At 72.3% G+C, this 106,336-nt stretch carries 93 protein-coding genes, 3 tRNA genes and 2 pseudogenes; 44 read left to right on the top strand and 54 right to left on the bottom strand.

The window, feature by feature from the left end:
- Positions 1–181: 181 nt before the first annotated feature.
- From EMA17_RS46575 to EMA17_RS46560, 3 genes are all read right to left on the bottom strand, one after another.
- On the bottom strand, positions 182–1,981 hold the full coding sequence (locus EMA17_RS46575) for an immune inhibitor A domain-containing protein (protein WP_126643289.1): 1,800 nt from the start codon (positions 1,979–1,981) through the stop codon (positions 182–184).
- A gap of 369 nt (positions 1,982–2,350) precedes the next feature.
- On the bottom strand, positions 2,351–3,058 hold the full coding sequence (locus EMA17_RS46565; RefSeq protein WP_126643287.1) for an RDD family protein: 708 nt from the start codon (positions 3,056–3,058) through the stop codon (positions 2,351–2,353).
- 156 nt (positions 3,059–3,214) lie between these two features.
- Positions 3,215–4,159 carry an RDD family protein gene (locus EMA17_RS46560; RefSeq protein ID WP_126643286.1) on the bottom strand — a complete coding sequence of 315 codons (945 nt, stop codon included), beginning with the start codon at positions 4,157–4,159 and terminating at the stop codon, positions 3,215–3,217.
- Between the two features lie 116 nt (positions 4,160–4,275).
- Between EMA17_RS46560 and clpS the strand changes: the two genes are divergently transcribed.
- From clpS to EMA17_RS46530, 7 genes are all read left to right on the top strand, one after another.
- Positions 4,276–4,566, top strand: coding sequence for an ATP-dependent Clp protease adapter ClpS (clpS, locus tag EMA17_RS46555; protein WP_174861535.1), 291 nt, complete (start codon positions 4,276–4,278; stop codon positions 4,564–4,566).
- 103 nt (positions 4,567–4,669) lie between these two features.
- Positions 4,670–5,251 (top strand): DUF2017 domain-containing protein, encoded by a 582-nt coding sequence (locus tag EMA17_RS46550; RefSeq protein WP_126643302.1) that lies wholly within the window; start codon positions 4,670–4,672, stop codon positions 5,249–5,251.
- Positions 5,252–5,379: 128 nt separating this feature from the next.
- Positions 5,380–6,789 carry an amino acid permease gene (locus EMA17_RS46545; RefSeq protein ID WP_126643284.1) on the top strand — a complete coding sequence of 470 codons (1,410 nt, stop codon included), beginning with the start codon at positions 5,380–5,382 and terminating at the stop codon, positions 6,787–6,789.
- Between the two features lie 69 nt (positions 6,790–6,858).
- The gene (locus tag EMA17_RS46540) at positions 6,859–7,272 is read left to right on the top strand and encodes a M67 family metallopeptidase (RefSeq protein ID WP_126643283.1); all 414 of its coding nucleotides are present in this window, start codon (positions 6,859–6,861) and stop codon (positions 7,270–7,272) included.
- Positions 7,273–7,437: 165 nt separating this feature from the next.
- The gene (locus EMA17_RS56240; protein WP_360307782.1) at positions 7,438–7,536 is read left to right on the top strand and encodes a putative leader peptide; all 99 of its coding nucleotides are present in this window, start codon (positions 7,438–7,440) and stop codon (positions 7,534–7,536) included.
- Between the two features lie 167 nt (positions 7,537–7,703).
- Complete coding sequence (locus tag EMA17_RS46535; protein WP_078977063.1) at positions 7,704–7,985, top strand: MoaD/ThiS family protein; 282 nt, start codon at positions 7,704–7,706, stop codon at positions 7,983–7,985.
- A complete protein-coding gene (locus EMA17_RS46530) occupies positions 7,985–8,935 on the top strand; it encodes a PLP-dependent cysteine synthase family protein (RefSeq protein ID WP_126643282.1) in 951 nt (316 codons plus the stop codon). The genes EMA17_RS46535 and EMA17_RS46530 overlap by 1 nt, the downstream gene beginning before the upstream one ends.
- A gap of 94 nt (positions 8,936–9,029) precedes the next feature.
- On the opposite strand, the gene EMA17_RS46525 is transcribed toward EMA17_RS46530, so the two are convergent.
- A complete protein-coding gene (locus tag EMA17_RS46525; protein ID WP_174861534.1) occupies positions 9,030–9,647 on the bottom strand; it encodes a TetR/AcrR family transcriptional regulator in 618 nt (205 codons plus the stop codon).
- Positions 9,648–9,787: 140 nt separating this feature from the next.
- Here EMA17_RS46525 and EMA17_RS46520 point away from each other — a divergent pair, with 140 nt between their 5' ends.
- Positions 9,788–10,762, top strand: coding sequence for a quinone oxidoreductase family protein (locus tag EMA17_RS46520; protein WP_126643280.1), 975 nt, complete (start codon positions 9,788–9,790; stop codon positions 10,760–10,762).
- A 326-nt stretch (positions 10,763–11,088) separates the two neighbouring features.
- Positions 11,089–11,799, top strand: a complete 711-nt coding sequence (locus EMA17_RS46515; protein ID WP_246127326.1) for a GNAT family N-acetyltransferase — start codon at positions 11,089–11,091, stop codon at positions 11,797–11,799.
- Here the strand turns inward: EMA17_RS46515 and EMA17_RS46510 are convergent.
- The 9 genes from EMA17_RS46510 to EMA17_RS46470 all read right to left on the bottom strand — a co-directional run bounded on the left by EMA17_RS46510 (position 11,778) and on the right by EMA17_RS46470 (position 24,178).
- Complete coding sequence (locus EMA17_RS46510; RefSeq protein WP_126643279.1) at positions 11,778–16,568, bottom strand: DNA repair ATPase; 4,791 nt, start codon at positions 16,566–16,568, stop codon at positions 11,778–11,780. The two genes, EMA17_RS46515 and EMA17_RS46510, sit on opposite strands and share 22 nt — an antisense overlap.
- Positions 16,569–16,612: 44 nt before the next feature.
- Positions 16,613–18,643 carry a flotillin family protein gene (locus tag EMA17_RS46505; protein ID WP_126643278.1) on the bottom strand — a complete coding sequence of 677 codons (2,031 nt, stop codon included), beginning with the start codon at positions 18,641–18,643 and terminating at the stop codon, positions 16,613–16,615.
- A 147-nt stretch (positions 18,644–18,790) separates the two neighbouring features.
- Positions 18,791–19,435: a hypothetical protein gene (locus EMA17_RS46500; RefSeq protein ID WP_126643277.1), complete on the bottom strand. Its 645-nt coding sequence runs from the start codon at positions 19,433–19,435 to the stop codon at positions 18,791–18,793.
- A gap of 127 nt (positions 19,436–19,562) precedes the next feature.
- Positions 19,563–20,672, bottom strand: a complete 1,110-nt coding sequence (locus EMA17_RS46495) for a PucR family transcriptional regulator (protein WP_126643276.1) — start codon at positions 20,670–20,672, stop codon at positions 19,563–19,565.
- Between the two features lie 106 nt (positions 20,673–20,778).
- Positions 20,779–21,381 carry an RdgB/HAM1 family non-canonical purine NTP pyrophosphatase gene (rdgB, locus tag EMA17_RS46490; protein WP_126643275.1) on the bottom strand — a complete coding sequence of 201 codons (603 nt, stop codon included), beginning with the start codon at positions 21,379–21,381 and terminating at the stop codon, positions 20,779–20,781.
- Between the two features lie 96 nt (positions 21,382–21,477).
- The gene (locus EMA17_RS46485; protein ID WP_126643274.1) at positions 21,478–21,828 is read right to left on the bottom strand and encodes a cupin domain-containing protein; all 351 of its coding nucleotides are present in this window, start codon (positions 21,826–21,828) and stop codon (positions 21,478–21,480) included.
- A 137-nt stretch (positions 21,829–21,965) separates the two neighbouring features.
- Positions 21,966–22,364 carry a hypothetical protein gene (locus EMA17_RS46480; protein ID WP_126643273.1) on the bottom strand — a complete coding sequence of 133 codons (399 nt, stop codon included), beginning with the start codon at positions 22,362–22,364 and terminating at the stop codon, positions 21,966–21,968.
- Positions 22,365–22,644: 280 nt separating this feature from the next.
- A complete protein-coding gene (gene rph, locus EMA17_RS46475) occupies positions 22,645–23,370 on the bottom strand; it encodes a ribonuclease PH (protein WP_126643272.1) in 726 nt (241 codons plus the stop codon).
- Between the two features lie 52 nt (positions 23,371–23,422).
- Positions 23,423–24,178: an MBL fold metallo-hydrolase gene (locus EMA17_RS46470; RefSeq protein ID WP_126643271.1), complete on the bottom strand. Its 756-nt coding sequence runs from the start codon at positions 24,176–24,178 to the stop codon at positions 23,423–23,425.
- Between the two features lie 588 nt (positions 24,179–24,766).
- Between EMA17_RS46470 and EMA17_RS46465 the strand changes: the two genes are divergently transcribed.
- Positions 24,767–26,329, top strand: a complete 1,563-nt coding sequence (locus EMA17_RS46465; RefSeq protein ID WP_246127325.1) for a molybdopterin-dependent oxidoreductase — start codon at positions 24,767–24,769, stop codon at positions 26,327–26,329.
- 79 nt (positions 26,330–26,408) lie between these two features.
- On the opposite strand, the gene EMA17_RS46460 is transcribed toward EMA17_RS46465, so the two are convergent.
- Positions 26,409–27,458: an LLM class flavin-dependent oxidoreductase gene (locus EMA17_RS46460; RefSeq protein WP_126643270.1), complete on the bottom strand. Its 1,050-nt coding sequence runs from the start codon at positions 27,456–27,458 to the stop codon at positions 26,409–26,411.
- A 237-nt stretch (positions 27,459–27,695) separates the two neighbouring features.
- Between EMA17_RS46460 and EMA17_RS46455 the strand changes: the two genes are divergently transcribed.
- On the top strand, positions 27,696–29,147 hold the full coding sequence (locus EMA17_RS46455) for a catalase (RefSeq protein WP_126643269.1): 1,452 nt from the start codon (positions 27,696–27,698) through the stop codon (positions 29,145–29,147).
- Positions 29,148–29,180: 33 nt separating this feature from the next.
- On the opposite strand, the gene EMA17_RS46450 is transcribed toward EMA17_RS46455, so the two are convergent.
- From EMA17_RS46450 to EMA17_RS46425, 6 genes and pseudogenes are all read right to left on the bottom strand, one after another.
- Positions 29,181–29,843, bottom strand: a complete 663-nt coding sequence (locus tag EMA17_RS46450) for an RICIN domain-containing protein (protein ID WP_126643268.1) — start codon at positions 29,841–29,843, stop codon at positions 29,181–29,183.
- A gap of 171 nt (positions 29,844–30,014) precedes the next feature.
- On the bottom strand, positions 30,015–30,317 hold the full coding sequence (locus tag EMA17_RS46445; RefSeq protein ID WP_052173837.1) for a GroES family chaperonin: 303 nt from the start codon (positions 30,315–30,317) through the stop codon (positions 30,015–30,017).
- A 223-nt stretch (positions 30,318–30,540) separates the two neighbouring features.
- Positions 30,541–30,915, bottom strand: a complete 375-nt coding sequence (locus EMA17_RS46440) for a DUF3618 domain-containing protein (RefSeq protein ID WP_307721598.1) — start codon at positions 30,913–30,915, stop codon at positions 30,541–30,543.
- A gap of 217 nt (positions 30,916–31,132) precedes the next feature.
- The gene (locus EMA17_RS46435; RefSeq protein WP_126643267.1) at positions 31,133–31,900 is read right to left on the bottom strand and encodes an energy-coupling factor ABC transporter ATP-binding protein; all 768 of its coding nucleotides are present in this window, start codon (positions 31,898–31,900) and stop codon (positions 31,133–31,135) included.
- 105 nt (positions 31,901–32,005) lie between these two features.
- A complete protein-coding gene (cbiQ, locus tag EMA17_RS46430) occupies positions 32,006–32,767 on the bottom strand; it encodes a cobalt ECF transporter T component CbiQ (RefSeq protein ID WP_126643266.1) in 762 nt (253 codons plus the stop codon).
- A 1-nt stretch (position 32,768) separates the two neighbouring features.
- Positions 32,769–33,808, bottom strand: a pseudogene (locus EMA17_RS46425) (energy-coupling factor ABC transporter permease).
- 251 nt (positions 33,809–34,059) lie between these two features.
- Here EMA17_RS46425 and bcp point away from each other — a divergent pair.
- Complete coding sequence (gene bcp / locus EMA17_RS46420) at positions 34,060–34,536, top strand: thioredoxin-dependent thiol peroxidase (protein ID WP_126643265.1); 477 nt, start codon at positions 34,060–34,062, stop codon at positions 34,534–34,536.
- 475 nt (positions 34,537–35,011) lie between these two features.
- Here bcp and EMA17_RS46415 read toward each other — a convergent pair whose 3' ends face one another.
- Entirely contained in the window at positions 35,012–36,655 is a 1,644-nt protein-coding gene (locus EMA17_RS46415) for an amidohydrolase (protein ID WP_126643264.1), read from the bottom strand.
- 47 nt (positions 36,656–36,702) lie between these two features.
- The gene (locus EMA17_RS46410; protein WP_371863219.1) at positions 36,703–38,157 is read right to left on the bottom strand and encodes a purine-cytosine permease family protein; all 1,455 of its coding nucleotides are present in this window, start codon (positions 38,155–38,157) and stop codon (positions 36,703–36,705) included.
- 237 nt (positions 38,158–38,394) lie between these two features.
- Here EMA17_RS46410 and EMA17_RS46405 point away from each other — a divergent pair, with 237 nt between their 5' ends.
- The 3 genes from EMA17_RS46405 (at position 38,395) to EMA17_RS46395 (ending at position 39,936) form a co-directional block, all read left to right on the top strand.
- A complete protein-coding gene (locus EMA17_RS46405; RefSeq protein ID WP_307721597.1) occupies positions 38,395–38,988 on the top strand; it encodes a TetR/AcrR family transcriptional regulator in 594 nt (197 codons plus the stop codon).
- A 158-nt stretch (positions 38,989–39,146) separates the two neighbouring features.
- Positions 39,147–39,230, top strand: a tRNA-Leu gene (locus EMA17_RS46400).
- A 214-nt stretch (positions 39,231–39,444) separates the two neighbouring features.
- Positions 39,445–39,936 carry a hypothetical protein gene (locus EMA17_RS46395; RefSeq protein WP_126643263.1) on the top strand — a complete coding sequence of 164 codons (492 nt, stop codon included), beginning with the start codon at positions 39,445–39,447 and terminating at the stop codon, positions 39,934–39,936.
- A gap of 51 nt (positions 39,937–39,987) precedes the next feature.
- Here EMA17_RS46395 and gnd read toward each other — a convergent pair whose 3' ends face one another.
- A complete protein-coding gene (gnd, locus tag EMA17_RS46390; RefSeq protein ID WP_126643262.1) occupies positions 39,988–41,424 on the bottom strand; it encodes an NADP-dependent phosphogluconate dehydrogenase in 1,437 nt (478 codons plus the stop codon).
- A 139-nt stretch (positions 41,425–41,563) separates the two neighbouring features.
- Here gnd and EMA17_RS46385 point away from each other — a divergent pair, with 139 nt between their 5' ends.
- Positions 41,564–42,763 (top strand): MFS transporter, encoded by a 1,200-nt coding sequence (locus EMA17_RS46385; protein WP_160161814.1) that lies wholly within the window; start codon positions 41,564–41,566, stop codon positions 42,761–42,763.
- Between the two features lie 55 nt (positions 42,764–42,818).
- Entirely contained in the window at positions 42,819–43,469 is a 651-nt protein-coding gene (locus tag EMA17_RS46380) for a hypothetical protein (RefSeq protein ID WP_126643260.1), read from the top strand.
- A 43-nt stretch (positions 43,470–43,512) separates the two neighbouring features.
- On the opposite strand, the gene EMA17_RS46375 is transcribed toward EMA17_RS46380, so the two are convergent.
- A complete protein-coding gene (locus EMA17_RS46375; protein ID WP_126643259.1) occupies positions 43,513–43,956 on the bottom strand; it encodes a PPOX class F420-dependent oxidoreductase in 444 nt (147 codons plus the stop codon).
- 36 nt (positions 43,957–43,992) lie between these two features.
- The gene (locus EMA17_RS46370) at positions 43,993–44,631 is read right to left on the bottom strand and encodes a TetR/AcrR family transcriptional regulator (RefSeq protein WP_126643258.1); all 639 of its coding nucleotides are present in this window, start codon (positions 44,629–44,631) and stop codon (positions 43,993–43,995) included.
- Positions 44,632–44,674: 43 nt separating this feature from the next.
- On the opposite strand from EMA17_RS46370, the gene EMA17_RS46365 reads away from it, so the two are divergent.
- The gene (locus tag EMA17_RS46365) at positions 44,675–45,001 is read left to right on the top strand and encodes a rhodanese-like domain-containing protein (RefSeq protein ID WP_126643257.1); all 327 of its coding nucleotides are present in this window, start codon (positions 44,675–44,677) and stop codon (positions 44,999–45,001) included.
- A gap of 81 nt (positions 45,002–45,082) precedes the next feature.
- Here EMA17_RS46365 and EMA17_RS46360 read toward each other — a convergent pair whose 3' ends face one another.
- The 4 genes from EMA17_RS46360 to EMA17_RS46345 form a co-directional block, all read right to left on the bottom strand.
- Positions 45,083–45,550: a hypothetical protein gene (locus tag EMA17_RS46360; RefSeq protein ID WP_126643256.1), complete on the bottom strand. Its 468-nt coding sequence runs from the start codon at positions 45,548–45,550 to the stop codon at positions 45,083–45,085.
- A 127-nt stretch (positions 45,551–45,677) separates the two neighbouring features.
- Positions 45,678–46,118, bottom strand: coding sequence for a DUF6325 family protein (locus tag EMA17_RS46355; protein WP_126643255.1), 441 nt, complete (start codon positions 46,116–46,118; stop codon positions 45,678–45,680).
- 363 nt (positions 46,119–46,481) lie between these two features.
- Positions 46,482–49,040, bottom strand: a complete 2,559-nt coding sequence (locus tag EMA17_RS46350) for a serine/threonine-protein kinase (RefSeq protein ID WP_126643254.1) — start codon at positions 49,038–49,040, stop codon at positions 46,482–46,484.
- A gap of 63 nt (positions 49,041–49,103) precedes the next feature.
- Positions 49,104–49,850: a tetratricopeptide repeat protein gene (locus tag EMA17_RS46345; protein WP_126643253.1), complete on the bottom strand. Its 747-nt coding sequence runs from the start codon at positions 49,848–49,850 to the stop codon at positions 49,104–49,106.
- A gap of 368 nt (positions 49,851–50,218) precedes the next feature.
- Here EMA17_RS46345 and EMA17_RS46340 point away from each other — a divergent pair, with 368 nt between their 5' ends.
- Positions 50,219–50,749 (top strand): cell division protein SepF, encoded by a 531-nt coding sequence (locus EMA17_RS46340; protein ID WP_126643252.1) that lies wholly within the window; start codon positions 50,219–50,221, stop codon positions 50,747–50,749.
- A 91-nt stretch (positions 50,750–50,840) separates the two neighbouring features.
- Here the strand turns inward: EMA17_RS46340 and EMA17_RS46335 are convergent, their stop codons facing one another.
- The 5 genes from EMA17_RS46335 to EMA17_RS46315 all read right to left on the bottom strand — a co-directional run bounded on the left by EMA17_RS46335 (position 50,841) and on the right by EMA17_RS46315 (position 54,166).
- A complete protein-coding gene (locus EMA17_RS46335) occupies positions 50,841–51,428 on the bottom strand; it encodes a nucleotidyltransferase family protein (RefSeq protein ID WP_126643251.1) in 588 nt (195 codons plus the stop codon).
- A 52-nt stretch (positions 51,429–51,480) separates the two neighbouring features.
- Complete coding sequence (locus tag EMA17_RS46330; protein WP_126643250.1) at positions 51,481–52,695, bottom strand: sensor histidine kinase; 1,215 nt, start codon at positions 52,693–52,695, stop codon at positions 51,481–51,483.
- Positions 52,692–53,381, bottom strand: coding sequence for a two-component system response regulator CseB (gene cseB, locus EMA17_RS46325; protein WP_126643249.1), 690 nt, complete (start codon positions 53,379–53,381; stop codon positions 52,692–52,694). The genes EMA17_RS46330 and cseB overlap by 4 nt, the downstream gene beginning before the upstream one ends.
- The gene (locus EMA17_RS46320; protein ID WP_126643248.1) at positions 53,378–53,950 is read right to left on the bottom strand and encodes a hypothetical protein; all 573 of its coding nucleotides are present in this window, start codon (positions 53,948–53,950) and stop codon (positions 53,378–53,380) included. Before EMA17_RS46320 ends, cseB begins: the two co-directional genes overlap by 4 nt.
- A gap of 142 nt (positions 53,951–54,092) precedes the next feature.
- Positions 54,093–54,166: transfer RNA gene (locus EMA17_RS46315), tRNA-Lys, on the bottom strand.
- Between the two features lie 218 nt (positions 54,167–54,384).
- On the opposite strand from EMA17_RS46315, the gene EMA17_RS46310 reads away from it, so the two are divergent.
- From EMA17_RS46310 to EMA17_RS55670, 7 genes are read left to right on the top strand one after another with little or no spacing between them, the layout of a single operon-like run.
- Positions 54,385–55,749 (top strand): hypothetical protein, encoded by a 1,365-nt coding sequence (locus tag EMA17_RS46310; protein ID WP_126643247.1) that lies wholly within the window; start codon positions 54,385–54,387, stop codon positions 55,747–55,749.
- A gap of 45 nt (positions 55,750–55,794) precedes the next feature.
- On the top strand, positions 55,795–57,780 hold the full coding sequence (locus tag EMA17_RS46305) for an ATP-dependent Clp protease ATP-binding subunit (RefSeq protein WP_160161813.1): 1,986 nt from the start codon (positions 55,795–55,797) through the stop codon (positions 57,778–57,780).
- Entirely contained in the window at positions 57,773–59,047 is a 1,275-nt protein-coding gene (locus EMA17_RS46300) for a hypothetical protein (RefSeq protein WP_126643245.1), read from the top strand. Before EMA17_RS46305 ends, EMA17_RS46300 begins: the two co-directional genes overlap by 8 nt.
- Before the next feature lie 6 nt (positions 59,048–59,053).
- Positions 59,054–59,515 carry a hypothetical protein gene (locus EMA17_RS46295; protein WP_126643244.1) on the top strand — a complete coding sequence of 154 codons (462 nt, stop codon included), beginning with the start codon at positions 59,054–59,056 and terminating at the stop codon, positions 59,513–59,515.
- Positions 59,515–60,237 (top strand): hypothetical protein, encoded by a 723-nt coding sequence (locus EMA17_RS46290; protein WP_126643243.1) that lies wholly within the window; start codon positions 59,515–59,517, stop codon positions 60,235–60,237. The genes EMA17_RS46295 and EMA17_RS46290 overlap by 1 nt, the downstream gene beginning before the upstream one ends.
- Positions 60,234–62,801, top strand: coding sequence for an Hsp70 family protein (locus tag EMA17_RS46285; protein WP_126643242.1), 2,568 nt, complete (start codon positions 60,234–60,236; stop codon positions 62,799–62,801). Before EMA17_RS46290 ends, EMA17_RS46285 begins: the two co-directional genes overlap by 4 nt.
- A gap of 1 nt (position 62,802) precedes the next feature.
- Complete coding sequence (locus EMA17_RS55670) at positions 62,803–63,213, top strand: hypothetical protein (RefSeq protein ID WP_126643241.1); 411 nt, start codon at positions 62,803–62,805, stop codon at positions 63,211–63,213.
- A 356-nt stretch (positions 63,214–63,569) separates the two neighbouring features.
- Here the strand turns inward: EMA17_RS55670 and EMA17_RS46275 are convergent, their stop codons facing one another.
- The gene (locus EMA17_RS46275) at positions 63,570–64,457 is read right to left on the bottom strand and encodes a TauD/TfdA dioxygenase family protein (RefSeq protein ID WP_126643240.1); all 888 of its coding nucleotides are present in this window, start codon (positions 64,455–64,457) and stop codon (positions 63,570–63,572) included.
- 365 nt (positions 64,458–64,822) lie between these two features.
- Here EMA17_RS46275 and EMA17_RS46270 point away from each other — a divergent pair, with 365 nt between their 5' ends.
- Entirely contained in the window at positions 64,823–65,386 is a 564-nt protein-coding gene (locus tag EMA17_RS46270) for a Uma2 family endonuclease (RefSeq protein WP_160161812.1), read from the top strand.
- A gap of 47 nt (positions 65,387–65,433) precedes the next feature.
- On the opposite strand, the gene EMA17_RS46265 is transcribed toward EMA17_RS46270, so the two are convergent.
- The 3 genes from EMA17_RS46265 to EMA17_RS46255 form a co-directional block, all read right to left on the bottom strand.
- Positions 65,434–65,817, bottom strand: coding sequence for a BlaI/MecI/CopY family transcriptional regulator (locus EMA17_RS46265; protein ID WP_170222368.1), 384 nt, complete (start codon positions 65,815–65,817; stop codon positions 65,434–65,436).
- Positions 65,818–65,906: 89 nt separating this feature from the next.
- Positions 65,907–66,407: a hypothetical protein gene (locus EMA17_RS46260; protein ID WP_126643238.1), complete on the bottom strand. Its 501-nt coding sequence runs from the start codon at positions 66,405–66,407 to the stop codon at positions 65,907–65,909.
- Positions 66,408–66,560: 153 nt separating this feature from the next.
- Positions 66,561–67,148: a hypothetical protein gene (locus EMA17_RS46255; protein WP_126643237.1), complete on the bottom strand. Its 588-nt coding sequence runs from the start codon at positions 67,146–67,148 to the stop codon at positions 66,561–66,563.
- 116 nt (positions 67,149–67,264) lie between these two features.
- On the opposite strand from EMA17_RS46255, the gene nfi reads away from it, so the two are divergent.
- The gene (gene nfi / locus EMA17_RS46250; protein WP_126643236.1) at positions 67,265–67,975 is read left to right on the top strand and encodes a deoxyribonuclease V; all 711 of its coding nucleotides are present in this window, start codon (positions 67,265–67,267) and stop codon (positions 67,973–67,975) included.
- Positions 67,976–68,108: 133 nt separating this feature from the next.
- Here the strand turns inward: nfi and EMA17_RS46245 are convergent, their stop codons facing one another.
- The 3 genes from EMA17_RS46245 to EMA17_RS46235 form a co-directional block, all read right to left on the bottom strand.
- Positions 68,109–70,673, bottom strand: a complete 2,565-nt coding sequence (locus EMA17_RS46245; protein ID WP_126643235.1) for an ABC transporter permease — start codon at positions 70,671–70,673, stop codon at positions 68,109–68,111.
- A gap of 22 nt (positions 70,674–70,695) precedes the next feature.
- Positions 70,696–71,454, bottom strand: coding sequence for an ABC transporter ATP-binding protein (locus EMA17_RS46240; RefSeq protein ID WP_126643295.1), 759 nt, complete (start codon positions 71,452–71,454; stop codon positions 70,696–70,698).
- A gap of 337 nt (positions 71,455–71,791) precedes the next feature.
- A complete protein-coding gene (locus EMA17_RS46235) occupies positions 71,792–72,778 on the bottom strand; it encodes a helix-turn-helix transcriptional regulator (protein WP_126643234.1) in 987 nt (328 codons plus the stop codon).
- A gap of 64 nt (positions 72,779–72,842) precedes the next feature.
- Between EMA17_RS46235 and EMA17_RS46230 the strand changes: the two genes are divergently transcribed.
- Positions 72,843–73,340 (top strand): pyridoxamine 5'-phosphate oxidase family protein, encoded by a 498-nt coding sequence (locus EMA17_RS46230; protein WP_126643233.1) that lies wholly within the window; start codon positions 72,843–72,845, stop codon positions 73,338–73,340.
- 31 nt (positions 73,341–73,371) lie between these two features.
- Here EMA17_RS46230 and EMA17_RS46225 read toward each other — a convergent pair whose 3' ends face one another.
- Positions 73,372–75,039, bottom strand: coding sequence for an ABC-F family ATP-binding cassette domain-containing protein (locus EMA17_RS46225; protein WP_126643232.1), 1,668 nt, complete (start codon positions 75,037–75,039; stop codon positions 73,372–73,374).
- 254 nt (positions 75,040–75,293) lie between these two features.
- Complete coding sequence (locus tag EMA17_RS46220; RefSeq protein ID WP_126643231.1) at positions 75,294–76,034, bottom strand: YoaK family protein; 741 nt, start codon at positions 76,032–76,034, stop codon at positions 75,294–75,296.
- Between the two features lie 317 nt (positions 76,035–76,351).
- Between EMA17_RS46220 and EMA17_RS46215 the strand changes: the two genes are divergently transcribed.
- Complete coding sequence (locus EMA17_RS46215; RefSeq protein ID WP_126643230.1) at positions 76,352–77,623, top strand: polysaccharide deacetylase family protein; 1,272 nt, start codon at positions 76,352–76,354, stop codon at positions 77,621–77,623.
- Positions 77,624–77,669: 46 nt separating this feature from the next.
- Here EMA17_RS46215 and soxR read toward each other — a convergent pair whose 3' ends face one another.
- Positions 77,670–78,146 carry a redox-sensitive transcriptional activator SoxR gene (soxR, locus tag EMA17_RS46210; protein WP_201260865.1) on the bottom strand — a complete coding sequence of 159 codons (477 nt, stop codon included), beginning with the start codon at positions 78,144–78,146 and terminating at the stop codon, positions 77,670–77,672.
- 133 nt (positions 78,147–78,279) lie between these two features.
- On the opposite strand from soxR, the gene EMA17_RS46205 reads away from it, so the two are divergent.
- Together EMA17_RS46205 and EMA17_RS46200 are read left to right on the top strand one after the other, a co-directional pair.
- Positions 78,280–78,987, top strand: coding sequence for an SDR family NAD(P)-dependent oxidoreductase (locus EMA17_RS46205; protein ID WP_126643229.1), 708 nt, complete (start codon positions 78,280–78,282; stop codon positions 78,985–78,987).
- Entirely contained in the window at positions 78,984–80,000 is a 1,017-nt protein-coding gene (locus EMA17_RS46200) for an S-adenosylmethionine:tRNA ribosyltransferase-isomerase (protein WP_126643228.1), read from the top strand. Before EMA17_RS46205 ends, EMA17_RS46200 begins: the two co-directional genes overlap by 4 nt.
- 37 nt (positions 80,001–80,037) lie before the next feature.
- On the opposite strand, the gene EMA17_RS46195 is transcribed toward EMA17_RS46200, so the two are convergent.
- From EMA17_RS46195 to EMA17_RS46185, 3 genes are all read right to left on the bottom strand, one after another.
- Complete coding sequence (locus EMA17_RS46195; RefSeq protein ID WP_307721596.1) at positions 80,038–80,733, bottom strand: DUF6629 family protein; 696 nt, start codon at positions 80,731–80,733, stop codon at positions 80,038–80,040.
- A gap of 239 nt (positions 80,734–80,972) precedes the next feature.
- Complete coding sequence (locus EMA17_RS46190; protein WP_126643226.1) at positions 80,973–82,157, bottom strand: L,D-transpeptidase; 1,185 nt, start codon at positions 82,155–82,157, stop codon at positions 80,973–80,975.
- 131 nt (positions 82,158–82,288) lie between these two features.
- The gene (locus tag EMA17_RS46185) at positions 82,289–83,545 is read right to left on the bottom strand and encodes a L,D-transpeptidase (RefSeq protein ID WP_126643225.1); all 1,257 of its coding nucleotides are present in this window, start codon (positions 83,543–83,545) and stop codon (positions 82,289–82,291) included.
- Between the two features lie 765 nt (positions 83,546–84,310).
- Between EMA17_RS46185 and EMA17_RS46180 the strand changes: the two genes are divergently transcribed.
- From EMA17_RS46180 to EMA17_RS46160, 5 genes are all read left to right on the top strand, one after another.
- The gene (locus EMA17_RS46180) at positions 84,311–85,837 is read left to right on the top strand and encodes a sensor histidine kinase (protein WP_246127324.1); all 1,527 of its coding nucleotides are present in this window, start codon (positions 84,311–84,313) and stop codon (positions 85,835–85,837) included.
- Positions 85,838–85,917: 80 nt separating this feature from the next.
- Entirely contained in the window at positions 85,918–86,382 is a 465-nt protein-coding gene (locus tag EMA17_RS46175; RefSeq protein WP_126643224.1) for a roadblock/LC7 domain-containing protein, read from the top strand.
- Positions 86,379–86,738 carry a DUF742 domain-containing protein gene (locus tag EMA17_RS46170; RefSeq protein WP_078977125.1) on the top strand — a complete coding sequence of 120 codons (360 nt, stop codon included), beginning with the start codon at positions 86,379–86,381 and terminating at the stop codon, positions 86,736–86,738. The genes EMA17_RS46175 and EMA17_RS46170 overlap by 4 nt, the downstream gene beginning before the upstream one ends.
- Complete coding sequence (locus tag EMA17_RS46165) at positions 86,719–87,342, top strand: GTP-binding protein (RefSeq protein ID WP_126643223.1); 624 nt, start codon at positions 86,719–86,721, stop codon at positions 87,340–87,342. The genes EMA17_RS46170 and EMA17_RS46165 overlap by 20 nt, the downstream gene beginning before the upstream one ends.
- Entirely contained in the window at positions 87,339–88,637 is a 1,299-nt protein-coding gene (locus EMA17_RS46160; protein ID WP_174861533.1) for a cytochrome P450, read from the top strand. The genes EMA17_RS46165 and EMA17_RS46160 overlap by 4 nt, the downstream gene beginning before the upstream one ends.
- A gap of 52 nt (positions 88,638–88,689) precedes the next feature.
- On the opposite strand, the gene EMA17_RS46155 is transcribed toward EMA17_RS46160, so the two are convergent.
- Positions 88,690–89,904: a cytochrome P450 gene (locus EMA17_RS46155; RefSeq protein WP_126643222.1), complete on the bottom strand. Its 1,215-nt coding sequence runs from the start codon at positions 89,902–89,904 to the stop codon at positions 88,690–88,692.
- Between the two features lie 382 nt (positions 89,905–90,286).
- Positions 90,287–90,360, bottom strand: a tRNA-Lys gene (locus tag EMA17_RS46150).
- A gap of 257 nt (positions 90,361–90,617) precedes the next feature.
- Here EMA17_RS46150 and EMA17_RS52325 point away from each other — a divergent pair.
- The 4 genes from EMA17_RS52325 (at position 90,618) to EMA17_RS46125 (ending at position 96,563) form a co-directional block, all read left to right on the top strand.
- Complete coding sequence (locus EMA17_RS52325; protein WP_160161811.1) at positions 90,618–92,462, top strand: helix-turn-helix domain-containing protein; 1,845 nt, start codon at positions 90,618–90,620, stop codon at positions 92,460–92,462.
- Between the two features lie 74 nt (positions 92,463–92,536).
- Complete coding sequence (locus EMA17_RS46135; protein ID WP_174861532.1) at positions 92,537–93,682, top strand: hypothetical protein; 1,146 nt, start codon at positions 92,537–92,539, stop codon at positions 93,680–93,682.
- The gene (locus EMA17_RS46130; RefSeq protein WP_126643219.1) at positions 93,679–95,223 is read left to right on the top strand and encodes a serine/threonine-protein kinase; all 1,545 of its coding nucleotides are present in this window, start codon (positions 93,679–93,681) and stop codon (positions 95,221–95,223) included. Before EMA17_RS46135 ends, EMA17_RS46130 begins: the two co-directional genes overlap by 4 nt.
- Positions 95,214–96,563 (top strand): DEAD/DEAH box helicase family protein, encoded by a 1,350-nt coding sequence (locus tag EMA17_RS46125; RefSeq protein ID WP_126643218.1) that lies wholly within the window; start codon positions 95,214–95,216, stop codon positions 96,561–96,563. The genes EMA17_RS46130 and EMA17_RS46125 overlap by 10 nt, the downstream gene beginning before the upstream one ends.
- An 86-nt stretch (positions 96,564–96,649) precedes the next feature.
- On the opposite strand, the gene EMA17_RS46120 is transcribed toward EMA17_RS46125, so the two are convergent.
- A complete protein-coding gene (locus tag EMA17_RS46120) occupies positions 96,650–96,985 on the bottom strand; it encodes a DUF8844 domain-containing protein (protein WP_170222367.1) in 336 nt (111 codons plus the stop codon).
- 421 nt (positions 96,986–97,406) lie between these two features.
- Positions 97,407–97,844 (bottom strand): hypothetical protein, encoded by a 438-nt coding sequence (locus EMA17_RS46115; RefSeq protein ID WP_246127323.1) that lies wholly within the window; start codon positions 97,842–97,844, stop codon positions 97,407–97,409.
- 336 nt (positions 97,845–98,180) lie between these two features.
- Between EMA17_RS46115 and EMA17_RS46110 the strand changes: the two are divergent.
- A pseudogene (locus tag EMA17_RS46110) lies at positions 98,181–99,206 on the top strand (NsdA family TPR-like regulatory protein); the annotation flags it as partial.
- A 243-nt stretch (positions 99,207–99,449) separates the two neighbouring features.
- Here the strand turns inward: EMA17_RS46110 and EMA17_RS46105 are convergent.
- Complete coding sequence (locus EMA17_RS46105) at positions 99,450–100,115, bottom strand: HAD family hydrolase (protein WP_126643215.1); 666 nt, start codon at positions 100,113–100,115, stop codon at positions 99,450–99,452.
- Positions 100,116–100,401: 286 nt separating this feature from the next.
- A complete protein-coding gene (locus EMA17_RS46100; protein WP_246127322.1) occupies positions 100,402–101,214 on the bottom strand; it encodes a phosphatase PAP2 family protein in 813 nt (270 codons plus the stop codon).
- A gap of 259 nt (positions 101,215–101,473) precedes the next feature.
- On the opposite strand from EMA17_RS46100, the gene EMA17_RS46095 reads away from it, so the two are divergent.
- Both EMA17_RS46095 and EMA17_RS46090 read left to right on the top strand, forming a co-directional pair.
- The gene (locus EMA17_RS46095; protein ID WP_126643214.1) at positions 101,474–102,610 is read left to right on the top strand and encodes a phosphotransferase family protein; all 1,137 of its coding nucleotides are present in this window, start codon (positions 101,474–101,476) and stop codon (positions 102,608–102,610) included.
- A 244-nt stretch (positions 102,611–102,854) separates the two neighbouring features.
- On the top strand, positions 102,855–105,125 hold the full coding sequence (locus tag EMA17_RS46090; protein WP_126643213.1) for a RelA/SpoT family protein: 2,271 nt from the start codon (positions 102,855–102,857) through the stop codon (positions 105,123–105,125).
- On the opposite strand, the gene EMA17_RS46085 is transcribed toward EMA17_RS46090, so the two are convergent.
- Positions 105,122–105,625 (bottom strand): MarR family winged helix-turn-helix transcriptional regulator, encoded by a 504-nt coding sequence (locus EMA17_RS46085; RefSeq protein ID WP_160161810.1) that lies wholly within the window; start codon positions 105,623–105,625, stop codon positions 105,122–105,124. The two genes, EMA17_RS46090 and EMA17_RS46085, sit on opposite strands and share 4 nt — an antisense overlap.
- Positions 105,626–106,336: the final 711 nt, after the last annotated feature.

Here is a 106,336-nt window from a genome sequence, read left to right as displayed (position 1 = left end):
GCGCCCGTCTCGTCGGGAGCTTCGGTCTTGGAGCCCCGTACGCCGGCGGTGGTCTGCCCCTTATATCGGGTTCATCCCGTATCGGTGGTCCGTGGGTGAGATCCAGTGTTCGTCGGGGAGTGCCCGGGGTGTTTCGGAATATGGCTTGGGGGATTCGGCGCGGTCTCTTGCTCCGTGGTTGTCATGGGGTTGGTCCGGTGATTGTGACTCTTGTGGCGCCGCCTGTTCTGGTGGGGCCTTCCGTGTGGATTTGTACGCCGCTGTGGGGGACCTTCACGCCGGCCGTGGGGGATGCCTGGGACCAGTAGGCGGTGGCTGTGTCGGTGAAGGTCGGGGTGCCCGGGCGGGAAGGGAAGGTGCCCAGGTGGCCCAGGGTGATCGCGGAGGTTTGTTCGGATTTTGCGGTCAGGGCCGCGTCGGCGATTTGGAAGCGGGTGGGCAGGGGTTTGCCGGTGGGGTCGCGGAGGGGGTCCGGGTGGATGTCGATCGGGAGGATCAGGCCCTCGCCCGGGTGGCGGGAGACGTCGTTGTCGGTGAACGCGGTGTCCCACAGCCAGATCAGCACGCCCTCGCCGTAGGGGAAGTGGATGGCCACACGTTTGCCGGCGGTGAGGTGGTACGGGCCGTCGACCAGGGTGGTGTCGGCGCCCACGTATTGGCGGTTTTCGACGATGTACCAGCGTTTCGCGCCGTCGGGGCGTGGGGGGAGTGGGATCAGCAGGGCCTGTGGGTCGCCCGTGGACTGGTTGGGGGCCAGTTGCACCACGGTTTTTCGGGTCGGGTCGACGACTCGGACGTCCAGCCAGCCGAGTTGGAGCTTGTCCCACGCGGACAGGGCGCCCGGCAGGGAGCCCGCGCCGTCCTCGTCGCCGAGGTAGGCGCCGAGGGCCATCAGTGACCAGAAGCCGGGTGGGCCTTCGGCGGAGTCGCCCCGGTCGTACAGGTCCGGCAGGCCCAGGTTGTGGCCGAACTCGTGTGCGATCACGCCCAGCCCGCCGTTCTCCGGCTGCATCGTGTAGTCGCCGACCCACATCCCCGAGTCCCCGATCGGCACCCCGCCCGCCCGGTTGTCGGCCGGCCCGGTGCGGCCCACCTGGTCGGCCTCCGCGTACCAGCGGTGCGACCAGATCGCGCCGCGGCCCTGTTCGCCGCCGCCCTGGGCCTTGTCCACGCCGGCGTGCACGATCTCCACGTTGTCCAGGTAGCCGTCGGGCTCGTCGAAGTTCCCGTCGCCGTCGAAGTCGTCCCGGTCCCACCGGTCGAACGAGGCGAGTCGCTCGCGGATCCGCGCGGCGCTCAGCCCCTCTGCGGCCCGCCCGTCGTACCAGGCCTTCAGCGCGTCGCGGACCAGCGCCCAGACGTCCCGGCAGACGTTCCTGCCACACGCGTCGTTGCCGTAGCGCGCCTCGTTGTACGGCACCCGCACCCAGTCGGCGACCTCGCCGTCGATCGAGTAGCGTCCCGCCGACTGCCGCAGGTAGTACGAGGCCAGGGACGGCGCGACCGTGCCCGGGCCGAAGAACAGGTCCCGGTAGTGGTCGCGTTCGTAGCTCGGCCGCCACATCGTGGTGGTGTCCCGGGCCCGGTCCGGCGCGGGGATCGTGTTGTGCCGTGGGCCGGGGCGCGAGTCGTGGCGCTGTCCGTTCGGGCCGTCGACGCGGTCGCCGAACTCGACCAGGATCACGAACACCCGCGACTCGGCGGGCGGTCGGGTCTCGGCGCGGCCCGCCTCCCCCGCCGGCACGGTGCGCGAGACCGGCCCCGGTTCCTCGGTCATCGCCCGCACCGCCGCGTCGCGCCGCTGTCGGCGCCGCTCGCTGAACGGGTGTGACAGGTCGTGGTCGCGTTCGGCGAAGGCCCCGGCGTCGGCCCCCGCGGCCGGTTCGCCGGGTCCCGGCGCCGCGGGAGTGGGCACCGCGGCGAGGATCGGCAGCGCGCACAACACGGTGACGAGGGCGGGAGTGACGCGCCTGGGATGCACGAGGACGCTCCGGGGCTCGGGTGGTCCGAGATCGAGGACCACCGCCCCGACCGATCGCGGGAGGGTGCCCGGAGTCGGGACCGATAAATCCCGATCGCGATCGAATGCTTACATTGCGCGTCGCGCGCAGTAGCGTGAAACAGGGGGGCGTGCACAAAGGGGTGCAGGGGAGGTGGTGCGTCGTGGCAAGAGGAGACTTCTTCCGACTCGGCTACGGCGTATTCGTCACGATCGTCTTGACGGTCTCACTACTCGCGGCATGGGAACCGCGCACCGTGGCGGGGGCTGCCGTCGCCATGGGCATCGGGGTCGCGCTCGGCACGACGACGGCAGTACTCGGGATCCGCGCACGGCATCACTCGGCTCGGGTCACGCCCCGCGGATGACCGTGGTGCGCGCGGCCTTGTCGTGCAGGCACTGGTGCCAGGGCTGATCCCACAACTGCCACAGGACGTTGACCAGCCAGAACAACGTGCCCAGACAGGGCACGATGACCGGAAGGGTGTAGACGCCGGCGCGGGTCCACGCGATCGACCCCGCGATGGGCCCGCCGTCGGCCACCCGAACCACCCGGATGCGCACCACCCGCTTGCCGAGGGTGCGGCCGAACCGGTCGAGTTGGAAGCCCTCGTAGACGAAGTAGATCAGCGAGAAGATCAGCCCCGAGGTGAATTGGGCGCCGAACGACACGTCGTCGTAGTCGTTGCCGGTGACCGGCCAGGAGATCAGGCCGGCGACCACGCCGACGATCAGGCTGTCGATGATCCGCGCGACCAGTCGGCGCAGCGGCCCGCCGAGCGTCGGCCCGCCGCCGTATCCGCCGCCCGCGCCCGCGCCGTAGGTCGGCTCCTGGCCGTACGGGCCGCCCTGGCCGTAGGGGTACTGGCCCGTGGGGTCCTGGCCGTACGGCGGCTGTTGGGACGGATCCCGTCCGTAGGGCGGTTGTTGCCCGGTCGGATCCTGCCCGTACGGAGGTCGGCTGCCGGCGGGCGGTTGTTGTCCGGACGGGTTCCCGCCCGTCGGGTCGTTGCCGGACGGATCGGAAGGCGGCGGCGGGGGCGGTGGGCTTCCTGTCATAAAACTGAGTAAAGCGGACATAACCCGACGTGAGCGTGACGCCTTCGGCCAACCCTGGCGTGTCGCGTCTGTACGGGTGACGGGTGACGGGTGACCGGTGACCGGTGACGGGGGCGGGCGAGTCGGGTGCGCCGTGCGGACCCGCCCGCCGCCCGTTCAGTCCCGGGCGACGAACGTACGGGCCGCCTTGTCGTGCAGCCCCTGGCGCCACGGCCGGTCGAACAGCCCCCACAGCGCGCCGAGCACGCCGACGACGAACACGCCCGGGACGTACAGGACCAGCCAGCGCCGTACCGACTGCCACAGCGTGGGGGTGTCGTGGCTGTCCAGGTCGGCCACCCGCAGGCCGAACAGGGTCTTGCCCAGCGAGCGGCCCCACTTCCAGGTGGGCAGCGCCTCGTACAGCAGCGCCGCCGCGAGCACCGTGCCGAGCACGATGGCGAGCGCGGTGCCGGTGGTGCCGTCGAGCAGCCACACCGTGGTGTCGCGCCCCTCGTAGCGGGCCCGGTCGATCTTGTCCCGGATGTGGTCGACCGCGTCCGGCACGACCGGGATGGCCACCGCGATGCCGGCCGCGAGCGGCACCAGCGCGTCGGCGATCCGGGCGAGCAGGCGCCGGCCCAGGTGCGCCGGCCGTCGCTCGTTGCTGCCGAACAGGTCGGCCTGTACCGGCCGCCACGGCCCCGGCTCGCCGTCGGCGCGCGGCGGCGGCACGGTCTCGGCCGGCGGCGTCGCCCCCCTCCGCCCACCGGTCGGCGCGGTCGGACCGGTCGGCCCCGAACGCGGCGCGCCCGGCCCGGCGGCCGGTCCCGGCTCGGCGCTCGGCGGCGCGTACATCCCGGTCGACGACATGTCGTAGGGCGCGCCGGTGCTCGTGGACAGCACCTCGCCGCGGATCACCCGGCCGCCCTGCTCGATCGCCTCGGGCGTGTTGGCCCGGATCGCGCCGCCGCCCACGTCGGCGGTCGGGCCGTCGGCGGGCCGGCCGGGTTCCTCGGCGGGCCGGCTGCTGTCCGGCACCCAGGCACCGCCGTCCCAGTAACGGATGTGGCCGGTGATCTCCGGGTCCGGGTACCAACCCGGTGCGGGCGCAGAGGACATGCGCGGGATTTTGCCGTACCCGAGGGGGGACGGGTACGCCCCGGGTCACATCCGGGCACGCCCACCCCCGTCGAGCCGGTTCGCCCGGGCCCTGGCCTGATGGCAGCATGGGTCCCATGAGTGTCGCTCCCATCGAGGTCGAGAAGCATCAGCCCGACGAGGACGTCCGGGCCGAGACCCCATGGGTGTGCATCGTCTGGAACGATCCGATCAACCTGATGTCGTACGTCACCTACGTCTTCCAGTCCTACTTCGGCTATCCGAAGCGCAAGGCCGAGAAGCTGATGCACGACGTGCACAACAAGGGTCGGGCCGTGGTGTCGTCGGGGACGCGCGAGGAGATGGAGCGCGACACGACGGCGATGCACGGGTTCGGGCTGTGGGCGACCATCCAGCACGACAAGTGACGCCCGCGCGGTTGGAACGACCCGGCCGGCCCCTCGGGTGGCCGTCGCACCCTCTCCTCGCCCATATTCTCCGGGAGTTGCACAGCCTGTGAACGGCCTCTTCATGCGCGGACGCTCGGGACGGCCCGAGATCGTCCTCGAGGACATGCACGTGCGAGTGCTGGCCGATCTGTGCGGTCAACTGGTCGAGATGGTCTCGCCGGACGACGAGGCGGTCGATCCGCTGGCCGCCGAATTGGGCCTGACCGGGCTCGGCTCGACCGAGGTGCCGGCCACTCCGGACGACCCGGCGCTGGCCCGCCTGTTGCCGGACGCCTACGCCGACGACGTGGCGGCGGCGGCCGAGTTCCGCCGGTACACCGAGACCGACCTGCGGCTGCGCAAGCGGGACAACGCGCGGATCGTGCTCGCCGACCTTGCCGAACTGGTCGATCTGACCGAACCGGCCGAGGACGACCGGGTCGTGAGCGGCCGCGAGCACCGGGTGGTGCTGGACGCGCCGGGTGTACAGGCCTGGCTCGGCACCCTCAACGACCTGCGCCTGGTGATCGGTACACGACTGGAAGTCACCGAGGACATGGAGGAGTTCGAGGCCAAGCTGGCCGACGACGACCCGCGCCGGTGGCTGTTCGCGGTGTTCCACTGGCTGGGCGGCCTCCAGGACTCCCTGCTCGGCGCGTTGTAACCGCGCACCGGCGCACCCACGACGAACCGGCCGTCCCCGCGAAAGGGACACGCAGGAACAATCGGAATACCGGTTTCCACTCCCCGTCGTTGGTAATACGGCCTCCGTACCGACGAAGGGGAGCGATCATGATGGATACCGAAGCCGGATCGGCCGCCTCGGCGGCCGGGCCCGGCGCGGACGCCGAGGGCTACGAGCGGGGGCTGAACGGCCGGCAGATCCAGATGATCGCCATCGGCGGGGCGATCGGCACCGGGCTGTTCCTCGGTGCCGGCGGGGCGATCGAGAAGGCCGGGCCGTCGTTGATCGCCGCCTACGCGGTGGCCGGCGTAATGATCTTCTTCGTCATGCGCGCGCTGGGCGAATTGCTGATGTACCGCCCGGTGGCGGGCAGTTTCGCGGAATACGCGCGGGAGTTCTTCGGTCCGTTCGCCGGGTTCGTCACCGGGTGGACGTACTGGATCATGTGGGTCGTCACCGGGATGGCGGAGATCACCGCCGCGGGCGTCTACGTGCAGTACTGGTGGCCGGCGATCCCGCAGTGGGTGACCGCGCTCGTGGTGCTGCTCGTGTTGTTCGCGGCCAATCTGATCTCGGTCAAGCTGTTCGGCGAGTTCGAGTTCTGGTTCTCGATGATCAAGGTGACCGCGATCATCGGGATGATCCTGGTCGGCATCGGGGTGCTGATCCTCGGTTTCGGCGAGGCCGGCGACCAGGCGTCCGTATCGCACCTGTGGTCCGACGGCGGGTTCGCGCCCAACGGCGTCGGAGAGACCCTGCTGGTGCTCCAGATCGTGATGTTCGCGTTCCTGGGTGTCGAACTGGTCGGGGTGACCGCGGGCGAGGCGCAGAACCCGGAGAAGGTGCTGCCGCGCGCGATCAACACCATCCCGTTCCGGATCGGGCTGTTCTACATCGGCGCCCTGGTGATCATCCTCTCGCTGGCGCCGTGGACCGACTTCCACGCCGAGGAGAGCCCGTTCGTGCTGGTCTTCGACCGGGTGGGCATTCCTGCGGCGGCGGCGATCATCAACTTCGTGGTGCTCACCGCGGCGCTGTCCTCGTGCAACTCGGGGCTGTACTCGACCGGGCGCATGTTGCGCACGCTCGCGGTGGACGGGCAGGCGCCGCCGGGGGTGAGCGGGCTCAGTTCGCACCGGGTGCCGGCCATGGCGATCACCGCCTCGGCGATCGTGATGGGGCTCGGGGTGCTGGTCAACGCGGTGGTCCCGGACAAGGCGTTCATGTACATCACCTCGGTGGCCACCGTCGGCGCGCTGTGGACGTGGGGCATGATCGTCGGCTGCCAGATGCGCTACCGGCGCGCGGTGGACCGGGGGCGGCTCGCCGGGCACGGCTTCCGGATGCCGGGCGCGCCGTACACGGGCTGGGCGGTGCTGGCGTTTTTGGTGATGGTGGTGGTCCTGCTCGGCTTCTCGGCGGACACCCGGATCGCGCTGTACGTGGTGCCGATCTGGGTGGCGTTCCTGGTGGTGGCGTACATCCCGGTACGGCGCGGGCACGGGGCGCGGGTCTGAGCGCGGGGGCGGAGCCGGCGCCGGCCGCGCGGGCACACGGGTCGGGCGGGTGCTCAGTACGCTCGGGGCATGCTCACCATCACCGCAGCCCTGCGCGATCGCATCGTCGCCCACGCCCGTGCCGACCACCCCGACGAGGCGTGTGGCGTCGTCGCCGGGCCCGAGGGCAGCGACCGGCCCGAGCGGTTCATCCCGATGCTCAACGCCGCGCGCTCGCCCACGTTCTACGAGTTCGACTCGGCCGACCTGTTCAAGCTCTACCGGGAGATGGACGACCGGGACGAGGAGCCGGTGATCGTCTACCACTCGCACACCGCGACCGAGGCGTATCCGTCGCGCACGGACGTGTCCTACGCGTCCGAGCCGAACGCGCACTACGTGCTGGTGTCCACGCGCGAGGAGGACACCTACGAGTTCCGGTCGTACCGGATCGTCGACGGCGTGATCACCGAGGAGGAGGTCGAGGTGGTGGACGCCTACTGACGGGGATCGGCGGGGCCCACCCGCCGTCGTCCCACCCGCCGTCGCCTCACCGTCGTCTCACCCGTCGATATGGGAAGTTCCGGCATGCGAGATCACATCGGAGCGCCCCGGGGGAATGGCTAGCATGACCATATGCGTTATGCGGGCGTGAATACGACGGAAGCGGTGCCGGGCGGAGCCCCGGGTGCCTTCCTCGTCGCACGCCTGCACGTCGACCTGTGCCGACTCTCCAGCGCCCTCTGTCGCGCTGCGCGCGTGGGCTGATCCCGAGGTCGGATCGGCCCACCAGGCACCCAGGCAGCAGGCACGTCCCGCAGCACCGGCGCACATGAACGACCCCCCGCCCCACCGCCTCCGATGGAGCGTCGGGGGTGCGGCCCGCGTCCGGACTGCGTTCTCTCCGTTCGCGTCACAACCAGAGGAGCGCATCCATGGCCATCGAGGTCCGCATCCCGACCATCCTCCGTACCTACACCGACGGCGCGAAGGCCGTGCCCGGCAGCGGCGCCACCCTCGCCGACCTGCTGGTCGACCTGGAGGTCCGGCACCCGGGCGTACGCGCTCGACTCGTCGAGGAGAACGGCGAACTGCGCCGCTTCGTCAACGTCTACCTCAACGACGAGGACGTGCGCTTCACCGGCGGCCTGACCACCAAGCTGGACGACGGCGACACCGTGACGATTCTTCCGGCGGTCGCCGGCGGCTCGATCTGATGCGTTACGACTCGTTGCTCGACTCGGTCGGCCGGACCCCGCTGGTCGGCCTGCCGACGTTGTCGCCGTCGCCGACGGTGCGGGTGTGGGCCAAGCTGGAGGACCGCAACCCGACCGGTTCGATCAAGGACCGCCCGGCCCTGCACATGATCGAGGCGGCCGAGCGGGACGGGCTGCTCACGCCGGGCTGCACGATCCTGGAGCCGACCTCGGGCAACACCGGCATCGCGTTGGCGATGGCGGCCAAGCTCAAGGGCTACGAGATCGTCTGCGTGATGCCGGAGAACACCTCCGAGGAGCGCCGAGAGCTGCTGCGCATGTGGGGCGCGCGGATCATCGCGTCGCCCGCGGCGGGCGGGTCGAACACGGCGGTGCGGGTGGCCAAGGAGCTGGCCGCGGAGCATCCCGACTGGGTGATGTTGTACCAGTACGGGAACCCGGCGAACCCGGACGCGCACTACGCGACGACCGGCCCCGAACTGCTGGAGGACCTGCCGACGATCACCCACTTCGTGGCGGGTCTGGGTACCACCGGCACGCTGATGGGCGTCGGGCGCTACCTGCGCGAGAAGGTCCCGGGCGTGACGATCGTGGCGGCCGAGCCGCGCTACGACGACGTGGTGTACGGGCTGCGCAACCTCGACGAGGGGTTCGTGCCGGAGCTGTACGACGGCGACGTGCTGACCACGCGCTATTCGGTGGGCTCCGCCGAGGCGGTCGGGCGTACCCGCGAACTGCTGGAGAAGGAAGGCATCTTCGCGGGCATCTCGACCGGCGCGGTGCTGCACGCCGCGCTGGGTATCGCGCGCAAGGCGGTCAAGGCGGGGGAGCCCGCCGACATCGCGTTCGTGATCGCGGACGGCGGGTGGAAGTACCTGTCGACCGGGATCTACACGGCGGAGTCGACGGAGGCCGCCGTGGAGGGGTTGCACGGGCAGCTCTGGGCCTGAGGCTCGATCTCCGTTCCCGCTGTCGAGGCCGCTTCCCGCCTCCCGGTTCGCGCCGGGGTGCGGAGGCGGCCTCGACGCGTTGGGGGCGCGGGCGTCAGGGGGCGGTGAGCAGGGCTTCGGCCAGGGTGTGGACGGCGGCGGCGACCCGTTCGCCCTCGCCCTGTTCGAGCAGGCGCAACACGGATCGGCTTTGCAGGCCGGCGAGCAGGAGGTGGGCCTGCGTCTCGGCGTCGAGGCCGGGGCGGTGGGCGGCGAGCAGGTCGGCGATGTGTCCGTGCCAGAACCCGTAGACCGGGTGTGCGGTGCGCGGGTCCTCGGTGGGGTCGACGTCCGGTTTCGGAGCGGTACTCGCGGCGTGGCCGAGTGCGGCCATCAGGCCCTTGTTGCGGGCGACCACGTCGACGATGGCGTCGAGGAAGGCGAGCAGGCGCTCGCGGGGCGGGGCGCCGGGGCCGAGCGGCGGCGGGCCGGTGGTGACCGCCTCGGTCAGGGCGAGCGCGCGCTCCGCCATCAGGGCCTCCATCAGGCCCATCCGGCTGCCGAAGCGGTGGAACACCGTGCCCTTGCCGACGCCCGCCGCCGCGGCGACCTGCTCCATCGAGATCTGCTCCGGGCGGTGCCGGGCCAGCAGCTCCTCGGTCGCGCGCAGGATCGCGCGCCGGTTGCGGGCGGCGTCGGCGCGTTCGGGGCGGTCGGTGGGGGCGTCGGGCATCGCGTTCCTCATCACTGGTCGAGGCTGGTGATCCATGGACAACTTGACCGGCGGTCCAGTACGTTCGAGTCAACTTGACCGGCGGTCCAGTTTGATGCCGGTCGATATCCACCATGTTCTCCTGCCGCCCGGAGGGTCGAATGCGACGAGTCCGCTACCACGAGTACGGCGATCCGGAAGTCCTCACCGTGGAGGAGGTCGATGTGCCGAAGCCCGGACCGGGACAGGTGCTGATCCGGAGCGAGGCGATCGGCGCCAACTTCGTCGACACCCGGTTCAGGCGCGGTCCCGCCGCCGGTCCGCTGTTCCGACGCCCGCTGCCCGGCGTGCTCACCGGTGACGTGGTGGGCCGGGTCGAAGCACTCGGCCCGGGGGTGGCCGGTCCGCCGGTCGGTGCGCGGGTGGCCGCATTGGCCGAGGACGCGTTCGCCGACTTCGTGCTCGCCGACGCCGAGTGGTCGGTGCGGGTGCCCGACGGGCTCGACCCCGGCGCGGCGAGTGCGCTGCCGCTGGCCGCGCCGGTGGCGCTGCGGGCGGTGCGGACCGGGCGACTCGCCCCGGGCGAGACGGTATTGGTGCACGCCGCCGCCGGGGGGATCGGCCACCTGGTCGTGCAACTGGCCAAGCTGCTCGGCGCCGGTACGGTCGTGGCCGCCGTCGGGTCGGCGGCCAAGTTCGACTTCGTCCGGGCGTACGGCGCCGACTTCGCCGTCGACTACTCCGCCGCCGACTGGCCGGATCGGGTGCGGGAGATCGTGCCCGGGGGCGTGGACGTCGTGCTGGACTCGGTGGGCGGGGAGATCCTGCGCCGCGGTTTCGACGTGGTGGCGCCGTTCGGGCGGGTCGTGGTCTACGGCGCGGCGAGCGGCGACGTGTCCGGCATCGCGCCCACCGACCTGTTCGCCCTCCGATCCGTGGCCGGCTTCTCCCTCCTGGCCTGGCGCGCCGCCGCCCCCGAACGGGCCCGCGAGGAGACGGCCGAACTCGCCGAACACCTGGCGGCGGGCCGCCTGCGGGTGGCCGTCCACGCGACCCTCCCGCTGACCGAGGCGGTACGGGCCCACCGAGTGCTGGAGGAACGCACCCAACTCGGCCGGGTCGTGCTCGTCCCGTAGCCGGCACACGGGCGCGGCCGTCGACGCCGATCGCTCCGCGTCGTCGGGGTCCACCGCGCCGTTCGGGTCCACCGCGTCCCATGGGGCCACCGGCACTTCGGCGAGCACGTGCACGGCGGCTCCGCACACCGCGCGATGGTCGACCGGAGCTCGCCCCGCACGACGCGGGAAGCGCGGACACGAGAGGCGCGCTCGGCTCTCGGTGACCAGGCACGCGAGGGGTCGGGTCGCCCGGAGCCTCGGCGGAGGGACCCGCGCTCGGCTTGTTGCAAACGCCTTGCAATAAGCTTGATCGGTTCGTGTCGCCGCCGTGATGGGGAGTTGTCGTGAGCACCGCCGATCGGGAACGGGTCATGTCCGACGCAGAGCTGATCCGGGCCTGGGTCGGCGGGTGGGCGGTGGCTCGGTCGGTGACGGCACCGGTCGCGGTGGACGGCGGGTATCGGCTCGACGTCGGGTTGCCCGGCCATCGGGTGCGCTACGTGTTCTTCGACCCGGACCGGCCGGCCGAGGTGGTTCGGACCCGGACCGAGCCCGGCACCTGGATCAAGACCCTCGCGCCCGTCGAGCGGGTGCGGCCCGCGCTCACCTCCGCGTGGACCGTGGGCGAGCCGGAGTATCCGATGACCGGGCCGCTGCGCCGACAGTCGGTGGCGGCGCCGGCCGGCTACACGGTCGAGGTCGAGAGCCGGGACGAGACGATCTTCGGCCGGCTGCTCGCCGCCGACGGCGCGGTCGCCGCCCGCGGGCGGATCGGGGTCACCGGGGACACCGCGGTGGCCGACCAGATCCATACCGACCCCGCGCACCGTCGGCGCGGCCTGGGCAGCGTGGTGATGACCGTGCTCGCCGACGCCGCCGCCGCGCGCGGCGCCCGGACCGGGGTCCTGGTCGCCACCGCCGCCGGGCGGGAGTTGTACCGCACGCTGGGGTGGACCCGGCACGGCGTGCTCACCGCCGCGTGGATCCCGGAGCCGGCGCAGGCCGCCGAGGCCGCGCCGGAGCCCGCCTCCGCTCAGCCGCGCGCCGCCGGGTAGGCCCGCTTCACCTCCGCCCACCGCGCCCGCTGCTCGGGGGTCGACCGGCCGCGCAGTTCGGCGAGCTTGAGCAGGTTCGCCTCCGCGTCGGTGGTCAGCGTCTGGGCCTCCGCCGCGTAGTGGTCGTCCAACAGCCGCTCCACCTCGACCTCGTCCAGCACCGGCAGGATGCGCTCGGCCAGCTTGTTGGTGTCCCGATACGAGCCCTGCAGCCGGAACGGCGGTTCGGTGCGCGCGGCCTCGGATTGCGCGGCCGAGGCGATGTAGGCCCGGTTCGCCGCGAGCACCGTCTCCACCACGTGCAGCAGTCGGCGCAACACGGCCAGGACGCGCTCCAGTTCGGTCGCGTCGTACGGGTGCGCGAGCCGATCCGGGCGCGCGGTGCCGTCGCCGCGGGCCAGCCGGATCAGCAGGTCCAGATCGGCCCGGTCGCGCCCGGCGAGCGGGGCCAGGACCGGGTTGGCGGTCAGCGCGTTCTCGATGTGGCTGAGCGCGAACAACTCCTCGCGCCCGCCGAGCACATCGCCCAGGTTCCACACGTCGGCCCGGTTGGCGAGCATGTCCGGGATCCGAAAACGCGCACCGGACTCGGTGTACGGGTTGCCGGCCATGCACACCGCGAAACGTTTCCCGCGCAGGTCGTAGCTGCGCGACTCGCCGTCGCGCACACCCTCGATCCGCCGCTGCGCGTCGCACAACGAGACGAATTTCTGCAGCAGTTCGGGCGAGACGTGCTGGATGTCGTCCACGTGCAGCAGCACGTTGGCGCCCAGTTCCAGGGCGAACCCGATCTTCTCCACCTCGCGCCGCGCGGCGGCGTCCGGCGCGGCGGCCGGGTCCAGGGACGTGGTGCGCGCGCCGAGCGCGGGGCCGTCGATCCGGACGAACAGCAGGCCCAGTCGGGCGGCGACGTATTCCATCAGCGTGGTCTTGCCGTAGCCGGGCGGGGACAGCAGGAGCAGCAGCCCCTGGCTGTCGGTGCGCCGCTCCGGCCCCGCGGCGCCCAGCTGTTTGGCCAGGTTGTCGCCGATCAGCGGCAGGTAGACCTCGTCGATCAGCCGGTTGCGGACGAACGCCGACATCACCCGGGGGGTGTGCGCGTCGAGCCGCAGCCGCTCGCGGGCGGCGGCGAGCAGTTCCGCGCGCCGGCGCTGGTACGCCCGGTACGCGGGCACCCGGGTGCGGCGGAACTCGTCGGTGCGCACCAGGAATTCGTCCAGGCGCAGGTCAAGCGTGCCGCCGTTCGCCACCCGCGGGTGGGCGCCGAGCAGGCCGGTGACGGTGGTGCCGATCGGGGCGTCGACGTGGTGTCGCTCCAGCGCCGCCCCGCACACCTCGACGGCGATCGCCTCGGCCAACTCCGGGGGCGGGGCGGTGTCGAGGCGTGCGGCGTAGGCGCCGAGCCAGGCGCCGACGAGCTGATGCCGCGCGGCCAGGTCGCCGTCGAGGGCCCGCAGGTCCTCGGCGAAGTCCTTGGCCGCGGCGGCGTCGTCGCCGCCGAGCGAGGCGCGGAAGCCGGTCAGGAGCGTGCGGGCGACCGCGCCGGTGGCGAAGCGCGGTCCGCCGGCGGCGAGTTCCTCGAACAGGTAGGCGCCGATCGCGGTGCTCGACGCGGTCGGCGGGGCCAGCGCCTCGGTCAGGAACCCGCTTGCCCGCTCGCCGAGTTCGGCGGCCAGGTCGGCGACGGCGGGGATCGGGCCGAAGGCGTCCCTGGCCCGGCCGAGCGACCGGGCCCGGGTCGTCCAGGGTTGCCGGGCGTCGGCGGCGACGCCGTGCGCCCAGTACAGCTGGGCCGCCGCCCGTACCTCCGGCGCGAACCGCAGCAGCCCGGCGCCGGCCCGCAGGCGCAGTACGGCCGCGAGCAGCGCCGCCGCGTCCCGGTCGTGCACCCCCCGGTCGTAGCCCTCGCCGGGGCGGGACAGCGCGATCCGCCGTACCTCGGCGAGCAGTTCCTCGGCCGGCAGCGCGTCGATCGCACGGCCCTCGGTCTCCGCGAGCACCACCGCCGCGAGGTATTCGGCCCGGTAGACCTGTGGCGACTCGGAGCCCAGCGGCTGGTCGTGGAAGACCCGATGGGCGGCGGGCAGCGGCTCGCGCACCACCTCGCGGTAGTCGGTGCCGGTGATCGCGAACGCGAGGGTGTCCCCGTGTGGGACCAGGGTCAACTCGATCGGGCGGTCGTGCACCGCGAACCGGTGCCGGCCGAGCCGTACGGTGCCCGCCGCGTCGTACAGTTCGGCCCGGTCGCGCAGGGCCCGGACGGCCTCCTGGCGGGCCGCGGTGAGCCGGCCCTCCAACTCGCCGGCGCGAACCGGGTCGCCGAGGCGGCGCAGTTCCCCGGCGGTCGAGCGGACCTTGCCGACCAGGGCGTCGGAGGCGAACCAGGTGTTGATCTCGTCGATGCTCGCGAGGGTGGTGATCCGGCGGGCGATGGTGGTGAGGACGCGCTGTGCGGAGTCGGCGAGGCGGCGGCCGTGCCGGGCCCGCTCGTCGAGTCGGGCCTGCTTGCGGGCCGAGAACGCGTCGTGGACACGCTCGCGTTCGGCGCCGATCCGGGCCAGGTGCTCGTCGAGCGCGCCGAACCCGGCCTCCAGGTCCTCGATCCGGGCCAGCAACCGGGCCAGGTGCTCGTCGCACTCCTCGGGCGTCTCGGCGGCGGCCAGCGCGCCGACCACGGTCTGCTCCAACAGCGCCATCTCGGCGGCGAACTCGGCGCGCTGCTCGGCGTCGAGCAGGTCGCGGCGGCGCGCGTCCAGGGTCGCGCGAGCCCGGTTGACCCCGCCCAGGACCTCGCCGATCCGGGTCAGGATCGTGGTGCGCACGCCGGCGTCGGTGCCGTCGAGGGTGCCGATCACCTCGGTGACCACGCGCAGCCCGTCGGCCTGTTCGTCGATCCGGGCGGTCAGCGCGCCCGCCTCGGCCACGGTGGTCGACGCGGCGGCCTCGGCGGTCAACTCGTCGACGATCCGGTGGGTGGCCACGAAGGCGTCGTCGTCGGCGAGGAACGCCACCGCCCGCCGGCCCGCCTCGGCCAGTGCCGCGACCAGCACGGCATCCGCCTCGGCGAGCGCGTCCGCGTCCACGTGGCGGAGGTCTCGCAGGCTCGCCAACCGGCCCTGGGCGTACCGGAGTTCGCCGAGCTGCCGGACACAGGCGGTGGCGCTGTCCGGCACCTCGCCGCGTACCCGCCGGGTCAGCGCGGTGGTGCTCGCGACCGCCTCGGCGAGCGCGTCGGCGGCGATCCGGCGCAGGTCCAGGACCCGGCGGAACTCCTCGACGACATCCGCAGCGGCGCCGCGCACGGTGGCCAACGGTTCGGCGAGGGACCCGAGTTCGGCGTCGCCGAGCCAGTGGTGGGTGTCCTCGACCCGGGCCGCGGCGGCGGTGATCGCGGTGAAGACGGCGGTCGTGGGCGCGGTCTCCTCGGCCATCGCGGTGATCGCGAGGGCGTCGGCGATGCCGCGGACCAGTTCCGGGTTGCCGATCCGGGCCAGGGGGCCGGTACCGGGCGGGCGCGCCGCGGCGTACGCGTCCGAGGTGTACGGCGTGTCCCACACCTGGACGGTGTGCGTCCGGGTGGGTTCGGCGTCGACCACCCGCAGGATCGCCATCGTGCCGTCCGCGAAGAACGCCCGGCCGTGCCCGACGATCGGCGCGGCGGCCTCCTCCCGGATCACGTTGTAGGACAGCAGCGTGATGCGGCCCTCGGCCCGGGCATGGAACACGTACAGCACGTCCTCGCCGTTGGGCGAGCGCACCGTCGCCTCGAACTCCGCGTCGGTGGTGTCGATGTCGAAGGTGCGCGCGCCGCCGGTGCTCGGGTGATAGCCGCCGGGGAAGACGATGCCCTGGTCGTCGGGCAGGCGCCGGCAGGCCGCCGCGATGCCGTCGAGGCGGCGCACCTCGGCGGTGCGCGTGTTGTACACCAGGTGGCGCGGCTCGCTCTCGTTGTACGGGCGCACCCGGACCAGCAACAGCGGTCCGACCCGGGCGTGCGCGACCTCGGCGTCGGCCAGCGACTGGAGCGGGTCGTCGACGGGTTCCGCGTAGACCCCCTCGGCGGTCTCGGTGTCGTTCTCGACCTTGACCACGAGCCGGCCGCCCGACGTGGCCAGATACAGCGTGTCGGCGATCGCGATGTGCGGGTGCCGGCCCGGTACGTGGTCGGCGCGGGTGCTCTCGGTCCAGGGGAAGTCGTACGCGTCCGGGATGACGTGCTCGCGCTCGCCCTGTGCGTCGAGGTAGGCGGGGGTGCCGTCGGGGGCCAGGCGCCAGCGCAACACCCGGATGTCGGTGAGGCGTTCGCCGACCCGGAAGACCGCGAGCAGGTGCGTCCCGGTGTCGCGCAGCCGCAGCAGTCGGGTGTCCCGGAAGTAGCGGTACAGCGCGGTGAAGTCCTGCCGGAACCGGGCGTCGTCGAGCAGGCCCGGGACGGCGTCGGTCGGGGCCGGCACGAAGCCCTCCGGGGTGCGCCGGTACAGCGCGAACACGTCGGCGGGCCCCACCTCCTCGCCGGGCCCGCCGCCGGTGTTCCAGCCGGCCAGGAGCAGGCCGCCGACCTGGACGATGTCCCGGGCCACCACGGCCCGTTCGGTGTACAGCCGGTGGGTGGCGGTCAGCGCCGGCGCGCCGCCGCCGTAGGTGCGCACCCGGCGCTCGTTCAACTCCCGGGCCCGCGTGCCCAGTTCGCGGGCCGCGACGAGCAGTCGCCCGCGCAGCACCTCGTAGGTCCCGGGCTCGGCCTCCGGGCCGCCCGTCTGGCCGCTCACGTTCGGGTCAACTCCCTCGTACGGCACGGTGATCGCGCGGCCCGCTACTTGGCCAGGCCGTTGAGCCGGGCCGGGGCGGTCAGGTCGGCGAGCCGGGTGTCGCCCAGCCCGCCGGCCCGGACCGCGTCCAGCAGGCCCTGGAGGGTGGCCGACTGCGGTCCGCCGCCGGCGATCAGCGCGCCGAGCGCGCCCGCGAGGGTCAGGTCGCGCACGCCGCCCGAGCCCAGGCCCGCGGCCAGTGCGCCGAGGTCGTCGACGAACGTCGAGCCGTTCGGGTCCAGCCAGGAGGCGGCCATCGTGCGCACGGTGTCGGAGCGGTCGACGAAGGCGTCCACACTCTTCCCGGCGGCCATCGCGCCCATGATCCGGTCGAAGAACACGCTGTCCCCGCCGACGATGTCGATCTTGGCGTTCTCCAGGCCGGTGGCCAGCACGGTGGCCTGTGCCTCGGCGATCTGCCGGTTCACCTCCAGGCCGGCGAGCCGGATCTCCTTCTCCGCCTCCAGGCGCAGTCGGTACTCCTCGTGTATCCGGCTGGACTCGTCGAGCGCGGCCATCGCGGCGGCCTTCTCGGTCAGGCCCTCGGCCTCGCCCTTCAGCCGCTCGCGCAGCCCGTCGGCGCTCGCCAGCGCCTTCTCGCGGGTCACCGCGGCCTCGGCCAGACCCCGCTTGGACACCGCGTCGGCCATCCGCTCGGTCACCTCGGCCTCGGCCAGACCCACGGCGGCGGCCTCGGCCCGCTTGCCCTCGGCGGCGCGGATCGCGGCCTGGGTGTCCAGTTCGGCCGACTTGCGCCGGGCCTCGGCCATGGTGAGCTGCTCGGCCGCGCGGTGGCCGGCCGACTGCTCGGCGGCCTCGGCCGCCTTGATGTCCTTGACCAGCCGTCCCTGGGCCTCGGCCTCGGCGTGGATGATCTGCGCCTGCCGCTCGCGTTCGGCCTCCTCGACCATCCGCAGCTTCTTGATCTCCTCCTCCTGCGCGGCCACCGTGCGCTCGACCGCGATCCGCTCGCGGATCACCTCGGCGATGTCCCGCTTCTCCGCCTCGACCTCCTTGTCACCGGCGATCCGGCGCAATTGGGTCTCCCGCTCGCGGGCGATCACCTCCAGGAGGCGGTCCTTCTCGATCCGCTCGTTCTCCACCGCGATCACCCGCTCGCGGTTCTTCTGCGCGACGGCGACCTCGCGCTCCCGGTTCTCGTTCTGGATCCCGAGCGCCTCCTCGGTCTTCATGTGCGCCGACTGCGCGCGCAGCCGCTCCTCGGCCTGCACCCGGGAGGTCTCCGCCTCCTCGCGGGCACGGCTGATCTCGATCTCGCGGCGCTGCTTGATCTCCGCGTCGGCCTGGCGGCGCTCCAGTTCGAGCACCGTCTCGCGGGCCTCGACGTTTTGCCGGGTCATCTCCTTTTCCTCGGTGCGCTGGTACTCGTTGGTGCGCACGTGCTCGATGGTGGTCAGCTCGGTGATCTTGCGAATGCCCTGGGCGTCCAGGATGTTCGCGGCGTCGAGCTGGCTCATCGGGGTCTGTTCGAGGAAGTCGATCGCGGCGTCGTCGAGGTGGTAGCCGTTGAGGTCGGTGCCGATCACCGCGAGGATCCGGTCCCGGAACTCCTCGCGCTTGGTGTACAGGTCGACGAAGTCGAGTTGTTTGCCGACCGTCTTGAGCGCCTCGGCGAACTTGGCCGCGAAGAAGTCCTGGATCGCCGCCCGGTCGCTGGCCCGGTCCGCGCCGATCGCCTGGGCCACCTTGATCACGTCCTCGACGGTCTTGTTGACCCGGACGAAGAAGTAGATGTGGATGTCCGCCCGGATGTTGTCCCGGCAGATCAGCCCCTCGCGCCCGGTCCGGCGGATCTCGATGGTCTTCACCGAGATGTCCATGGTCTCGGCCCGGTGCAGCACCGGCAGCACCACGGCGCCGGTGAAGGTGACGTCGACCGTGTTGGCCTTGGAGATGATCAGGGCCTGGCCCTGCGAGACCTTGCGGTAGAGCCGGGTCACGGCGAGGAAGACGACGAGCACGACGAGCAGGACGACGGCGACGAGCACGCCGATGCCCACGGTGATGGCATCCATCAGTGAAATCCCTTGGTCGAACGGGACGTTGGTGACCGCACGGGCAACGGCGCGCGGCGGCGGACGGGCAGGAGGCAGGGCGGGCGGAACGGAAGTCGGGCGGGTGCTCGTGGACCGGCTCGGGGCGGCCGGGAGCACGAAGGAGAGTCAGCCGGTGACGCGATCCGGGTCCAGCGCGCTGTCGAAGCGGGTGACCCGGAAGAACTCGCCGGCGACGTCGTAGTCGAAGATCAACGCGGTGCTGCCGGAGACCAGCCCGCTCTCGTCGGTGCGGACCTGGAGGAGCGCGGTCGAGCCGTCCTCGGCCCGGACCTCGGCCTGACCGAAGTCGTGGCCCACCCGACCGGTCCGGATCAGGCAGGTACGACCGACGAAGTCGGCCCGCAGGGAGGGGCGTTCGGCCTTCAGAAAGCGGCGGCCCAGCGCCCGCGCGAGGCGCGCGGCGAACCATCCGGCACCGAGCGCCGCGGGGAGCGCCGCGGCGCGCAGCCACCACCGCTCGGTCAGCGCGGTACCGACCAGGCAGCAGAACCAGGTCACGGCGATCGCGAACGAGATCGTGACCGTGACCGGGACACCGGCGGTGTCGCCCGGGCCGTGATCCCCATGGCCCCCGTGACCATCATGACCCCCGTGGGCCCAGGGCCCGTCATGATGGCCGCCCCCGGGGCCCCCATGGCCCACGGCGACACCGCCGATCAACACCAGCAACCAATAGGCCGCCACCACGACGAGCGCGAAGCTGAACAGAACGGCGGGAAACGCCAGTGCCGCCCGCACGAAATCCCCCACCGTCCCACCCCCCTCGGCCCGTCGTGCGCCGTCATGGTGACATCGCCGCGGACGCGCGCGCATTGCCGGAAGCCGGCAGTGTTGGCCGCTCCTTGACGTCCGATCCGCGACCCGGGGGACAACCCGGCTAAAGGGGGTTACTCGGCCAGCCCAGGACGCGGGCACCGAGCGCTGCGGTCTCCAGGGTGTAGCGCTGCAACGCGTCGGCCGGGTCGTATCCGGTCAGCGTCCGGATCCGCTCCAGCCGATAGGAGAGCGTGCGTACGCTGATCCGCAACCGACGGGCGGCCTCGGCGTTGACGTAGCCCGCCGCCGCGCACGCCGCGATCGTCTCCAGGAGCGGGGCCGCGCCACCGCGCGCGTGCACCAGCGGCCCGAGCGCGGTGCGGACCAGATCGGCCATCGCCGCCCGATCGCGCAGCAGTACCGGGAAGACCAGCAGATCGGCCGCGTCGAGCACGGAGCCCGGCAGGTCCAGCCGCTCGGCCAGGTCGAGCGCGCCCAGCGCCTCCTCGTAGGACAGCACGACGCCGCCCGCGCCCGGGTGCGATCGGCCCAGGGCGACCCGGTCGGCGCTCTCCCGCCCGCCGCCCGCCCGGGTCGCGTACTCGGCGAAGGCGGCGAGCACCGGCCGCTCGTCGTCCGGCGCGACGCACACCAGCCGGCCGCCCTTGGTGGTCAGCAGCACGTCGCGTTCGCCGAATCGGCCGATCAGCTCGCGCTCGACCCGGCGGGCCAGCGGGTGCGCCTCGTCGTACGCCACCGCGCCCACGGCCACCGCGACCACGTGCGCGCGGGCCAGCCGCAGCCCGAACCGCTCGGCACGCTCGGCGAGCCGGCCCGGGTCGCTGCGGCCGTACAGCAGGTCGTCGATGAACTCGCGACGGGCGGCCTCCGCCTGGCGGACCGCCAACCGCTGGGCCCGCTCGTGGCCGGCGCCCAGCGCGGTGATCGCCGCCTCGGAGGCGGTCAGCACCGCCTCGCCCGCGCGAGCCGCCTCACCGACGCTTCCCGCGCGGGCGACGCCCGGCAGGGTGGTCCACACGCGGCGGGTCTCGCGCAGGTACAGGTCGACCAGCGCGCGCCAGTGGTGTCCGGCCTCCGCGGCCCGCTCGCCGAGGTCGGCCAGCACGTCCAGCTCGGCGCGCCGCAACAGGCGCCCGGTGGTCGAGATCTCGCCGAGCAGTTCGGCCCAGTCGCGCAGGAACTCGGCGGGTATCCCGTCGTGGCTCTTCACGCCTTGCCCCCGTACCCCGTAGCCCCGCTTCGCTGCCGGAAACCCGGCACGAAGACGCTACCAACCCTGCCGAATCCCGGCAGGAACGGGCGGCCGGGCGGGGTGGTCAGCCGATCAGCTCGGACACGATCGGGGCCAGCGCGCGAAACGCCTTCCCCCGGTGGCTGATCGCGTTCTTCTCGGCGGCGGTCAACTCGGCGGCGGTGCGGGTGTCACCGGCCACTCGCAGGATCGGGTCGTAGCCGAAGCCGCCGGTGCCGCGCGGCTCGCGGGTCAGCGTGCCCTCGAACCGGCCCTCGACCACCCGCTCGGTGCCGTCGGGCAGCGCGAGCGCCGCCGCGCACGCGAACCACGCCGCGCGGTGTTCGTCGGCGATGTCGGACAGTTGGGCGAGCAGCAGCCGCAGGTTGGCCGTGTCGTCGCCGTGTGTGCCGGCCCAGCGGGCGGAGAAGATCCCGGGCATCCCGTTGAGCGCGGCCACGCACAGGCCCGAGTCGTCGGCGATCGCCGGGAGTCCGGTGGCCCGCGCGATGGCGTGCGCCTTCAGCAGCGCGTTGGCCGCGAAGGTGAGCCCCGTCTCGGGCACGTCGGGCACATCGGGATAGGCGTCCATCCCCACGAGTTCGACGTCGAGTCCGACGCCCGCGAGGATCTGCTGGAGTTCGACGACCTTGTTGGCGTTGCGCGTGGCGAGTACGAGACGGCTCATGGCGCAAAGCCTAGGGTCGCCCCGAGCACCGACCGAATCCGGCGTGCGGGTCACCGCCGTCCGGGCGCGGGTGCCCGGATCGCCGCTCGGTCGCGACTACTTGGCGTAGTCGTGGATGTTGCCGGCGAAGTCGAAGACCAGCGCGGTCTCGTCGCCGACGACCCACGCGTCGTGGCCCGGGTCGCAGACGAAGACGTCGCCCGCCTTCAGGTCCTTCTCCTCACCGTCGTCCATGCGGATGTGCATGTGTCCCTGGGCGACGTAACCATTGTGGTGGAACTGGCAACTGTCGGTCCCGGCGATGGGCCCGACGTCCGTCGACCAGCGCCAGCCCGGTTCGAATCGGGCGACGCCGAAATCGACGCCTTCCAGACTGACCACGTCCAGGTGACCGTGCGGTATGTCGCGGCTCTCGTCGGCTTCGTTGATCGATCGCACAGCGAGCATGGTGGATCATCTCCTTCGGAGGTCACCACTTCCATCCTGCGCTTCGGCGCGGACGATCGCGAGCGCACCGCGGCGCCTCCTCCGCGAGGCTCCCCGCCCGTCCTGCTCGATCCGCTCGGCCCGGTCGACCGCGCGACCTACTTGACGCAGATCGTGGTCAGGTTCTTCGCGCCGTTGATCAGCGGCTGCACGTCGCTCGCGCTGAGGTTGCCGCCGTTGGCCGCCTTGGTGCTGAGCTGGGTGATCACGTCGCCCAGGCCGTTCGCGGCGTTCTTCGCGTCCTCGGAGTCCAGGTCCTTGGTCTTGTCGTTCAAGGTCTTCTGGAGGTTGTCGAGCGCCTTGCGGGCGGCGTCCGGGTCGTTCAGCACGTTGCCGAGGCTCGCGATGTCGTTGGTGAGGTTGGTGGCCAGTTCGGCGCACGAGATCGCCTTCTGCGCCTCGCTGCACGCGGCGGTGGCGAACAACGCGCCCGCCATGGCGGTGGCGGCGATCGTGACGCGCAGAACCCGGCGCGGACGGTACGTGGCGCGGAACATGGTGCTCCTCGTCAGGGGCGGGCCGTCGGGCCCGGCGTGGCTGCCGCTGATCGGGATGACCAGGTGCCATGACCGTACTGGTGTCCGGGGCCGCGCCGGGCCGACGGTCGCACACCCGGTGCGTGTCGGTTGCGCGTACGTGACACTCGAAACCGACGCGTGACCACCGTTTGCCACGGTATGCCGGGAACGCCCCCTCGGGGTACCGCCATTGCCTCCCCGCGGCCCCGGGACCCGAAGCCCGCGCCTCGTGGTCCCCGGGGCTGCGCCACTCGGCCGCTCAGCCCTCCAGGGCGCGCCGCTGAAGCGTCGTCAACTCCGCGCAGCCCCGGGCGCCCAGATCCAGCAGGTCGTTCAGCAGCGCACGGTCGAACGGCTCCTTCTCCGCGGTGCCCTGCACCTCGACGAAACGCCCGTCCCCGGTGCAGACGATGTTCATGTCGGTCTCGGCCCGCACGTCCTCCTCGTAGGGGAGGTCGAGCATCGGCACGCCGTCGATGATCCCGACGCTGACCGCCGCCACCGACCCGATCAGCGGATTGGCGCCCTTGCGGGTGAGCTTGTGCTCGCGCGCCCAGGTCACCGCGTCGGCGAGCGCGACATAGGCCCCGGTGATCGCCGCCGTCCGGGTGCCGCCGTCCGCCTGGAGCACGTCGCAGTCCAGGTGGATGGTGGTCTCGCCGAGCGCCTTGGTGTCGATCACCGCACGCAGCGAGCGGCCGATCAGCCGCGAGATCTCGTGGGTACGCCCGCCGATCCGGCCCTTGACCGACTCGCGGTCGCCGCGGGTGTGGGTGGCGCGCGGCAACATCGAGTATTCGGCGGTCACCCAGCCCTCGCCGCTGCCCTTGCGCCAGCGCGGCACACCCTCGGTGACGCTGGCGGCGACCAGGACGCGGGTGCGACCGAACTCGACGAGGACCGAGCCCTCGGCGTGGTCGAGCCACTTGCGCTGGAAGCCGATCGGGCGGAGCTGCTCGGGGGTACGGCCGTCTACTCGTGACATGCCTCCAGCCTAAGCCGTGGCGGGTGTCGGTCCGGACCGCGCGGCGCCGGGTTCAGACCGTGTGCGAGGCATCCGGCAGCGCCAGGTCGACGGCGCCGGTGAAGGTCTTGCGGGCGTCGTCGAGATTACGCTCGCGGCTGGTCCACGGCGGGATGTGGGTGAGCAACAGCCGCCCCACGCCCGCGCGTTCGGCATGCTCGCCGGCCTGCCGGCCGTTCAGGTGCACGTGCGGCAGGTCCTCTCGACCGTGCTCGAACGATGCCTCGCACAGGAGCAGGTCGGCACCGCGCGAGATGCGCACCAGGTCGTCGCTGACCCCGGTGTCGCCGGAGTAGACCAGCGATCGCCCGCCCACCTCGATCCGGAACGCGTAGGACTCGACGGGGTGCGGCATCCGGTCGGCGGTGATCCGGAAGGGGCCCACCTCGAAGGTGCCGGTGACCACCGTGCGGAAGTCGAACACCTCGGCCATGCGCCCGTTGTCGATCGCGCCCTCGACGTCGTAGGCGCGCGCGATCCGCTCGTGCGTGTCGGCCGGCCCGTAGACCGCCAGCCGGGGCAACTCCCCGGCCGGGCAGTACTTGCGGGCCACGAAGTAGCAGGCGAGGTCGAGGCAGTGGTCGGCGTGCAGGTGGCTGAGCAGTACGGCGTCGATCGAGCCGAGCGTGGCATGGCGCTGGAGGGCGCCGAGCGCGCCGTTGCCGAGATCGACCAGGATCCGCACCCCGTCGGCTTCGAGGAGGTAGCACGAGCAGGGGCTGTCCGGTCCGGGAAAGCTGCCGGAACACCCGACGACGGTAAGTTTCACGCGAGCGCTCCGAACACGTCGACGCCGGCGAACCCGAGCACACCCCGCATCGGCCGACCGGCCACATGCGGCGACCGCTCGAACCCGGCCCGGGCCGCGGGAGGGCCACCGACCCCGGAATCGACGATCCCGTTCGGCGCGCCGCTGGATACGAATACCACCCCCCGAGAGTACGCAGAGACCCCCCACGCGCCCCCACACAACGCCCCCGGAGTAACCGACGTCATATCGATCCGCCCGCACGCGGACGGCGCTCTTGCCCACCGATTCGGCCCACCGCGCGCCGGCCTCCGGAACAAACCGGCCCCGACCGCCCGCCTCGAACATCCGGCGACCCCGACCGCTCGATGAGCCGACTCGCCCGCGGGCGTCCGTACACGGCTCGGTAAACGTCGGCCGTATCGCGGAAAGTTGCCCGGACGGCGGGCCGCCGGGGCGGGTGGGGTGTGCAGGGGGTGGAGCGTGGCGGGTGATCGACGCTTCGGCCGCCGACGCTTCGTCACACAACGGTAAGCGGGCGATTCGTCCGCTGCCCGGGTCGGGGCGTCAGGATGAGGGGAGGCGGATTTCGAGCGTGAGGTGGGCGGGGTGCGGCGTGCCGGCGGGATCAGGGCCGCGGTGGTCGGCGTGGTGTCGGCTGCGGTCGCGGTGGGAGTGGCCGAGGTGGTCGCGGCGTTCGTCCGGCCGGAGGCCACGCCGTTCGTGACGATCAGCGGGGCGGTCGCCGACCGGGCGCCGACGGGGCCGCGCGAGTGGGCGATCCGTACCTTCGGGACCGGCGACAAGGCGTTCCTGCTGACCGTGATCGCGGTGCTGCTCGCGCTGTTCGCGGCCGGCCTCGGGGTGCTCGCCGCCCGCCGGCTGCGCTACGGCGTCGCCGGGGTCCTGGCGCTCGGCGGCTTCGCCGCGTGGACCGCCGCCGACCGTCCCTCCTACCGCGCCGCCGACCTGGCGCCGACGCTGGTCGGCACGTTGCTCGGGGTGCTCGCGCTGGTCCTGCTCACCCGCCCGGACCTGGTCGACCGCCGGCCCCTCGCCCGCCCGCTGCCGGTCGCGCCCGAGGACGACGTGGCCGAACCGGCCCCGGACACCGCGCGCCGCACCGTACTCGTGGTCGGTGCCGCCGCCGCGGCCGCGCTGGCCGGATTCGGCGGCCGGATGCTCCAGCACGCCCGCTTCGACGCGGAGAAGTCCCGGGCCGGCGTCGCGGGCACGCTGCCCCGGCCGATCAGCCCGGCGGCCCCGGCGGGCGCCGGCCTCGTCGTACCGGGGCTGGCCCCGTACCTGACCCCGAACGCGGACTTCTACCGCATCGACACCGCGTTCACCGTGCCGCAACTGCGCGCCGAGGACTGGGAACTGCGCATCCACGGCATGGTCGACCGGGAGATCCGGCTGAGCTACGAACAACTGCGGGCCCGCTTCCCGATCGAGCGGGACATCACCCTCGCCTGCGTCTCCAACGACGTCGGCGGCGACCTGATCGGCAACGCCCGGTGGCTGGGCACCCCGCTGGCCGACCTGCTGCGCGAGGCGGGCGTGCGGCCCGGCGCCGACCAGATCGTCTCGCGTTCGCCGGACGGGATGACCATCGGCACCCCGCTGCGCGAGGTCATGGACGGGCGCGACGCGATGCTGGCGTACGCGATGAACGGCGAGCCGCTGCCGATCAAGCACGGCTTCCCGGTCCGGATGGTGGTGCCGGGCCTGTACGGGTACGTGTCCGCGTGCAAGTGGATCGTGGACATCGAGGTGACCCGGTTCGCCGCGTTCAGCGCCTACTGGGTCCGGCTCGGCTGGGCCCGCCAGGCCCCGATCAAGACCCAGTCGCGGCTGGACACCCCCCGCGACGCGACGGACCTGCGCGCCGGCCCCGTCCCGGTCGCCGGCGTCGCCTGGGCCCAGCACCGAGGCATCACCGCGGTGGAGATCCGGGTCGACGACGGCCCCTGGCAGGCCGCCGAACTCGCGCCGCGGACCACCACCGACACGTGGCGCCAATACCGGTGGATCTGGGACGCCACCCCGGGCCGGCACACCCTGCGGGTACGCGCCACGGACGGCACCGGCGCGGTCCAGACCGACAGGTCGGCCGACGTGATCCCGGACGGCGCCACCGGTCACCATCACATCGAGGTCACGGTCCGCTGAGCGGTGGGCCGCGCCGAGGGCCCGCGGCGCCGATGCCCACGCCGCACCCGGCGGCCCGCACCGCCGGGCGGCGCGCCCCTCACTCCCCGATCAGCCCCCAAGCCTTCGCGATCAGCTCGTACGACCGGATTCGCGCGTCGTGCCCGTACACGTTGCTGATCACCATCAACTCGTCCACCTGCGTGCGCTCGCGCAGCTCCCGCATGCCCGCCCGCACGTCGGCGAGGTCTCCCCTGATGTGCTGCCGCTGGTAGCTCTCCACGAACTCGCGCTCGGCCGGCGTCCACGGATACGCCTCGGCCTCCTCCGGCGACGGGATGCGCCCGGGGTTGCCGCTGCGCAGCTTCAGCATCGACAACGCCTGCGACAACGCGAGCCGTTCGGCCTGCTCCCGGGTGTCGGCCGCGATCACCCCGGCCGCGATCATCGCGTAGGGCTCCTTGAGCGACGCCGACGGCTGGAACGACTCGCGGTACAGCTCGAGCGCGGGCAGTGTGTGCTGTCCGCTGAAGTGGTGCGCGAAGGCGAACGGCAGCCCGAGGATCCCGGCCAGCTGCGCGCTGTAACCGCTCGACCCGAGCAGCCACACCGGCGCCTCCGCGGCGGCGAACTCGCCGCCCGCCTCGATCCCGGACGCGGGACCCGGCACGGCGTGCATCCGCGCGTACGGGTGCTCCTCGGCGAACCGCCCGGTGACGAAGCCGATCAGCTCGCCGAGCGCCTGCGGGAACTCGTCCACCGACTCGGCCCCGCCGCCGCGCCGCAGGGCGCGCATGGTGACCTGGTCGGTGCCCGGGGCCCGGCCGATGCCGATGTCGATCCGGCCGGGGTGCAGCGCCTGCAGGGTGCCGAACTGCTCGGCCACCACGAGCGGCGCGTGGTTGGGCAACATCACCCCGCCCGATCCCAGCCGCAGCGTGGTGGTGTGCGCGGCCAGATGCGCGAGCAGCACCGGCGGGGACGAACTGGCGATGCCGGGCATGTTGTGGTGCTCCGCCACCCAGAACCGGTGGAAGCCCCACCGCTCGGCCCGCTTGGCCAACTCGGTACTCGTCCGTAGCGCCTCGGTCGCCGAATATCCCGTCCCGACCGGTGCCACGTCCAGTACCGACAGCTTTACCGCGTCCACTCCGCGTCCCTCTCTCCGGCCCGCCCTCGGCCGTCACTCGGCCCGTTCCCGGCCGCATTCCGGCCCGTGTCCCGCCCCGCCCGCCGCCCCGTCCGCGGGCGAATTCGTGCTCTGAGGTGCAACCGCCGCACACCCCGTGCTGTTCCGCGATCCAGGCGTGCCGGAGAGCACATCGGGCATAAGGAGCAATCGAACCCGACCCATGTACGACCCGAGGACACGAAAGGGATATCGGTGATGACCGAACGCCCCACGACCACGACCGACGCGGGCATTCCCGCCCCGAGCGACGAGTTCTCGCTCTCCGTCGGACCCGACGGTCCGTTGTTGCTCCAGGACCACTACGTCATCCAGAAGATGGCCCAGTTCAATCGCGAGCGGGTGCCGGAGCGGGTGGTGCACGCCAAGGGCGGCGGCGCCCACGGCGTCTTCCGGGTCACCGCGGACGTGAGCCGGTTCACCAAGGCGGACCTGTTCCAGCCGGGCCGCGAGACCCCGATGTTCATCCGCTTCTCCACCGTCGCCGGCGAACTCGGGTTTCCCGACACCGTGCGCGACCCGCGCGGTTTCGCGATCAAGTTCTACACCCGGCACGGGAACTACGACCTGGTCGGCAACAACACGCCGATCTTCTTCATCCGGGATCCGAGCAAGTTCTCCGACTTCATCCACTCGCAGAAGCGCCGCTCGGACACCCACCTGCACGATCACGACATGCAGTGGGACTTCTGGACGCTCTCGCCGGAGTCGGCACACCAGGTGATGTTCCTGATGTCCGACCGGGGCACGCCCAGGACGTGGCGCAACATGCACGGCTTCGGCAGCCACACCTTCATGTGGGTGAACGCGGGCGGGGAGAAGTTCTGGATCAAGTACCACTTCCTGACCGACCAGGGCATCGAGAACTTCACCGACGCCGAGGCCGCCGCCATGGCCGGCGAGGACCGCGACTTCCACCTGCGCGACCTGCGCGAGGCGATCGCCCGCGGCGACCACCCGTCGTGGACGCTGCACGTGCAGGTGATGCCGTTCGAGGCGGCGGCCGACTACCGCTTCAACCCGTTCGACCTGACCAAGGTGTGGCCGCACGGCGACTACCCGCTGATCGAGGTCGGCCGGATGACGCTGGACCGCAACCCCTCGGACTACTTCGCCGAGGTCGAGCAGGCCTCGTTCGAACCGGCCAACCTGGTTCCCGGCATCGGTGCCAGCCCGGACAAGATGCTCCAGGGCCGGCTGTTCAGCTACCCGGACACACACCGCTACCGGATCGGGCCGAACTACCTCCAGTTGCCGATCAACCGGCCGATCGTGCCCGTGCACTCCTACAACAAGGACGGCGCGATGCGGTACGAGAACTACGGCGACCCGGTGTACGCGCCGAACAGCCGCGGTGGACCGGTCGCCGATCCGGCGCCGTACGAGGACGAGAACTACGAGGTAGCCGGCGAGATCGTGCGCTCGGCCTACCGGCCGCACGCCGAGGACGACGACTTCGGCCAGCCGGGCACGCTGTATCGCAAGGTGATGTCCGAGACCGACCGGGAACATCTGGTCGGCAACATCGTCGGTCACATGAAGAGCGACGGTCCGGTGACCGCCGAGGTGTTGCCCCGGGTGATCGAATACTGGACGAAGGTCGACCCGGACCTGGGCGCGCGCGTCGCGAAGAAGTACAACGGCGGCTGAGGTACGCCGCCGACGGCCCGGCGGCGCCCGTGCTCAGGCGCCGCTGGGCCGCCACACCGACCCGGAGCCGACCGGGACCAGGCCCAGGCCCTGCTGGCCGCCGACCTGGTCGCCCAGCCCGAGGGCGGCCCCGTTGCGGGCCACGAAGACCACGCCGGAGCCGCTGGGCTGCGGCTTCCACATCTGGTTCTCGGCGCGCCCGCAGTCGTCCTGGTAGGCGCGCGGCTCCCGGCCGCCGGACACCTCCAGGCACTTGCGCGAGAGCGCCGACTCGAGCCGGACGAAGCCGCCGCCCGCGTCGCGGATCACCCACTGCTGGTTCGCCTTGCCCGCTCCCATCGGGTACGCGATCACCGCGGCCCGATCCCGGTCGCTGGCGCCCATCACGTCCATCGCCCGGCCGTCCGGCAGCAGCAGTACGTAGCGCCCGTTGGCGGCCAGCGGCGGTTTGGCGGACGCGGACTTGGACGGCGTGGGCGAGGCCGAGGTGGGCGGGGCGGTGGTCGGCGGCGCGGAACTGATCTGCCCGGCGGTCACCGCCGTCGGCGAGGGCGACGTGGTCGGCACCGGCGAGGTCGCCGCGGCATGCGAGGAGCCGCCGCCGCCACCGTTGAACACGCCGACCAGGCCACCGGCCACGAAACCCGCCAAGGCGACCGCGCACAGCGCCGCTATCCAGATCCGACGTCGCGGCATCTGTCCCTCTCCTCGTGGCCGGCTCTTCGTGCGGATCGGGTCATCCTGGCAGAAGAGTTCACCCCGAGGGGTGAACCGGCCGGTGTGGGCCGCCGGATGGTGAACGGAACCACCATCCGGCGTGCGGAGGACGCCACGCCCGATCCGCCGGATCGGTCGGCGTCGGGCGGGCTAGAGATACAGGCCGGTTGCCTCGCCGGAGACCTCGATGCGTTCGGCGGCGACCGCGTGCAGGTCGCGCTCGCGCAGCAGGACGTACGGGACCCCGCGCACCTCGACCTCGGCGCGCTCCTCGGGGTCGTACAGGACACGATCGCCCGGCTCGACGGTGCGGACGTTCTGGCCGACCGCGACCACCTCGGCCCACGCCAGCCGCTTGCCGACCTGCGCGGTCGCGGGGATCAGGATGCCGCCGCCGGAGCGGCGCTCACCCTCCGCCGCGTCCTGGCGGACCAGGACACGGTCGTGCAGCATGCGGATGGGCAGCTTCTCGCCGAGGTCGTGGGCGGTGTTGTTGCTCGAAGACTGGGACCTGTCGGAACTCACGCTTCGACAAGCTACCCGTCCGAGGCCGAACGTGCGTCACCGGGAGGTGTGATGTCCCGATCCGCTTCGGCCGGGGAACGGTCCCGAATCGGCCTCGGCCGGGCCGCACGCGGTCGGACCCGGCGTCGGCCCGACCGGCGTGCCGCGGTGGTCAGCGCTTCTTGGCGGCCTTGGCCTTCTTCGCCGCGGCCTTGTCGCCGCCCCGGCTCTTGACCAGGACGACCAGCAGGACCAGCCCGGCCACGCCGCCCGCGAGCGGCACGACGCGCTCCATGCGCGGTGCGCCGGTGTCGCTGTCGATGAACTGCGCCCGTACCTTGTCCTTCGCGCGGGCCGCGACGTTGGCCGGCTTCACCCGGTCGACGATCTCGTCCAGGGTCACCGCCAGGTTGGCCCGGGCCGCCTCGATGTCCCGTTCGATCTGCTGCGGCGTACGCCGGTCGGGGGCACCGTTCACATCGTGGCCGGCGGACTTGCCGTCCCCGTGCCCGGCGTTCGAAACGTCAGCCTTGTGTGCACCGTTCACCGACTCCACCCGACTCCGTTCAGCGTGTGCCGTCACCGGACGGCCCAATGCCGCCCGGCCTTGCCGCTCCAACTCCGCCGGAGACAGTTCCCGCCCGTGGTCGCTCACAACCCGTCCTCTCCGGCTCCTGCGCTCGTGTGTGGCCCAAGTCTGTCAGTTACCTCCCCGGCCCCGGGTCAACCGGGTCCCGTGGCGTCCTTCGGTGCGCTGCGGGCGCCTACGCCGGGACCGAGGACGGGTCGAAACCGTAGGGAAGTTCGAGCCGGTGGGCGGCCATCAGGTCGCGGTCCAGGAGCAGATCGCGGGTGTCCCCGTCGGCGACCACCACGCCGCCCGCGAGCACCGCGGCACGCGGACACAGCTCCAGCGCGTAGGGCAGGTCGTGGGTCACCATCAGCACCGTGACGTCGAGCGAACGAAGCACGTCGGCCAGTTCGCGTCGGCTCGCCGGGTCCAGATTCGAGGACGGCTCGTCCAGGACCAGGATCTCCGGCTCCATCGCCAGCACCGTGGCCACCGCGACCCGGCGGCGCTGGCCGTAGCTGAGGTGGTGCGGCGGCCGGTCGGCGAAGTCGGCCATGCCCACCCGGTCGAGCGCGTGTCGCACCCGCTCCTCCAGCGCGGCGCCGCGCAGGCCGAGGTTGGCCGGGCCGAACGCGACGTCCTCGCGGACGGTGGGCATGAACAGCTGGTCGTCCGGGTCCTGGAAGACGATGCCGACCCGGCGGCGGATCTCGCGCAGGTGCTCCCCGGCGACGGGCAGTCCGGCCACCTCGACGGTGCCGGCGCCGGCGGTCAGGATCCCGTTCAGGTGCAGCACGAGGGTGGTCTTGCCGGCGCCGTTGGGGCCGAGCAGGGCGACCCGTTCGCCGCGGGTGATGGTCAGGTCGACGCCGAACAGGGCCTGGTGGCCGTCCGGGTAGGCGTAGGCGAGGCCGCGGACGGCGAGAGAGGGGGGCGTGGTGGGCGGCGGGGATTCACTCACGTGGGGTAACTCCGTTCTCGGGTCGCGCGGTGTTCCTCGTCTCGCGCGGCGTCTGTCGTCTCGCGCGGTGTCGCGGATCCCGCGATTGTCCGGTCACGCGCGAGGTCACCGGAGCAGCGCCCCCGCCCACACCGCGAGTGCCGCCGCGGGCAGCGTCGCGGCGGCGGCCCACTGGGCGGCGCTCGCCCGGGTGTCCACGAGGATCGGCATGGTCCCGGTGTACCCGCGGCTGAGCATCGCCAGGTGCACCCGCTCGCCGCGCTCGTAGGAGCGGATGAACAGCGCGCCGGCCGACTTGGCCACCGCCGGGGTCTGGCGCAGGTCGCGCGCGACGAAGCCGCGCGATTCGCGGGCGATCCGCATCCGGCCCATCTCCGCGGTGATCACCCCGCCGTAGCGCAGCATGAACGACATGATCTGCACGAGCAGCGGCGGCATGCGCAACTTTTGCAGGCCGAGCAGCAGCGCGCGCAGTTCCGTGGTGGCCGCGAGGAGGACGCCGGCGACCACTCCGAGGGTGCCCTTCGCGAGTACGTTCCAGGCGCCGAGCAGGCCGTCGTGGCTGACCGTCAGGCCCAGCACCTCGACGGTCGGCCCGTCGGCCACGAAGGGCAGGAGCAGCGCGAAGAGCACGAACGGGGTCTCCACCAGCATCCGGCGCAGTACGAAGCCGGCCGGGACGCGGGCGACGGCGGCGACGACCGCGAGCAGCGCCGCGTACGCGCCGAAGGCCCAGTAGGCCTCGCGCGGGGTGGACACCGTGGCCAGGACGAAGCCGATCAGCGCGAGCAGCTTGCAGTGCGGCGGCAGCCGATGCACGGGCGAGTCGCCCGGGCGGAAGAGCCGGTGTTCGGGTCCGCCGGTCATGTCAGCCGCCGCTGCCCGAGTCGACGGCGTCGTGGGCGGGCCTCGCCGGGGCGGCGTCGCTCGGGCGGCGGCGGACCAGCCGGAACACGCCGGTGCCGACCACGAGGGTGGCCGCGACGCCGATCACCCCGGCCAGGCCGCCGGACAGGCGTTCGTTGTGCACGCCCTTGACGTTGTAGTCGGCCAGCGGGCCGTCCTTGAGCTGGTGGTCCTGCTCCTTGGCGTCGATGCCCTTGTCGGCGGACACCTTCTCCAGGCCGTCGGGGCTCTGGCTGGCGTAGTAGCTGACGAACCCGGCCAGGATCAGGGCGAGCACGGCCCCGGCGATCAGCAGGGTGCGGGTACGGACGCGGGTCATCGGGTCTCCCCAGCCGAGCGCAGTTCGAGGGGACGCGCCAGGCCGCGCGCACCGTGGACGAGGTCGGGCCGTACCGCCAGCACGCTGGAGACGGTGGCGGCGGTGATGATCGCCTCGCCGATGCCGATCAGCACGTGCACGCCGATCATCGCGCCGGCCACCTTGCCGATCGATACGTCGGTGGTGCCGCCGATGGCGTAGAAGAGGGTGAACACACAGGCGGCCGCGGGCACCGAGACCAGCGCGCCGACGAACGCGGCGATCGGTACGGACGAGTGCCGGGCGGGCAGCAGGCCGAGGGTGAGCCGGTACAGGCCGTAGCCGACCACGACCGTCACGACGCCCATGATGGTGATGTTCAGGCCGAGCGCGGTCAGCCCGCCATCGGCGAAGAACAGGCCCTGCATCAGCAGTACGACCGCCACGCACAACACGCCGGTGTACGGGCCGACCAGGATCGCGGCGAGCGTGCCGCCGAGGAGATGGCCGCTGGTTCCGCCCGCGACGGGGAAGTTGAGCATCTGGACGGCGAAGACGAAGGCCGCGACCAGGCCGGCGAGCGGCGCGGTGCGTTCGTCCAGCTCGCGGCGTGCGCCGCGCAGGCCGACGGCGACGCCGGCGACCGCGATCACGCCGGCGCCCGCGGATACGGGGCCGTCGATGAAGCCGTTGGGTATGTGCATGTGGCCCCTCCCGAAATGCCGGATTCGGCGGAGGGATCCTATGACCTCGGGCCGCACCTGCAAAAGGGTTGCAATTGGGTGATGGTGGCAACAAGGGCGCCCGGGCGTCGGTTTTTGCCCTGCTTTGACGAAGAACGCGCCCCGGGGACGCGCGGCCGGCTCGGGGCGCGGGGCCGGGATCGGTCCGACCGCGGCGCTAGCGTTGCGGGCGTACGTTGCGTTGCCGAGCGATTCGATTCGAGGAGTTCTTCGTGAGCGACCGCCTCCAGGCGGGCGACACCGCCCCCGCCTTCACCCTGTCCGACGCCGACGGCAAGTCCGTCTCGCTGTCCGACTACGCGGGCCGCAAGGTCATCGTGTACTTCTACCCGGCCGCGCTGACCCCGGGCTGCACCAAGCAGGCGTGCGACTTCACCGACAACCTCGACCTGCTGGCCGGGGCCGGCTACGACGTGCTCGGCATCTCCCCGGACAAGCCGGAGAAGCTGGGCAGGTTCCGGGAGAAGGAGAACCTGCGGGTGACCCTGCTGGCGGACCCGGACAAGGCCACGCTGGAGGCGTACGGGGCCTTCGGCGAGAAGACCATGTACGGCAAGACGGTCAAGGGCGTGATCCGCTCCACGTTCATCGTCGACGAGACCGGCAAGCTGGAACGCGCGCTGTACAACGTCCGCGCCACGGGCCACGTGGCCAAGCTCCTCAAGGACCTCAAACTCGAATCACCCTGACCCCCCACAACGCCCCCCGACCCGCCCGAACCCTGCCCAACCGGCCTCAAACGCCGGCCAGGCTGATGTCGGCTCGGCCTGAGTCCGGGCGGGTGGCCTCAGATGCCGGCCGGGCTGGGTTGGGTTGCCCGGAGTCCGGTCGGGCGGCCTCAAACGCCGGCCGGGCTGGTGTCGGCTCGGCCTGAATCCGGGCGGGTGGCCTCAGGCGCTGGCCGGGCTGGGTTGGGTTGCCCGGAGTCCGGTCGGGCGGCCTCAAGCGCCGGCCGGGCTGGTGTGGGCTCGGCCTGAATTCGCGTGGGTGGGTTCGCGCCGACCTTGAGACGCGGGCCGAGCAAAATCCAGCCCGGCCGGCGTTTGAGGCCGCCTCGGCCGGAGGCCGGGTAGATCAGCCCGGCCGGCGCTTGAGGCCACCCAGCCCGGCCGGCGCTCGAGGCCGGGTGGGCCGCAGGCCGGCCCGCCCCCCACCGGCCCGCCGCTAGGCCGTGTGCACGAGTTCGCCACCGACCGCGACGACCTCGCAGACCGTGCCCGGAATCTCCGCGGCAGCGACCCGCATGATGTCGCGTGAGAGCACGACGAAGTCGGCGAGCTTGCCCACCGTCAGGGACCCGCGCTCGTGCTCCAGGAAGTTCGCGTAGGCCGAGCCCATCGTGTAGCCGTGGATCGTGGCCTCCACGTCGAGCGTCTCCTCCGGGATCCAGGCCGGCCCGCCCGCCAGCGGCGCGCGGGTGAGCGCGGTGTACACGCCGACCATCGGGTCCATCTCGGCCACGTTCCAGTCGCTGGACAGCGCCAGGACCGCCCCGGCGGCCCGCAGGCTCCGCATCGGCCACGCCTTGTGCCAGCGCTCCTCGCCGACGTTCTCCGCCCAGTCCCGCCCCGGCCCGGCGATCTCCGGCGCGCAGTGCCTGGGCTGCATGCACGCCACCACGCCCAGCTCGGCGAAGCGGGACACGTCCGCCGGGTCCAGGCACTCCACGTGCACCACCTGGTGCCGCGCGTCGCGCTCGCCGTTGACCGCCCGGGCGTGCTCGACCGCGTCCAGGACGGTGCGGATGCCCCGGTCGCCGGTCGCGTGCACGAAACACTGGAAGCCCCGCCCGTCCAGCCGCGCCAGCAGGTCGGCGAACTCCTCCGCCGGGTAGAACGTCTCGCCCCGATGACGGGCGCACCCGCGATACGGCTCCAGGAGCGCGGCGGTGCGCGGCTCGACCACGTCGTCGATGTACAGCTTCAGCGGCCCCACCCGCAGCCGGTCGTCGGCGAACTCACGTGCCGCGGCGGCGAATTCGTCCAGGTCGGCGTCGGTGGTGCCGCGCGGGTGGAACAGCGCCGCGACGATCCGCGAGCGCAGCCGGCCCTCGTGCCGCGCCCGGGTGTACAGCGCCAGGTCGTCGAGCGAGTTCTGCGGCTCGACCACGGTGGTGATGCCGAACCGGATCGCGTCGTCCAGGCTCTTGGCCAGCCGCCCGTACTGCCGGTCGGCCGAGGCCCACGGCACGCCCAGGTCCCGCAGCGCGCGATGTCCGTCACGGGAGAGGCCGCGCACCGCGAAGTCCTTGACGAAGCCCGTCGGTTCGCCCGTCTCCGGGTCCTTGTCCACCCGGCCGAAGGGCAGCACGTCGCTGTCCCGGGTGATGCCGAGCCGCTCGATCGCGGCGCTGTTGAGCCACGCCGTGTGCACGTCGTAGCTGAGCACGAAGGCCGGCACGTCGCCGGTGATCGGGTCGAGGTCGCTCGCGCGCGGCATGCGTCCGTCGGGGATCGCCGAGTAGTCGAACGCCTCGGCCTCGACCCACTCGGCGTCCGGGTTGGCCGCCAGCCAGGCGCCGATCCGTTCGTGGATGTCGGCCAACGTGCGCGCCCCCGCCAGTTGTACGCAGGCGTCGTCCGAACCGAGCCGGACGTGGTTGTGCGCGTCGATGAAGCCGGGCAGCACCCGCCGCCCGGCGCCGTCGAGCACGGTGGTCTCCGGACCGATCCAGGCCGCCGCGTCGGCGTCCGCGCCCACCCAGGCGATCCGCCCGTCCCGGACGGCCAGCGCCTCGGCCTCGGGCAGATCGGGGTCGACGGTGTGGATGAGCGCGTTGCGCAGGACCAGGTCGGCGGTGCGGGACACGGTGACAACTCCAGGGGTGGTGCGATGGGGGTCTGGTGCGAGGTGGTTCAGTGCTTGGCGAACTGCGGTTCGCGACGGGCGAGGGCCCAGTAGGCGAGACCGGAGACGACCGCGCCGAGCAGCGTGAAGTCGCCGTCGAAGGTCTCCACGAGGGCGCCGGTCCACAGCGCGGACTCGGCGGTCAGCGCGGCGAAGGCGATGCCGGCGCCGAGCGCGATCATCCCGGCGGGATGGAAGCCGCGGGTGTACCAGTAGGCACCGCCGCGCATGTCGTGCAGGCCGTCGGCGTCGTAGCGGCAGCGGCGCATCAGCGTGTCGGCGATGAACACGCCGCCCCACGGCGCGAAGACCACCACGAGCACGGACAGGAAGCTGGTCAGGTTGTCGGTGAAGTTGCCGTTGAACAGCGCCCACAACGAGCCGACCAGGATGAACGCGGTGCTGACCAGGATGCCCTTGGCGCGCGACCACGGGATGCCCAGCACCTGGAGGTTCAGGCTGGAGGAGTACAGGGTCAGGATCGAGTTGGTGATCGAGCCGCCCACCACGAGCAGCAGGAACGGCGCCTCGAACCAGCCGGGCACCAGGTCGGCCACGCCCGCCACCGGGTCGGTCATGTCGGCCTGGGTGGCCGCGGCCACGCCGAGTACGCCGAGCAGCACCGAGGAGAGCATTCCGCCGGCCGCGCCCCACAGGGTGATCGAGCGCAGCGAGGTGTCCCGGGGCAGGTAGCGGGTGTAGTCCGAGGGCATCGGCAGGTAGGAGATCGGGCCGGCGACCAGGACGAGCACGGCGAGCGAGATCGCGTGGAACGTGTTCGAGGTCTCGGGCGCGTCGCCGGTCCTCAGGCCGGGGACGACGAACAGGATCAGCAGGCCGAAGCCGATGCCCAGGACGTAGGCCATCCAGCGCTCCGCGGCCTGCACGGTGGCGTGCCCCCACATCGCCACCGCGAAGGTGAGCGAGAGGGTGATCGCCAGCGCGACCACCCGGGCGAGGTCGCCGCCGACCCAGCCGAGCTCGGCGAACAGCCCTTCGAGGGCGAAGGTGCCGACCACGGTGTTCAAGATCGTGTATCCGATGCCGACCACCCAGTTGAGCAGGCCGGCCGGGAAGTTGCCGTGTACGCCGAACGCGGCGCGCGAGATCACCAGGGTCGCGGTGCCGGTGCGGACGCCGGCGAGGCCGAGGGCGCCGACCGCGAAGAAGGAGAAGCCGGTGATCACGACGACGGCGATCGCCGCCCCGAACGACAACCCGAACATCACCGCGAGGGTGCCGTTGATCACGAAGGTGAAGGAGAGGTTCGAGCCGAACCAGAGCCAGAAGACGTCCCTGGCGCTGCCGTGGCGCTCGTGGTCCGGGATCGGGTCGATCCCGTGCGTCTCCACCTGGAACAGCTCGTCGGAGGCGACGCCGGTGCCGGGTGGGGTGGTGCTCGGGGTGTCGTGCGGGGCGGCGCTTCGGGCGGCGCTTGCGGAGTCCGTGTGGGGCAGGGACACCGGACCTCCTCTTCGTGGTGTGCGGCTCGGTCGTTCGTGGTGCGCGGCCCGGCCGAAGCTTGAATGGCATTCAAGAACTTTGAACGTCACTCAAGGTGCGCCGAGGTGGGGGAGGGTGTCAAGAGTTCCTGCCGAAGAGGGGGAGAATTTGACCGTCGTTCAAGGTTCGCGACGTCGGGGGAGTAGGGTCGAGCCCTTGCGCGGGCGGGGTGGTCGCGCGGTCGAGAGGTGGTATCGGTGGTGGCCACGAGGCGGCGCGACGGTCGGATCGCGCAGGACCGGATGCTGGAGGAGGCCGTCGCGGCGATCGCCGAGAACGGCCTGGCGGCGCTGACCATGTCCGGTCTGGCCGAGCGCCTGGGCACCAGCGGCGGGCACATCCTGTACTACTTCGGCAGCAAGGATCAGCTGCTCCTGGCCGCGCTGCGCTGGAGCGAGGACCGGCTGGCCGAGGAGCGCACCCGGTTGCTCGCCCGCCGGGTCGCCGCCGATCGTAAGTTGGACCTGTTCCTGGACCTGTACCTGCCCGTCGGTCCGCGCGATCCGCGCTGGATGCTCTGGGTGGAGCTGTGGGCCCGGACGGCGGGCAACGCCGAACTGCTGGCCGCGCAGGACGAGATCGACCTGGGGTGGCAGCGGGACCTGGCCGCGGTGTTGGCCCGGGGGGCGGCCAAGGGGGTGCTCGTCGTCGACGATCCGGTGGTGGCGGCGTCCGAGTTGCTGGCGCTGCTCGAGGGGTTGAGTACGCGAACGGTCCTGGGGCTCGGCGGGACCACGCGCGACGGTGCGCTGGTGTTGGCGCGCCGGGCGACGGGGCGGCTGCGCGGCTGAGCCGCGGGTGCCGGATGGTTGGTTTCGGGGTGGTGTGGTGTGTTCCGAGTGCCGGCCGGACGGTTGGTCGCGGCCGATATGTGCCGGCCGGCCGCAGCTCGGGGCACTACCATGAGCCCTGGTCGGCCTCGGGGCATCGTCGCGAGGGCCGGTCGTACGCGGCCGTGGCGCAATTGGTTGACGCAGCAGGTTTAGGTCCTGCCGTCCGAGAGGATATGAGGGTTCGAGTCCCTTCGGCCGCACAACGGTGTTTTTCCCCGGCGTTTCGTCCCCGGAGTCGGTCCCCGGTGTTCGTCCCGGTGGGTTTCCGCTGGGTTTCGGCCGGTCTTGTGCTGGTGGCGTCGACCCCGCCCACGCTAGCTTTCGGCATGTCGTCTTTGGGGAGGCGCCATGCACTGCGAGTACTGTCCGAAGGTTGCCGGCGGCCGAACGCAGATGCCGCCCGCGGACATGATCGTGCCGAAGATCGCGGGCGAGTGGGTCGGGTGGGTGCGGACCGCCGCCGAGCGGGTCGAGTCGTCCGGGCGGGGGCTGCCGGCGCGGGTCGAGGCCGACTGCGTGATGAGCTTCGGTCGACGGATCTTCGAGGGTTCCGCCAAGCGTGGACTACACGCCGAGATGGACTGCCTGCATCAGGCCAGGATGCTCGGACTACCGCTGGAGACGGGCGAGTTCAAGGACGCCGCCGGCGCGTGTTGTCTGATCTGCGCGTCGGCGCTCGCCGCGGTGGGCATCCGGCGCGTGCCGGCCGTGGACCCCGATCCGGACGCGTGCATGAGCTGGCATGCCCCGGGGTTCCTGTTCGAGGATCCGCTGCTGTGCGTGGGGTTGATGGGTGATCGGGCGGCGCACCTGTGGCTGCGCCATCTGACGCCGGCGGTGCGGCGGCAGTTGCGCGGCTCGTTGACGGGCGCGATGACGCGGTTGTTGGCGGGGCGTTGGGAGTGAGGGCTTCCGGCGGGGACGGACGGCCGTCCCCGCCGGGTTCGCCGACCGCGGTCAGACCGCGTGTTCCGTGCGGTCGCCGGACCACTCGGTATGGAAGGAGCCGTCGCGGTCCACCCGGCGGTAGGTGTGCGCGCCGAAGAAGTCGCGCTGGGCCTGGATCAGCGCGGCGGGCAGGCGCGGCGAGCGCAGGCCGTCGTAGTAGGCGAGGGCGGCGGCGAACCCCGGTGCGGGGATGCCCAGTTCGGCGGACGTGGCGACCACGCGACGCCACGCGTCCTGGGCACCGGCGAGCGCGTCGCGGAAGTACTCGGCGCTCAGCAGCGAGTCGGGCCGCCGCGGGGAGTCGTACGCCTCGCGGATCCGGTTCAGGAAGCGGGCCCGGATGATGCAGCCGCCGCGCCAGATCTCGGCGACCTTGCCCGGGTCGATCGCCCAGTCGTACTCGGTGCTGCCCGCCTCGATCTGGTGGATGCCCTGGGCGTACGCCACGATCTTGGACGCGTACAGCGCCTGCTCGACGTCGTCGGCGAAGCGCGCCGCGGCCTCCCCGTCGAGCGTGCCGGGCGTCGGTCCGGGCAGGCCCCGGCCCGCCGCGCGGATGTCGGTGTGGCCGGACAGCGAGCGGGCGAACACCGCCTCGGCGATGCCGCTGACCGGAACTCCCAGGTCCAGCGCGGTCTGTACGGTCCAGCGCCCGGTGCCCTTCTGCTCGGCGCGGTCCTGGACCACGTCGACGAACGGCCGGCCGGTGTCCGCGTCGGTGTGTGCGAGCACCTCGGCGGTGATCTCGATCAGATACGACTCCAGGCGGCCGGAGTTCCAGCCCTTGAACACCTCGGCGATCTCGGCCGGCCGCAGCCCGGCGGCGCGGCCGAGCAGGTCGTACGCCTCGGCGATCAGCTGCATGTCGGCGTATTCGATGCCGTTGTGCACCATCTTGACGAAGTGACCGGCGCCGTCCGGGCCGATGTGCGTGCAACACGGGACGCCGTCGACCTTCGCGGCGATGTCCTCCAGGATCGGACCGAGCGCCGCGTACGACTCGGGGGAGCCACCCGGCATGATGCTCGGGCCGAGCAGCGCGCCCTCCTCGCCGCCGGAGATGCCGGTACCGACGAAGTGGATCCCGCGCTCGCGCAGGGCGGCCTCGCGGCGGCGGGTGTCCGCGAAGTGCGCGTTGCCGCCGTCGACGATCATGTCGCCGGGTTCGAGGAGCGCGGCGAACTCGTCGATCACCGCGTCGGTGGGAGCGCCGGCCTTGACCATGATCACCAGGCGACGGGGTGGTTCGAGCAGGGTGACGAACTCCTCGGCGGTGTCGGCGGGTAGGAAGGTGCCCTCGTGGCCGAACTCGTCGACCAGGGCCCGGGTCTTGGCCGAGGTCCGGTTGTGCACGGCGACGGTGTGCCCGTGTCGGGCGAAGTTGCGGGCCAGGTTGCGGCCCATCACGGCCAGTCCGGTGACACCGATGTGTGCGCGCTCCGCCATGTTCGTCGCTCCTGTCTTCGTACTGCCGTCCTCGTCGAGTGATCACTCGGACAACATCGTGCGCGGGAGCGGTCAATCCCTCGGCCGCAACACGCCGGCGGCTCTGGGCGGGGTCGGCCGCGGCCGGCAACATCCGTGGATGAGCCGGAATCGCGAGGTCGTGTTGTCGGTGGTGGCCGCCGCCTACGGGTTGTCCGCGATGGGGGACCAGATGGCGATGGTCGTGCTGATCCTGCGATTACATGATCAGGGGCGGTCGGGCGCGGTGATCTCGGCCCTCGTCGTGGCGGGCGTGTTGCCGATCGTGGTGGTGGGGCCGTTGGCCGCGCCGCTGGTGGACCGGGTGGAGAGCGGCCGGTTGGTGGTCGTGGCGACCGGGCTTCAGGCGGTGGTGGCGCTGGGGTTGGTGGTCACCACGAATGTGGTCGGCGTCATCGTGCTCCTGGCGTTGCTCGGGGCCGGGCTCGCGGTGGTGTCGCCGACGTTGCAACTGCTCGTGCCGGAGATCGTCGGGGACGAGGGGGCGGCGCGGGGCTACGCACGGATGGAGACGTTGCGCTCGGTCGGCAATGTGGCGGGTCCGGCGGCGGCCGGCCTCGCGGTCGCCGGGGTCGGTGATCGGGTGATCCTGCTCGGGAACGTCGTGTCCTACGCCGTGATGTCGGCGGCGTTCGTGGCGCTGCGGATCCGGCGTGAGCCGGTGTCGGGCGGGCGGTCCCGGTCGGGGTGGCCGGCCCAGGTGCGCGAGGGGATCGGCGTGCTCGGCGGTGATCGGGTGTTGCGGGTGGCGATCCCGACCCTTGCGGTGGCGGTGGTGTTCACCGCGATCCTGAACGTGGCGCGGGTGTTCTTCGTGCGGGACGACCTGGGTGCCGACGACACGGGCTACGGCTGGTTGGTCAGCGCGCACATGGCCGGCATGCTCCTGGCGGCCGCGTTGTGGGCCGGGCGGATCCCGGTGGGCCGGCAGCCGGCGGTGCTGGTCGGTGCCGGGGCGTTGTCCGGCGGGTGCCTGCTGATCAGCGCCACGGCGGCGGTGTTCGCGGTCGCCGTGGCCATGTTCGTCCTGATGGGTGTGGCCAACGTGTTGGCCAACCTGGCCATTCGCAACCTGATCCACGCCCGCGTCCCACCCGAGACCCGGGGCCGTGCCTTCGCCACGTCCAGCGCCGGCCTGAACGCCGCCAACCTGACGGGCGCCGCGTTGGGCGGTCCGGCGGCAACGGCCCTGGGCGGTACGGGAGCCCTGCAACTGGCGGGCGCCGGGACCCTGGCGGTATCCCTGGCCGCGATCCCCCTCCTCTCCCACCACCTTGCCGCCGAACCGGCCGCCGAGTGATCCGGCGGCGAAATCCGGTTGTCCGGGGGTCGGGGCCGGCGGTACCCATGAGGCCATGAAGCCATCGATCCGACGTACCCGACACGCGCTGCCGCGAGGCGAGGCCGAGGTCTGGGCACCGGCCTCCGCCCGCTACGGGATCTCGCCCTACGCCTGCAAGTACCTCCACACGGCGGGCGTGCTGCGCGAATTCGTGTCGGCGGCGGGGTCGTTGGTGGCGCAGTCCCAGTACCTCGCCGCCGCCCACCTGGCCCTCAACGGCGCCGAACTCGTCGGCCGCTGCGTCTCGGAGCGCACGGAGCAGGGCGTCACCCAGCGGCTGCGCAACGGCCTGACCTACCTGGAAGCCCTCGAACCCCCGGAGGAGGGCCGGCTCGTCCCGGAGCCCGACGCCTTGGTCAAACTCCGCGGCTTCACCGCCCACCCCACGCTCGAACCCCCGGCAGGCTCGGAACTCCAGTTCTCCCACGCCACGTTCGAGTACGTCCTGAACCGCCTGGCCCTGGCCACCGACCGCCTGTGGACCGACGCCGACGCAAGCACGATCCGCAAATTCGCCGCCGCGAAGATCGCCCCGATGCGCACGGACGGCCAAAGCCACCACATCGAATCCGTCCTGACCCACCTCGAAGCCGGCCACACCCCGGGCACGGCGATCCCCCACGAACAAACCTGGCGACCGATTCCTTCCGCCGCCATCCACTGAGGTCCGGCGCCCGTCGGTTGCCGTGCGGGAATCGGTTGCGGGCCTATGGGGTGGTCGAGCCCGGGGCGCCTTTGGGGAAGGGTTCGACTCCGACTACGCGGCGCACTTTGGTGGGTTCGATCAGGATGACGACGCGTTGTTCGCCCGGGACTCGCCATTCGAAGGTGTCGGTGCCCAGGTAGGCGTGGGCCAGCCTGTCCATGTTCCGGTCTGCCTCGGGGCCCTGGACGAAGTGTGCGGCGTGGCCGCGGATCTGTACCCGGTCGTAGGGGTTCGCCGGGTCTGCCAGGGACAGGCATATGCGCGGGTCGCGGCGCAGGTTTTGTTCCTTGATTCGGCCGATCGCGGTGTTGATCAGGGGCAGGTCGCCGTCGAGGCCCAGCCACATGGGGCCGACGTGGGGGGATCCGTCCTTGTTGATCGTCGCCACGTACCAGATGTGTGGCGTTTCGATCATCCGGCGGGTGTCCGCGGGTAGTTCCACCATGAGGCGATTCCTGCCCGGGGGTGGGTCCTCGGACACTCAGCGGGGCGGGGTTCCGATCGTCGACTCGGCCAGGTGGAGGACGCCCTCTCGGATGCGGGTCGGGCCCAGTTCCGGGAGCAGGGCCGTGACGTGTTCGGCGGACAGCGGGGCCAACAGGGCGTGGGCCGTGTAGGTCGGGTCGGGGGTTTTCGCGGGGAGCAGGATCGCCACGTGGCGGTGCCAGAACCGGTAGGCGCCGATTCGGTAGCGGGCGCCCGGGGTCGAGGTCTCCGACATGCGGATCAGGTCGAGGTGCTCCAGGAGGTAGTCGACGTAGGCGTCGAGGAACGCTGCCAGGCGGTCCTCCGCCGGGGCTCCCGGGCCGAGTGGGGGCGGGCCGCCGAGGATGGCTTCCTGGAGCGCGCGTTCGCGCGTGTCCAAGAGGGCCGTGGCCAGGCCGGATTTGTCGCCGAAGCGGCGGAACAACGTGCCCTTGCCGACGCCGGCCGCCGTGGCGATCTGGTCCATGGATACCGATTCGACGCCGTGTTCGGCGAACAGCGCCGCGGCGGCTTCCAGGATCGCGGCGCGGTTGCGGGCCGCGTCGGCGCGTTCCCTGGGGGGTGGGGTGCGGAGCAGGTCGAGGTCCACCGGGATTGCAGAAGCGGACTGCGGTCCGTTAATGTCGTCGGGCATAAGCGGACTCTAGTCCGATTCTCTGTGAGATGGAGGCATCGCCATGACCGCACTCATCACCCGGGACGAACTGCGCGCCGGGATCGCCGGCGGCACCGTGATCGTCGTCGACGCGCTCGGTGGGGAGTACTGGGCCAAGCAACATCTGCCGGGGGCCGTCGCCCTGGTTCGGGACGACGTGGACACCCTCGCGCCGACGCTGCTGCCGGATCGGGCCGCCGCGATCGTCACCTACTGCTCGAACCCGGCCTGCCCGAACAGTGGCCAGGTGGCCGATCGGCTGACCCACCTCGGGTACACGAACGTTCGCAAGTACGCCGAGGGCATCGAGGACTGGGTCGGCGCGGGTCTGCCCACCGAGTCCGCCTGACCCTCCCGGGATCGGGCGGCGAAGAGGGGAGGGCCGAGACCCCGCCTCGGCCCTCCCCTCGTGTCGCGAACCGGCTCTCGCCTACCGCGGTGCATCCTTCAGGTCCGAGATGCGGCCACCGTCGAGCGGGACCTCATACCAGACGTCGATGGTCGAGCCGTCGCCGAAGTGCTCGGTGACGATGACCGTCGCGTGTCCGGCGCCGCTGCCCTCGTAGCGGACGTCGCGGCTGTCGGGGGTGTTCTGGGCGCGGAAGACCGGGTCGGCCAGGTTCTCCTCGGCCCACGCGTCCAGGCGGGCGTCGAGTTCGGGGGTGAGGAATTCGTTGCGGACCTCGGTCGGGTCCATGTTGGGATTGGTGCCGTTGATCGCGTCCAGGTACTGGTCGTAGAAGGCGGTCACCTTCTCCACGACGCCGATCCGGTGGGCCGCCTGATGGCTGCCGGCCGGCGAGGCCGCCGCGGCGAGAGCCGGGGCCGCGAGGCCGCCGGTGAGCAGGAGTCCCGCGGTCACCGCGACGGCGGCGGTACGGCGAATGCCGGTGGTCATGTCGACCTCCACGTGCTCGGGGATGTGCCCTTGCGTCGACTGAGACGTCCAACCGGTGGGTCGGGTTGCAGGACTTTGCCCTGCTTTACCCTCCGGAGATTGATTCGTTGCCGTCGGTCCGCCGGGCTCAGCCGCCGTCGGTGCTGTTCGCCAAAGCCTCCTCCGCGTCGTCCAGGACGGACTGCGGCAGGCGGGTGTACGAGAGCAGCCGACCGCCCGAATCGCGGATCCGGGTCGCCACCTCGCGGGCCCAGATGTTCTCCACGAACAGCACCACGACCAGCGAATCCGGCGGCATCACCTGCCCGATCTGCTCGGCGTCCTCGGCGCCGGCCAGGCCCAGCAGCTCGCGCGCGGCCAACTCCGCCGCCATGTCGCGCAGTCCCTCGAACTCGCCGACCTCGTGGCTGCTCACCACCCCGGCGACGTCCTTGACCACGATCAGGGCGTCGATCAGCCGGACATCGCCGCGCTCCTCGACCGACTCGAACGCGTCGAGTACGGCCGAGGTCAGCCGCTGACCCGGAAAACCCAACACGATCGCGTCGACGGGTCCCAACTCGGCCATGCTTCCTCGTCTCGGGGAGTAGGGGTGTGCGTCGCGGAACACGGGGCACCCGATACGGAGCAGCCGACGCCCGCCACCCGCCACCGGAAGCCGGGGACGGAGGCGCGCGTCGGAGGCCGAACGGGCAACCGGATACCGCAACCGGCCTTCCCGTTCCCGCTGCGCGCCCATTCATGTGTCCGCGCGCACGCGCCCGCCGGCGACGGGGGCTTCGCGCGTGCGGCGACTGTGGTGGGCGGGCCGGCCGTGCGCCCGCGCGACTCGTCCCCGCGTTGCCCAAGCCCGCCTGCGGCCCGCGTCCGCAGGTTCCGCCCCTGTGTCGCCCCGGTCCTCGCCGCGCCGCGGACCGTGCCCGCGGGGGGGCTACTGCTCGTATGCGATGACCGAGGCGTTCGAGTTGCCCTCGTCGGGGCGGAGCCACTGGGCGATGTATACGTTGCCCCGTGCCGCCAAGGGGCGGGACGATACCGGGGACGGGAGGGGGGCTTTCCAGGCGACCTTGCCCGTCTTGGTGTGCAGGGCCAGCAGTTGGGCCGCGTCGTCGCGCGAGGCGTCCGACCTGGCGGCGTCCATCGAGACGTAGACCTTGTCGCCCGCGACGACGGGGGCCGTCAGCGCGCCGTACGAGGGCATCTCGGCCGACCACCGCACCACGCCCGTACTCGCCTCCAGCGCGTAGACCTTGCCCGTGGACACCGACGTGGCCGGCGGGTTGGTGGGCGGCGGGGTGGTGGTCGTGGTCGCGCTCGGTGTCACGCCCGCCTGCGGTTTGGAGGGGTGACACGCGACGTAGACCACGTCGCCCACCCGGGTGATCTCGCTCGCGTTGCGGGCCTCCATCTCGAACTTCCACGACTGCGAGCCCGTGAGCGGGTCCACCGCCACGACACCCGACCTGGCCTCGTCGGTGGCCCCGTCGTAGACCATGAAGACGTGGTCGCCGGCCACGGTGAGCGAACGGGCCTGGCCGCCGTCGACCGGGATGGGCCCCCACAACACCGCCCCGGTGGTCGCGTCGAGCGCGTATCGCTGCCAGGTGAACACGCCGCCGCTGGAACTGTCGGTCACCACCGTGAGCACCCGGTCCCCGACGATCACCGGATCGCGACCCCACGGCCGGCTCTTGAACGGGACCTGCCACCTCGGCTTGCCGGACCGGTCGAAGGCGTGGACCGCGGACGGGTTGTAGGACGCCTTGGGCTGGGCGACGGCGACCACCAGGTCGTTCCCGAACGTCGGCGTCCCCGGCATGCCGGCATCCGCCGTCAGCCCCGCCCTCCACACCTCACGGTGCGTGGCCGCGTCGATCGCGACGATCGCCCCGGGTCCGGTGCTGTAGGAGTTCTCCTCGGCGACGCCCAGGTACAGCAGGCCCTGATCCAGGCCGGCCGGCAGGTTCACCCAGCGGGCCTTGTACTCCAGGCTCCACCGCAGTTCGCCCTCGACCGGGTCGAAGGCGTGCACCGTGCACAGGGTCGGCTGGGACCGCTCCGGGACCGAGGCCGAGGGGTCCACCGTCCAGGAGGCGACGAACAGGTGGTCCTTGGTCGCCAGCGGCGCGGACACCGAGTTGCCCGCGGTGGCCTTGCGCCACACCTTCCGGCCGGATTCCGCGTCGATCGCGGTGACCTGGCCCTTGCCGCCGCCCGCGCCGTCGGCGACGTGGAACACCAGATCGCCCTGCGCGCTCAGCGACGAACCACCGCCGGCGCCCGCCGGATACGACCACACCCGCCTGCCCGGATCCGCGTCGTCGCCCATCAACAACCAGCCCGCGCCGCCACCCACCGCGGCCACGGCGACCGCGCCGCCGCCGATCAGGAACGCGCGACGGGCCAACCCCCGCCCGACGGGCGGCGGTTCGGCCACGGCGACGGTCGGCGACAGAGCCGGCGGCGGCGCGGCGACCCGTTCGCCCGGCGACTCGGACACCGCCACGGCGACCGTCGTCGGCGTACCCGCGTCCGCGCCGATCCCCACCGCGCGGCCGAGAGGTTCGTCCGTCGCGGCGCCCACCGGACCCGGCGACAACGCGTCGCCCAGGTGCCGCCGCTCCAACTCGGCCGCGAGCGCCGACGGCAACCACGAAGTGCCCACCGGTGGTTCGGAGTCGCCCATGCAGCGGGCCAGGATCTCGGCCGGCGTGGGTCGCGCCTCGGGCTCCTTGTCCAGGCAGTGCCGGACCAAGTCCCGCAGTCCCTCCGGTACTTCCTCCAACGCGGGTGCGTCGCGCAACACCCGCATCATCATCTGCAACTGCGCCACCGGCGGTTCCACGTGAAACGGCCCCCGCCCGGTGGCCGCGAAGACCAGCACCGAGCCCAGCGAGAACACGTCGCTCTCCGGTCCGATCCGCCGCCCGCCCGCCTGTTCCGGCGACATGAACGACGGCGACCCGACCACCCGACCGGTCCCGGTCAGCCCCTGGCCGCCCTCGTCCGCCGCCCGGGATATGCCGAAGTCGATCACCCGCAGCCGATCCCGACCGAGGATCACGTTCGACGGCTTGAGGTCGCGATGGATCAGGCCCGCGCGATGGATCGCCATCAGTGCCTCGGCCAACTGCGCGCCCATGATGCGCAGCGCGCCCTCGGGCAGCGCGCCGTACGTCGTGATCGCCTCGGACAACGAGAGCCCGGTCAGGTATTCGGTGGCCAACCACGGCGGTCGCGCGTCCGGATCGGCCTCGGCGATCGGCGCGGTCCAGGCGCTGTCCACCCGCCGCGCCAGGTCTATCTCGCGCCGGAACCGGTCCCGGAAACCGTGGTCCGTCGCGAACTCCGGACGCACGGTCTTGACCGCCACCCGGACGCCGCTCGGGGACGTGCCGAGGAAGACCTCGCCCATCCCGCCCTCGCCCAGCCGGCCGCGCAGCCGATACGGCCCCAGCCGCGTCGGATCCCCGTCGCGCAGTGCTTCCATGACCACCGTTCCCCGTTCCGGTCGTGTCGGCGTGCCACTTTAGCCGCCGACTCCCCACCGGATTCAGCCGTTTCCCCCTCGGAAATATCGCTGCCAGGTCTGGGTCTGCCGGGTTTCCGGGTGATCCGGGCCCAACACCCGGGCGAAGTCGGCGACCAGCGGGTCGTACAGGGCCAGGGCCTCGCCGCGGTGCCCGGCCAGGCCGCGGTTGACGGCGTGACCCGCCCGGGCGACCAACGACCCCAGGCAGTCGGCGCCCAGGATCCGGATCGAGTCGATCACGAGCGCGCCGTACATCTCCGCGGCGCGCAGCGGATCGCCGCACTCCCCGGTGAAGCGGGCCAGGTAGCTGCGTGCGGTCAGCGTGCTCTCCGCCTCGGCGCCCAGCGCGCGGGTCATGTCCGCGACCAGCCGGGCGAACAACGTCGTCGCGCCCCGCGGCTCGCCGCCCTCGCCGAGGAACCTGGCGTGGCACAGCCGCATGTCGAGGGTGACCCAGTCGCCGGGGCCCAGCGCCTGGCCGGCCACCGGGACCAGCCCGGCCAACAACCGGGCGGCCCGTTGCGGATCGCCGTCGATGCCGACGAAGTGCGCGTACGCGCGGCGCACGTTGAGCGTGTCCCGATCGGTGCCGCCGAGCACCCGGGCGGCGACCTCGCCGAGTTGGTGGTAGAGCCGGACGGCCGCGGCGGGATCCTCGCGCATCCCCCATTCCCAGACGGCGCCGACCTGTTCGTTGATCCGGGCACGGGAGGGATACGGCTCTTCGAGCGGACGAGGGGGCCGCACGATGCGGAAAGGCGAATCCATGCTCACCTCCGAAGATGTCGCATCCGAGTCTGCGACCTGCCCCCGGTCCACCGGTAGAGGTATGTACCAGTGGACCGTTCGGGTTCATTCGGCGGGCATATTCCGTTATTCGTACACCAGTTCGAGATATCGTGTTCGAGCGAATCGGGCGCACTTTCGATGCGATTCGCTTCGGAATGCACGGATAAAGATCTCAAATGGCGTCAGAAGCCGCACCGAGTACGCCCGTTCGAGGCCGGTTGGATGATCTGTCCGTTTATAGGCGCGTCGTTCGACGCGCCGGACCCGGCACTCGCATACAGTTCGGTCGAGTGGAGGATGACGAGATAACCCGGACGGGGCCGGGACGACCGGACGCGGAGGTGCCCATGGGCGCATTGCGCAAGGCCGGCTCGTGGCTCGGGATCGGTTCGGGGGACGTGGACGACGACCTTTACCGCACCGGCGCGGGTGCCTACGAGACCGGGACATACGACGCGGACGACGACGATACGGGGTCGCGCTGGGTCTACGACGACGAACCCGAGGAGTCGCGTTCGCGCGCCCTCGAGGGCAGCGTGGTGCCGGCCTCCGAGGTGTTCGCCGCGCGCGCGGCCGCTTCGGAGACGCCGACGCAGCCGGGCACCCGGATCGCCGTCGTGCACCCGAAGAGCTACCACGAGGCAAGGGCGATAGGCGAGTACTTCCGGCAGGACATCCCGGTCGTGATCGATCTGACCGCGATGGACGAATCGGACGCCAAGCGTGTCGTCGACTTCGCGTCGGGGTTGACCTTCGGCCGCCGCGGTGCGATCGAGCGGCTGGCGAAGCGGGTCTTCCTGCTGATGCCGGCCGACGCGCGGCTGCTCACGGGCGACCCGACGCAGCAGAACCAGGACGGCTTCTTCAACCAGGCGTAGCCGGCGTCGTCGGGCGCGATCCCGGGGGGTCGGTACGGACTCCCGCCGGCGGCGAGGACCCGAGCCCCCGGCGGCTCGGGTCCTTCGTCGATCAGGGGTCCAGCCGGTCCAGGTCGGCGGGCGTGTCGATGTCGAACGGGTCGGCGACGTCGGCGCACTCGATCAGCCGAACCCGGTCCCGCCGCTCGGCGAGCAACGCCCGGGCGCCGGCGTCCCCCTCGGCCCCGGCCGCCAACTCGGCCCACCAGGCGCGCCCGAACAGGACGGGATGGCCGCGCCGACCCGCGTAGGCCGCCGCGATCAGGTCCTCCGGCGCGGCGTGCGCGGCGATCAACCGGGCCACGGCCGCCGCGCCCACGCCGGGCATGTCCACGAGGGTGACCACGACGGCGTCGGCGTCGGCGGGCAGCGCGGCGACCCCGGCGGCGAGCGATGAGCCCATGCCGCTCGCCCAGTCGTCGTTGCGCACCACGACGCAGCCGGTCAACTCGGCCTCGGCGAGCACCGCGTCGGCCTCCGCGCCGAGTACCACCACGACCCGGTCGCACCCGCCGCGGCGCGACTCGGCGACCGCGAACTCCACCAGCGGCCGCCCGCGATGCACCAACCGGGCCTTGGCCCGCCCCCCGAGCCGCCGCCCACCTCCGGCCGCCAGCACCAACCCGACCGCACCACCCACGAGGCACCCCTTTCTTCATCGACCGGGCCGGACCGGGATCCGCGCCCGACACTCACTCGACCGCCGACGCCCCCGAAGGCAGCGTGAGTTCGGCCAGCGCGCCGCCCGCCTCCGGATTGCTCAGCGTCAGGGACGCACCCAGCACCGCCGCCTGACCCATCGCGATGGTCAGGCCCAGACCGTGCCCGCCGGCCGCCCGGTCGTCGGTGCCCTTCCGGAAGCGGCTGGGCCCCTCCCGCAGCAGCGTCGCCGGAAAACCCGGCCCCGCGTCCACGACCCGGATCCGCGGTCCGTCCACCTCCACCACCACCGGCGCGAGCCCGTGCTTGGTCGCGTTGGTCAGCAGGTTGGCCAGGATCCGCTCCAACCGCCTCGGGTCGGTGACCACCACCTCGGCCCCGATCACCCGCAACTCGGCGTCGGGCGCGAGCGCGGCCACCCGCCGGGCGGCGAACGCGCCCAGCGGTACCTCGGTCAGGTCGGCCCGCTGGGTCGCGGTGTCCAGGCGGGCCACCTCCAGCACGTCCTCCACCAGCGAACGCAGCGCCCGGACCCGATCGCGGACCAACTCGCCCGGCCGATCCGCGGGCAACAGGTCGGCGGCGGCGCTCAGTCCGGTCAGCGGTGTGCGCAACTCGTGCGCGATGTCGGCGGTGACCCGGCGCTCCGCGTCGAGCCGCGCCTGCAACGCGTCGGCCATCGCGTCCACCGCCGTGGCCAACTCCGCCGCCTCGTCCCGACCGCTGCCGCCGATCGCCGCCCGCACCCGGATCGACCGCTCGCCCGCGGTGACCCGCCGAGCCGCGTCGGCGGCCCGCCGCAGCCGACGCGACAGCCGCGCCCCGATCAGCACGCCCACCCCGGACCCGCACACCACCACGCCGGCCGCGCCGATGAGCAGCACCCGGTCGAGCGAGGCCAGGTCGCTGGTCCGGTCCCGATAGCTGGAGCGCAGCGACAGGATGTGCCCGTCCACCCCGACCGCCGCCCAGATCCGGCCCTCGGACAACTCGGTGGCCCGGTCGCCGTCGCGCACCGCCCGGCGCAGCGCCGCCGGTACCCGGGGGTCGTCCAGCCGGCTGCCGAACGTCGGCTGTCCGGTCCGGAGGTACTCGCGCAGGGCCAGGTCGATCCGGTCGATCTGGAGTTTGCGCGCCTCGTCCGCCTGCTTGTAGGCGAAGGCGAAGTGCACGGTCAGGCTCAGCGCGACGGCGACCGCCACGCTGACCACCGTGACCACCGCCGAGATTCGCCAGCGCAGACTCACCCGACGGGTCCCGGGCGCAGCTTGTAGCCGAAGCCGCGGACCGTCTCGATCCGGCCCGGGCCCACCTTGTTGCGCAGCCGCTGGACGTGCACGTCCACGACCCGGGTGTCGCCGCCCCAGGCGTACTCCCAGACGCCTTCGAGCAGGGTGTCCCGACTCAGCACCGTGCCCGGTGACTCGGCGAAGCGCAGCAGCAGCTTCATCTCGGTCGGGGTCAGCGCGAGCAACTCGCCGGACCGGCGCACCTGCACGCCGTCCGGGTCGATCTCCAGGTCGCCGAAGCGCAGCGGCCCCGACTCCTCGTCCGGGCCGGCGGTGCGCTGCGCGCGGCGCAGCAGCGCCCGGATCCGGGCGAGCAGCACCACGGTGTCGAACGGCTTGGTCACGTAGTCGTCGGCGCCCGCCTCCAGACCGACCACGATGTCGATCGGGTCGTCGCGCGCGGAGACCATGATCACCGGGATCAGGCTCTCCGCCCGGATTCGCCGACACAGGCTGATCCCGTTCATCAGCGGCAACATCACGTCCAGCAGCGCCACGTCCGGCCGTTCGCCGCGAAACGCGGCGAGCCCGGCCTCGCCGTCGGCGGCGGTGCTCACCCGGAACCCGTCCCGTTCCAGATTGAGTTGCGTCGCCTCGCGGATGACCTCGTCGTCCTCCACGACGAGCACGTGCGGTTTGCTCACGACACACCCTTTCCGACCTCGTTCTCGACGAACTGCGAACCATCCCACCGCAATCCGACCCCGTGCTCGCCGAAGGGGCAGATCGCCGGCTCGTTGGCCCGGTACGCCGGCAGCTGAAGGATCAACATCCGCTTTCCGACCTCGATCCGACTCCCCGGCTCCTCCGAGGCGAACACGCGCTCGGTGTGCCCGTCCTCGAAGAGCCGGTACACGTACGCGGCGACGTCCCGGCGCATCGTGCAGTTCTCGGGCCCGCAGTGGAACACCGACACCACCGCGACGGGCAGCGGCGTCCCCGGCACTCCCGGCGCGCTCAGATACTGCGCGCTCACCGGATACGACGTGCCACAGGACGGGGTGAGCACCGCCTTGATCTTGACGCCGACCCCCGCGTCCTCCCGCAGCACCCGAACCGGATCGATGCTCAGGCCCGCCCCGGAGGGCGGCGCCGCGAGCGGGATCCCGACCGGTTCCGGCTTGCCCGCGACGCGCACACCGGAGTCCACCGCGCACCCCGTGACCAGGGCAAACAGCAACAAAATCAGTGGAAAGCCATGTTTCACCGACATCCGACCGATCCTACCCGTCGAGGGTTGTTACACGATCTACGGACGACCGACGGGCGATGACGAGAGCCGCGCGGTGGATCGCATGGGTACATGCGAGAAGGGCCCGCCGGAAACCGGCGGGCCCTTCTCGATGTTGCCGCTGTGCGCCGCCAGGGACTCGAACCCCGGACCCGCTGATTAAGAGTCAGCTGCTCTAACCAACTGAGCTAGCGGCGCTTGCTGCGAGAGAAATACTACCCGATGTTCGGGGTCGCTCTCACCCGGGTTCGGCGCGTCCGCGGTCTCACCATCGGTGACGATCACGTTACGAGGACGGGTTCGCCCGGTGTCCTCCCTGGGCCGGCGCGGCCGGGTACCGTGCTGCATGTACGTCGGCTGCTTGTACGTCGTCACGACCGGCGCAGTCGGATGGTCGTGTTCGCGGGGGAGACGCCATGTCGGATGCCGGGGCGGTGCGGGCGTTCCGGATGGCCACGCATCGGGAGGGCGAGGTGGAGCCTCGACTCGTCGCGATGCGGGACTTCCTGGCCAACGCCTCCGACGCCGAGGTGGTCCGCAACCGGGGACTGATCGAGAGCCAGATCCAGGCCGTGGCCACGCAGCAGCCGGAGACCGCCGCGCGCATGCTCGCCGACGTGCTCGGGCGCGACCCCCGGGGCCACTACGTCCGCGCGATCGACGCGGTGCTGCGCTGGTGGGTGGTCCAGCCCGGCAGCGACTTCGCGGAGACCTGGACCACGCTGGAGAAGGCGTTGGAGGCCGGACCGCGCCCGCTGGAGCGCGCGCTGCTCGACGTGCTCGGCGGCCTGGATCCGCGCGCGCCCGTCCGGCGCTGGCGGGTCGCCGCCACCACCCGGGTCCTGGACTGCCTGGAGGAGCGCTTCGAGCAGCCGGCCCGACATCCCGACCACGACCTGTGGCGGCTGCTGCCGGTGGTCGCGCCGCCCGGTGCGCCGGGTACGCGGGCCGAATGGGTGTGCGTGATCGGCGACCGGGCCGCGGCGCGCGGTGCGGAGGCCGCGGCGCGCACCTGCTACCGGCTCGCCTTCGAACAGGGCTGCTCCGCCGCCGCGCCGCGCCTGGCCCATCGGCTCGCCGTCGAGGGGCATCGGGAGCTGACCGGTGGCGACCCGGAACGGGCGGTCCGGTATCTGTACGAGGCCGCGATGCTCGATCCGGACCACGCCGAGTATCGCGAGCTGCACCGGGCCGCCGTCGCGGCGCGGGACGGCGGGGCGGCGGCCGGCGTGCGGCCCGGGACGGCGGCGGCCCTGGTGGTCGCGGCGGCGGATCTGCTGGAGCGTGGCGACGACGCGGGCGCGGTGCGGCTGCTGCGACACGGGCTGTCGGGCGTCGGCGGGGCGGCGGGCGGCGGCGACGGGACGGCGGGTGCCGGCCCGGATGGCGCCGAGCACGAGCCGCACGTGGTCGACGAGCCCTACGCCGACACCTGGCCCGCGCGGCTGCTGCTCGGCACGCTGGAGGGCGACGACTCGATGGTGGCCGGTGCCGCGCGCGACCTGCTCCGGCGCTACGGTGCGGGCTGGGTCCGCCGCACGCCGCTGGGCCCGGGCCTGGTGCTGCACCGGGTCACCCGCGCCGACCCGGAACTGGCCGCCACGCTGCTCGAGTCGTCGCCGGCGGAACTGCGCGAGGGACGACTCGGCCGGGCGATCGCGACGGCCGCCGCGTACCGAATACTGGCCTTGGGCGTACGGGACCTGGGCGCGGGACGGCCCGAGGCGGCCCGGGCCCGGGCGGACCTGGCCGAGCGGCTGCTCGCCGGTGACGAGGCGTGATCCGAACCGGTGCGATCGGATCGGCGAGGCGGGGGAGAAGGCGACGTGGAGACGGACATCCTGGGAGTGCCGGAGCAGGTGTTCGACAGCGGGCTGCTGGTGGCCACCCGCCGGTTCGAGACCGCCTCGGCGGTGGCCCGCGAACTCGGCGCGCACACGGTCGAGGTCGCCCACACGCTGATCGCCCTGGCCCGGATCGACGGCGGGCGCGCCTGCGGCCTGTTCGCCCGCCAGGGCATCCCGCCGGACGTGCTCGCGGCCGGCCTGCTCGGCGGCGGCGGACCGGCCGCCGGAGCGGGCGGCAACGGCCGGGGCGCGGGCGCGCTCGGCGGCCTGCCGGTCACCGCCGACCTGTGGGCCGGCTTCGCCGCCGCGGCGGACACCGGCTACGTCGACGAACGTGCGCTGCTCGCGGAGTTGTTGCCCCGCCTGGAGCCGGGCGCGGTGGACCTGCTCGTCGGCTACGGCCGGGTGGACCTCGACGCCTGGCGGGCCGAGGTGGCCGCGGCGCGCCCGGCGGCGGAGGTGTGCCGGGCCGACGGGTCGATCGACGAGACCGCGTTCGCCCCCGGCGCCCGGCGGGTGCCGGCGATGATGGTCGCCGAGGCGAGCGGACTCGGCCGGCGGCAGTGCGGCATCGCGATGCTGCTGCACGCGCTGGCCACCACCCCGGGCGGACTCCTGGAGCAGGCCTTCCTGTTCCTGCGCCGGGACGTACGGGCGCTGCGCGAACAGACCATCGCGCTGACCGGCGCCCGGGTCCGCGGCCCGGCGGGCACCGGCCCGATCACCGCCGACGAGCCGCTGCGGCAGACCCTGCGCCGCGCGGCGACGTTCGCCGCGAGCCGCCCCGATCCGGACCCGGACACCGGCGCCCGGATCACCGAACGCGACCTGCTCGCCGCGCTCCTGGACACCCCCAACGGCCTGGCGGCCGGGTTCTTCCGCGACATCGGCCTGGACCTGGACCGGCTGCGCCGGTTCGCCGACACCTACTACCGCGAGCCGGCCGAGCCCGAACCGGACCGGGCCGGCACCCCGATGTCCCCCGAGGAGGCGGTACGCCGGCTGCGCGCGGGCCTGATCGGCCAGGAGAGCGTGGTCGAGCGGCTCGCCTTCCACGTCGAACTCATCAAACGTTCGCTCACCCGCGGCTTCCGTCCGGACGACCGGCCGCGCGCGGCCCTGCTGCTGTGCGGCCCCAGCGGCTCCGGCAAGACGATGACCGCCCGGCTGCTCGCCGAGGTCGTCTACGGCTCCGAGGACGACGTCCTGGTCTTCGAGATGGGCCAGTTCAGCGCGCGCGAGTCGATCAACAACTTCATCGGCGCCCCGCCCGGCTACGTCGGCTTCGGCGAGGGCAAGCTCACCAACGGCCTGCGCGACAACCCGCGTCGGGTGTTCCTGTTCGACGAGGTGGAGAAGGCCGACGCGCGGGTGCTCGACGCGCTCCTTCGGCTGCTCGACGAGGGCCGGATCGGCGATCCGGCGGGCCCGGTGCGCGAGGCGCACGACGCGGTGGTGATCCTGACCACCAACCTCGGCGCGACCCACTCCGCGGCCGAGGCGGTCGAGGACGACGTGGACAGCGTGGACAACCTGATCGGCTCGATCCTGGCCGAGGGCTCGACCGGGCACACCGCCGCGAGCGCCCGGCTGCGCCGCACGATGGAGGGGTTCTTCCGGCCCGAATTCCTCAACCGGGTGGACGAGGTGATCCTCTACTCGCCGTTCGGCCCCACCGAACTGCGCGGCATCGCGGAGAACGGCCTGACCCGACTCGCCGCGCGGCTGCGCGACCAGCTCGGCGTCGCGCTGACCTGGACCGAGGAGGCCGCCGACCACATCGCCACCGTCGCCTGGCGCGGCCGACCGGAGGAGGCGGCACGCGGCGTCAACCGCTGCGTGACCGCCGTGGTGCCGGGCGTGCTGCGCCTGCTCGACGAGGCCGACGCCGCCGGCCGGCCGATCGGCGCGGTCCGGGTGCGGGTGGTGGCCGGTGCGCTCGTGGTGGGGGGCGCCGATGACTGACCGCGCGGAGCTGCGCGCGTTCGCCGCCAGGTTGCGCGAACACGGCGCGGGCGACGGGCCGTTGGACGGCGAGGCGTACGCGAGCCTGGGCACCGGCGCCGACGCGCAGCCGTGGAGCGCGCCGGCCGAGCGGTTGTGGACCACCGGCGGCGGACCGTGGCGCACCCACCACCTCGCGGTCGCGCTGCACGCGCGCGCCTACGACCTGGAGCTGGCGGGCGAGAGCGAGGCGGCCCACCCGTACTGGAAAAGGGCGTTGGCGCACTGGGCCGAGCTGTACCACGACAGCGCCTTCTGGGACCGGATGCACGAGCACCTGGAGGCGGTGGCGGGCGGCCCGGTACCGGCGGCGACCGTCCAGGAGGTCCGCGAGCGGCTGCCGCGCGACCTGCTCGCCCCGCATCTGACCCTGGCCGCCGATCGGCGCCTGCGCGATCCGCTGTCCGCGCGCGAACACCTCGACCTGGTCCGCGAGTCCGGCTTCCCGCCGTCGGTGATCGCCAACGCCCGGGCCGACCTGGTCCGCGAGGCGCTGGCCGAGGCGTCGCGCGACGTCGAGGAGGGCCGCTACGACGACGTGGTCGAACTGCTCGCCTCCTGGCTCACGGTGGACCCCGGCAACGCGGAGGCGGCCCGGGCCCTGCTGTACGCGACCCGGCGCCACATCGAGATCGTGGTGGCCGCGCCCGGGTGGGCGCACAAGATCGAGCCGCTGGTCGAGCGGGTGGCCCGGCTCGTGCTGCCCGCCTGGGACGAAGTGGGGACCCCCGAGGGCTCGTTCGCCGTCGAGCTGGCCCGGCACGAATACTGGCGCGGCATCGTGGTGCGCGAGTTGGAGTCCGGCCCGGCCACCGAACCCGCCGTACTGGAACAGGCCACGCTGCGCTCGGGCCGACACCTGCTGCGCGCCCTCGAACTCGACCGCGACCTGGCGCTCAAGAGCATGTACCGCGACGTCGAGCAACTGGCCGCCGAGGAATGGGCGTTGGCCGCCACCGCCCGACAACGCCAGGGGCTGCCGGACGGACACGTGCGGGACGCGCTGCGCCGGGCGCTGGCGATGTCCGAACCCGGGCCGTGGGGGCGGCTGTTCATGGCCCGCGTACTGATCAACCTGCACGCGCCGCAACCGGAGGACCTGGCCACCGCGCGCCGGCTCGCCGACGAGGTGGCCGCCGACCCGGACGCGGACAAACCCGAGATCGTCAACGCGCTGCGCGGCGTCGTGTTGTCGCTGGCCACGGGGCACGGCCCCGCATGGAGTTGAGAGCCGATGGAACCCACCGCGAGCGAGGGCGCGCGGGAGAACCCCTGGGCCTGGCAGGCCGGCCGGAACCCCTACCGGGGCACCGCCTTCCAGATCCTGGACCTGGATCCGGACCTGACCGGCCGGGCGGCGATCAAGGCACAGGTGCGCAAGCGCCGACAGCGGATCACCCGGAGCGCGGACCGATTCCCGGTGCACGGCCGGGTGCTCGCCCCGGCCGAGGTGAACGCGGCCGAGGAGACGCTGACCGATCCGGCCGGGCGGTTGGCGGCCGAACTGCTCACCCACCGACCCGAGCGGCCCGGCCCCGATCCGGGCGAGCTGGCCGAGGAGTTCGCCGAGACCGAGCCCCCGGAGTCGGCCGGGCCGCCGAGGATCGGGATCGACCGACGTGTGCTCGCGGGCCTGGTGCCGCCGCCCGCGCCGCGCGAGTTCGTACCGTTGTGGACGGAAGAAGGGGCGCACTGATGGCAGCGACACCCGAGCGGGGCCCCCTCGGGGCGGACCCACCGGCGGGCGCGGCGAGCCGGCCCGAGCGGGGCGGCTCGCCCGCGTCGACCCCGTCGACCGGTACCGCCGACCCGGCCGAGTCGGCCGCTTCCGCCGCGGATCCGATGGCGATCACCGAGAGCGAGCGCGCGGTGCCGGAGCACGCGCTCGACCCGCCGTTCGCGCTGGTCTACGACGTGGTGCGGCGAACCGCGCGCGAACGCGAGGCCGGGCGCGAGGAGATGCGCAAACGCCTGGAGTCCACCCACGAGCGGTACACCGGCCTGGCCGCGGACGCCGCCGTCGCGCTGCACGAGTTGCGCGGCTGCCTGGACGGCGAGCCCGCGCCGGCCGTACTGGCCTCGATCGCCCGGCGGTTCGCCACGGCGCTCGACCGCGCGGGCGTGCGCTTCGACGATCCCGTGGGCGAGGCGTACGCCGCGGTCGGCCGCCGGGTGGACGTCGCGCACGCCCCCGACAGCGGCGACGAGGCGGCGATGATCGTGGCCAGGACGCTGCGACCCGGAGTACTCCTCGACGACGGCGAGGTGATCCGCCGCGCACAGGTCGTGCTCGGCTTCGTACCCACCCCGGCCGAACGCGAGGCCGCCCCCGGGCGCACCGACGACGGCGAACCTCCCGCGGCTCCGCGCCCCGAACCCTCGAACGACCCGAACTCCGAAGGCGGTAGCACCAGATGAGCATCGTGGTCGGTATCGACCTCGGCACGACCAACTCGTGCATCGCGATCCCCGCCGACGCCGAGGTGCCCGACAAGGAGGCGCTGATCGCCGCCCGTCGGCTGCGCCCGGTCGGCGACTCGCTGATCGTGGCCAACCCCGACCGCTCGCCGACCACCCCCTCGGCGGTGTGGATCGATCCGATCGGCACCCCGATCGTCGGGCAACTGGCCAAGAACAAGGCTCGGTTGCCCGGCGCGCCGCCCGCGATGTTCTTCAAGCGCAACATGGGCACCGACCAGCTGGTCACCGCCGGACACGCGCGGCTGACCCCGCTGGAGGCGTCCACGCACATCCTGCGCCACCTCAAGCAGGTGGCCGAGGAGGTGCTGGGCGTGCCGGTGGAGCGGGCCGTGGTGACCGTCCCGGCGTTCTTCGAGACCCGGGCCAAGAACGAGACCACGCGCGCGGGTCAGGCGGCCGGCCTGGAGGTGGTCGAGACGCTGATCGAGCCGGTGGCCGCGGCGCTGGCGTACACGCACGAGCGGGCCCGCGAGCTGACCGAGCCGCAGACGTTCCTGGTCTACGACCTCGGCGGCGGCACCTTCGACACCTCGGTGGTCACCTGGGACCCCGAAGTCGGCTTCGAGAACCGCTCGTTCAGCGGCGACCGCTACCTGGGCGGCTTCGACTTCGACCGGCGGATCGTGTCCTGGATCGCGGCCCAACTGCCCGAGTACGACCTGGCGATCGACTCGGAGAACCCCGCCGACGGCAAGGTGGAGGCGCAGTTGCTCTCCGTCGCCGAGGGTGCCAAGCACGACTTGTCGCGCTATCCCGAGACCGAGATCGTCAGCCAGTACTGCGAGGACCGGCGCGGCACCCCGATGAACATCGGACTGCCCATACGCCGCGAGGAGTTCGAGGAGATGATCGCGGATCGTATCCGCGGCACCCTGGACGACTGCGACCGCGCGCTGGCCCGCGCCGGGATGACCGCCGCCGACCTGGACGAGATCGTCATGGTCGGCGGCTCGTCCCGGATCCCGCTGGTGGCCTCCATGCTCACCGAGCACTTCGGGCGCGGCCCCCGGCTGCTCAACCCGGACCTGTGCGTCGCGCTGGGCGCCGCGCTCAAGGCGGCGAACGTACCGAGTCGCAGCGGCCATCTGGAACTGGACCGCCCCGAGGCGCTGCCGCCGGAGACGGACATCGGCGGCCGGGTCCTGGCCGGCCCCGACCTCGCCTCGCCGGCCGCCGCACAGCTGGTGCTGACCTCGGACGACGGCCTGGTGTACCTGACCGAGACGGCCGACGGGGAGGGCCGATTCCTGTTCGCCGACGTGCCGTTGCGCGAGGGCGAGAACGGTTTCACCGTGCAGGTGTCGGCGCACGGCCGGGAGATCGAGAGCCGGCGTCTGGAGGTGACCACCGACGACAAGCCGCGCTCGGACGCGACCGGCGACGTGCTCGCGCACGACTTCTCGGTCGAGTTGGTGGACGGGCTGCACGCGGTGGTGCGGGCCGGGACGATGGTGCCCTATCGCACCGACTTCCGCCTGGAGACCGCGTCCCACGGGTCCAGCCTGCGGGTCGGCCTGGTCGAGGGCCTGGTGCCGATCGGCGAGGTCTCGATCCGGGACCTGCCGACCGACGTGTCGGTCGGTTCGACCGTCGAGGTGACCCTGGAGTTCGAGACCGGGTGGACGATCCGGGCCGAGGCGCGGCTGCCGCAGGTGGGCGCGGAGGGCAGCGCGGTGATCGACATCCCGCAGCGGGCCGTGCCGGGATGGCCGGAGCTGACCGAGCGGCACCGGCAGGTGGTGACCGGATGGGCGGAGAAGCGCGACGCGATCCCGCCGGCCGACGCGATCCGGGTCGGCCCGGCGCTGGACCGCCTCCTCGCCGAACTCGCCGAGCTGGTCCGGGAGCGGATCGACCCGAGCAAGACCCACCACAAGCTCCTGGAGGCGGAGACGCTGGTCCAGGGCCTGCGCGTGGCCACCACCGCGGGCAGCGCGCTGAACCCGGCGATCGGTGAGTTCGAGGACAACCTGGCCTTCCTGGCCCGGCTCGCCGACCGGCTGGTGGACCACGACCCGGTCGAGGCGGAGCGCTTCCGCGGCGCGATCCCCGGCCTGCGCGCCACCGGCCGGGCGGCCTACGCGGCGGGCAACAAGATGGACTGGCACCTGGCCAACGAGGCGGTCCGGGACCGGATCAACGCGGCCGAGCGCATGCTGCACGGCGGCCGTGCCCCGCAGCAGTTCACCGCGGCCGAGTTCCAGGTCGCGGTGCTCCAGGAGGTGGAGTATCTGCGGCGCTCGATCCAGGAGATGGACCAGGCGTCCGGCGGCCTCCACCGGGTCGACGCGGACGCGTTCCTGCGCGAGTTGGACACGATCGCCGAGGACGCGGCGGAGGTGGACGTCCGGGACGAGGCGGCGGGCAATCGGCGGCTCGTGGAGATCTATCGGGGTCGGATCATGCCGCTGCGGGCCCGGGCGGACCGCTGGATGGAACAGATCCGGGAGGGCTCCCCGCACATCGGGCTGCGGCTCCCGAAGAACTCCCTGGAGAAGTGACATGGCGTTCGCGATCACCTGCCCCCTGTGCCGCCGCCGGATCGCCGACCTGACCGGCCGCTGCCCGGCCTGCGGCGGCGACCTCGGCGCGCTCGCCGGCCTCGTCGAACTGGCCGACCGCCACTTCAACGACGCGGTACGGGCGGCCCGAAGCGCCCGCTGGAACACCGCCGCCGAACACTTGGCGGTCACCCTCGCCCTCAACCCGGCCGACGCGGAGGCCCGCCGACTCCTCACCAAGGTCCGCTACCACCAGGACCCCAAAACCCTCCCGGACCGCCTGTGGCGCAAGGCCCGCTCCCGCCTCCCCTACGGCGACCGCCTCCCGCGAACCCTCCCGAAGCAGGCCACCCTCCACCACCTCCTCGAACTGGCAACCCGCCGCCGCACACCAACCCGAAACCCAACCTGACCAACACCACACACAAAACCGCCCACCAACGTCCGGCGCCACACCCGGCAACGTCGGACGAAACGCCGGCGACCCAAACCGCCGCCCACCGGTGTCCAGAGCCAACCCCGCAACCAGGCCCGAAACATCGTCCGGCGCCACCTCCGCAACGTCGGTTGAAACGCCGGCAGGCCAAATCCACCCACGCCGGCGTCCGGTGCCACCTCCGCAACGTCGGGCGAAACGCCGACCGGGCGAAACTCCAGCCCGGCCGGCGTTTGAGGCCGCCTCGGCCGAAGGCCGGGCCGATCAGCCCGTCCGGCGTTTGAGGACGGCAAGCCGACCCAGGCCGACCTGAGCCGGCCAGGCCCGCCGTCCTAGGCCACCGCCTCGCGGACAGGCAGAAGCGCGAGGCTGGGCCGACCATCCACCCCCACCGGAACGTCCCCGTCGATCGTCACCCGGTGCAACAACCGCCGCGCCCCGTCGAAGTCGGTGATCACCCGATGCTGGGTCGCCCGGTTGTCCCAGATCGCCACGTCACCCGCCCGCCACCGCCACCGCACGGTGTTCTCGGGCCGAGTGACGTGCTTCCGGAACAGCGCGAGCAACGCCGCCGAGTCCTCGGCGTCGAAGCCCACCAGCCGACGCACGAACGCCCCCAGAACCAGCGTGCGTTCACCCGTGACCGGGTGTATCCGCACGACCGGGTGCTCGGTTTCGTACACGGTCGACTCGAACAACTCCCGATAGTCCTTCCGCGCCTCGCTCACCACATCCGTGTCGGCCGCCGCGTAGTCGTGCCGATTGCTGTGCACCGCCCGCAGCGAATCCGCGAACGCCGCCAGCGGAGCGGGCAGTTCCGCGTAGGCGCTCGCGGTATCGGCCCACAACGTATCCCCGCCCACGTCCGGCAACCGCACCGCGCGCAGGATGGAGGCGAGCGGATAGGCGGGAACGAACGTGACATCGGTGTGCCAACGATCGGCGACCACCCCGTGATCGGTGTCGATCGGCACGATCAGCTCGCCCTCGGCGGACGCGGTCGGGTGCCCGATCGGCTCGCCGAGGAGCCGGGCGAAGGCGAGTTGACCCGCGTCGTCCAGGTGGTGCTGGTCGCGGAAGAAGATCACCCTGTGCCGGTGCAGTGCGTCCCGGACGGTGTCCACCGTGATCGAGTCGAGCTCGCCGCCCAGGCGAACTCCTTCGACCACGGCCCCGATTCGGGCGGCAACGGGCGATACGGAAACGGTTACAGCGGTCATGAGCGTGGTGTCCCTTTCGGCCTTCGCATGAAAAACACGTCATCCGAAGCGGGCGCACGCGGGCGCGGACCGCCGAAACCCCGCACGTTCACGAGACATGACGACCCATCAACAAACCGAAGCCGGCGCGCGCCCTACCGACAGCGCATACCGGGCGGAACGGGAAGATGCGCGATCCGATGCCGCCGCATCACAGGCGCGACAACAGGCCCGCCGAAGCCGGCAGCCCACGTCGTGATCCCCACACCCGAAAGTCTCCCGGTGACCCGCGTGGGGGTCAACCTCGAGGGCACGCCCGTTCCCATCCGGGTGACCATCCCGCCACGCAACGCGATCTCGAAAACGTACGACCTACCATGGGGAGTATGGACCGCGAGGAATTCGACCGACTGACCGCCATCGCCGAGAGCATGCGCACGCCGTCCAATTACAAGGTCGAGATCAGCGATGGCACCCTCGTCATGATGACCGGCCCCTCCGGCATCCACGAGTTCATCGTGCGTCGCCTGCGCATGCGCATCGAGCAGGGGATCGCCGGGCGTCCCGAGTGGGCCGGGATGGCGGTGCACGGTGGAATCGACGTGTTGGACGATGTCAACCTGATAAGGCGCAACCCCGATGTCTGCGTCTTTCCGGAAGACGATCTCATCACCATCGAGAACCACATTCCCGCCGCCGACCTGCGACTCGTCGTCGAGGTCGTGTCCCGATCGAACCCCGAGAACGACTGGGAGGCCAAGCTGCGCGACTATCCGCGCATGCGCATCCCGGTCTACCTGATCGTCGACCCGCGCCAGGGCACGATCGTGGTCAACTTCGAGCCCAAGAGCGGCAAGTACACCGCTCGCGCGGCCTACGCCTTCGGCCAGGACGTGCCGCTGCCCGGTTTCGGGTTCGCGTTGACGACGGCGGACTTTCCGACCTACTGAAGATCTGCCACGCGCTTCCGGGTCGGTGGACGAGCCGGTGCGCCCGACTAGGACCCGCCCTCTTCCAGCAGTCGGCGCAGCAGTGCCTCGTCGTCGGTGGACAGGTCGGAGACGAATCGGGCGAGGACCGCGCGGCGGTCGCCCTCCTTGTCCAGCACCTGGCGCATCCGCCGCGCGGCGAGCCCGGCCTCGTCGTACACCGGCGCGTACACGTAGGACCGGCCCGACCTGGTGCGCTGGAGCACGCCCTTGTCGTGCAGGCGGGACAGGATCGTCACCACCGTCGTGTACGCCAGATCGCCGGAGACCCGTGCCTGCACCGCGGCCGCGCCCATCGCCGTCGGCGACATCCACAGCAGGGACAGGATCTCGGACTCCAACTCGCCGGGGCCACGTCGCGCGGGCGCTCCGCCTGCTCTGCTCTCGGTCACTTCGGCCTCCGGTGAATGGGCACAACGCCCCGGAAGCCTAGTCGCGCGCCGAATCCGGTCAACAGGGTCGCCGATTTCGGCCGGCCCCGTCAGGCGGCGGTGACCAGTGGGTCGCGCGCGGGCGGCGGAGGCGCGGCGGCCTCGGCCCGGACCACCAGCAGCGCGCAACCCTCCGCGCGCAGCGCCTCGACCAGGACGTCGTGCCGTCCGCGCCCCCGGGCCGGGTCGGCGGCGGCCGGCACCAACACGGCCACCCGGCGCTCCGGCAGACCCCGGACGAACGTCGCCAGCGCCTCGACGAGCCGGTCCCGCTCGTCGAAGACCACGCTCAGCGGCGCGTCCACGCCGGCCGCGTCCCACGCGTCCACCAGCGCGTCCCGAACGGCCCGTTCGCCGGGGCGCGTCACATGCACCGCGATCGCCCGCCCGCCCATGTCCCGCGCGGCCGCGAGCGCGGCGACCGCGGCGGCGTCCATGCGCACGATCGGCACCACCACGGCCTGCGGACCGCCCTCGGCGCCCCGGCCACCGGTCCGGCGGAGCGCGACGGTACGACGAATTCCGGTGACCCGACGCAGCACGGCGAACATGACGGCCTCCTTTCGACCGCCTTCAGCCTCGCCCCGAATCGACCCGCCGGCGCCCGCGTTGACGCGCTCTTGGCGTTCACCATGCCGATCCGAGCGCGTTCCTTACCCTCGCCGTCACCGGACCCTCTGCGTCACCGGCACCGGCCGCGGACCTCACCCCAGGGGCAGCAGGTTGACGCGGACGAAGCCGGCGAGCCGGGACTGGTCCAGCCTGCCCTTGTCGGCGCGTACGACGAGGGTCGGATGGTTGCGCGAACGCGGGTTGCCCAGGGTCACGATCGCGACCGGCTCGCGCCAACGCCGCACCGAGTTGGTCGCCTCGTAGTACTCCTGGGTGAACAGCACCGCCTCACCCAGCGGCGTCCGCACGGTCTGGGTCACCGCGCCGGGCGGGACGTCGGCCGCCGTGCGGTACAGGCCGTGCCACCCGTTGCCGGGCGCGCCGCCCGGCGCCTTGCAGGTCACCTCGTTGGACTCGATCGTGACGTCGTCGAGCGCGAGCAGGACCCGATCGCACGGGGTGGTCACGGTCTGCGCGCCCGCATCGGTGCCCCCGGCGGCGCGGACCTCGAAGGCGACGGTGCCGGTGTCCACCCTGGTCGCGTGCGCCCGAGCCGGCGGCGCCGTCGTCGAGGGCGCCGACACCACGAACGGATCACCCCCGGATCCACCACACCCCGAGACCCCCAGAACCACCCCGGCCGCGATCACCGCCCCCACACTCCACCGCCGCACCGCCATCGCCCTGCCCCCTCGTCGTCGGTCGTACACACCCGCGGAGTCGTACGCACCCGCAGAGTGGACGCGACAGCCCACCGGCGGGTTCCATCCCCGGAGGCCGGCGGTACGTTCTCGGGATGAGCACTTCTTCCGCGATCGCATCGGCCGAGGAGTGGCCGCGGACCGCCGCCGAGGCGTTGGCCGTGCAGGATCGGCTGCGGCCGACGGTGGACACGGTCGGACCGGGGCCGCAGCCGGGCGAGGTGCGCCGGGTCGCCGGCCTCGATGTGGCCTACGCCGAGGACTCGGACGAACTGGCCGCCGCCGTCGTGGTGTTGGACGCCCGGACGCACGCCGTCCTGGAGAGCTCCGTGGTGCACGGCGTGGCGACCTTCCCGTACGTCCCGGGCCTGTTCGCGTTCCGGGAGATCCCGGCCCTGCTGGCCGCGCTCGAACGCCTCGACGCCGCACCGGACCTGCTGGTCTGCGACGGCCAGGGGCTGGCCCATCCGCGCCGCTTCGGGCTGGCCTGCCACCTCGGCGTGCTCACCGGCCTCCCGACCATCGGGGTCGGCAAGACGCAGTTCGTCGGGACGTACGAGCCGCCCGGGCAGGCGCGCGGCGAGGCCGCCGACCTGGTGTACGAGGGTGACGTGGTCGGACGCGCGCTGCGCACCCGTGACGCGGTCAAGCCGGTCTTCGTGTCGATCGGCCACGGCGTCGACCTGGACACGGCCTGCGCGCACGTGCTGGCCCTGACCCCGCGCTACCGCCTCCCGGAGACCACCCGCCAGGCCGACCGACTCTGCCGCCGGGCACTGGAGTCCGGCCCCGCCGCCCGCTCCTGACACCCGCCCCGCCGACGCGAAAGAGCCCCCCGCACCGCCTGCGCAAGGCGGTGCGGGGGGCTCTTCGGTCACCGGCTCCCCAAGGGGGGAGGATGGGGAGCCGGCTGCCTGTCGGGAGGGTCGCCCCTCCGGGTCAGTCCGTCGCGATGGCGCGCAGGACGTTCATCCGTGCCGCCCGGAAGGCCGGCATCACCGCGGCCAGCAGGCCGACGACCGCCGCGGCGATCACGATGCCGACGACCGTGCCCCACGGGACCTTGAGCACGTCCAGACCCTGGTTGGCCAGCAGGCGCTGGGCGCCGATGCCCCACGCCATGCCGAGCGCGAGCCCGACCAGGGCGCCGAACACCGCGATCACCATGGACTCCAGGCGGATCATCCGGCGGATCTGCCGCCGCGAGGCGCCGATCGCCCGCATCAGACCGATCTCCCTGGTGCGCTCGACCACCGACAGCGCCAGCGTGTTGATCACGCCCAGGATCGAGATGATGATCGCCAGGCCGAGCAGACCGTAGATCAGGTACAGGAACGTGTCGATCTGCTTGCCGATCAGTTCCTTGTAGTCGCTCTGGTCACGCGCCTTGACCTGCGGGAAGGGTTCGAGCGCCGTCTTGAGCGCGGCGCCGACCTTCGTCGCGTCCTGACCACTGGCCGCGTTGATGCTGACGCTCTGGTACTGCACGTTCGGGACGAACTTCTTCATGATCGTGTTCGGGATCACGATCGTCTCGCCCATGCCGATGATGTCGTCGGACTTCTTGCGGATCGCGCCGACCTCGACCGTGGTCTTCTGCCCGTTCGGGAAGCCGAGTTCGATCTTGCCGCCGATGCCCAGGTGGTGGTCCTTGGCGAAGTCCTCGCCGATCGCCGCCTTGCCCGCCGAGATGGCCGCGTCGCCGCTGCCCTGGAGGTAGGTGGTCTTGACCGTGCCGTCGATGCCCGGGTCCGAGCCGAGGACGAAGTCCTTCTTGGACTTGCCGTCCGCGGTGATGTTCGCGTTGGTCAGGGTCGAGGCGACCACCTCGCCGACACCGGGGGTCTTGCGGGCCGCGTCGACGATGTTCTCGGGGAAGGTCCCGGTCAGCGACTGGATGGTGTAGTCGGAGCCCAGCGACTTGTCGATCTGCTTGTCGAAGGAGGCCGACATGGACGAGGCCGCGACCGCCATACCGCTGACGAGGGCGACACCGATCATGATCGCCGACGCGGTGGCACCGGTACGCCGCGGGTTGCGCAGCGCGTTCTCCCGGCTGAGCCGGCCCATCGAGCCGAACAGCTTCGGGTACCAGGCGGCCAGCGCCGGGACCACGGTGCGGGCCAGGAGCGGCGCCAGCACGATGAAGCCGAGCAGCGTGAACAGCACGCCCAGGCCCACGAATCCGCCACCCTGGCCACCGTTGGACGAGGTGGCTCCGGCGACCAGCGCGAGTGCGCCCAGACCGAACAGGACCGCGCCGATCACCGAGCGGGTCTTGATCGACTTCTGCGGCGGCGCGCCGGCCTCGCGCAGGGCCGCCATCGGGGCGACCTTGCCCGCGCGGCGGGCCGGGACGTACGCGGCGATCACGGTGACGATCACGCCGACCAGGTAGGCCACGATCGGGGTGGCGGTCTTGATCACCAGGGACGTGCCCTTGAGGTTGATCCCGACCGCGCTGATCAGCGCCTTGAGGCCGACGGCCAGCCCGAGGCCCGCCGCCAGGCCGAGCGTGGAGCCGACCACGCCGAGCAGGACCGCCTCCAGGAGCACCGAGCGGTTCACGTCCGCCCGACTCGCCCCGATCGCCCGCATCAGACCCAGTTCACGGGTGCGCTGGGCGACCAGCATGGAGAAGGTGTTGAAGATCAGGAAGACGCCGACGAGGACGGCGACACCGGCGAAGCCGAGCATCGCGTACTTCATCACGTTCAGGAAGCTGCCGAGCTGGTCGTTGGATTCCTTGGCCGTCTCCGCGGCCGTCTTGACCTCGAAGTTCTTCGGGTCGTTGAGCACCTGCTCGACCCGCTGCTTGAGGTCCTTGTCGGCGACGCCGGCGGCGGCCGACACCGATACCGAGGTGACGGCGTTCGGGTCGCCGAGCAGGCGCTGCGAGGCGGTGGCGTCGTCGAACGAGAGCAGCGCGGCGCCGGGGTTGGTGGCGGTGAAGGTGAGGATGCCGCTGATCTTGAACGGGAACTCGCCGTTCGCCCCGATCGCCCGAAGCTGGTCACCGATCTTGACGTGCTTCTTCTTCGCCGTGTCGGAGTCGATCAGCGCCTCGCCCGGGCCCTTGGGCGCGGCACCACTGGTGATCTTGACCGGCGTGCGGTCGGTCTCGAACCAGTTGGTGACGATGGTCGGCGCGCCGCTGGACGGGCCCACCGACTTGTTGTTCTTGTCGACGATCGTGAACGACTCGAGGCTGATGCTGCCGTGCGCCTCCTTGACGCCGTCGACCTTCTTGATCTTGTCGATCAGCGACCGCTGGACGACGGGCGTCTCGCCGGTGAGCGCGAGGTCTTCCTTGCTGAACTCGGACTTGGGCTTGATCGAGACGTCCGACGCGGTGGACTTGAACAGCTCGTCGAAGGTCTTGGTGATCGTGTCGGTGAAGACCAGGGTGCCGGAGACGAACGCGACCGACAGCAGGACCGCCAGGGCGGACAGCACCATTCGGCCCTTGTGGGCCAGGAAGCTGCGGAACGTGGCTTTCAACATGGTGGGGGACTCTCCGCCTGTTTCAGCTGGTCCGGGCACCGTCGAAGCGCTTCATGCGCTCCAACACGGCATCGGACGTGGGACGCAGCATCTCGTCGACGATTCGACCGTCTGCCAGGAACAGGACCCGGTCCGCGTAGGACGCCGCGTTGGGGTCGTGGGTGACCATCACGATGGTCTGACCGAGTTCGTTGACGCTGCGCCGCAGGAAGCCCAGCACCTCGGCGCCGGAGCGCGAGTCCAGGTTGCCGGTCGGCTCGTCGCCGAAGATGATCTCGGGCCGGCTGGCCAGCGCCCGGGCGCAGGCGACACGCTGCTGCTGACCGCCGGAGAGCTCGGTCGGACGGTGCTTGAGCCGGTCGCGCAGGCCGACGGTCTCGATCACGTTGTCCAGCCAGGCCCGGTCGGGCTTGCGGCCGGCGATGTCCATCGGCAGCGTGATGTTCTCCAGCGCGGTCAGCGTCGGAAGCAGGTTGAACGCCTGGAAGATGAAGCCGATGTTGTCGCGGCGGAGCTTGGTGAGCGCCTTGTCCTTCAGGCTCGTGATCTCCGTGTTGCCGATCCAGCTCTTGCCGCTGGTCGCGGTGTCGAGGCCGGCGAGGCAGTGCATCAGGGTCGACTTGCCGGAGCCCGAGGGGCCCATGATCGCGGTGAACTGGCCGCGACCGATCTGGACGTCCACACTGTCGAGAGCGACGACTCGGGTCTCGCCTTCGCCGTACGCCTTGGTGAGCTGCTGCGCGCGGGCGGCGATGGTGCCCCTGGAGTCCGCGTCGGTCATGGCAGCCGTGGCCGTGGTCACGAGTCTGTCCCCCATGTTGAGGTGAAGGGTGGCGCGCTCCGCTCTTGCAGTGCACTCGATCACCGTATGGGGGAAGGCGTCGCGGCGAATCCTCTCCAAGGACAGACCCGCTCGTCCTACGCAGGGAGGACCCGGGGTCCGCCAAGCGACCCTTGCCCCTAGGGGAGCCCCGTACCGGTGGGGTAGCTCCCGAACGTGTGTGCGCGTGTGATCACGCTGCGTTGATTCTCGTGGTGCCAACGATCCGCATCCGGCCCGCGGTTCCCCAAATGTCGGATTCACCGCGACGTGCGCCCGAAGACGAGGGGCGTCAGCCTCAGGGGGGACCCTGGGGTACGCCGTGGCGAGTGGCGATGCCCGCGCCCACGGCGGCCACCGCCCGGCGCAGACTCGGCGGCGACACCGCCTCCATCTCGGCTCCCAGCATGACCAGTTGACCGGTGGCGACCTCCTCGGACTCGGCCCACAGGCGCAGCTCGCGCCATCCGTGCGGGTCGGGCGGTCCGGCCGTCGCGAGCGCGTCCCCGGCGACGACCGGGCCGAACACCCGGGGCAGCTGCGCCGAGCCGAACGGCGACACCCGGATCACGCAGGCGAACCGCATCAGCGAGCGGGCGAAGTCGTCGTTGTGGTGCGTCCACCAGGTGCTCAGGTCGAAGTCGTCGGGCCGCTCGAAGCGTTCCGGCCGGGTGCTCGCGGCCACCACGCGCGAGACGCGATAGCTGCGGATGTCGACGCGATGCCGGGCGACCAGGTACCAGACGCCGGCCTTGAGCACGAGGCCGAGCGGGTCGAGCCGGCGGGTCACCTCGCGGTCGCGGCGGGCGTAGCGCACGTCGATCCGCCGGCCGGTCCACACCGCGCCGGCGATCCCGGTCAGGTGCGGGACGTCCTCGTCCCGGGCGAACCACCCCGGCGCGTCCAGGTGGAACCGCCGCCGCACCCGGCTCGCCCGGGTGCGCAGGTCGGCCGGCAGGGTGGCCATCACCTTGGTCTGGGCCGCCACCAGGACCGTGTCCAGGCCCAGCGCGTCGGCGGCGTGCGGCGCGCCGGACAGGAACAGCGCGGCGGCCTCGTCGCCGGTGAGCCCGTCCAGCCGGGTCCGCCAGCCCTCGACCAGTCGGATCCCGCCCCGCGGGCCGGTCTCGGTCCACAGCGGCACCCCGGACGACTGGAGCGCGGCGACGTCGCGGTACACGGTGCGTACCGACACCTCCAGCTCGTCGGCCAGCTCGGCGGCGGTCGCGCCGCCGGGTCGGTTCTGCAGGTGCAGCAGCAGTGCCACCAGTCGACCGGATCGCATGACCCGAAACTAACCCGGAATCCTTGCCGGCGGTTGTCAGGGATGGATGGGCACCATGGGTGTCATGACGAGTTGGGCGGAGTTCGAGAAGGCCGAACCGGAGTTCGCGACGACGGTGCGCGAGCGCTTCGGGATGTACAAGCACCACGTGCTGGGCACGCTGCGTCGGGACGGCTCGCCGCGGTTGACCGGCCTGGAGGCCGACTTCCGGTTCGAGCAGATGTGGCTGGGCATGATGCCGGGTTCGCTCAAGGCGCGCGACCTGCTGCGCGACCCGAGGTTCTCGCTGTTCGCCAACCCGGGGGAGGGGGCCGAGATGACGCACGGCGACGTCCGGGTCAGCGGGCGCGCGATCGAGGAGACCGACGAGGAGTTGAAGGGGCGATACGTCGGGGAGACCGACGCGCCCACCCCGTTCCACCTGTTTCGGGTGGAACTCGGCGAGGTGAGCGCGGTCGGGCTCGAGGGGCAGGAGATCGTGGTCCGGACCTGGCGGCCGGGCGCGCCGGTGCGCGCGCTCCGGCGGGGCAACGACCCGGAGTCGGCGCGCGAGCAGGGGTGAGCGGTGCGCCCCCGCCGCGCGCCGGCCGGGGCTACTCGACCGGCTCGGCCTCCGGGGTCTCGGCGTCGCCCTCCGGGGTGGGCACGGCGAAGCCCTCGCCGCGGCGCAGGGTCAGCTCCCGGGTGATCCCGATCGCCTCCAGGAACGGGCGGTCGTGGCTGACCACGACCAGTGCGCCGCGATAGGCGCCCAGGGCCTGTTCGAGTTGGCGCACCGACGCCAGGTCCAGGTTGTTCGTCGGCTCGTCGAGGATCAGCAGGTGCGGCGGCGGGTCGGCGGACAGCAGGGCGGCCAGGACGGCGCGGAACCGTTCGCCGCCGGACAGCGTGCCCACCCGCTGCTCCGGGCGGTTGCCCCGGAAGAGGAAGCGGGCCAGCCGGCCGCGCAGTTCCGCGTCGGTCGCCTCGGGCGCGAAGCGGCGCACGTTGGCCAGGACGGTGGCGTCGTCGTCGAGGATGTCCAGCCGCTGGGGCAGGTGGCGCACCCCCTCGACGTTGATCCGGACCGTGCCCTCGGCCGGTTGCGCCGCGCCGGTGAGCAGGCGGAGCAGGGTGGTCTTGCCCGAACCGTTGTCGCCGACCAGGGCGACGCGTTCCGGGCCGCGTACGATCAGGTCCACGCCGTGCGGGCCGTAGAGCGCGTCCGCCGTGTTCAGGCCCTCGACGGTGAGCACGGTGCGGCCGGCCGGCACCTCGGTCTCGGGCAGTTCGATCCGGATCTCCTTGTCCTCGCGGACCGCGTCCCTGGCCTCGGACAGTCGGCTCCTGGCGTCGTCCAGGCGGCCCTCGTGGGTGCCCCTGAGCTTGCCGGCGGAGACCTCCGCGCCGCGTTTGAGGTTGCCGGCCACGATCTTGGGGATGCCGCCCTCCAGTTGGGCCTTGCGGCCGGTGCGCAGGCGGCGGGCCAGCCGGATCTGGGCCTCGGCCAACTCGCGCTTCTGCTTGCGCACGTCGGTCTGGGCGACCCGGACCAGCCGCTCGGCGGTCTCCCGCTCCTGCTCCAGGATGTCGAGGTAGGAGCTGAGGTTGCCGCTGTGGGTACGGGCCCGGTCCGGCAACAACTCGACGATCCGGTCGACCAGATCGAGCAGCGCCCGGTCGTGGCTGACCACGACGAGCACCCCCGGGTACCGGCTCACCGCGTCGTACAGCCGCTCGCGCGCGGACGCGTCGAGGTTGTTGGTCGGCTCGTCCAGGAGCAGGATCTCCGGTCGGCGCAGCAGCAGCGCGGCCAGCCCGAGCAGCACCGACTCGCCGCCGGAGAGGGTGCCGACGGTGCGGTCGAGGTCGACGTGCGGCAGGCCGAGCCGGTCGAGCCCGGCCCGCGCGCGTTCCTCGACGTCCCAGTCGTCGCCGATGGTGTCGAAGTGCCGGACGTCGGCGTCGCCGGCCTCGATCGCGTGCAGCGCGGCCCGCGTGTCGGCGATGCCGAGCACGTCGTCGACGCGCCGGTCGGCGTCCAGCGGGAGATGTTGCGGCAGGTAGCCGAGGTCGCCGGCGAGGCCGATCGACCCGGCGGTGGGGCGCAGTTCGCCCGCGATCAGTTTGAGCAGGGTGGATTTGCCCGCGCCGTTGACGCCGACCAGGCCGGTACGCCCGCCGCCGATGGACAGATCCAGGTCGGTGCAGACGGGCGTGCCGTCGGGCCAGGCGAAGGACAGGGCGGAGCAGACGATCGCGGGTGCGGTCGGAATGGACATGCGGATTCTCCCGGGACGCGGTGATGTACGGATCGCGTGGGACACCGCGCGGCGGGATCGGGAGGCACCGGAAACGGTCGACGAACGAGACAGTCGACAAAAAAGTCGTCCGGGACGGCCACACCGAGGTCGAGAACGCGACCGCGAGCACGAAGGGCTCGAGCGGCGCGATGTCCTGACCTCAGATGCGCAACGGACCATCCAGACGGACGACAATGTGACCCGCCAAGGCTACCTCGGGTGCGCCGCGGACCTCAAACGGTTTCCCCGGCGTTTCGGTCGCGCCGTTCCCGCAGGTCGAATCGGTAGGCGACGGCGGCGGTGCCGATCAGCAGGGCGACCGGCGCGGCGAACGCGATCAGCACGTGCACGCGCAGGACGAGTATCGCGCCGGTGAACGCGCCCAGTGCCATCGCGATCGCGGAGAGCAGTCGGCGACCGGCCCGGGATCCGGTGCCGCCGAGCCGGCGGATGTCGGCGGCCAGGCCGGTCAGTGTCTGGGACAACACGGTGGTGGTCAGGTCCGGGACGGCCAGTCGCCGGGCCACCGCGTTCTGCAGGCCCATGGCCAGGCCGAGCAGCAGGATCAGGGTGTAGCGCTCGCCGGTGCCCAGGCCGTGCACCGCGGCGGCGACGATCAGTGCCGCGGCGAGCAGGGCGGCCTGTACCGAGGCGCCCACCCACAGCAGGCGCACGCGGCGCGCGCCGAAGACCACGCCGAGCCGGCCGCCGCCGGCCGCGCCGATCAGGAACGCGCCGAGCGCGGCGAGCGAGGCGGCCACCGACAGGCCGGGGGCGCCGGCCAGGGCGAAGCCGGTGAAGACCACGTTGCCGGTCATGTTCGCGACGAACACCCGGCCCAGTTCGAGATAGCTGAGCGCGTCCACCAGGCCGGTGACCACGGTGAGCACGATCAGCAGCGGCGGCAGCGGGGCGTGCGGGTCGTCGTGCGGCGGCAGCAGCGTGTGTTTGGCGTCCCGAAGCGTCTCGCGCATCGATGTCCCCTCCGGGATCGGCCGGTTCTCGGTCCGGGCCCGGCGACCGGACCCCGGGCGGACCCCAGGGTCCGCCCCGTGCCGAGGCGAACCACCGGCTCGGGGCTATCCATTGCCGGTCCGGGACCCGCGACACCTGCACCGGCCCGTGCGGCCGCTCACACTGCGGCCGAGTGGCCGTACCCGTTCATCCCATGTGGTGGTGCCGGCCGACCCCGGTGGGGCGGGTCGACGAACCGGTCGGCGGGCGATCTAGCCTGCTGTCGATTTCCCTATATTTACAATCATTTGGGGTATTCGTGCGATCATCCCGCACCATGGCCGTCCTCGTCCTTGTGGTGGCGGTGGTCGCCGCCATCGGCTTCGTCGTCTTCGCCCGCGGGCACGGGAGCGATCCCGAACAGAAGGCCGCCGCGCCCGCGAGACCTCCCCAGGGGCCGGCCGGGCGGCCCCCGGTGACGCTGATCGGCGACGGCTCGACCTCGAACACCGGCGAGCAGCCGAATCGGCCCCGGCCGGAGAAGCTGGCCCCGGGCGCGATCCCGCCGCAGTTCGTGGTCTTCTCCTGGGACGGCGCGGGCGAGGACGACAAGAAGCTGTTCTCCCGCTTCCGCCAGGTGGCCAAGGAGAGCAACGCCAGGATGACCCTGTTCCTGTCCGGGGTGTACGTGCTGCCCGAGGCCGGGAAGGCCAGGTATCAGCCGCCACACAAGCCGATCGGCGCCTCCGACATCGGCTATCTCGACGACGCCCACCTGCGGATGACGCTGGAGCAGCTCGGCGCCGCGTGGCAGGAGGGCCACGAGATCGGCACCCACTTCAACGGACACTTCTGCGGTCCCACCGGCGGCGGTTCGTGGTCGGCCGACGACTGGCGCAGCGAGGTGGATCAGGCTCGCGCGTTCGTGAAGAACTGGAAGACCAACACCGGCTGGGCCGACCTGCCGGCGCTGCCGTTCGACTACGACAAGGAACTCATCGGCGGCCGGGCACCGTGCCTGGAGGGACAGAAGGCGCTGCTCGCGGCCGAACCCTCGCTCGGCTTCCGCTACGACGCGAGTTCGCCCGGCGGGCGGCAGGTGTGGCCGGACAAGGTGAACGGGGTGTGGGACCTGCCGCTCCAGCAGATCCCGCTGCCGGGGCGCCGGTTCGAGGTGCTGTCGATGGACTACAACGTGATGTTCAACCAGTCGCGCACGGTCAAGGGCGACCCGGCCAGGTTCGGCGAGTGGGAGGACCAGGCGTACGCGAGCTACATGGCGGGCTTCGACCGCGCGTACACCGGCAACCGGGCGCCGCTGCTGATCGGTAACCACTTCGAGGGGTGGAACGGCGGCATCTACATGAAGGCCGTCGAACGCGCGATGCGCACGGCCTGCGCACGGCCCGAGACCAGGTGCGTGAGCTTCCACGACCTGGTGGACTGGCTCGACGCGCAGGATCCGGCGGTGCTGGCGAAGCTGCGTACCTTCGACGTCGGCGCGAAGCCGGACTGGGCGGCGCTCGGGGCGCCCCCGGCACCCGCGGCTCCGGCCGCGCCGGGTGCGCCCGGCGCGCGGCCGGCCGCGGTGGTGCGCGACCGCCACTGAGGACCGACCGTCGGCCGGGCGGGGGCGTCACCCCGCCCGGTCGGCGTCAGCCGTGTGGGTGGCGCCGGTCCTCGCGCAGCAGTTCCGGCAGGGTCACCGCGCCGGAGCCGTAGCGGGCGGCCTGGTCGTCGGGGTTGGAGATCCGGCAGCGCTTCATCGACAGGCACCCGCAGCCGATGCACTGCTCCAGGCCGTCGCGCAGTCGTACCAGGGCCTCGATCTCCTCCTCCAGGCGACCGCGCCAGGCCCGGCTGATCTTGGCCCAGTCGGCGGGGGTGGGGGTGCGCCCCTCCGGGAGATTGCTCAGCGCGGACCGGATCTCCTCCAGCGACAGGCCGATGTTCTGCGCCGCGCGGATGAACGCCAGCCGGCGCAGGATGTGGCGCTCGTACCGGCGTTGCCCGCCCGTCGTGCGACTCGCGGTGATCAGGCCCTCGGCCTCGTAATAGCGCAGCGCGGATGCCGCGAATCCGCTGCGCGCGGTCATCTGCCCGACCGTCAACAGGTCCGTTCCGGTGAGCACACCGTCTCCCAGGTCTCGTCCGAAGTTTCGTGCGATGCGCCTCCCGGTCGCTTGACCTGAAGTGCACTTGAACTTGCAGTGTAGAGGGGCAGCCCATCACCGGGTGGGGTGTGGAATTCCCCTGGAGAACACCATGCCTGTCGCACTCGTCACCGGCGCTTCGCGCGGCCTCGGCCTGGCCCTGGCCCGCGCGCTCGCCCTCCGCTCCTGGACGCTGGTCCTGGACGCCCGCGGCGCCGCCGACCTGGATCGGGCCGCCCGCGAACTCCGCGCTCTGGGCGACGCCGACGTGATCGCCGTCGCCGGCGACGTGACCGATCCCGCGCACCGTCGCGAACTGCGCGACGTGGTCCGCGAGTCCGGTCGCCTCGACCTGCTCGTCAACAACGCGAGCGTGCTCGGGCCGAGCCCGCTGCCGCCGCTCGCCGACCACCCCCCGGCCGACCTGGTCCGGGTGTACGAGGTGAACGTGTTCGCGCCGCTGGCGCTGACCCGACTCACCCTGCCGTTCCTGCTCGACGGCGACCGCGGCGCGGTGGTGAACATCAGCTCGGACGCCGCCGTCAACGCCTATCCCGGCTGGGGCGGCTACGGCTCGGCCAAGGCCGCCCTCGACCACGTCGGCGCGACGCTGGCCGCCGAGAACCCGGACCTGGACGTGTACGCGTTCGACCCCGGGGACATGAACACCGACCTGCATCAACGGGCGTTCCCCGGCGAGGACGTCTCGGACCGCCCGAACCCCGAGACCGTGGTGCCGGCCCTGCTGCGGCTGTGCGACGAGCGTCCCGCGAGCGGACGGTACACGGTCGCCGAGTTCGCCCCGGCGGTGATCTCGTGACCACCGCGACCGTGCACGAGGCGACCGAACCCGCCGAGGCGCGGGGACTCGCGCGGGACGGGGTCCGGCTGCTCGTGCACGCGGGGGAGCGGGTCGAGCACACCGTCTTCCGCGACCTGGGACGGCACCTGGGACCGGGCGACCTGCTCGTGGTGAACACCTCCGCGACGCTGCCCGCCGCGGTGGACGGCTACCGCGCCGACGGCTCGCCGGTCACCGTGCACTTCGCCACCCGGCTCGACGAGGAGACCTGGATCCTCGAACTCCGGCACACCGACGGTACGCCCGGGCCGGTGGCCGGGGTGCGCCGATTCGAGGCGGTGCGCTTCCCCGGCACCCGGTGCGGCATGGCGCTGCTCCTGGACCCGTATCCGCACGAGCACACCCCCCAGCGGTTGTGGAAGGCCCGGATCACCGTGCCGCACGCCCGGGTGGAGACCTTCCTGGCCGACCGCGGCCGACCGATCAGCTACGCCCACGTGCGCGAGCGCTGGCCGCTGACGGCGTATCAGACGATCTTCGCCCGGGACGAGGGCAGCGCCGAGATGCCCAGCGCCGGGCGGCCGTTCACCCACGAGCTGGTGGTCGACCTGATCACCCGCGGGGTCACCGTCGCGCCGATCGTGCTGCACACCGGAGTGTCCTCCCAGGAGGTCGGCGAACCGCCGCTGCGCGAGTGGTTCGCCGTGCCGGAGAGCACCGCGCACCTGGTGCGCCGGGCCCGCCGGGTGATCGCGGTGGGCACCACCGTGACCCGGGCCCTGGAGTCGGCGGTGGGCCCCGACGGCGAGATCGCGGCCACGAGCGGCTGGACCGACCTGATGCTCGGCCCGGACCGCCCGGCCCGGGTGGTCGACGGCGTGATCAGCGGCCTGCACGCGCCCGAGGCCACCCACCTGCTGCTCCTGGAGGCGGTGGTGGGCCGGGCGGCGGTGCGCAGGGCCTACGACGCGGCGCTGGCCGAGGACTACCTGTGGCACGAGTTCGGGGACAGTTCGCTGCTCCTGCCCTGAGCCGCGCGGCGGCCCGGGGCCGCCCCGGGCCGCCGGCTCAGCGCACCAGCTCGGACACGGGTCCGGGCGACGAGCCCGCGCTCCCCGGTGGCGCGGGGCGCCGGGAGCGTACCCACCACAGCACGATCACGCTCGCCGCGGCCGCGACCGCGCACCACGTCGACGCGAACGCGTGGAACCACAGGCGCATGGTGATCGCCGCGCCGACGGCGCAGACCAGGCCCAGGAGCCGCAACAGTCGGTCCCGGGCCAACAACAACGAGCCGAGGGTGGCGACCAGATAGCCGGCGATCACCCACGGGGCGGCGGGGATGCCCACCGAATAGCGCACGGTGTTCCCGCAGATCTCGGCGTTCACCGGGCGTGAGACGAGCGCGTGCCCGAGGGCGCCCGCGACCACCAGGCCGAGCACGATGAAGAACGTGGCCCGGACCCGCTCCCGGCCCCGGGCGAGCGGCCACTGGGCGGCCAGCACCGCGAGCGGGACGAAGGCGGGCAACAGCGGGAAGGCGATCACCGCCCAGGCCTCGCGCGCGATCTCGGCGGTACCCGCCGACACGTCACCCGTCTCGCCCTGCCACACCACCGCCTCGATGAGCTGATGGGCGCCCAGGACGACCGGCAGCAGCGCCATCGGCAGATCGTTGATCCGTCGCACGGAGGCGACGCTCGCTATGCCGACCGCCGTGATGGCACTGCCCATCACGAGGTCCGTACCGGCGCTCCAACACACGGCTGCCTCGATTCACCGGGAGGGGTGGGGTGCTCCCGTGGCAGGCGTACCCACATGGTTGGTGTGTTCAACAGTTCATACGCTCATTCGGCCCCGGGCGTCCACGTGGGATGGGTCACGCCCGGGTGTAGGGCACATGTACCGCCGACCACCGGCACGGTTGGCGCGGAGCGGTCGACCCGGGGCACGACGGGCCCGGGTGCGGCCGGACCCGGTGTCGGGTCCGGCCGCACCGCGCGTCAGTTGCCGGCCGTCCACTGCTCCCAGGTCAGGTTCCACGCGCCGTAGCCGTTGTCGGCCGCCACCGGCTTCTCGTCGTTGCCCTTGACCTGCACGATGTCCCCGCGGATCGAACGCTCGTACATCCACTTGGCGTTCTCCAGCGTCATGGAGACGCAGCCGTGGCTGGTGTTGGCGTTGCCGAACGGGTTGACCGTGGTCCACGTGTTGGCGTGCAGGAACGTGCCCGACTCGGTGATCCGCATCGCGTACGGCACGGCCTTTTGGTCGTACTCGTTGCCCAGGCCGACGGTCTGCGAGTTCATGTCGAGCGTGGGGTAGCGCTCCTCCATCACCATGATCCCGTTCCACGTCGTGTACTTGGGGTCCTCGCCCGCGGTGATCGGGATCGTCTTGACCACCTGGTCGTTCTCGGAGACGGTCATCGTGTGCGCGTTGGCGTCCACCACGGCGATGCGCTTGGTGTCCGCGACCTTGAAGCCGAAGCTCTTGAACTGCTTGGACATCACCCCGCCGCCGAGGTCCACGCCGCGCAGGTTGAGGTCCACCTTCACCTGGGTGCCGGTCGGCCAGTACTCCTTCGGCCGCCAGTCCACGCGCGAGTTGCCGAACCAGTGCCAGGCGCCCTCGACGGCGGGCGTGGCGGTGACCTTGATCGCCTCCTGCACCACCTTGCGGTTCTTCACCGGCTGGTCGAAGGTGATCGACACCGGCTGGCCCACGCCGACCGTGGCGTCCGCGTCCGGCATGAAGGTGGCGGTGGCCGCCTGCGTCGGATTGAGCACGGTGAACGCCGCGTTGGCGACGGTCGGCTTGTTCTCCGCGTTGGTGGCGGTGGCGGTGACCGTGTACTTGCCGCCGTACATGAACGGCACCTTCGGCTTCCAGGAGTCGCCGCTCAGCGCGCCGTCGACGCTCTCGCCGCTCGCGTTGGTCACCTTGACCTCGGACACCTTGCCGCCGCCGACCGCGATCTTCACCGGCGCGCCCGGGTCGACGCCGGTGGCCTTGTCCACGGGGGTCAGGGTGACCACGGCGGGCTCGGCCGGGCCGGCGCGGTTCTCGCCGGCCGCCTTCGCCGGGTCCGCCGACTTCTTCGCGTCGTCCTTGCTACAGGCTCCGGTCAACAACAGGGTCGCCGCGACGAACGCGGCGACCCCGACACGCTGGGTGATACCGGTCATGAAAAGGGCCCCCCGGGCTCAGCCGTCCGATCAGGTGGATTCACCTGAGGGACGCCGCCGGCCGCGTGGCCGTTGCACGAGGGACCCTGTGATCGAGGTCTCAATCGTTGTCGGGCGCGTCACGCCCGGGGTCACTCCTTGGTCGCGCTGCCGGCCAACCACTGGGACCAGCTCAGGTTCCACGCGCCGTAACCGTTGTCGGCCGCGACCGCGCGCTCCTTGGAATTGACCACCTTGACCACGTCGCCGCGATCGGCGTGGTCGTAGAACCACTTGGCGTCCTCGGGCGTCATGCTCACGCAGCCGTGGCTGGTGTTGGCCCGGCCGAACGGCGGATTGGCCTTGTCGTACCAGTAGTTGCCGTGCACGAACGTGCCCGAGGTGGTGATCCGGACGGCCCACGGGACGTCCGCGATGTCGTACTCCTTGCCCAGGCCCACGGTCGCCGAGTTCATCCGGGTCTTCTCGTACTTCTCCATCACCACCATCACGCCGCCCCAGGTGTCGTACTTGGGGGACTCGCCGGTGGTGACCTTGATGGTCCTGACCACCTTGCCGTTCTCGGTGGTGGTCATCGTCTTGCTCGCCACGTCGACGGTGGAGATCCGGGCGACGTTGCCGATCGCGAAGTTGAAGCTCTTGTACTGCTTGGAGCCCGCGCCGCCGCCGAGGTCGGCGCCGCGCAGGTTGAGGTCCACCTTGACCTTGGTGCCGGCCTTCCAATAGTCCTTGGGCCGCCACTCCACCCGGGTGTTGCCGAACCAATGCCACGCGCCGGACACCGCGGGCGTCGCGGTGACCTTCATCGCCTTCTCCGCCTCGGCCTTGTTGGTGATCGGCCGGTCGAAGCGCACCGAGACGGGCTGACCGACGCCGACGGTCCCACCGTCGGGGAAGATCGAGGCGGTCACCTCCTTGCCCAGCGTCTGGGTGGTGAACCTGGTGGAGACCGTGGTCGGCTGGTTGTCCGCGTTGGTGGCGGTGGTGCTCACCGTGTACTGGCCGCCGGGGGTGAACGGGACCTTCGGCTTCCAGGACTTACCGTCGGGCGCCAGCGTGCCGTCGACCTGTTCGCCCTTCGCGTTGGTCACCTTGACCGCGGAGACCTTGCCGCCCTCGATCGCGAAGGTCAGCGGATCGGCGAGGTCGACGCCGGTGGCGCCGTCCTCGGGGGTCGTGGTCACCTGCGGCGCGGCCCCCTTGGCCGGCTCGGGAGGTTTGCCGGACTCGGTGCCCGGGGCGCCGCCGGGGGTGCCGGGGGTGATCTTGGACTCGCTGCCCGCGTTGCTCGTCTTGTCGCCCTTGTCGTCGCCGCCCAGCAGCCCGCAGGCCCCCGTGAACAGGATCGCGCCGGCGATCAGAACGGCCGGAACGGTGCGCCGTCGCATCGCTTTACCTGCCACGTTTCGGGATTCCCTTCACAACGGGTCGAGAAGACGGAGGCCGCGCGACGCGAGTCTCCGCATCATTGACTTCCGGAGGGGGTCTCAGGTTGCTCTCCGAAGGATGTGATGTACGTCTCGTTTTGGTGGGCGGGCCTTCGGCCGGGCGGCCCGCGCGCCCGGTGCCGGCCGTCGCCGGCGAAGGTGGTGCGTCGGTTGTGCGGCGGATTGCGGGCCGATGAATCGGCGGATCGACCGGGGTCGCGGCGCCCGCGTCGGTGGTGCGTTCGGCGCGGCCGGCGCGGAGACGGCGTTCGGTGTACTTGCGCGAGAACGGGTGGAGAGGGTATTGGCGTCGCACCGCCATCCGCTCCTCGGCGTCTCCCCTATATAGCGGGTGGCCTTCGAGGTCGGCCGCGGGCGCTCGTGGGTCGTGCGCGGGCCGGCCGCGCGGCCTTTTCTCGGGTCCTCCGTACGTGAGACTGGTCACCGCCGAGGGGGGTTCGCCCGGCCTCGCGGCTGGTCGCGTGCGGCTGTGCGGGGGGTGGCGGGCGTGGGTGGCGAATTCGGTCGGACGTGGCCGGATTCGCTCTCGACAGGGGTTTGCGCCGGTTCGATCGGCCGCCGGAGAGATGGGTAACTCACGGACATATCAGTCCAGTTGGCGACACGTCAGGCTACGCATGCGTCCGGAAGGTCGGTGTTGGGCACGTCCGGATCCGGCCCGGTAGGCTCACGCCCGACCAGCCCCCGGCAACGAGGATCCGCTTGATGTCAGCAGTAGACATGCCCCCTCGCGCCCGGTCCGAACGACCCCCGATGGGGCGGCCACTGCTCGCCTTCGCGGTCGTGTCGATCTGTACCGCAGGCGCGGTCGTGTGGGCGGTGTCGGCCGTCGGCTCGAAGCATCGCACCACCGTCGCGGTGGGCGGCGTGGCGGTCGCGCTGGCGTTGGCCATCGCGGTCGCGGCCACCGTCTACGCGATCGGGACCGCGGACCTGCTGCGCGCCAGGGTCGCCACGTTGGAGGGTGACGCGGCCCGCTGGAACGACGCCAACCGGGACCGGATGTCCGCGTTCCAGGCCGAGGCGACCCGTGTCGCCGACCAGACGTTGCCCGCGCTGGTGGCGCTGTTGCGCGACGGCGCCTCGGTGGAGACCGCCCTGGCCGGCGTACCCACGCCGCAACACGAGGCGCTGGAGCGCATGTTGACCACCGTGGCCCGCGAGGTGGGCCAGGGCGAACGGATGCGTGCCGCCGCGATGTCGGCGTGCGCGAACGCCGCCGGCCGGGTACAGGCGTTGTCCACCAGCATGCTCGCCGACCTGCGCGAGATGGAGGGCCGGCACGGCGAGGAGGTCTTCGGCGACCTGCTCCGGCTCGACCACAGCACCGCCCAGGCGGGCCGGCTCGCGGACAGCATCGCGGTACTCACCGGCGCGCGTTCGGGGCGGCGCTGGACCAAGCCGATCGTGATGGAGAGCATCCTGCGCGGCGCGGTCGGCCGGATCAGCGCCTACCAGCGGGTGCGGGTGCACTCGACCAGCGAGGCGGCGGTGGCCGGCTACGCGGCCGAGGGCGTGATGCACGCGCTGGCCGAACTGATGGACAACGCGACCAAGTTCTCGCCGCCCTCCGAGCAGGTGCACGTCTACGTCGAGGACGTGCCGGCGGGCGTCGTGGTCACGGTGGAGGACGGCGGCCTGGTGATGGGCGAGTTCGCCCTGCGGCGGGCCGAACAGGCGGTCTCGGCCGACGTGTTGGACCTGACCACACTGTCCGGGACGCGCCTGGGGCTGGCCGTGGTGGGCTGTCTGGCCCGCAAGCACGGGCTGACCGTGTCCTTCCGGCCGTCCTCGCGCGGCGGCACCGGCGTCGTGGTGATGATTCCGCGGCAGTTGGTCGGCGAAATCCGGCCCGAGCCGCGCAAGCGGGCCGCGCCCGCGGTGCGTTCGGGGCGGGCGAACCCCGTCGAGGCGGCGCCGGCGGTGCCCGCGCCCCGGGCGATCGCGGAAACCGCCGCGGCGCCCGTGACTCCCGCGGCGCCCTCGGTGTCCGAGCGGGGAGCCGAGCCGGCGTCCGCGCCCACGCTCTCCGGGTTGGCCAAGCGCCGACCCGGACAGACCCTGGCCGCCGCGGCCAGGGCGGCCGAGCGGGCCGAGTCGCGCTCGGACGCCGGCTCCCGCGAGAGCAGATCGCGCCCCGCGCCCGGGGCCCGCTTCGGCGCGTTCCGCCAGGCGGTACAGGGCGAACGACCGGGTCGGGACGTGACGGCGTCCCCCGACGACAAGTCCTGATCGCCCCTTCGCCGGGTGGTACGCAACGAGAGAACGGAGGCGGGGGCGGGCATCCGATCGATGTCCACCCCGGAAGCCCTATGAGCGCAACAGCACACGGCACCGAAGCGCAGCGGACCGACCCGCAACGGCGGTCCGAGCGTGATCTCGACTGGCTCCTGGAGAACCTGATCGAGCGCACCCCGGGCACGCGGCACTCGCTGGTGTTGTCCAAGGACGGCCTGAAGCTGTGCCGTACCGGCGGGCTCACGATCGACCAGGCCGACCAGCTCGCCGCCATCGCGTCCGGCATCCAGAGCCTGTCGCACGGCGCGTCGATCGAGTTCGGCGACGGCAGCGGCGGCGTGCGCCAGTCGATGACCGAGTTCCACGGCGGCATCCTGTTCATCGTCGAGGCGGGCGAGGGCGCGCACCTCGCGGTGATCGCGGACGACGACGCGGACGCCGGGGTGGTGGGCCACAACATGAACGAGTTGGTCGAGCAGATCGGCGAGTATCTGAGCACACCGGCTCGGAACTTCGACGAAGGCGGCCGATCGGCATGATCCGGCGGCCAGTCGACAGCGGCGATCCGGACCGGCTGTACACGGTCACCAACGGTCGAACGCGCGCCGACGAGGACGCGTTCGACCTGGTCACCCTGATCGTCAGCGAGTGCGAACCCACGCCGGGCATGCAGTCCGAGCACGTGCGGATCCTGCGGATGTGCGATCGGCCGACCGCCGTGGTGGAGATCGCCGCCGAACTGGGTCTGCCCGTGGGCGTGGTGAAGATCCTGCTCTGCGACCTGCTCGACACGGGACGAATCACCGCGCGGCACCCGCGCCTGTCCCCGCGCCGGGCGCAACTACCCGATACCGAGATCCTGAAGCAGGTGCTCGTTGGACTCCACAACCTCTGAGCTCGCCACGTCCGAGCCGGCCGTGCGTACCCCCCTGGCGAGCACCGCGAGCGACGGGCTCAAGATCGCCATCGTGGGCGGGTTCGGCGTCGGCAAGACGACGATGGTGCGCTCGGTGAGCGAGATACGTCCGCTCAACACCGAGGAGACGATGACCCGGGCGGGTGTGGGCATCGACGACGCGCGCGGCGCGGACGGCAAGACCACCACCACGGTCGCCTTCGACTTCGGTCGGATCTCGCTCAACGACGAGATGGTGCTGTACCTGTTCGGCGCCCCCGGGCAGGAGCGCTTCTGGTTCCTGTGGGACCGGCTGTTCTCGGGCACGCTCGGCGCGGTCGTGCTGGTCGACCCCAGGCGGCTCGAGGACTCGTGGTACGCGATCGACCGGCTGGAGCACCACGGCATGCCGTTCGTCCTGGCGCGCAACAACTTCGGGCCGCCCGAGCACACGCTGGAGGAGGTGCGCGACGCGCTGTCCCTGCCCGCGGAGATCCCGATGGTCGACTGCGACGCGCGCAGCCGGGAGTCCAGCAAGGCCGTGCTGATCGCGCTGGTGAACCACCTCTACACGTTGTCCTTCGCCCGGGAGCACGCCCTGTGACCACGCCTTCGGACCTCAACGACCCGAACGCCCCCGCGCCGCCGGAGGGTTGCCCCGCGCACGCGGGCGGCGGGCCGGCCCTCGACCCCTCGCACGAGGGTGCCGCGCGGTTGTCCGGCCCGGGGTTGTGGCAGGACCCGCACGGGATGTACCGCAAACTGCGGCAGGAGCACGGCTCGGTGGCACCGATCCTGCTCGACGGCGACATCCCCGCGTGGTTCGTGCTCGGCTACCGCGAGGTGCACCATGTCACGGCGAACGACCAGATGTTCGCCCGCGACTCGCGGCGCTGGCACGCGTGGGACCGGATCGCGCCGGACTGGCCGCTGATGCCGTTCGTCGGCTATCAGCCGTCGGTGATGTTCACCGAGGGGCCCGAGCACCGGCGCCGGGCCGGCGCGATCAGCGACGCGCTCGCGGCGGTGGACCAGTTCGAACTGCGCGCCCAGGCCGAGCGGATCGCGGACCGGCTGGTCGACGACTTCGCCGGGGTGGGCGAGGCCGAGTTGATGGCGGACTACGCGCACCGGCTGCCCTCGCTGGTGGTGGCCCGGCTGTTCGGGCTGCCCGAGGAGGAGACCCCGGATCTGGTCCGGGACCTGGCCGGCTCGTTGGACGGCGGCGAGGGCGCGGTGGAGGCGTACCTGCGGGTGCGGGACACGATGGCCCGACTGCTGGAGCGCAAGCGCGAACGGCCGGGCGCCGACGTGCCGTCGCGGCTGCTGGTGCACCCGGCCGAGCTGGCCGAGGAGGAACTGATCCAGGACATGCTCGTGGTGATGGCCGCCGCCCAGCAGCCCACCGCGAACTGGATCGGCAACACGCTGCGGCTGATGCTGACCGACGACCGTTTCGCGCTGACCCTGTCCGGCGGCCGGCGCAGCGTCGGACAGGCGCTGAACGAGGTGTTGTGGGAGGACACCCCGACACAGAACTTCATCGGCCGCTGGGCGGTGCGCTCGACGGTGCTCGGCGGGCAGAAGATCAAGGCCGGCGATCTGCTGGTGCTCGGGCTGTCCGCGGCCAACACCGACCCTCAGGTGCGGCCCGACTCGCACGCCGGCGCGGCGGGGAACAGCGCGCACATGTCGTTCAGCCACGGCGAGCACCGCTGCCCGTACCCGGCGCCCGAGTTGGCCGAGGTGATCGCGCGGGCGGCGATCGAGGTGCTGCTCGACCGGCTGCCCGACGTCAACCTGTCGGTGCCCACCCGGGAGCTGGTCTGGCGCGACTCGGTGTGGATGCGCGGTCTGGAGAACCTTCCGGTCGAGTTCACCCCGGCGTACGTGGGGTGATCCCGGGTCGGCGCGGGGACGGGCGGGTGGCCCGTCCCCGGGACCGCGCGGCTCAGGCCACCGGGGTGAAGGTGACCGGCAGCGCGACCGGGCCGCGGGTGAACACGCCCGCCTCGGCGGGGGCGAAGCCCGGGGCGAAGGCCAGGTCGGGCATCGCGTCCAGAAGCTGGTTGGCGCCCACCTCGACCTCGGCCGCCGCGAGCAGCGCGCCGACGCAGAAGTGCCGGCCGAGCGCGAAGGACAGATGGTCGGCCGCCGCGGAGAAGGCGGTCCCGGCAGTCAGGTCCTCGCGGAAGATGTCGAACCGGTCGGGGTGCGCGTAGCGCCGGTCGTCCCGGTTCGCCGCGCCGATCAGGCAGGTGAGCGTGCTGCCCGCGGGCACCACTCCGCCGGCGAGTTCGACGTCCTCGGCGGGTTGGCGCATGATCATGTGCACCGGCGGCGAGTAGCGCAACGTCTCGGCGAACGCCCGCGGGATCAGCGAGCGGTCCGCGCGCACCGCGGCGAGTTGGTCGGGGTGTTCGAGCAGGTTCTTGAACAGGCTCGCGATCGCCTTGTCCGTCGTCTCGCCGCCGGCGGCGAGCAGCAGGCTGCAGAACGCCTTGATGTCCTCGTCGCTCATCCGGGTGCCGTCGATCTCGGCCAGGCACAGCGTGGACAGCAGGTCCTCGCCCGGATCGGCCCGGCGCTCGGCGATCAGCGGCAACATGTACGCGGCGAACTCGTCCCGGGTGCGCAGCCCGGCGGCGGCCACACCGGGGTCCTGGCTCAGGTTGCCCAGGAACGCGATGACCGACGTGTACCAACCCTGGAAACGCTCGTGGTCGGCCTGGTCCAGGCCGAGCATGTCGGCGATCACGTTCACCGGGAAGCGCTGGGCGAACTCCGGTACCAGGTCCACCGATCCGCGCGCGCGGAAGGCGTCCACCAGCCGTCGGGCGTTGCGCTCGATCACCGGCATGAACGTTTCCTGGAGGGTGTTTCCGCGAAACGCGGGTGCCACCAGCGCGCGCCGCACCGCGTGTTCGCGCCCGCTCATCTGCAGGATGGTCCGCCCGTGCACGGGCTCCAGTTGCCAGTCGTAGTTGTCGGTGGTGAACACCGGCTCCTTGAAAGCCCGTTCGAGGTCCGCGTAGCGCGAGATGATCCAACTCTGCATGCCTTCGTGCCACAGCAGCGGGTGTTCGTCCCGCATGCTCCGGTAGAGGGGATACGGATCGGCGGCGAACTCGGGCGAAAGTATGTCGGGCACGTCCAGAGCGGTCATCGAATCGAATCCCCTTGTCCCGCAACGCGATCGAAGATCATCCAGCAACCCGCCCAGGCTATGGACCCAACCACCTCGGGGTCCACCCCCGCCCGGTGCGCGCGCCACCGACCACCGGTCCGAGCGGTTCGGCCCTCGCCCGCCCCCGGCACCGGCGCGAGATTACGTCCTCGGGGAGCGGCGCGAGGGCGCGCATCCACGTCGGCGCATGCCGCCGTCGGGGACACGAAGGCCGGCTCCGCGACGCCGCGGCACGCGTCCGTCGAGATCACGACGGGCGCCCACGCGTGCGTGCTGCCGGATATGGCTCACCGGACAGGCGAAACGAACAAGGGCGCTCTTCCGAATGGAAGAACGCCCTTGTCGTACAACTTTCTTGCGGTGCGCCGCCAGGGACTCGAACCCCGGACCCGCTGATTAAGAGTCAGCTGCTCTAACCAACTGAGCTAGCGGCGCTTGCGTTGCGTGGGAAACATTAGCAGGGGTCGGCGGTGATCGAAAATCGACACCCGAGGACCGGCCTCGATCGGGTCCGGGGGCGCGCGGGGAGCGTATCGAGGGCGCGCAAGGTCCCTCGAAGGACTTCTTTGAGGACACGGGGAGGACGCCGCTTTCCGGACATCCGCAAAGAGGTCCCCCGGCCCGTCTCACGGCGGGTACCGTCGGCATCACAGCCTGCACAGCACACCGCACGCGTTGACACGGGAGGGCCGATGGCCATGCGGCAGGGGGCCGGTCCTTCGTCCGGGAATGTCCGGCTCAAGGCCCTGCGGCACTCGCATGGCTGGGTTTCCCAGCAACAATTGGCCGACGCGTTCGAGAAGAAGGCGCTCGAATGCGGCCTCCGTCTCGGGGTGAGCGTACGGCAGGTGCGCCGGTGGGAAAGCGCCGAGCCGCCCTGGCCGACCCCCGATTATCAGCAGGTCCTGCAGGCTTTGTTCGAGCGGCCGCTGACCGATCTCGGATTCACCCCGCCGTGGCAGGCGGAGCTGACGGCGGAGTACGGCGAGGGGTACGCCGAGGGCCACCCCGAGCCGCAGCCCGTGCCGGAGCAACCGGCGCCGCCGAGTCCTCCCGCGCCCGCCCGCGAAGCCGGGTGGGCGTCGGAGCTTTCGGAGCCGGCCGCCTACGGCGAGGCCCGGGTGCGGCGACAACCGCCACCACCCGGCGGCGGCCCGCTCGGGGGGGCGATGGCGCTGCCCGCCCGCACCGGGCCCCCGCCGCCGCCCGGCCGACACGTGCCGCCGCCGCGATCCGGCCCGGTGTCGCCGCCGGGGCCCGTACCGCCCCCCGGCCTCGCGCCCCCGCCCGGCCCGGTGCCCCCACCCGGCCTCGCGCCCGTCCCGGCCCAGGCGCCGCCGTTCGAGGACGGCCCCACCGTGGTCGACGGCCGGCGGCTGGAGGGCGACCGGCCCCGTGACCTGCCGGTCCGGCCACCGCTGCGCGTGATCGGCCCCCGTCCCGTCGAGGCGCCGACCCGGGCCCTGGAGATCGCCACCCCCGCCGTGCTGCGCCAGCTCCTGCGCGACACCCCCGACCCGGGCCCGCTGGCCGTGCCGATGCACTCGCGGGCGGGCCAGCTGACCGTGGTCGGCGCCGACCAGTACGCGATGCTCACCCGGACCTACCGGCAGATGTACTGGGTCGCCCCCGCCGCCATCGCCTACCCCTCGGTGATCACCCACGTGCGCCTGGGCACCCAGCTGCTCGCCGCCCCCGGCCCGGCCCGGGCCCGACGGATCCTGGGCGCCTCGCTCGCCGAGACCGCGATGCTGGCCGGCCGGATGGCCTTCTTCGACCTGAACCGCCCGCACGACGCGCAGGACCACTACCTGGTCGCCTACCGGGCCGCCAACGAGGCGAACGACACCCTGCTCGCCGCCGCCGTGCTCGCGCACACCGCCTTCATCCCCGCCTTCGACGCCGCCCCCACGGCCGCGGCGGACATCCTCGACTTCGCCCGCAAGACGGCTACGCGCGAAGCGCCGACGGTGATGCGCGCCTGGTTCGACGCGGTGCAGTCCGAGTTCGAGTCGCTGCGCGGCACCCCCGAGCGTGGGCTGCACCTGCTCGACCGGGCCGAGGACCTGCTGTGCCACCCCGACAACACCCCCACCCCGCCCTGGCTGGACTTCTTCGACGCCTCCCGGCTGTGGGGCTTTCGCGGCAAGGCCGAACTCACCGCGCGCCGGATGGACCAGGCCCAGGGCTCGCTCAACGACGCGCTGGAGAACCTGCCGCCCAACGGCGACAAGCAGCGCGCGGTGATGTACGCCGACCTCGCCGAGGCGGCCTTCCAGGCGGGCGAGGTGGACGAGGCGTGCGGCCGGCTGTTCCAGTCCATCGACATGTTGCGGATGCACTGGTACTCGATGGGCATGGACCGGGTCCGGGACACCCGCAAACAGCTGGAGCCGTACAAGAGTTCGGTCGCGGTGCGACAACTGGACGAGGCGCTGGCGTCGTTCTCCGAACTCGCGCCCACCGACGAGACCGGCTTCGTGGCCCTGCCCTCGGCCGAGGACGAACGCGATGATCGGCGTGACGATCGGCGCTGAGTTCCGCCTGTCGGTCACATGGTCCACACTGACCCGGGACCGGACGGTTCGACGACGAAAGCCGTACACGAGACATGGGCACGACGGGTACGACCGGCGCGATCGCCGGCAGGCTGGAGCAGTTGCGCGGCGAACTGCCCACCCGCAATCACAACGCCCGCACGGTGGCCGCCCTCGCGGCCAACCCGGGCTGCGCCCGCCGCGGCGTATTGGACGCGGCCGGCATCGAGAAGACCGTACTGGCCGAACGCCTCGGCTTCCCCGCCCGCTACGGCCGCTCCCCGTTCGCCATCGGCCGCGGCAACGTGTTCGAGGCCCGGGTCAAGGCCGACGACGGGCGGGAGTTGCGCCGCCTCCTCGCCGAGGTCCTGGGCGCCGACCCCGACGACGGCGCGCTGGTCGACGTGGACCGGGGCGGCCCCACCGGCCCCACCGCCCGCCCCGGCCGCGAGGAACGGGTGGCCCGCACCCGCGAGGCGCTCCTGCGCGCGGCGAGCGGCGATCCGGACGCCTGCGCGATCCTGGACCACCCGCTGCTCCCGCTCGACGTGGCCGGCCGGCGCGCCTACCTGGAACCCGACGCGATGGCCTGCCGGGTGGCCGGCCGACTGCACGTCGTGGAGATCAAGTCCTTCGCGATCATCGACGGCTCCGCCGACCCGGGCAAGCTGGCCTCCGCCACCCGACAGGCGGCGGTATACGTACACGCGCTGCGCGGGCTCGCCGAGGAACTGGGCCTGGATCCCGAGTCGGTGTCCACCGACATCGTGCTGGTGTGCGCCCAGGACTTCGCCAACCGCCCGATCGCCGTGGTGCTCGACGTGCGCCGCGAACTGGCCACCACCCGGAGGCGGTTGGCCCGACTGTCCGGGGTCGAGGAACTGTTCGCCGAACTTCCCGAGGGGCTGACCTTCGACGTCGCCGAGGAGCGGGTCGGCGCGGCCGTCGCCCGGGTGCCCGCCGCCTACCTCCCCGACTGCCTGTCCGCCTGCGAACTCGCGCTGTTCTGCCGGGACGAGGCCCGCGCCTGCGGCACCGGTGGCGACGTGGGCACGCTGGGCACCTCGGTGCGCGGCGCGCTCGGCGGAATCGACGACATCGGCACCGCGCTGGCGCTCGCCGACGGCACCCGTGCCCCCGAGCCCGGCCAGGAGGACGTGGCCCGGCTGCTCCGCCGCGCCCAGGCGCTGCGGCACGAGGCGCTGGGCGGTGTCGGGTGAGCACGATCGCCGCGCTCGGCCGGTTGCGCGCCGCCGCGACCGGGTACGCGCAGCCGGCGGCGACGGTGCGCCACCGGCACCTGTCCGCGCGTCCGATGGTGCTGGTGCCGTACGTGCTCGCGGGCGAGGCGTTCGCGCCGCTCGCCGTCCTGGTCGGTACCGATCGCGACCGGCCGCACCTGCTCGCCGTACCGCAACCGCGCGACCGCGACCGCCGGTTCGCGCACGCGGCGGAGCTGGCCGGGCGACTGCTGCCCCACCTGGGCGCGTTCGCCGCCGAGACCGAGACGATCGAGCGCCGGGGCGACGATCCCTACGAGCGCAGCCTGGACGCGCCGCAGGTGCTGGTGCCCACCGCGGGCGGGATCGAGTATCTGCGCCTGCTCGGCCGCTCCACCCGATTCCGGCGCACCGACGGCGAGTTCGCGGTGCCCGCCGGGGTGCCGCTGCTCGGCCGGTGGAGTACGTGGCTCGCGGATCGGGCCGGTGTGCCCGGATCGAGTGTGCTGCTCGCGATGACCGACCTGCTCACCCAGGCATGGGCGACCGGGCAGAGCGCGATGGAGGACGGCGACCTGGCCTCGCTGCTGGCCTGGATCGACCCGCCCGCCGGTCGGCGCGGGGACGAGGCGGCGCGGGAGGCGGAGGGTGGTCCGACGGCGGGCCCGGCCACCGATCCGGCGTTCGACGAACGGCTCGTGCCGCTGATCACCGCGTTCGACGAGGCGGTGGCCGCCGAGCGGGAGTCGGACGAGGACGCCGCCCGTGGCGAGCGCGAGCGGCGAGCCGAGCAGGCGATCCGGGACGCGCTGGCCGCCGAGTTGATGCCCACCTGGGATCGCATGTGGCGCGGCGTGGACCTGCTCTCCGCCCTGCCGGCGGGCGCCTCGGTGGCCGGGCGCTGGGAAGCCGACCGGGCCTCGTACAGCTTCTTCGCCGCCGACCTCGCCGACCCCGAATCGCGCCCGCAGCCGAGGGTGCCCGGCGCGATCTCGGCCGCCGCCCAACTCGCGGGCCGGGAGCGGGCCCAGGCCCGACTCGACGCCGAACAGGTGCGCGACGACCCGCTGTTGATGGCCGCCGTGCGGCTGGCCGGCGAGGCATTCCGGGGCGAACTGATCGCGGTGGACGCGGAGCGCATGGTCACCGAACCGGGCAAGAAGACCGCCCGACCGCGGCCACTGCTCGTCTTTCGCACCGAGGACGAGCCGCTGTTCGGGCCCGGTACGGAACTCGCCTGCGTGGAGCGCCCCGACGCCAAGGCCCGGGTGCTGGTCAACGAACCCGGCCGGATGGAGCTGGAGTTGTTCGGCGGGATGGGCGGCGGCAAGGCGCCCAAGCCGGGCAGCGTGCCCGAGCGGGGCGAGGTGTTGTGCTGGACCTCGCTGATCGCCGAGTTTCGGCGCAGCCCCGACTGGCCCGCCGTGGAGGACACCCCCTGGACGCACGGCGGCCCGCCGCCCGAGCCGGGCTCGGAGCCCGACTCGGCGACCGCGACCGGACCCGAGCCCGACGACGACGCGTTGGAGGAGTGGTCGTGACGACCGCGCACACTCGCGCCCCGCAGGGCGACCCGGCCGCGCTCGCCGCCGCCGCGACCGCCGCGGTGCTCGCCGACCTCGGCTCGGGGGCGCATCGCGGCGTCGTGGTCGACTCGCCGCCCGGCGCGGGCAAGTCCACCCTGGTGGTCCGCGCCGCCGGCGAACTGGCCGCGTCCGGCGAGCGGTTGATGATCGTGGCGCAGACCAACAACCAGGTCGACGACCTGCTGGTCCGGCTCGCCGAGGAGCATCCGCACCTGCCCGTGGGGCGGTTGTCCGCCACCGGCTACCGGCTGCCGCCCGCCCTGGTGGGCACCTCGGTGTCGAACGCGGAGAAGGCCGAGGCACTGGACGCCTGTGCGGTGGTGGTGGCCACGGCCGCCAAGTGGGCGCTGGTCCAGGACCGGCGCTGGCCGTGGGCGATCGTGGACGAGGCGTACCAGATGCGCTCCGACGCGCTGCTTCTGGTGGCGCGGTTGTTCGATCGGGCGCTGTTCGTGGGCGATCCCGGCCAACTCGACCCGTTCGCCACCGTGGACACCTCGCGCTGGCACAGCCTGAGCTACGACCCCTCGCAGAGCGCGGTGGTGGTGCTCCGCCGGCACAACCCGGACCTGCCGGTGCACCGGTTGCCGGTGTCCTGGCGGCTGCCCGCGAGCGCGGCGCCGCTGGTGTCGGACGCGTTCTACCCGTTCACCCCGTTCCGCTCCGGGACCGGCCCCGGCGAGCGTTCGCTGCGCTTCGAGGCGGCGCGGGAGCACGACGCGTACGACACGGTGGTCGACGTCGCGGCCGGATCCGGGTGGGGCCTGCTGGAGTTGCCCGCGCGGTTCACCGGGGCGGCCGACGAGGAGGCGGTACGGGCGGTGGCCACGCTGGCCGCGCGGCTGCTCGCGCGCGGCGGGACGGCGGTCGGCGAGCGTACCCCCGCCGGGGTGCCACTGGACGCGTCCCGGATCGCGATCGGGGTCAGCCACCGCGAGCAGCGGGCCCGGGTCGAGTCGGCGCTGCGCGACCTCGGCGCGACGGAGATCGTGGTGGACACCGCGAACCGGCTCCAGGGGCGCGAGTTCGACGTGACCGTGGTGCTGCATCCGCTGTCCGGGCGACGCGACGCGACCGAGTTCCACCTGGAGACGGGCCGGCTGTGCGTACTGGCCTCCCGGCATCGGCACGCGTGCCTGGTGGTCGCCCGGGCGGGTATCCCCGAACTGCTCGACGCGCACCCGACCGCGAACCCGGTCCACCTCGGCGTGCCGGTGTCGTTCCCGGACGGCTGGGAGGCGAACCAGGCGGTGCTGGCCGAACTCGGCAGGCACCGGGTGTCGCTGACACCCTGAGCGCGGACACGGCCCGCGGCCTGCGGGTCCGGGTCGTTGCGCGCGAGCGCCGGCCGCCCCCTCCGGCCGGCGTTCCCTACCGTTCGCTACTCGCCGCGCTCCAGCAGCAGCCGTCGGCCGTGCTCGATCATCTTCGCCGTGTATTCCTCGCCCCACCCCGCGCGCGCCGCGACCTGAGCCGTCGTCAGATGGTCGAACCGATTCGGGTCCGCCATCCGCGCCGCGGCCATCGCCTGGTAGTCCGCCGCCCGGTCGGCCGCCGCCCGGAACGCCTCGGCCAGGTCGGTCGAGCGGGTCAGCACCTCCTGGGGGTCGGTCAGATCGTCCAGGTCGAAGAAGCGTTCGTCGGGCGGTTCGGCGACCGAGGGCTCGAACAACAGCGGCACAGGCCGCATGCGGGGCTGGCGCGACTCGGACGGCATGCGCGGATTCCTTCCGACAGGGCAGACGTGCTGACGACGGGAACGGACGGGGGAGAGCAGCGGGAATCGGCCGATCCGAGAAGGTCGGCAAGATCCCGTGCCCTTGCCATTGTCGCCAACCGGGCGCCATCCGAAAGACCCTTGCCCGAAAGAGGGACGCCGGTCCGGGCGGCGCCCGGATAAACCCCGAATCGAGCGGGCCCGGGGTCCGATTTCGGGGTTTGGTCCGGCTTCGCCCGGGGGGTTCGGTCCGGCTCGTGTCCGGCTTCGGGTCGGCCCCGGTCCGGGCCGACGCACGGACGCGCCCCCCGGCCGAGGGGCCGAGGGGCGCGTCGCGTCTTGCCGATACCGGTCGGGTCGAGCAGATATTGGGGGAGCCGCTCGTGATGTCAGGTCTCCGACCGGTACGTCCTGGGCGACCTCAGATCGCCTGCTGGTGGCGCTCGGCGAGCGCGCGGGCGGCCTCGGCGATCGCCGCGCGCACGTGCCGCAGCGTGGTCAGGCGGTTGTCGGACGTGGGCGGCACCAGCCAGACCAGCGGGCCGTCGTTCTGCTCCGGCGGCGGCGGGAAGGTGATCCACGCGCCGCGTCCGTGGTGGCGCGGGCCGAGCCGGCGCTCGCGCGGGCGCATCGGCATCACGGCGGTCGGCGGTACGAGGAAGCCGATCCGGCGGTAGCGGCGGTCGAAGATGACCGGTCCGACCGGCACGCGGTGTGCGTGCAGCGTCTCCAGGGCCGCCCGACCGAGCCGGTCCTCCACCTCGATCACGTCGAACGTTTCGCCGGCGGCGACCAGGCGGGGTGCGTACGGGTTCCGAAGCGCGTCCTGCGGCAGCGCTGCCAGCGTCGTTCGGTTCACGTCGGCGTCCATCGGTGAGGCGGTCCTCTCGTTTCGTCATGGAAGTCATGGAAACGGAATCGTCCTCGGGGGCCGGAGCGGTCCTCGAGGCGTCCTCTGTGTCCTGCACGTGCCGGATGCGTCCGAGTTGTGCGTCGTCCGCCCTGCCCTTAGATGCAACCAGGCCGGTACACGGTGTGACGAGGCCCGCGGTGGGACTCCTGCAGGACGTGCTGAGGACTCTTGCCGCCCTAACGGGCTAGAGGCATGACGCCGCAGGTGGGACGGGGTCACGATCGAGATCCAGCACGGATCGTTCGGACCCGCTGCAGCACGTGATCGGGTCCTCCCAGTCATGTCCGTCAACCGACGCGTATGGAGGACGCGGTGCAACGACGTACCTTTCTGGCCGGCGCCGCCGCCGCCGGTCTCACGGCGAAGTCATCCGCCGCGTACGCCTCCTCGGCGCCGGCATCCACCCTCCCCGACCCCGCCGCCTATGTGGCCACCACCGCCCGTCTGCGGTCCCGCTACTGGATCGAGGAACCCGGGCGGTTGCTTCCGGTGGTGGCCGAACACGCCCGTCACGGTGCCCGGCTGTTGGCCGAGCGGCCCGAGGGGGCGCACTGTTCGGCGATCGCGGAGACCGCGCTGCTCGCGTCCCGGATCGCCTTCTTCGACCTGAGCCTGCGCGGGCTGTACGTGCGGCGCTGGCAGGACCTCGCGTTGGAGGCGGCGAACCGGGGTCGGGACGGCTCGCTGGCCGCGGCCGTGCTCGGGCACATGGCCTTCGCGCCGGCCTGGACCGGGCGCGGCGCCGAGGCCCGGGACACGCTGGCCGCGGCGCGGGAGCGGACCACGAGCGGCGACGCGGGTCCGACGCTGCGGGCCTGGTTGGACGCGATCGCGGCGGAGGCGGAGGTGCGGCTGGGTACGCCCGACGCGGCCTTTCCGCTGCTGGATCGGGCCGCCGACACGTTCGCGCCGCCGGACACGCCCGGGTCGTGGACGGCGGACGGCCCGCCGGCCTGGCTGGACTGGTTCTCGGCGGCCCGCCTGGAGGGTTTCCGGGGCGCCGCGGAGGTGGCCGCCGGCCGGTCGGCGGAGGCACGGGCGACGCTGGAGCGCACCCTCGCGGGGCTGCCGGCGCACAGCCACAAGCAGCGCGCGATGACGCTGGCCGAACTGGCCGCGACGGCGGCGGGCGCCCGGGAGCCGCAGGACGCCTGTCGGCTGTTGGAGGAGGCGCTCGACCTGGTCGGCGTGCAGGGGTACGCGACGGCGGTGGATCGGGTCCGCACGGTGCGGGCGTCGCTGGCGCCGTGGTCCCGGGAGACGTTCGTGCGAGACGTCGACGACCGCTTGCGCGCGGGCGGCGGGTAGGGCTCCGGGGCAGGGCCCCGAGGCAGGGCCGACGCACCCCCGCCCGCGAACGCCGGCCGGGCCGGAGCGGTCGCCCGGCCGGTGTTCGTCGCGGTGCCCGCGTGCTTTCGGCCTCGATCGCGGCGGGCTCGGGGTCGCACGTGCCGTACCCGGGGCATGCGGGCGCGTCGACGATGGGGGACCTCGCCGGCCGCCACGGCGACACGACGCGCACGAGCGCTCCGCGCTCGGCCCCGGGCCCGGTTACCGCTCCGTCGTGCCGTTGATCCGGGCTATGGCGGCCGGCAGTTCGTCCAGGGATTCCAGGCGCAGGTCGGTGACCGCCACCAGCTCCGGGTCGTCGGCGATCAGGTAGCCCCAGGGGCCGCGGCGGATGTGGGCGGTGCGCAGGCCCGCCCGGTGGGCCGGGCGGACGTCGTTGTCGAGGCGGTCGCCGACGTACAGGATCTCCTCCGCCGGACACGGGCACTCGGCCACGAGGCGTTCGAAGAAGGCCGGTTCGGGCTTGCCGATGCCCCAGTCGTCGGAGGTGGCGAGCAGGTCCACGCCCAGTTCCAGGTCGCGCAGGATGAGGCCCGCGTTCACCGTCTGATTGCCGACCACGCCCAGCCACAACCGCTGGTCGCGCAGCGCCTTGAGGCAGGGGCGGGTGTCGTTGTAGAGGTCCTCCTCGCCGAACCACTCGGGAAAACCGGCCTCGGTGCGCGCGGCCCGCTCGACGGTCAGGTCGAAGCCGGGCCGAAAGCGCTGGAACACCTCGCGATAGTCGAGGCCCTGCGCGATCACCGCCCCGAAGGTGGCCGCGAAGGTATGTCGGGGTACCCCGAGCCAGTCGGCCCACGTACCGTATTCGCGCGATTCGTCGACCAGGGTCTCGCCCACGTCGAACACCACGGCGCTGATCCGCATTACCGCTCCCGCTGTCGTCGCCTGCCGGCCCCGTGTCCTGTGCCCGTGCGTCGAACCCCTTCGTCCGCCAGGCGAGAAATGGGCCTGTCAGGCCGAGCCCGATCGGATTCGTCCGCCGTTGTGGCGACTTGTCCGTTCGACGTGCGCCCGATGGCGGAATCCTTGCCGCGTGCTCGGGCGTGGGGCCATCCAGAAGGTACCGCCTGCCCGCAGGGCCGGCGTCGTTCCGAGGTTGGATCCGGTCGATCTCGACCGAAATCGTTTTGTCCGTTACATGGCGAGGGCGTCAGGTGGTGTCTTTGTGGCCGGAATCGATCGCCGCGACAGCGGAATCCGACCCGGGCCGGCGCATCGCCACCCCACCCCACAGCCGGTCGAGACCGCGTACGACCCACGGCGACGCCAGTGCGCCCAGACCCATCACGGCCAGGCCCGCGACCACGTCGGCGAGGTAGTGGTTTCCGGTGCCGAGCACCACCACGATCACGAACAGCGGGTAGAGCACGGCGAGCCCGCGCACCACCCGGCCGCGCCCGTGCCGCCACACCTGCCACCCGCACCACGCCGCCCAGCCCACGTGCAGCGACGGCATCGCCGCGTACTCGTTGGTCATGTGCTCCATTCCACGCGGCGCACTGGCCCCACCGCCCCACCAGCCCCAGGACGCGAAGTGCGCCATGGTGTCGGTGAAGCCCTCGATCATCCGGGGCGGCGCGGTCGGGAAGAGCATGAAACCGGCCAGCGAGACCACCGTCGCGACGGCCAGCGTGGTGCGCGCGCCCCGGTACCGCTCCGGGCGTCCGCGCCACAGCCACACCAGGACCAGCGGCGTCACCACGTAGTGCAGTGTCGCGTAGGCGTAGTCGCAGACCACGCCGATGAACACGTGGTTCGAGACGACCTGGTTGAGCACGCGCTCGGGGTCCAAGTGGCTCAGCGACTCCACGTGCAGTATTCGCTCGGCGTTGCGCACCGCGGCGTCGGCGTCGCCGCGGACCACGAGCCGGCTCAGCGAATACGCCTCGTACAGCACCGCGATCAGCAGCAACTCGGTCCACCAGCGCGGACGCAGGCGAACCTTGGCGGGGGTTGACGACATCCACCCAGTTTGCAACACGCTCCGGTGCGGTACGGCACCGCGTTGGCGGAGCCCGGCCGGCACGCGCGAACGGGGTTGCGGGGCCGCCGTATCGCGGGCCGGATCGGGGCTCGCGGCCATTGATGACACGTGTCACACATGATAGAACGTGTTTCACTTTTCTGTCGGGCGGACGCCGCCGACAGGGCGGGGACCGGGCGTCGGCAGGGACGTCCGGCACCGCCGGTCGCAGTTCGCGACGTGGATACCGGAGGTTGTCGTGGCCGACTCCGACGAGGTCACCCGTCCGCAGACCAGCACGCGGGACCTGGCGACGGTGCACGATCAACTGCTGGTCTGGCTGACCGGCCGGCTGCCGGAGGGGGCCGAACCGGAGATCTCCGAGCTGCGCGCCCCGTCGGGCAACGGGATGTCGAGCGAGACGCTGCTGTTCGACGCGACGTGGACCGCGGACGGAGAGCGCCGCACCGAACGCTGCGTGGTGCGGATGCGGCCGGCGATGGACGCCAAGCCGGTCTTCCCGAGCTACGACATGGACAAGCAGTTCGCGGTGATGACGCTGGTCGCCGAGCGCTGCTCGATCCCGGTGCCCGCGCTGCTGTGGAACGAGCCGGACGAGGGGCCGCTGGGCGCCCCGTTCTTCGTGATGCGCCGGGCCGAGGGCGCCGCGCCGCCCGACGTGATGCCGTACACGATCGACGGCTGGATGCTCGCTGCCACGCCCGAGCAGCGCCGTCGGCTCCAGGAGGAGTCGGTGGCCGTGGTGGCCGCGATCCACGGGATCGAGACCACGCCCGAGGAGATCGCGTTCCTCCAGTACGACGGCGCCGGCGAGATCGCGCTGCGCCGGCACCTGGACGACCTGCGCGCGTTCTACGAGTGGGGCATCGAGGGGCAGCGGGTGCCGCTCCTGGATCGGGCCTTCGACTGGCTGGAGGACAACTTCCCGGCCGAGGTCGGCCCGGACGTGATCAGCTGGGGCGACGCCCGGATCGGCAACATCCTGTACGTGGACTTCGCGCCGACCGCGGTCCTGGACTGGGAGATGGCCGCGGTCGGTCCGCGCGAGCTGGACCTGGCCTGGATGATCTTCATCCACGCGTTCTTCCAGGACATCGCCACCCGCTACGGGCTGCCCGGCCTGCCCGACTTCATGCGCACCGAGGACGTGTGCGCGCGGTACGAGGAGCTGACCGGCCACACGCCGCGTGACATGCGCTACTTCGAGATGTACGCGGCGGTGCGGCACGGCGCGGTGATGGCCCGCATCGCGCACCGCCAGTGGCACTTCGGCGAGCGCGAGCAGCCGGCCGACCTCGACGAGACGGTGCTGCACAGGGGGTTGATCGAGGCGATGCTGGCCGGTACGTACTGGGAGCGCGCGGAGGAGAACTGACGCCCCGTCACCACCGCCCGCGCGCCCGTCCCGCGGCGGGCGCGCTCCTCGGGCCCGGTGGGTGTGCGCTCGGACAAGATCCCGAGGGGTTAGGCTTGACTCTTCACCATCATCCGAGACGGGCACATCTGACCCGTGCGGGTGATCGTGTGTGACGGGCGACATCACGCGGACACCGTCCGTGTTGTTGTCGGTAGCATGAATCACCGGGGGCGACTCCGGGGGTAGCTGCCGGAGGTGCCGCATGACGATCGGGGGACTCGACCCGCCGGCCGGGGCCGGTGTGCCCAAGGGCGCGCCGCGAGCCGAGGGTGACGTTCCGAGCCGGAGCATGTCCGACCGCGTCGGACGACTGTCCCGCCGGCCTGTCCAACAACCCATCCAACGACTGGGTCTGGCCGCGGTCACGTTTCTCACCGGAAGCCGTCGACGCACGCCGGACGCGGTCGAACCGCTCCTCCAGGTGCATCGTGTGCACCACCCGAAGGCCGATGTGACGGCCATTCAGGAGGCGTACGCGGTCGCCGAGTTGTCCCATCGCGGGCAGATGCGCAAGAGCGGCGAGCCGTACATCACGCACCCCCTCGCGGTGGCCACGATCCTGGCCGAGTTGGGCGCCGACACCACCACGCTGGTGGCCGCGCTGCTGCACGACACGGTCGAGGACACCGACCTGACCCTCGACGAGGTGCGCGCGGCGTTCGGCGACGACGTCACGCACCTGGTCGACGGGGTGACCAAGCTGGAGCGGGTCGACCTGGGCGACCGGGCCGAGGCCGAGACGATGCGCAAGATCATCGTGGCCACCGGTCGGGACCTGCGGGTGACCGTGATCAAGCTGGCCGACCGGCTGCACAACATGCGCACGATCCGATATCGCCGCAGGGCCAGCCAGATCCGCACCGCCGAGGCCACCCAGGAGGTGTTCATCCCGCTCGCCGAGCGGTTGGGCATCCACGTGCTCAAGTCGGAGCTGGAGGACATCGTCTTCGCCACGCTCCGACCCGAGGAGCACGCCGCCACGGCACGCACGGTCAGCGCCAGCCAGGCGGTCACCGACGAGGCCGTGTCGAAACTGTGTACGACGGTCAAACGCGCGCTGCGCGAGGCCGGGATCGAGGCGGAGGTATCGCCGCGCGCGCGGCACCACGTATCCGTGCGCCGCGTACAGAAGCGGCGCGGACGCGAGGACCTGAGCCCGTTCGACCTCTCCCGGCTGATGATCGTGGTCGACGCCGACACCGACTGTTACGGCGCGCTCGGCGTACTGCACACCTGCTGGTCGCCGATCGCGGGCGAGTTCAAGGACTACATCGCGACCCCCAAGTTCAACCTGTACCAATCGCTGCACACCGCGATCACGCTGCCCGAGGGCGACAAGGTCGAGGTACTGATCCGCACCCGCCGCATGCATCGCCTGGCCGAGTTCGGCGTCGTGGCGCACACCGGCAAAGCGGAGGCCGGGCCCGACGCCCCCGAGCAGCTTGCCTGGCTGCACCGGTTGCTCGCCTGGCAGGGCGGCATCCCCGACGCACACGTCTTCTGGAGCTCGCTGACCGCCGACCTGTCGGCGGACCGCGAGCTCCTGGTCTTCACCCCCGGGGGACGCCCGCTCACCCTGCCGGCAGGCTCCACATGCGTGGACGCGGCCTACGCGATCGACGAGCAGACCGGCCACCGATGTATCGGCGCGCAGATCAACGGCCGCCTGGTGGCGCTGAGTTCGGTCCTGGCGGACGGCGAGACGGTGTCCATCATCACCGCCCCGCCCGGCGCGGCGGCACCGTCGAAGGAATGGCTCTCGTTCGTCCGCAGCCCGCTGGCCCGGGTGGCGATCGAGGCCTGGTTGGCCAAGTATCCGAACGGCATCGAGGGCCGGATGGATCCGCTGCTCGCCCCGCCGCTCGGCAACCTGGCCGCCGCGGGCGAGGCCGCGCCGACCCTCCCGGCGAGCCGCCCGGAGCCGGTCGTCGCGCCCGACGAGGCCGCCGCCCAGGCCCCGGCCCGGACCCGACGCGCCCCCTCCGACCCCGGCGAGGCCGTGGTCAGCGTGCCGGGCTCGCCCGGAGCGCCGGTCCGCCTGGCCCGCTGCTGCACCCCGGTGCCGCCGGACGAGTTGGCGGGCTTCGTGATCCGCGGCGGCACGGTCGCGGTACACCGGGCCGACTGCACCAACGTCCAGCAGATGCGCCGCGCCGGCCGCGACGTGGTCGCCGCGTCCTGGCTGCCGCACCAGGCCGACCAGGGCTACCGGGTCACCCTGCAACTCGAGGCCCTGGACCGCCCCCGCCTCCTCGCCGACGTCACCGCCGCGATCGACGCGGAGGGCGCCGACATCACCTCGGCCTCGATCGCGCCGCCGCAGCAGATGCGCGTCCGACAGACCTACACGATCCGCCTGGCCGACCTGGCCACCCTCCCGAAGCTGCTCCGGGCACTGCGCCGGGTGCAGGGCGTCTACGACGTCTACCGGGCGAGGCCGCGCGTACACCCGAGAGTGGCGGACCGGCCCTAGGGCCGGTCCGATCCGCCGGACGCGCCCCGGCTCGGCCGGTTCCGTTCGGACTCGGTGCCGGGCTCCGTCACGTCGCCGCGCAGGACGTCGTTGAAGCGGGCCAAGTGGTCGGCGAGCGCACCCAGTTCCTCCTTGGGCCAGGAGGCGAACCGTTCCGCCATCACCGCGAGGCTGCGCCGCCGCGCGTCGGCGAGCCGCAACCGGCCGGCCTCGGTGACGGTGATCAGGTGCGATCGGCGATTGGTCGGGTCGGTGGTCCTGGCGATCAGCAGGGCCTCCTCCAGGGAGGTCAACTGCCGACTGATCGTGGTCTTGTCCAGGCTCAGCAGGCAGGCGAGTTCCTTGCCGGTCGAGGTCCCGCGCTCCTCCAGGAGGGCGAGCAGGTGGAACTCCGCCTGGGTGATCCCCGCGGCCTGGAGCGGAGGAGCCATCAACAGCCGAATCAACCGGGTGGCGGCACCGACCTCACGGACCACTCGCCGCTCAACGCTGTCCGACATCGCCTTGCTCCTCATCACCGCGCACCCTGAATGTGCGCCAAGCGTGCCGGAAACGGTTGCAAAACACAACAAGCTGCGCCGGGTGGGGGATGGGGGCTACGGACGGGGACGGGGGCGGGGCGGGTTGGGGGAGTCCGGGGGTGGGGGTGGGGGTGGGGCGTGAGGTGGGCGAGACGGGGTGCCGGGGTCGTGAGGTGAGCGAGACGGATGGCCGGAGTCGTGTCGGCGGCGTTGCTTTTTATTGGGCGCTCCGCGCCGGCTCGCGAGGCACCACTTTTCTGCTCCCCCGCTTCGCTCCTCCGCAGAAAAGCGGCCCCTCGCTCGGGGCCGTGTGTCCCTCCGCTTCGCTCCGGGCCACCCGACCCAAACTCTGCGGCTCCGCCGCTCTCCGCGCTGCGCGCGTCGACCGCGGGGGCAGCCCGAGTCGCGGGCGCTGACGCGCCGAAGCGGGCGGCGAGTCCAGGCCACCGAAGGCGGGAGCCAACCCTCGCATCGGCCGCGTAGCGGACGGGCGTCACGTGCGGAGCACAGTCGCTGGCCGCGTAGCGGCCTCGCGACTCGCGGCGGCCTCGCGCGGACGTGCAACGCTCCCCGGGCCCCGGCCCGGGTCACACCCGACGCGGCCCTCCGCGACACGGGCTTTCCCCGGTGACCAGTCGTCGGCCCATCCCTTCGGCGCGTCAGCGCCCCCGACACAGGCCACCCGCGCGA

Source organism: Embleya hyalina (assembly GCF_003967355.1).
Lineage (GTDB): Bacteria > Actinomycetota > Actinomycetes > Streptomycetales > Streptomycetaceae > Embleya > Embleya hyalina.
This window is presented reverse-complemented; position numbering and strand designations above follow the sequence as displayed.

Coding starts and splice junctions, on each gene's coding strand:
- EMA17_RS46565 (WP_126643287.1), bottom strand. CDS start 3,058: ATGACAGGAAGCCCACCGCCCCCGCCGCCGCCTTCCGATCCGTCCGGC.
- EMA17_RS46560 (WP_126643286.1), bottom strand. CDS start 4,159: ATGTCCTCTGCGCCCGCACCGGGTTGGTACCCGGACCCGGAGATCACC.
- clpS (WP_174861535.1), top strand. CDS start 4,276: ATGAGTGTCGCTCCCATCGAGGTCGAGAAGCATCAGCCCGACGAGGAC.
- EMA17_RS46550 (WP_126643302.1), top strand. CDS start 4,670: ATGCGCGGACGCTCGGGACGGCCCGAGATCGTCCTCGAGGACATGCAC.
- EMA17_RS46545 (WP_126643284.1), top strand. CDS start 5,380: ATGATGGATACCGAAGCCGGATCGGCCGCCTCGGCGGCCGGGCCCGGC.
- EMA17_RS46540 (WP_126643283.1), top strand. CDS start 6,859: ATGCTCACCATCACCGCAGCCCTGCGCGATCGCATCGTCGCCCACGCC.
- EMA17_RS46535 (WP_078977063.1), top strand. CDS start 7,704: ATGGCCATCGAGGTCCGCATCCCGACCATCCTCCGTACCTACACCGAC.
- EMA17_RS46530 (WP_126643282.1), top strand. CDS start 7,985: ATGCGTTACGACTCGTTGCTCGACTCGGTCGGCCGGACCCCGCTGGTC.
- EMA17_RS46525 (WP_174861534.1), bottom strand. CDS start 9,647: ATGCCCGACGCCCCCACCGACCGCCCCGAACGCGCCGACGCCGCCCGC.
- EMA17_RS46520 (WP_126643280.1), top strand. CDS start 9,788: ATGCGACGAGTCCGCTACCACGAGTACGGCGATCCGGAAGTCCTCACC.
- EMA17_RS46505 (WP_126643278.1), bottom strand. CDS start 18,643: ATGGATGCCATCACCGTGGGCATCGGCGTGCTCGTCGCCGTCGTCCTG.
- rdgB (WP_126643275.1), bottom strand. CDS start 21,381: ATGAGCCGTCTCGTACTCGCCACGCGCAACGCCAACAAGGTCGTCGAA.
- EMA17_RS46485 (WP_126643274.1), bottom strand. CDS start 21,828: ATGCTCGCTGTGCGATCGATCAACGAAGCCGACGAGAGCCGCGACATA.
- EMA17_RS46480 (WP_126643273.1), bottom strand. CDS start 22,364: ATGTTCCGCGCCACGTACCGTCCGCGCCGGGTTCTGCGCGTCACGATC.
- rph (WP_126643272.1), bottom strand. CDS start 23,370: ATGTCACGAGTAGACGGCCGTACCCCCGAGCAGCTCCGCCCGATCGGC.
- EMA17_RS46455 (WP_126643269.1), top strand. CDS start 27,696: ATGACCGAACGCCCCACGACCACGACCGACGCGGGCATTCCCGCCCCG.
- EMA17_RS46450 (WP_126643268.1), bottom strand. CDS start 29,843: ATGCCGCGACGTCGGATCTGGATAGCGGCGCTGTGCGCGGTCGCCTTG.
- EMA17_RS46445 (WP_052173837.1), bottom strand. CDS start 30,317: ATGCTGCACGACCGTGTCCTGGTCCGCCAGGACGCGGCGGAGGGTGAG.
- cbiQ (WP_126643266.1), bottom strand. CDS start 32,767: ATGACCGGCGGACCCGAACACCGGCTCTTCCGCCCGGGCGACTCGCCC.
- gnd (WP_126643262.1), bottom strand. CDS start 41,424: ATGGCGGAGCGCGCACACATCGGTGTCACCGGACTGGCCGTGATGGGC.
- EMA17_RS46385 (WP_160161814.1), top strand. CDS start 41,564: ATGAGCCGGAATCGCGAGGTCGTGTTGTCGGTGGTGGCCGCCGCCTAC.
- EMA17_RS46380 (WP_126643260.1), top strand. CDS start 42,819: ATGAAGCCATCGATCCGACGTACCCGACACGCGCTGCCGCGAGGCGAG.
- EMA17_RS46375 (WP_126643259.1), bottom strand. CDS start 43,956: ATGGTGGAACTACCCGCGGACACCCGCCGGATGATCGAAACGCCACAC.
- EMA17_RS46370 (WP_126643258.1), bottom strand. CDS start 44,631: ATGCCCGACGACATTAACGGACCGCAGTCCGCTTCTGCAATCCCGGTG.
- EMA17_RS46365 (WP_126643257.1), top strand. CDS start 44,675: ATGACCGCACTCATCACCCGGGACGAACTGCGCGCCGGGATCGCCGGC.
- EMA17_RS46360 (WP_126643256.1), bottom strand. CDS start 45,550: ATGACCACCGGCATTCGCCGTACCGCCGCCGTCGCGGTGACCGCGGGA.
- EMA17_RS46355 (WP_126643255.1), bottom strand. CDS start 46,118: ATGGCCGAGTTGGGACCCGTCGACGCGATCGTGTTGGGTTTTCCGGGT.
- EMA17_RS46350 (WP_126643254.1), bottom strand. CDS start 49,040: ATGGAAGCACTGCGCGACGGGGATCCGACGCGGCTGGGGCCGTATCGG.
- EMA17_RS46345 (WP_126643253.1), bottom strand. CDS start 49,850: ATGGATTCGCCTTTCCGCATCGTGCGGCCCCCTCGTCCGCTCGAAGAG.
- EMA17_RS46340 (WP_126643252.1), top strand. CDS start 50,219: ATGGGCGCATTGCGCAAGGCCGGCTCGTGGCTCGGGATCGGTTCGGGG.
- EMA17_RS46320 (WP_126643248.1), bottom strand. CDS start 53,950: ATGTCGGTGAAACATGGCTTTCCACTGATTTTGTTGCTGTTTGCCCTG.
- EMA17_RS46310 (WP_126643247.1), top strand. CDS start 54,385: ATGTCGGATGCCGGGGCGGTGCGGGCGTTCCGGATGGCCACGCATCGG.
- EMA17_RS46300 (WP_126643245.1), top strand. CDS start 57,773: ATGACTGACCGCGCGGAGCTGCGCGCGTTCGCCGCCAGGTTGCGCGAA.
- EMA17_RS46295 (WP_126643244.1), top strand. CDS start 59,054: ATGGAACCCACCGCGAGCGAGGGCGCGCGGGAGAACCCCTGGGCCTGG.
- EMA17_RS46290 (WP_126643243.1), top strand. CDS start 59,515: ATGGCAGCGACACCCGAGCGGGGCCCCCTCGGGGCGGACCCACCGGCG.
- EMA17_RS46285 (WP_126643242.1), top strand. CDS start 60,234: ATGAGCATCGTGGTCGGTATCGACCTCGGCACGACCAACTCGTGCATC.
- EMA17_RS55670 (WP_126643241.1), top strand. CDS start 62,803: ATGGCGTTCGCGATCACCTGCCCCCTGTGCCGCCGCCGGATCGCCGAC.
- EMA17_RS46275 (WP_126643240.1), bottom strand. CDS start 64,457: ATGACCGCTGTAACCGTTTCCGTATCGCCCGTTGCCGCCCGAATCGGG.
- EMA17_RS46270 (WP_160161812.1), top strand. CDS start 64,823: ATGGACCGCGAGGAATTCGACCGACTGACCGCCATCGCCGAGAGCATG.
- EMA17_RS46260 (WP_126643238.1), bottom strand. CDS start 66,407: ATGTTCGCCGTGCTGCGTCGGGTCACCGGAATTCGTCGTACCGTCGCG.
- EMA17_RS46255 (WP_126643237.1), bottom strand. CDS start 67,148: ATGGCGGTGCGGCGGTGGAGTGTGGGGGCGGTGATCGCGGCCGGGGTG.
- nfi (WP_126643236.1), top strand. CDS start 67,265: ATGAGCACTTCTTCCGCGATCGCATCGGCCGAGGAGTGGCCGCGGACC.
- EMA17_RS46245 (WP_126643235.1), bottom strand. CDS start 70,673: ATGTTGAAAGCCACGTTCCGCAGCTTCCTGGCCCACAAGGGCCGAATG.
- EMA17_RS46240 (WP_126643295.1), bottom strand. CDS start 71,454: ATGACCGACGCGGACTCCAGGGGCACCATCGCCGCCCGCGCGCAGCAG.
- EMA17_RS46235 (WP_126643234.1), bottom strand. CDS start 72,778: ATGCGATCCGGTCGACTGGTGGCACTGCTGCTGCACCTGCAGAACCGA.
- EMA17_RS46230 (WP_126643233.1), top strand. CDS start 72,843: ATGACGAGTTGGGCGGAGTTCGAGAAGGCCGAACCGGAGTTCGCGACG.
- EMA17_RS46225 (WP_126643232.1), bottom strand. CDS start 75,039: ATGTCCATTCCGACCGCACCCGCGATCGTCTGCTCCGCCCTGTCCTTC.
- EMA17_RS46220 (WP_126643231.1), bottom strand. CDS start 76,034: ATGCGCGAGACGCTTCGGGACGCCAAACACACGCTGCTGCCGCCGCAC.
- EMA17_RS46215 (WP_126643230.1), top strand. CDS start 76,352: ATGGCCGTCCTCGTCCTTGTGGTGGCGGTGGTCGCCGCCATCGGCTTC.
- EMA17_RS46205 (WP_126643229.1), top strand. CDS start 78,280: ATGCCTGTCGCACTCGTCACCGGCGCTTCGCGCGGCCTCGGCCTGGCC.
- EMA17_RS46190 (WP_126643226.1), bottom strand. CDS start 82,157: ATGACCGGTATCACCCAGCGTGTCGGGGTCGCCGCGTTCGTCGCGGCG.
- EMA17_RS46185 (WP_126643225.1), bottom strand. CDS start 83,545: ATGCGACGGCGCACCGTTCCGGCCGTTCTGATCGCCGGCGCGATCCTG.
- EMA17_RS46180 (WP_246127324.1), top strand. CDS start 84,311: ATGTCAGCAGTAGACATGCCCCCTCGCGCCCGGTCCGAACGACCCCCG.
- EMA17_RS46175 (WP_126643224.1), top strand. CDS start 85,918: ATGAGCGCAACAGCACACGGCACCGAAGCGCAGCGGACCGACCCGCAA.
- EMA17_RS46170 (WP_078977125.1), top strand. CDS start 86,379: ATGATCCGGCGGCCAGTCGACAGCGGCGATCCGGACCGGCTGTACACG.
- EMA17_RS46155 (WP_126643222.1), bottom strand. CDS start 89,904: ATGACCGCTCTGGACGTGCCCGACATACTTTCGCCCGAGTTCGCCGCC.
- EMA17_RS52325 (WP_160161811.1), top strand. CDS start 90,618: ATGGCCATGCGGCAGGGGGCCGGTCCTTCGTCCGGGAATGTCCGGCTC.
- EMA17_RS46135 (WP_174861532.1), top strand. CDS start 92,537: ATGGGCACGACGGGTACGACCGGCGCGATCGCCGGCAGGCTGGAGCAG.
- EMA17_RS46120 (WP_170222367.1), bottom strand. CDS start 96,985: ATGCCGTCCGAGTCGCGCCAGCCCCGCATGCGGCCTGTGCCGCTGTTG.
- EMA17_RS46105 (WP_126643215.1), bottom strand. CDS start 100,115: ATGCGGATCAGCGCCGTGGTGTTCGACGTGGGCGAGACCCTGGTCGAC.
- EMA17_RS46100 (WP_246127322.1), bottom strand. CDS start 101,214: ATGTCGTCAACCCCCGCCAAGGTTCGCCTGCGTCCGCGCTGGTGGACC.
- EMA17_RS46090 (WP_126643213.1), top strand. CDS start 102,855: ATGACGATCGGGGGACTCGACCCGCCGGCCGGGGCCGGTGTGCCCAAG.
- EMA17_RS46085 (WP_160161810.1), bottom strand. CDS start 105,625: ATGTCGGACAGCGTTGAGCGGCGAGTGGTCCGTGAGGTCGGTGCCGCC.